Consider the following 113,492-nt stretch of genomic DNA (forward strand, 5'->3'; position numbering starts at 1 on the left):
TGCTCGTAGTCCCCGCCGAGCTCGCCCACCGGCTCGACCGGCAGCCCGCAGATCGCCAGCAGGTAGGCGCGGCGCAGGAAGTGCAGGGCCTCGTAGTCGAAGCCCGCGACCGGCGCGACGTCGCCGGAGAGCCCCGGCATGTACGCGTACACGGGCACGGTCGGCAGGCCCGAGGCGCTGAGCACGGCGTCGTAGGCGGCGAGGTCTTCGGCGAAGGGGTTGTCGGGGCTGTGGCACAGCACGTCGACGAGGGGGACCAGCCACAGGTCACAGGCCAAGGGAGGCTCGCTCTCCGTCAGTTCCGGGGAGGGCCAGGGTAGTCGGCGGGGCCGACGACGCCCACCCGTGGGAGGGTTGCCCCGGGAATCGGGGCCTCAACCCGGCGGCGGGTCACCGGGTGTTCCGGGCCTCCAGGCGGTCGGCCCATTCCAGGGAGTGCGCGTTGTAGGCCCGTACGACCTCGATCGCGGCCTCGGCGTCGCCGCGGGTGACGGCGTCGATCAGCTCCACGTGTCCGGACCAGAGCCAGCCGTGGAGTTCGCGCTCGGCCCGCAGGTAGGGCACGGAGAAGACCCACGCCTGGACGCGGAGCCGGTACAGGAACTCGGCGATGTGCTCGTTGCGGGCGACGAGCCGGCCCAGCTCGCGCCAGTAGCGCAGGTCGTAGCCGATGAGGACGTCCAGGTCGCCGGCGCGGGCGGCGCGGACGGCGGCCTCGCCCCGGCGGCGTATCGACACCAGGACGACCCCGATGCCGGGGTCCGGCTCGGGGAGCGGGGCCCGCCGGCGCGGGGTCTGGCGGCGGAAGATGCCGTCGACGACGAGCATCCGGGCCTCGACCATGTCCCGGTAGTCGGCCACCGAGAACTGGTGGACCCGGAAGCCGCGGTGCTGGTCGGAGTCGAGCAGCCCCTGGGCGCAGAGGTCGACGAGGGCCTCGCGGACGGGGGTGGCGGAGACGCCGTACTGCTCGGCGATCTGCTTGACGGTGAACTCCTGGCCGGCCTGGAGACGCCCCGCGAGGACTTCGTCACGGAGCGCGTCCGCGATCTGCCGACTGAGAGTGCTACGGGTGACGGCGCTGTTCGCGGACGTGCCGGGCATGGGGGTGGGCCCCTCCGTGAGGTTCCGGAAGACTCTATGACCTGGTCCTCGATTCGCCAAAGGGGAAGCCGCGGACCGCACGCGGCGCGGTGACCGGACTCGCCGGCGTGGTCACGCCGGGTGGGTTTCGGGCTTGGTGTCGCCGATCGAGTGAAGTGCGGGCAGGTGCGGCGCGGCACCACTCCGTGACTCTGTGTAATGGACAGCATGGGCGCGCCGAGGACGCACAGCACGTGCGTCCGACGAACGAAAGGACATGCCCATGCGTGCGCTCACGCGTGCCGCCGCCGTGGCCCTCTGCGCGGCCGGTCTCGCCGTCACCCTCGCGCCCACCGCGCAGGCCGCCGGATGCCGCTACTACTACACGAGCTACTTCACCGGGCCGAACGGCGAGAAGACGGGCAGCGGCAACTACGCCGAGGGCGACCGCGACCCCGAGGGCCGCGTCTGCGAGAACGGCTGGTGGGTGAGCCCGTACGACCAGGATCCGCGGGGCTGACCTGACGCGCGAGACCCCCGGCCGTGTCCGGCCGGGGGTCTCGTCATGCCGCGCGCCCCTGGGGGCGCCGCGTCAGACGGTGTGCTCGTCGGCGACGGTGAGGGCCGCGTCGAGGGCCGCCAGGCCCTGCTTGACCTCGTCGTCGGTGACGTTGCAGGCGGGGACCGCGTGGGTGCGGTTCATGTTGACGAAGGGCCAGAGGCCGTTCTTCTTCGCCGCGGCGCCGAAGGCGGCCATCGGGGCGTTGGCCTCGCCGGCCGCGTTGTACGGGACGAGCGGCTCGCGGGTCTCCTTGTTCTTGACCAGGTCGAGTGCCCAGAAGACGCCCATGCCGCGGACCTCGCCGACGGACGGGTGGCGCTCGGCGAGCTCGCGCAGGCCGGGGCCGAGGACGGTCTCGCCGATGCGGGCGGCGTTCTCGACGACCTTCTCGTCCTCCATCACGTGGATGGTGGCGACGGCCGCGGCGCAGGCCAGCGGGTGGCCGGAGTAGGTGAGGCCGCCCGGGTAGGGGCGGGTCTCGAAGGTGGCGGCGATCTTCTCGCTGATCGCCACGCCGCCCAGGGGCACGTAGCCGGAGTTGACGCCCTTGGCGAAGGTCATCAGGTCGGGCACGACGTCGAAGTGCTCGGCGGCGAACCACTTGCCGGTGCGGCCGAAGCCGGCCATGACCTCGTCGAGGACGAAGACGATGCCGTACTTGTCGCAGATCTCGCGGACACCCGTGAGGTAGCCGGGCGGCGGGGTCATGATGCCGGCGGTGCCGGGGACGGTCTCCAGGATGAGCGCGGCGATGGTGCCCGGGCCCTCGAAGGCGATGGTGTCCTCCAGGTGCGCGAGGGCGCGCTCGCACTCCTGCTGCTCGGTCTCCGCGTAGAACGCCGAGCGGTAGAGGAAGGGCGCCCAGAAGCGCACGACGCCGGCCGAGCCGGTGTCGGAGGCCCAGCGGCGCGGGTCGCCGGTGAGGTTGATCGCGGTGGAGGTGGCGCCGTGGTACGAGCGGAAGGCGGAGAGCACCTTGTGGCGGCCGGTGTGCAGCCGGGCCATCCGGACGGCGTTCTCGACGGCCTCGGCGCCGCCGTTGGTGAAGAAGATCTTGTTCAGGTCGCCGGGGGTGCGCTCGGCGATGAGGCGTGCGGCCTCCGAGCGGACGTCGACGGCGAAGGCGGGCGCGAAGGTCGCGAGCTTCCCGGCCTGCTCCTGGATGGCGGCGACCACCTTGGGGTGCTGGTAGCCGATGTTCGTGTAGACGAGGCCGCTGGTGAAGTCGAGGTAGCGGTTGCCCTCGTAGTCCCAGAAGTACGACCCCTCGGCGCCGGCCACGGCGAGCGGGTCGATCAGGCCCTGGGCGGACCAGGAGTGGAAGACGTGCGCGCGGTCCGCGGCCTTGACGGCGGCGCCGGCCTGGGGGTCGGGTACGACATGAGGGGTCATGCACCGAAGGGTAAGGAACCCCAGGTGGGGCGGCCATCACCATCTTGTCCACCGAGAACGCGCCGGACGCGACATTGTGCTCTGCCGGGGGTGGTTCCGGGGTCTGGCGGGGGTGGTTCCGGGGCCTTTCCGGGGGGCTTTCCGGGTGGGGGGCTGCGGATTTCGTCGTGGTGGCTCACCCGGCTTTCATTGACAGCATGCTGTCGTCATGGCAGTCTGCTGTCATGACCTCCAAGACCGTTCACCTCGCCGTGTACGACACCCTCGCCGACTGGGAGACGGGGCACACCACCGCCTGGCTCGCCCGGGACGGGTTCACCGTGCGGACCGTGGGCGCCGTCGCCGGGAAGCCCGTCACCACGATCGCGGGGATCCGGATCGTGCCCGACCTCGGGCTCGACGAACTGCGGCCCGAGGACAGCGCGCTGCTGATCCTGCCCGGGGCCGAGGCGTACGACGCGGGCGACGAGCTCGCCCCCTTCACCGCCGCCGCCCGCGCCTTCCTGGACGCCGGGGTGCCGGTCGCCGCCATCTGCGGGGCCGTCGCCGGGCTCGCCCGGGAGGGGCTGCTCGACACCCGGGCGCACACCGGCGCGGCCTCCTTCTACCTCGCCGCGACCGGATACGCGGGCGCGGAGCGGTACGTGGAGGCGGACGCCGTCACCGACGGGGACCTCGTCACCGCCGGGCCGACCGAGCCGGTCGCCTTCGCCCGCGAGGTCTTCGCCCGGCTCGGCGCCTACGAGGGCAAGCGGGACGCCTGGTTCCGGCTCTTCCACGACTCCGACCCGGCCGCCTTCGCCGAGCTGAACGGATGAGCCGCGCCCCGCAGGACGCCCTGAGCCGGACCGCCCTCGGCGTCTTCCGGCTCAACGGGCAGTTCCTCGCCGTCTCGGAGAAGCTGGCCGAGCCCGCCGGGCTGACCGCCGCCTGGTGGCAGGTGCTCGGGGCGGTGCTCCCGGAGCCCCTGCCGGTGGCCGGAATCGCTCGGGTCATGGGCATCACCCGGCAGAGCGTCCAGCGGATCGCCGACCTGCTCGTCCGCGACGGCCTCGCCGTCTACGCCCCCAACCCGGCGCACCGCCGCGCCAAGCTGCTCGCCCCCACGGAGGCCGGCCGCGCGGCGATCGCCCGGATCGACCCGGGCCACGCGGAGCTGGCCGCCCGGCTGACCGCCGCACTCGGCGGCCCCGCCGCCTTCGAGGAGACCGTACGGGTGCTGGAGCGGCTGTCGGCGGCGCTGGAGGCGGTCGAGGAGGCGGCCGGGCGGGAGCCGGAGGACGGGTAGCCAGGCAGTTGGGCAGCCGGGCGGCCGGTGGCTTTTCGGACATCCGCGGCGCTTATGCTGCGCGCCATGTACACGTCGGGGGGAAGCGCCGCCACCAGGGTCTGCGGGTGGGGGATGGTCGTCAGCGCGGGCGCCGCGGTGGGGTGTGCGCTGGCCGGGGTCTCGCCGTACCCGCCGCTGCTGGCGGAGCTGGTGCTCGCGGGGGTCGCGGCCGTCTTCGCGGTCGCGTGGGTGGTGGCCTCGTACCGGATCGGGGACCGGGACCTCTTCGAGGAGCCGGCGCGCAAGCCGCGGCGGCCCAACGGCGCGCTGCCGTACGTCTTCGCCGCCGGGATCCCGCTGGCCTCGATGGCCGCCTTCCTCACGGTCTTCACGCCGAGCACCGAGCGCGGGCAGTGGGAGGAGCGGATGGAGCGGGCCGGGTACGGCGCGTACACGGTGTCGGTGGTCCGGCCGGTCGGGAAGCCGACGCTCGTGCCGGAGAGCCCGGACAACGACGCGTACTACCTCACGGACGTCGTCGTGCGCGTGCCCTTCACCGCCGGGCCCCGCGAGGTCGTGGTGGAGCAGATGTTCAGCAGGCCCGAGCCGCTCGCTCCGGGGGCCGAGGTGGAGGTGTACTACGCGCCGGGCTCGCCGGGCGAGCCGGTCACCGAGGACGACCGGATCGACGGAATGGGGATGTTCTACTCGTTCGCCCTGGCGATCTGGGTCTGGCCGTGGCTGATCATCGCCGGGGCGATCATGAAGGGGTACATGGAAACCTCCGACCTGCACCGGCTGCGCCGCTTCTCGCCCGGGATCCATCTGCCCGCGCTCGGCGTCCTGTTCACCGGACTCGTGCTGCTGCTGCCGATGGCGCTGGGCTTCCAGGTGGCGAGCTTCGACCAACTGCCCGCGCTGCTGGCCTCGTTCACGCCGGTGCTCGCCCTGACCTGGGTGGTCAGGGCGAGCTGAACTGCCGGCAGTCAGTAGTCAGCAGGAGAGGTTGGCGCCGGTCGGGACGCCGAGGATCTGGGTGAACTGCTGGTACTTGCTGATGCGGCTCTGGACCTGGGCGGGGTTGCCGCCGTTGCACTCCAGGGCGCCGTTGATGGAGCGGATGGTCTCGCCGAAGCCGGCGCCGTTGACCATGGCGTTGTGGGCGGTCATCGTGCCGGGGCCGTTCTGGGTGTTCCAGTACCAGAGGCCGGTCATCATGGCGATGTCCGGCTCGCGCTCGACCCGCCAGGGGTTGTTCAGGAGGTCGATGCCGAGGGCGTCACCAGCAGCCTTGTAGTTGAAGTTCCAGGAGAGCTGGATGGGGCCGCGGCCGTAGTAGGCGGCCTGGCCGGCGGGGCAGCCGTAGGGCTGGTTCCGGTCGCAGTAGTGGGGGTAGTTGGCGGTGTTCTGCTCGACGATGTAGTAGAGCCCGGCGGTCTCGTGGGAGACGTTCGCGAGGAAGGCCGCGGCCTCCTGCTTCTTCACGGTGTCGCTGCCGGTGCCCGCGAAGGCGGGGTACTTCTTGCTGGCGGCGACCAGACCGGCGTACGTGTAGAAGGGGTTCCGGTTCGGGAACATCTGGTTGAACTGGGCCTCGGTGACCACGAATCCGGACGGGTCGGGGTTGCCGCCGCCGCCCGTGCCGCACGCGCCCTCGTCGCGCCAGACGTCGGCGGCGCCGGGACGCTCGTTCTGCGTCCACCACTTCGCGTACCAGTTGCGGCCGTTGTGCGAGGCGGTCATGCCGCCGGTGTAGACCTGGCCCGAGTTCCAGGCGGTGACGCAGGCGGGGGCCGCGCCGGCGGTGGCGGGGAGCAGGACCGCGAGCCCGAGTGCCGTACACAGGGCGGCGATCAGGGCGAGAAGACGTCGCATGCGCTGTCGTCCTTCCGGTGGGGGGAAGGCCAGCGAAGCGGCAGTGGTCTGTACCTGTCAAGGTCTAGACCAGGACTCGTGACAGAAGAACCCCTCCGGGGTCGACGCGGAGGGGCGGCTCGGAGCGGCCCCGACTCCGGAGATCCGGGGACGGGGCCAGGGCGATCCGAAGTCCGTTGCGGCTAGAGGAGGTTGAAGTCCTTCATGCCGGTGCCCTTGATCTGGACCGGCGCCTTGAACGGGCGCGCCGCGTCACCGGTGCCCGAGTAGCGGAGCAGCTCGCCCGTCGTCTTCCGGGCCAGCAGGTCGACCTTGCCGTCCGCGTCGATGTCGCCGACGGAGAGCAGCCGGTCGTACGCGTTCCACCCGCCGCCGATCCGCTCACGGCCCGCGAACGGCGTCTTGTAGTCGCCCGTGCCCTTGTACAGCCACAGGACGCCGGTCTTGTCGCGGGCGACGATGTCCGCCCTGCCGTCGCCGGTCAGGTCGCCCTGGCCGGCGATCTGGGTGTACGGGCCCCAGCCGCCGCCGACCCGCGTGCGCGGGGCGAGGCGGCCGTCCGCGTAACCCAGGTGGATCCACAGCACGCCGGCGGTGTCGACGCCGATCAGGTCCGCCTCCTTGGCCCCGCCGAGGGTGCCGGTCGAGAGGACCGTGGTGTACGTGTTCCAGCCCCGGCCGACGTTCTTCGCCGGGCGCCACTGGCCGCCGACCCAGCCGGAGAAGTCCAGCCGGCCGTTCTTGTAGAGGGTCCACGTGCCGTCGCCGGAGCCGTTGTTGGTGTTGTCGACGGTGATGCGGTCGGCGAGGTCCGCGTGGTCGAGCCCGTCGGGCCCGTCGGTGAGGAGGTAGGGCCCGTCGCGGTACCACTCCCACAGTTCCTGGGTCTGCTGGTGGACGCCGTACAGGTTGAACGCGGGCGCCACCACCCGCTCGGGAACGGGAGCCGGCGCGGCGGCGGCCGAGCCCGCCCCGGTCGCGGCCGCCACCGCGACGGCGGTGGCGGTGGCGACGAGCGCCCCCCTGAATCCGGCCCTGCGTCGTGCGAACTTCATCGGGTTCCCCCCTGCAACACTTCGGTTTCACCCTTCTGACCAGCGAAGGCCCCCCAGGGTTGCCCGAACCCACCCGCTTTCCCGCCGTCAGATCATCAGCACGATCCGCCCCGGCCGGTGCCCCGCCTCCACGCGCCGGTGCGCCTCCCCCGCCTGCTCCAGCGGCAGCACGTCCGCCACCCGGGTCGCGAGGCCGCCCGTGCCGACCAGCTCCAGGAGTTCCTTCAGGCGGGCCGCGTCCGGGCGGCCGACCACCGCGTCCACGCGGATGCCCCGCTCGCCCTCCGGCACCCGCTCGCTGGAGGCGGAGACGAAGACCCCGCCGTCCTTGAGGAGCGGCAGCAGCGGATCGGCGATCAGGGCCGCGTCGAAGACGCCGTCCACCCCGTCAGGCGCCAGGCCGAGCAGCCCGGTGCTCACCTCCTCCGGCGCCCCGCGCTCCACCACCCCTTCGGCCCCGAGGAGCCGCAGCTCGTGCGCGTCGCCCGCGGCCCCGAGGGCGATGACCCGGTGGCCCGCCCGCGCCGCCAGCTGCACCGCGAACCGGCCCACCACCCCGCTCGCGCCGGTGACCAGCACCGTCGAGCCGTCCGGCAGCACCATCAGGTCCAGCGCCTGCGCGGCGGTCAGCGCGGAGAGCGGCAGCGAGGCAGCCGCCGTGAAGTCCACCTCCTCCGGGACCGGGGCCAGCCACGCGGGCTCCACCAGGACCATCTCCGCGTACGTCCCCGCGCCGGTCTCCTCCGCCACCCAGGGCACGAAACCGGCCACGCGGGTGCCCGCCGGGAGGCCGGGCGCCGGGTCCACCAGGGTCCCGGCGAAGTCGTAGCCGAGCACGAAGGGCGGGGCGAGGGCGCCGAGCGCGGCGGCGAACCGGCCGGAGCGGATCTTGAGGTCCGCCTGGTTGACCCCGGCGGCCTTGAGCCGTACCCGCACCCGGCCCGGGGCGTCCGCGGGGTCCGGCTCCGGGCGGCGCGCGGATCTGAGGACCTCGGGTCCGCCGTAGGCGGTCACTTCGACGACACGCATGGGGTTCCTCCTCCGGAAGGGCCCCCTCACGGCCATTACATCCACGCTCGTCCGACCCGGGCAACCCCGGCCGGGCCACCCGGACGACCCCCGCCCGGGGCCTCTCGGACGCCCCTCGGGCCGGGCTGAACGAGCGGCGAATTCCAGGTGTCGGGCCGCTAGGCCGCCCCCGGCTTCGCACACCCGTCCGTACCGTCCCGGCCATGGAGTCCCGATGGAGTGGATAACCGCCGAGAACGTGGTCGCCGTCGCCACCGCCCTCCTCGGCGTCCTCGTCTCGCTCGGCGCCGTCTGGATCGACCGCTTCAAGCCACAGCGCAAGCGCCTCGGCTACCGCGTGCAGCTGAACACGCCGCTGCACAAGGAGGGCGACGACCGGGACGGCGTGATGACCGTCCGCGACGGCGAGGTGCTGGGCAGCGCCGCCGCGGGCGCGTCCCTCGTCCTGCTCCGCATCGAGAACGACCGCGACCTCGACATCAGCATCGACGACTACGGCGTCGGCCCCGCCGAGCACGCCCTCCGGATCACCTTCGGAACCCCGGCGGTGACCGTCCGGGGCGTCGTCGCCACCGTCCCGCCCGGCTGGAACCCCGTCCGCGACGACCTCGACAGCGCCCCCAAGCTCGGCCGGTCCGGCAACGCCGTCCTCGTCCCCCGGGTGGCCCTCGATCCCGGCCAGTACTTCAAGCTGCTCGTCCAGCTCTCCGGCCCCGTCGCCGACCGCGACATCAAGGTGCACGGCACCGTCGCCGGCGGCTCCATCCGCCGCAACCGCTCCACCACCCCCGACGACCAGACGGGCCGCTTCAGCCCCGCCGCCCGCACCGTCACCGTCGTCCTCACCGCCTGCGTGGTCGCGCTGGCCGCGATCATCGTCCGCGAGCAGACCCCGCCCCCGATCGGCTGCGCCCGCGGCAGCCTCACCGTCACCGGCTCCACCGCCTTCGCGCCGGTCGTCCGGGAGGTGGCGAAGGCGTACGAGAAGGACTGCGCGGGAGCCACCGTCACCGTCGACGCCGACGGCTCCACCTCCGGCGTCCGCGACCTCGCCGAGCTGGGCGCGAAGAGCGAGGGCTCCCCCGCCGTCATCGCCCTCTCCGACGGGCACGGGCCCGGCGGAGACCCGCGGCTGCGCGAGCACATGGTGGCCGTCTCCCTCTTCACCGTCGTCGTCCACGACGCCGTCCCCGTCCGGAACCTCACCCTGGAGCAGATCCGCGCCCTCTACCGGGGCGACGTCGCCCGCTGGAACCGGCTGGAGGGCCCCGGGCTGCCGGCCGCCCTCCCCGACCTGCCCGTCCTCCTCGTCAGCCGGGACGCGGGCTCCGGCACCCGGGAGGTCTTCCAGCGGCGGGTCCTCGGCCGCAACGAGCCCGCCAACTCCTCCCGCGACTGCGCCACCGTCGACGACCCGGAGGCGAGCGTCGTCCGCTGCGAACTCGACTCCACCGACCAGGTCCTGGCCACCGTCGCCCGCCTCCCCGGGGCGATCGGCTACGCGGAACTCGGTGCGGGCTCCACGGCGAAGGGCCTGCACGGCGTCGCCCTCGACGGCCGCGGCCCGGTCCTGGAGGAGCTGGGCGCGTCCCCGTACCCGTACCGGGAGATCGAGTACGCCTACACCTGGGGCGATCCGGCGAGCGACTCCCTCACCGCGAGCTTCCTCGCCTACCTCGCGCGCGGGCGCGGCCAGGACGTCGTGCGCGCCCGGGGGCACCTGCCGTGCGCCACCCCGAAGGGGCTGCGGATCTGCGGGGAGGGCTGACACCGGACCGTGACCCGGAGCGCCCCGGCCGCCGCGCCCGGTCTGGCATCCTCTTGCCACGTGGAGCCATTGAACGCGGAAGACCCGGTCAGCATCGGCCCGTTCCGTATCGTCGGCCGGCTCGGGGTCGGCGGCATGGGCCGGGTGTTCCTCGCGCGTTCGGCCGGCGGGCGGACCGTCGCCGTGAAGGTGGTGCACGCCGAGCTGGCCGCCCAGGAGGAGTTCCGGCGCCGCTTCGCCCGGGAGGTCGAGGCGCTGGAGCGGGTCGGCGGCAGCGGCACCGCGCCCGTCCTCGGGTCCGACACCGACGCCGCCTCGCCGTGGGTGGCCATCGGGTACGTGCCGGGGCCGTCGCTGCGGACGGTCGTCGGCGACGAGTACGGGCCGCTGCCGTCCTCGACGGTACGGTCCCTGGCCGCCGGCCTGGGCCAGGCACTCGACCACATCCACCGGGCCGGGCTCGTCCACCGCGACCTCAAGCCGTCCAACGTGCTGCTGACCGTCGACGGGCCCCGGATCATCGACTTCGGCATCGCCCGCGCCGTCGACACCGTCACCGACGGCGGCCTCACCAGCACCGGCGCGGTCGTCGGCTCGCCCGGCTTCATGTCGCCCGAGCAGGTGCGCGGCGAGAAGCTGGGCCCGGCCTCCGACGTCTTCTGCCTGGGCTCGGTCCTCGCCTACGCGGCGACCGGCCGCTCCCCGTTCGGCACCTCGGACAGCGGCGTCCACGCGCTGATGTTCCGGATCGCCCACGACGAGCCGGACCTGACGGACGTGGCGCCCGCGCTGACCGGGCTGATCCGGGCCTGCCTCGCCAAGGACCCGGCGGCCCGGCCGACGGCGGCCGAGATCGCCGAGACGCTGCCGGTCGCCGACCCGTGGCTGCCCGCCGACGTCCTGGCCCGCCTCGGGCGGCACGCGGCGCGGCTCCTGGAGGCGGAGAGCACCGGCGACGCGACGGCCGCGCCCGGCGCCGGAGGCACGTACGCCCCGGACCGTACGGCGGGCGGCTCGGCGCCCGGCGACCCGACGCCCGGCCCCTCCGCACCCCCCACGGACCCTGCGCCCGAGCCGCCGCGCTCCCGGTCCCGGCGGCGGGTGCTGACGGCCGCGCTGACGACGGCGGCCGTCGCGGCGGCGGCGGGCGTCGGCTACGCCCTCTGGCCGTTCGGCGGGCCGGGCGGCGGCACCCCGGCGGACGGCCGGGGCGGCGGCTCCGGCTCGTCGTCGGTCACGCGGCCCGCCGGGGCCGTGCCGGCCGTCTTCCTCGGCGCGTGGGAGGGCGTCCTGCGGGGCACCGAGGAGCACCCCCGCGAGACCGTCCGCATCGAGCTCGTCCAGGGCGCGGTCGGCACCAAGACCGCCGTCTACACGCACGTCGGCGACGGGCGCCTGTGCATGGGCCGCTCGCGGCTGGTCTCCGCCGACGAGGACAAGGTGGTCCTCGGCGAGTCCGACGTGACGACCAGCGTGCCCGCCCAGCGGTGCATGGCGGCCGCCCACCAGACCCTCACCCTGCGCTCCCCCGAGGTCGTCGAATGGACCTCGGGCGCCGCGGAGGCCACCTTCCGCAAGGCCCGCACCGGCTCGCAGATCCTGCCCGCGAAGTACCTCGGCCGCTGGAAGGCGCGCCCGCTGGTCGAGGGCCCGGCCGCGGACCGCTTCACCGACGAGGTGACGCTCACCCAGGGCCCGGTCGGCGCGGCCGTCTTCCGCTCGCTGAGCGTCTACCCGCGCACCGACGAGGAGGGCAACACCCTCTCCGACTCGGTCAACTGCACCTGGACCGCGATCCTCGCCGGCACCGGCCACCCGCTCGTCCTCGGCCCGCAGACCGCCGCCCCCGGCTCGGACGCGGAGTGCCAGCTGGAGGACGTCGGCAGCTACCTGCTCCTGACCACGTACAAGGGCGAGGAGATCCTCCAGGTCTACCCGATGACGGACACGGAGCCGGGCGAGTACTACCGCCAGGACTGATGGCCCGGTGGGAAGCGCGAAGGGCCCGCACCCGGTCGAACCGGGTGCGGGCCCTTCGTACGGGATCCCGCGGACCGCCTACAGGAAGGAGTTGATCTCGATGGTCTCGGTGCGGCCGGGGCCGACGCCGATGGCGGAGATCGGGGCGCCGGACATCTCCTCCAGCGCCTTCACGTAGTTCTGCGCGTTCTTCGGGAGGTCCGCGAAGGTCTTGGCCTTCGTGATGTCCTCCGACCAGCCGGGCAGGGTCTCGTAGATCGGCTTCGCGTGGTGGAAGTCGGTCTGGGAGTACGGGAGCTCCTCGACGCGCTTGCCGTCGATCTCGTACGCGACGCAGACGGGGATCTCCTCCCAGCCGGTCAGGACGTCCAGCTTGGTGAGGAAGAAGTCCGTCAGGCCGTTCACGCGGGTGGCGTAGCGGGCGATGACCGCGTCGAACCAGCCGCAGCGGCGGTCACGGCCGGTGGTGACGCCCCGCTCGCCGCCGATGCGGCGCAGCGCCTCGCCGTCCGCGTCGAAGAGCTCGGTCGGGAACGGGCCGGCGCCGACGCGGGTCGTGTACGCCTTCAGGATGCCGATGACGCGGCTGATCTTCGTCGGGCCGACGCCCGCGCCGGTGCAGGCACCGCCGGCGGTCGGGTTCGACGAGGTGACGAAGGGGTACGTGCCGTGGTCGACGTCCAGGAGGGTGCCCTGGCCGCCCTCGAAGAGGACGACCTTGCCCTCGTCGATGGCGTTGTTGAGGATCAGCGTCGTGTCGGCGACGTACGGCTTGATCTGCTCCGCGTACTGGAGCATCTCCTCGACGATGCGGCCGGACTCGATGGCGCGGCGGTTGAAGACCTTGGCGAGGAGCTGGTTCTTCTGCTCCAGGGCCGCCTCGACCTTCTGCTCCAGGATGGACTCGTCGTAGAGGTCCTGGACCCGGATGCCGGTGCGGTTGATCTTGTCGGCGTAGGTGGGGCCGATGCCGCGACCGGTGGTACCGATCTTGCGCTTGCCGAGGAACCGTTCCGTCACCTTGTCGAGGGTGACGTTGTACGGGGTGATCAGATGGGCGTTGCCGCTGATCAGGAGCTTCGACGTGTCGACGCCGCGGTCGTTGAGTCCGCTCAGCTCGGAGAGCAGGACCGCAGGGTCGACGACGACACCGTTCCCGATCACCGGGGTGCACCCCGGGGAGAGGATTCCGGAAGGGAGGAGGTGGAGCGCGTACTTCTGGTCGCCTACGACGACCGTGTGGCCGGCATTGTTGCCGCCCTGGTAACGCACCACGTAGTCCACGGATCCACCGAGGAGGTCGGTGGCCTTTCCCTTGCCCTCGTCACCCCACTGAGCACCGAGCAGCACAAGTGCGGGCACAGGCGTACACCCCTTCCGGGTGGGGCATGTCCAAGGTCAGGGGGCATACGCCGCCTCACCGGTGTGCCCCGGAATAGACGAAGCCCCTGGCGCAATAGCGCAAGGGGCTCTTGCACAAAGATGCTACCCGAGGAAGGACCGAGGTGTCGGATCACGACCAGCTGCTGGTCATCGTCGACCCGGTCGCCCGCCGAAGTGACGGCGAGTCCGTGCGGATCGCGAAGGATGTGCTGTCCGCGGGCGCGGAGGCGAAGATCTGCCTGCCGGACTCCCCCGAGGAATTCTCCCGGGCCCTGTCCCGGCGCGGCTCCCGGCGCCCCGTCGTCCTCGGCGACGACCGGGCGCTGCTGCGCGCGGTGGCCCTGCTGCACCGGGACCGGACACCGCTCGCGCTCGTCCCGATCGGCCCGCCGGACGCCCTGGAGGTCGCTTTCGGCTTCGGCGTGCCGCGCGGCGCGGTGGCCGCCGCGCGGACGGTCCTGGACGGGGCGGTGCGGAGCCTGGACCTGCTGGTGGACGACAGCGACGGGGTGGTCCTCGGCGATCTGCGGGTGCCCGCCGTGCCCGTGCCCGCCGCAGGCACCGCCCCCTCCGTCTGGGGCACCTGCCGCTCCCTGGTGCGCACGCTGGTGCGCCCCGCGCCGCCGGTCCCCTCGGTGCTGGTGCACCGGCTGCGGGTGGAGGCGGACGGGGTGCTGCTGGCCGACATGGACGCGCCGGTGACGGCGGTGACGGCCCGCCCGGCGGACAGCGGCGACGGCACGGCGGACGTGACCGTCCACCCGGCCGCCGCCCCACCCCGCCACGCCGCGGCCGCCACCCTCACCGTCTCCGGCCCCGACTTCCGCTACCGGGCCGACGGCCGCGTGGCGGGCCCGGTCCGCCGCCGCACCTGGACGGTCCGCACGGCCGGCTGGGGCCTGACCCTGCCCCGGGAGCCGGCTCCGCGGGCCGGGGGCTGACGCCTCAGCGCGCGGACGGTTCCTGAGGGGCGGCGTTCGCCCTTCGCTCGCGCCAGCGGTCCATGAGGGTGGTCATCTCTTCCTGGAGGAAGGCGAAGAAGTCGGCGGTCTCGGCGGTGCGGGCGCCGGCCGCCGTGTCGGGGCCGAGGGTGCCGGAGCCGTCGCGGAGGACCTTCTCCCAGCGGAGGAGGACCTGGTCGCGGCGGGTGAAGGTCTCGTACCAGATCTCGTTGTGGAGCACGTAGCGCTCGCGCCGGGTGCCCGGTTCGCGTTCGCGGGCGACCATGCCGACCTGGGTGAGGTAGCGGATCGCGCCGGAGACGGCGGCCGGGCTGATCCGGAGCTGCTCGGCGAGCTCCGCCGAGGTGAGCGAGGCGGTCTCGGAGGCGAGCAGGGCGGCGAAGACCCGGGAGGCCATCCGCTGCATGCCGGCCTCGGTCATCTCCGCGGCGAAGCGCTCCACGAAGCGGGAGACGGCGTCCTCCCGGGCGGGGGTGCCCTCGGGTGTGGTCATGGGCCCACTTTATACGGTTCCTTTTTACGGTTCCTTAACTTCACAAGTTTGTGAAATGAGCGTACGTTCCGAAGCATGACGAACGGCATGACGAACGCCCTCAGCGTCGCCGGACTCCACAAGTCCTTCGGCCGCACCCACGCCCTCGACGGACTCGACCTCACCGTCGCCACCGGCGAGGTCCACGGCTTCCTCGGCCCGAACGGAGCCGGGAAGTCCACCGCCATCCGCGTCCTCCTCGGCCTGCTGCGCGCCGACTCCGGCACCGTCCGGCTGCTCGGCGGCGACCCCTGGGCCGACGCCGTCGCCCTCCACCGGCGCCTCGCGTACGTCCCCGGCGACGTCACCCTCTGGCGGAACCTCTCCGGCGGCGAGGTCATCGACCTGTACGGGCGGCTGCGCGGCACTGCCCTCGACCCGGCCCGCCGCGCCGAGCTGATCGAGCGCTTCGAACTCGACCCCACCAAGAAGGGCCGCACCTACTCCAAGGGCAACCGGCAGAAGGTCGCGCTCGTCGCCGCCTTCGCCTCCGACGCCGAACTCCTCGTCCTCGACGAGCCCACCAGCGGCCTCGACCCGCTGATGGAGGAGGTCTTCCAGGACTGCGTCCGCCAGGCCCGCGACCGGGGCCGTACCGTCCTGCTCTCCAGCCACATCCTCAGCGAGGTCGAGACCCTCTGCGACCGGGTCAGCATCGTCCGCAAGGGCCGCACGGTGGAGTCCGGTTCGCTCGCGCAGCTGCGCCACCTCACCCGTACGAGCGTCACCGCCGACCTCGCCGCCGCACCCGAGGGACTCGACCGCCTCGCCGGCGTCCACGACCTGCACGTCGAGGGCCGCAGGGTCCGCCTCCAGGTCGACACCGACAAGCTCGACCCCGTCCTCGCCGCCCTCCTCTCCGCCGGCGTCCGCTCCCTCACCAGCACCCCGCCCACCCTGGAGGAGCTCTTCCTCCGCCACTACGCGGACACCGAGGTGGCCTCATGACCGCGCTCGCCGGCACCGGCACCCTCACCCGGCTCGCGCTCCGCCGCGACCGGCTGACCCTCCCCCTCTGGGCCCTGGTCACCGGCGGCCTCGTCGCCTCCGGCCCCGGCTCCCTGGAAGGGCTGTACGGCACGGCCGCGGCGCGCGCCGAACTGGCGGCCTCCATGACCGCCAACGGCTCCCTGCGCTCCCTCTACGGGCCGGTCTTCTCCGACTCCCTCGGCGGGCTCGTCGCCTGGCGCTTCGGCACCTTCGCCGCCGTCCTCGCGGCCGTCGCGAGCCTGATCGTCGTCGTCCGACACACCCGCGAGGAGGAGGAGACGGGGCGTCAGGAACTGCTCTCCGCCGGGGCCGTGGGCCGCCGCGCGCCGCTCACCTCCGCACTCCTCGCCGCACTCGCCCTCAACGCCGCCTCCGCCCTCCTGATCGTCGCCGGACTCGCCGGACAGGGCCTCGCCGGGGCGCTCGCGCTCGGCCTCGCCGTCGGCGGCACCGGCATGGTCTTCGCGACCGTCGCCGCGCTCGCCGCGCAGCTCACCGAGAGCGCCCGGCTCGCCAAGGGCATCGCCGGCGGCGTCCTCGGCCTCGCGTTCGTGCTGCGCGCGGCGGGCGACTCCGGGGACGCGTCCGGGGGCTCCGTCCTCACCTGGCTCTCGCCCGTCGGCTGGGCCGAGAACGTCCGCGCGTACGGCGGCGAGCGGTGGTGGGTGCTGCTGCTGATCGCCGCCGCGGTGCTCGTCCAGACCGTCCTCGCGTACGCCCTCGCCGCGCGGCGCGACGTCGGCGGGTCCTTCCTCGCCACCCGGCCAGGACCGGCCGCCGGCCGGCTCTCCGGCGCCGGAGCACTCGCGCTGCGGCTCCAGCGCGGCGCGCTCGTCGGCTGGGGGGTCGGCTTCCTCCTCGGCGGGCTCGTCTTCGGCGGCATGGTCGAGGGGGCGTCGGACCTGGTCGGCGACAACGAGAAGGCCCGCGAGATCTTCGAGCGGATGGGCGGGCAGACCGCCCTGACGGACGCCTTCCTCGCCACGATGGTCTCCCTCTTCGGGATGCTCGCCTCGCTGTACGCGGTCGGCGCGGTGCTGCGGGCGCACACCGAGGAGACCTCGGGCCGCGCCGAACCCCTCCTCGCCGCCTCCCTCGGACGGCTGCGCTGGGCCGCCGGGCACCTCCTCCCCGCGTACGCCGGCTCCGCGCTGATCCTCGCGCTGAGCGGGCTCGGTCTCGGCCTGTCGTACGGCCACGACCTCGGCCCGATCCTGGGCGCCTCGCTCGCCCAGCTCCCGGCGGTCTGGACCCTCGCGGGCGTGGCGGTACTGCTCTGGGGCGCCGCCCCGAGGCTCGCGGGCGCGGGATGGGGAGCCGCCGGCCTCTGCCTGGCCCTCGGCTGGATCGGCCCGGCGCTGAACCTCCCCCGGGCGGTCCTGAACGTCTCCCCCTTCGCCCACCTGCCCAAGCTGCCGGGCTCCGAGACGGCCTGGCCCCCGTTCCTCGCCCTCACGGCCCTGGCGGCGGCCCTCACCGCGGCCGGACTGGCGGCGCTGCGCCGCCGCGACCTCCAGGTCTGACCTCCGGGCCGCTCAGACCTCCACGAGGAACGATTCGAAGCCCCGGATGACGTAGCCCGGCGTGCGCACCGGTTCCGCGGCGAGCCGCAGACCGGGCGCCTGCCGGAGCAACTCGCTGAAGACCGCGGTGAGTTCGAGGCGGGCCAGAGGGGCGCCCAGGCAGTAGTGGATACCGGCGCCGAAGGTGACGTGGGGGTTGTCCGCGCGGGTGAGGTCGAGGGTGTCGGCGGTGGGGCCGAAGCGGTTGGGGTCCCGGTTGGCGGAGCCGAAGAGGAGCGCGACCTCCGAGCCGCGCGGGATCACCGTCCCGCCGAGCTCGATGTCGTCGAGGACCCAGCGCTCGAACATCTGGAGCGGTGTGTCGTAGCGGAGAAGTTCATCCACAGCTGTGGACAACTTTTCGGGCTCCGGGGACACGTCGCCCCACCGCCCGTGCCGCAGCAGCGTCCACACCCCGCCCACCGTCGTGTTGACGGTCGCCTCGTGCCCCGCGTTCAGCAGCAGCACGCAGGTGGAGATCATCTCCTGCTCCGTCAGCTCCTCGACCCCGATCAGCGCCGAGATCAGGTCGTCGCCGGGCTCGGACCGCCGCCGCGCGATCAGCTCCCGCAGGTAGGCGGAGAACTCGATCGAGGCGCGGACCGCCCGCCGGGCCGTCTCCTCCGACGGCCTCAGCTCGAACATCCCGCAGATCGCCGCCGACCAGGGCCGCAGCATGGCCCGCTCCTCGTCCTCCTCCGGGACGCCCAGCATCGCGGCGATCACCGCGACCGGCAGAGGTTCGGCGACCGCCGCCTGGAGGTCGCCGCCGCCCGCCGCGACCAGCTCGCCCACCAGACCGGCGGCCAGCTCCCGTACCGTCGGCGCCAGCCGCTCCACCGTCCTCGGGGTGAACGCCTTCGACACCAGCCGCCGGATGCGGGTGTGGTCGGCGCCCTCCAGGTCGAGCAGCCCGTGGTCGTTGAGGGTGTGGAAGGGCTCGTGCAGTGGGTCGGGGGCCGCGCGGCCGAACTCCTCGTGGGTGAAGCGGTGGGTGTACGTGCGCCCCAGGCGCCGGTCCCGCAGCAGCGCCGACACGTCCTCGTGGTGCGGGATCAGCCACTGCCTGGTCGGCCCGTACCAGTGGGCGCGCCCGGCGGCGCGCAGCTCCGCGTACGCCGGGTACGGGTCGGCGACGAACTCAGGGGACCAGGGGTCGAACACTGCGGCGGCGTCCATGCCGTGGACGCTACCGCCCGACCTGCACCAGGCGTGCCTCGTACGCGAAGACCGCCGCCTGCGTCCGGTCGCGCAGGCCCAGTTTCACCAGGATCCGGCTGACGTGCGTCTTGATCGTCGACTCGGCGACGACGAGGTGACCGGCGATCTCCTGGTTGGACAGACCCTGCGCGATGAGGACCAGCACCTCCGTCTCGCGCTCGGTCAGCTCGCCGATCTGCGCGACGGCGGGCGCCCTCGGGACGGTCTCGGCGGACTTCGCGAACTCGGTGATCAGCCGCTTCGTCACGGTCGGCGCGAGCAGCGCCTCCCCCGCCGCGACCACCCGCACGCCCTCCGCGAGCTGCCGGGCGGAGGCGTCCTTGAGGAGGAACCCGGAGGCACCGGCGCGCAGCGCCTGGTAGACGTACTCGTCGAGGTCGAAGGTGGTGAGCACGAGCACCTTCGCGTCCGCGTCGGCGGCGACGATCTCCCGGGTGGCCTCGATGCCGTTCAGCTCGGGCATCCGGATGTCCATGAGGACGACGTCCGGCCGCAGCGCGGCGACCTGCGCGACCGCCTCCCGCCCGTTGACGGCCTCACCGACGACCTCGATGTCCGGCATGGCGCCGAGCAGCACGGAGAAGCCCTCCCGCACCATGATCTGGTCGTCGACGATCAGCACCTTGATCACTGGTCGGTTCCTTCCCGCTGGACGGGGACGAAGACGGCGACCTCGTAGCCGTGGTCGTCGGTCGGCCCGTCGGTCATCTCCCCGCCGAGCATGGTGACACGTTCCCGCATGCCGGTGATGCCGTGGCCGGCGCCGGGGGAAGGCTTCACGAGGCCGCGGGCCGGGCCGTTGGCGATCCTCAGCCCGAGGCCGCCGAGGACGTGGCTGACCTCCACCTTCGCGGCGGCGCCCGGCGCGTGCCGGAGGACATTGGACAGGGCCTCCTGGACGATCCGGTACGCGGACAGCTCCACGCCCTGCGGCAGCTCGCGCACCGCGCCGGTGACCGTCATGGTCACGTCGAGCCCGGCCTCCCGGACGTTGGCGACGAGGCCGTCCAGGTCGGCGAGGGTCGGCTGCGGGGCGTCGGGGGCCTCGTAGTCCTCGGCGCGGACGACACCGAGGATGCGGCGCAGTTCGGTGAGGGCGGCGACGGCGTTCTCCCGGATGGTGAGGAACGCCTGCTCCAGCTCCGGCGGCGGGTTCTCCACCCGGTAGGGCGCGGCCTCCGCCTGGATGGCGACCACCGACATGTGGTGCGCGACGACGTCGTGCAGCTCCCGCGCGATGGTCGTCCGCTCCTCCAGGAGCGTCCGCTTGGACCGCTCGACGGCGGTGACGGTCTGCTGGGCGGTGACCTCGCGGGCCGCCTGCCGGCGGGTCTGGACGAGGGTGACGACGAGCAGGGCGAGGGCCGTGACGAAGAGCAGCGGGAGGGTGTCGGAGCTGCGGCCGCGACCGAGGAACATCTCGGCGAACAGCGCGTATCCGGCGGTCACCATCCACATGCAGGCGGCGGCGCGCGGTCCGGTGCGGGCGGCGGCCACGACGACGACCACGGCGTGCGCCGCGAAGCCGTTCGCGGGCCAGGGCCAGCCGCCGGCGAAGCCGGAGAGGGCCCCCAGGAAGGGAGTGGAGGCGAGGGACGCCCAGAAGGCGGTGACGGGCCGGATCAGGGTGAGGAGGACGATCACCGGCGGCACGACGGTGTAGAGGAAGGCCACCGGCCCGGTGGCGTACGCCATCCGCTCGTAGCCGAGGAAGAAGACGATCCCCGCGAGCACGCAGACGACGGCGTGCGGCAGCAGGCCGGCGTACCGCCGTATCCGGCGCGGCAGGAACCGGGTCGGGCCGCTCTCCACGTCCATGGGCGGCAGCGGGCGGTAGTCGAGCGCGTCGTCGAAGAGTTCCTTCCGCAGCCCGCCGACCAAGGACTGGGCCAGGCGGAACTCGGGGCTGCGGCTCGCCTCGGTGGGCTGTGTCTGGTTCACGCCGACCACGGTACGGAACCGCCCCGGAGGTCCGCGTCCGGCTGGATACGGATCCGGGGGCGTCCCCCTTGAGTACTACGGAGGTCCTAGAAGGCGAGCTGGGCGATCTCCTCCGCGACCACCGCGCACGCGTCGGCCGCCGGGTCGATCAGCGGGAAGTGCCCGATGTCCTCCAGGAGCGTGAGGCCGACCGTCTCGCCCGCCTTCGCCGCCGCGTCCACGAACGCGTCCGCCACCTCCACCGGGACGGTGAGGTCCTCGCGGCCCTGGACGAGGGCCGTGGCGATGCCGGTGGGCAGCAGGCGCGCCGGGTCCGTGGCGTCGGCCCGCTCGTCGTACGCCCCCGGGCCGCCGAGCAGCTGCGTCACCGCGCCGCCGCACACGTCGAGTTCGCGGGCCCGGTCGAAGTGCCCGATCGGGGCGAGGGCGACGACACCGCGCAGGGCGGGCGGGGCGGGCAGCCGCCAGGGGGATCCCGCGGGCAGCACGTGCCGGGCGGCGGCCCACAGGGCGAGCTGGCCGCCGGCCGAGTGCCCGGTGAGGACGGTGCGATGGGGGTCGGCCTGCGGCAGGTGGACGGCGACGAGGTCCGGTACGGCGTCGAGGGCGGCGGCCACGTCGTCGAAGGTCTCCGGCCAGCGGCCCGCGACGGGGTCCGTACCGCCCTGGTGGGGCAGGCCGGGGCCCCGCCGGTACTCGACGCTGGCGACGGCGAAGCCGCGGCGGGCGAGGAAGTCCGCGAAGGGGCTGATGTGGAGCCGGTCGTACGGGGCCCGCCAGGCGCCGCCGTGCAGGACGACGACGAGCGGGGCGCGCCCGGCGCCGCCGGTCCGGGGGGCGTAGAGGTCGATGATCTGGTCGGGGTGCTCGCCGTACGCGGCGGTGGCGTCGGGCGGGACGGCCGGGTGCGAGAAGGCCGACGCCTCTTCGGCGGCGTCGCGCGCGGCGGGGTCCGGCATGGGGGTTCCAACCTCTCGGTGACGGGGCCGAATTGGCCTGACCTGCGGGGACCGTATCAGGGTCCCGACCCCCGCAGATCAGCCGATGATCCGACCTGACGCCCGGTCATCACCCGCCCGAGGGCTACCGCCCGCCGTCCGCCTCGGAGGGAATCCCGGCGAGGACGTCGGCGAGGACGCGGGCCGCGCGTTCGGTGTCCGCGTAGCCGACGTACAGGGGCGTGAAGCCGAAGCGGAGGAGGCCGGGGCGGAGGTCGCCCACGACGCCGCGCTTGATCAGCTCCGGCATGACGGCGGGCGCGTCCGCGCAGGCCAGCGCGACCTGGCTGCCGCGCTCGCCGTGCGGCTCCGGGGTGATCGGGGTGACCCGGCCCTCGGGGACGTACGCCCGGACGCACTCCAGGAAGAAGTCCGTGAGGGCGAGGGACTTGGCGCGGACGGACTCGATCGCGACCCCGTCCCACACGTCGAGCGCCGCCTCCAGGGCCAGTGTGGACAGGATGTCCGGCGTGCCGACGCGGCCCCGGACGGCGCCGTCGGCGGGCCGGTAGCCGGGGGTCATGCCGAAGGGGTCGGCGTGCGAGGTCCAGCCCGGCAGCGGCGAGTCGAAGCGGCCCTGGTGGCGCTCGGCGACGTACAGGTAGGCGGGCGAACCGGGGCCGCCGTTCAGGTACTTGTAGGTGCAGCCGACCGCCAGGTCGACGCCGTGCGCGTCGAGGCCGACGGGCAGGGCGCCGGCGCTGTGGCACAGGTCCCAGACGGCCAGCGCGCCCGCCGCGTGGAGGGCGGCGGTGGTGCCGGGCAGGTCGTGCAGCCGGCCGGTGCGGTAGTCGACGTGGTTGACCAGCGCGAGCGCCGTCCGCCCGTCCGCCGCGGCGGGGATGTCGGCCGGGTCGAGGGGCACGATCCGGTGACCCGTCATCCGGGCGGCGGACTCGGCGATGTACCCGTCCGTGGGAAAGGTCGACGCGTCCACCAGGATCTCGTCGCGTCCCTCTCCCGCGATCCGGGCCGCCGCGACGACCGCCTTGAAGACGTTCACGCTGGTCGAGTCGCCGACGACGATCTGCCCGGGGGCGGCGCCGACGAGCGGGGCGATCCGGTCGCCGATCCGCTCGGGGGCGGTCCACCAGCCCGACTCGTCCCAGGACCGGATCCGCAGCTCGCCCCACTCGCGGCCGATGACGTCGGCCATCCGGGCGGGGACGTGCGCGGGCAGCGCGCCCAGCGAGTTGCCGTCGAGGTAGACGGTCGCGTCGTCGAGCGCGAACTTCGCGCGGTGGCCGGCGAGCGGGTCGGCGGCGTCGAGGCGCTGGGCCTCCCGCGCCAGGTCGGCCGTGTCGAGGCGCATGGCCTCCTGCTCCAGGTCAGACATGGCTGCGGGCCGTCCAGAGCTCGGGGAACACGTTCTTCTGGGCGCGCTTCTCCAGCCAGGCGACGCCCGCGGAGCCGCCGGTGCCGGTCTTGGAGCCCATCGCGCGGCGGGTCGCCACCAGGTGGTCGTTGCGCCAGCGCCACACCAGCTCGGCGACGTCGCTGAGCGCCTCGCCGAGGCGGACCAGCTCGGCGTTGCCCTCGGCCTCGGGCTCCGCGTACAGCGACGCCCAGACGGCCTCGACCTGCGCCGAGGGCTCGTACCGCCGGTCGAGGTCACGGGCGAGGACGGAGGCGGGCACGGGCAGGCCGCGGCGGGCGAGGAAGCCGAGGGTCTCGTCGTACAGGCTCGGCTCGTGCAGCGCCTTCTCCAGCTCGGCGTGCACGCGGGGCGCGCCCCGGTGCGGGACGAGCATGGACGCCGACTTCTCGCCGAGCAGGAACTCCATGCGGCGGTACATCGCCGACTGGAAGCCGGAGCCCTCGCCGAGCGCGCCGCGGTAGGCGTTGAACTGGGCGGGGGTGAGCTGGGCGAGCGGGCGCCAGGAGTGGTTGAGCGCCTCCAGCTCGCGCACCGAGCGCTTCAGCGCGTCGATGGCGACGGGCAGCCGGTCCTCGCGCAGCGCGCGGCTCGCGGTCTCCCACTCGTGGACGATCACCGTGAACCACAGCTCCATGACCTGGGTAGTGACCAGGAAGACCATCTCGCCGGGGTCGTCCGAGCGGAGGTGCTGGAGGTGGGTGAGGACGTCCGCCTGGACGTAGTCCTCGTACGGCGTCGTGCCCGCGAAGTCGAGGTTCGGCGCGTCGGTGACCGCGCCGGCTCCGGAGGCATCGGGAGAACCCTGGTAGGTCGACATTTCTGTCTCCTCGATACGAACTACCGGGTAGCGGTCCGCTCCACCGTGCGCACTCGGCGGTGCGCCACGGGAGCTCCGGTCCCCTCGGGAGGCGTGCTTCGTCGCGCGCGTCCCATGCGCATCATGACACGATCGGACCGGTGATGTAGATCCCGTCTTCGCTATACGGAAAAGCGTTCGAACGACATCCGTTGAGGCCCTTGATCTGCTGCATCATCGCCGGCGCGAGCTGCCCGGGGCCCCCGCAGTCCATGTGCTGCCGGACGCCGATCTCGTGCCCGACCTCGTGGTTGATGATCAGGTGCCGGTACTCCTCCGGCGGCCCCGCGAAGGTCGGCGAGCCCAGCATCCACCGTTTGAGGTTCACCACGACGCCGTCGGCGGTCTCGCAGTTCAGCTCGCCGTGCGTGTCGAAGCCCTGCCGGGCGCAGAGCGCGTCGGCGGTGTCGGGGGTGGCGATCCGGATCACGAAGTCGGCGTTCGACGCGACGAGCTGGAAGCGGCCCCTGCCGTGCGCGGCCCAGCTGCGCGGATGGGCCAGGATCGCCTCGATCTCCTCGGCCGTCTCGCGGCCCGGCAGCCCGGCCCCGTCCTCGATCTGCACCCGGTAGCGGCGCAGCGTGCCGCTCTCGCCGGAGATCTTGCCGGAGGCGGAGACGGAGGTGAAGGTGCCCGGTCCGGACTGCGGCACGGTCGCGGGCTTCTTCGTGGTGGCGGTCGGTTTCGGCTTCCGCGTCTGCGTCGGCCTGGGCTTCGGCTTCTTGCTCGCGGTCGGCTTCGGGGTGGCCTCGCGGGCCCGCTCCGGCGGCGCCGTCGTCGACTCGGGGGCCTCGGGCGCCGCGGACGGCGGGGCGCCGGCGGCGGCGGGGGGCGGGGTGTCCTCCGACCCCCGGAAGTGGGCGAGCGCCACGCCCGCGCCGAGCGAGACGCCCGCCAGGACCAGGGTCGAGAGGACGAGCCGCCCCCGGCGCGTGACACGCGTCCCGCCGCGGCGGCGGCTCCGCCCACTATGTCGGTTCTGTCGGCGCCGGTCGGGCGCCCCCCGCTTGCCCATGACAGTTCCCCCCTGTTCAGGCCGGTCCGGGGATCGTACCGGCCGGGGGTGACGGCCGGGTCAGCCCAGCGTCTCCGCGGCGGTCTCCGAGGAGTCCCGCAGGAAGGTCGTGCAGCGCTCGTACTCGGCCTGCTCGCCGATCTCCCCGGCCGCCCGCGCCAGCGCGTGCAGGGCCCTCAGGAAGCCGCGGTTCGGCTCGTGCTCCCACGGCACCGGGCCGTGCCCCTTCCACCCGTTGCGGCGCAGCGCGTCCAGCGCCCGGTGGTAGCCGGTACGGGCGTAGGCGTACGACTCCACCACGCGGCCGCCCTCGAAGGCGTCGTCCGCGAGCTGCGCCCAGGCGAGCGACGAGGTGGGGTACTTCGCGGCGACGTCGGCGGGCGCGACGCCCTGCGCGAGCAGCTCCCGGGGGCCCGGGTCGTCGGGCAGAAGGGTGGGCGCGGGCCCTCCCAGCAAGTTCTCATGCGTAACCATCCCCCCAGTCTGCCCCACCCGCCGCTCCCTCACCCGGGACCTCCGCGGTCACGCCGGACGGCCGGCGTCACGCCGGACGGGTCACGGGGTGCCCGGGTCCAGCGGCGGGGAGGTCACCGCGCAGTGCGTGCGGCAGCCGGGGTGGCAGCCCGGCGCGCGCGGGGTGCGCATGGTGGTCCAGGCGAGGGCCGCGCCGAGCAGCAGGACCCCCGCGCACATCGGCATCGCCTTCCCGAAGGTCGCGTCGAACTCCTCCGGCGACCGGTACGCCTCAGGCCCCATCCCCGTCAGCAGCGGCAGCGCCGCCACCGCGACCAGTCCGGCCGCCCGCGCCGCCGCGTTGTTGATGCCGCTGGCGAGCCCGGCGCGGGAGACGTCGACGGAGGCGAGGACGGTCGCGGTCAGCGGCGCGACCAGGACCGTCATGCCCAGGCCCAGCACGACCATGGCCGGCAGCACGTCGCGTACGTACGCCGCGTCCGGCCCGACCCGCAGCATCAGCAGCATCCCGGCGGCGCACAGCAGCGGCCCCACGGTCAGCGGAATGCGCGGCCCGATCTTCTCCCCCAGCTCGCCGGACTTCGCGGAGAGCAGCAGCATCAGGACGGTGGTCGGCAGCAGGGCCGTACCGGCGGCGAGCGCGGAGTAGCCGGAGACGACCTGGAGCTGGAGCGCGGCGAGGAAGAAGAAGCCCCCGAAGGCCGCGTACACGCACAGCGTCACCACGTTGACGGCCGTGAAGAGGCGCGACCGGAAGATCGACGGCGGCACCATCGCCCGCTCGCCGCGCCGCCGCTCCACCATCACGAAACCGGCCCCGACCAGCACGCCCACCGCCCCGGTCCACCACACCGCGCCGATCAGCGCGTACGTGACGAGGGCGAGCCCCAGCGCGCCGAGCACCGCCCCGAGCACGTCGAAGCGGCCGTGCGCGGCCTCGTCGCGGGACTCGGGGACGTGCCGCAGCGCGACCGGCACGCAGAGCGCGGCGAGCGGCACGTTCAGGAGGAAGACCCACCGCCAGCCGGGCCCGTCGACCAGCCAGCCGCCGACGAACGGCCCGATCGCCGCCCCGACGCCGCCGAAGCCGGACCACAGCCCGACCGCCCGGGCCCGGTCGTCCGGATGGAAGCTCGCCTGGATCAGCGCGAGCGACCCCGGCGTGAGCAGCGCACCGCCGACGCCCTGGAGGGCGCGGGCGGCGATCAGCACGCCGGCGTTCGGGGCGAGCCCACAGAGGAGGGAGGCGAGCGCGAACCACACCACGCCGACGACGAAGACCCGCCGCCGGCCGTAGCGGTCGCCGAGGGAGCCGCCGAGGAGGATCAGCCCGGCGAGCGTCAGCATGTACGCGTTGACGGTCCACTGGAGCACGGCGAGGTCGGCGCCGAGGTCCTCGCCGATGTGGGGGAGGGCGACGTTGACGACGGTGGAGTCGAGCAGCGCCATCCCGGAGCCGAGCACGGTGGTGAAGAGGATCCACCGCCCGGTGCGGGAGGCCATCCGTACCTCGGGCCCAGCCACACTCATGCCTGCATGGTCCCGCGGACGCCCGCTCCCCGCCTCCCCAGCGCTCAGCGTGTACGCAGCCGGGCCGCCGCCCTGACCAGCGCGTCCACGCCCCGTTCGGCCTTCGCGCGGGGGCAGCCGACGTTGAGCCGGACGAAGCCGGGGGTGCCGTACGTGCCGCCGGGCATGATCGCGACCTTCTCCGTCCGGATCAGCTCCTCCTGGAGCCGCGACTCCTCGATCCCCAGCGGCCGCAGGTCGATCCAGGCGAGGTACCCGGCCTGCGGCGGGCTCCACTCGACCTCCGGCAGCCCCTCCCGCAGCCGCTCCGCGATCATCGCCATCGTCCCGGCGACATAGCCGCGGAGCTCGTCGAGCCAGGGCGCGCCGTGCCGGTAGGCCGCGATGTGCGCGGTGAGCGAGAGGACGGCCGGGGAGGCGAGCCCCTCGCCGGTCTCCATCCGCCGCAGGAACTCCGCGCGCTCGCCGGGGTCGCCGATGATGCCGTACGAGCCGGAGAGCGCCGGGAAGTTGAACGCCTTGGTGCCCGAGGTGATCACGGCCCAGCCGCAGCCGGGGCCGGGCTCCGCGATCCGGCTGAACGGCACGTGCCGGTGCCCGTCGGCGGTCAGGTCGGCGTGGATCTCGTCGCTGACCACGCTCACGCCGTGCCACTCGGCCAGCTCGTGGAAGTCGGTGAGCTCCTTCTCCGTCCACACCCGCCCGGTGGGGTTGTGCGGCGAGCAGAGCAGCAGCATCGTGCTGTCCGGCCGGGCCAGCTCCCGCTCCAGGGCCTCCAGGTCCCCGACCGGCACCCCGCGCAGCTCGCGGCCGAGCCCGGTGACCGCCTTGCGGAAGCCGTCGTAGGTGGGGGTGTGCGTGACGACGCCGTCGCCGGGCCGCGTCCACATCCGCAGCAACTGGGAGACCTGGCTGAGCACGGAGGGCGCGTAGACCAGCGCCTCGGTGTCCACGGCGGTGTCGTAACGGCTCGCGTACCAGTGGCGTATCGCCTCGCGGAAGCCGTCGGGGCCGCCCAGCCGCCAGTCGGTGTAGCCGAAGACGCCGTGGTCGACGCGGGCGTGGAGGGCTTCCAGGACCTCCGGCGGGGAGGCGAAGTCCATGTCGGAGATGGTGAAGGGGAGGAGTTCGGAGACACCGAAGCGGTCCGCGATCCCGTCCCACTGGACCGACCAGGTGCCGGTCCGGTCCCTCGCCTCGTCGAAGTCGTACATCGGTCGGTCCCTCCTCCAGGTACGCGAAGGGCCCGGCACCCTCAGCGGGTGCCGGGCCCCTCGGTCACGGCCTTACTTCAGCTTCTTGCCGGACGAACGCAGCGCCTCGCACGCCTCGGTGACGCGCTTGGCCATGCCCGCCTCGGCGAGCTTGCCCCAGGTGCGCGGGTCGTAGGTCGACTTGGTGCCGACCTCGCCGTCGACCTTCAGGACACCGTCGTAGTTGCGGAACATGTGGTCCACGACCGGACGGGTGAAGGCGTACTGGGTGTCGGTGTCGAGGTTCATCTTCACCACGCCGTTCTCGATGGCGGTGGCGATCTCCTCGGCGGTCGAGCCGGAGCCGCCGTGGAAGACGAAGTCGAACGGGGACGCCTGGCCGAACTTCTCGGCGACACCGGCCTGGAGGTCCTTGAGGAGCTCCGGGCGCAGGACGACGTTGCCCGGCTTGTAGACGCCGTGCACGTTGCCGAAGGAGGCGGCGAGCAGGTAGCGGCCCTTCTCGCCCAGGCCCAGGGCCTCGGCGGTGCGGATCGCGTCGTCGACGGTGGTGTACAGCTCGTCGTTGATCTCGTGGCTGACGCCGTCCTCCTCGCCACCGGTCGGGGTGATCTCGACCTCAAGGATGATCTTGGCGGCGGCGGCCTTCGCGAGCAGCTCCTGGGCGATGGCCAGGTTGTCCGCGAGGGTCTCGGCGGAGCCGTCCCACATGTGGGACTGGAAGAGCGGGTTCTCGCCCTTGGCGACGCGCTCGGCGGAGACCTCGATCAGCGGACGCACGTACGCGTCCAGCTTGTCCTTCGGGCAGTGGTCCGTGTGCAGCGCGACCGTGATGTCGTACTTCGCGGCGACGATGTGGGCGAACTCGGCCAGGGCGACGGCGCCCGTGACCATGTCCTTGCTGTACTGGCCGCCCAGGAACTCGGCGCCACCGGTCGAGATCTGGATGATGCCGTCGCTCTGGGCCTCGGCGAACCCGCGCAGCGCCGCGTGGAGGGTCTGGGAGGAGGTCACGTTGATCGCCGGGTAGGCGAACTTGCCAGCCTTCGCCCGGTCGAGCATCTCGGCGTAGACCTCGGGGGTTGCGATGGGCATTCGTCCGCTCCTTGTGATGTGCGGGTGTGGGCGTTGCTTTATCCCTGACCTAGGGCGACGTCATCGTCGGTGCCATCTTTCCAGACTCTTCTACGGGCTCCCACGAACGCTGCACGCCGAAGGGCGGGGTGTTTCACGTGAAACACCCCGCCCTTGGGGAAAAGCGCAGGTCAGGACCGTATGCGCCGGGGTCCGGGACCTAAGTCACGACTTCGCGGCGGTTACGCCGGGCCTCAGCCCAGACCGAGGTCCGAGAGCTGGTACCCGGTGAGGTACGACAGGCCCGCGCCGGAGATCGCGTCGGCCGCGCCCCGGTCCACGATCGTGGCGACGGCGACGACCTCGCCGCCGGCCTCGCGGACGGCCTCGACGGCCGTCAGCGGGGAGCCGCCGGTGGTCGAGGTGTCCTCGACCACCAGGCAGCGGCGGCCCTTCACGTCGGTGCCCTCGATCCGGCGCTGCATGCCGTGCGCCTTCTGCGCCTTGCGCACGACGAAGGCGTCGAGGCGCTGCCCGCGCGCGGCGGAGGCGTGCAGCATCGAGGTGGCGACGGGGTCGGCGCCCAGGGTGAGGCCGCCGACGCAGTCGAAGTCCAGGTCCCGGGTCAGGTCGAGCATGACCTGGCCCACGAGCGGCGCGGCCTCGCCGTCCAGCGTGATCCGGCGAAGGTCGATGTAGTAGTCGGCTTCCAGACCCGAGGAGAGGGTCACCTTGCCGTGCACCACGGCCTTGTCCTTGATCTGCTGGAGCAGTTCACCACGTACGTCAGTCATGCCCCGAGCTTAAAGCCGCCGCGCTCAGAGCCGCCGCCAGGCCCACACGCTCTCGACCTCCAGGGGGTCGATGGGGGTGACCAGGCGGGGGTGGGTGTTGAGGCCGTTCGGGGGGCCGGACTGGGGCTCGACGCAGACCGCGTCCGCGGGCTCGTCGTAGATCACGACCCACTCGGCGCGGCTGGTCACCCTGAGCTCCAGCTCCTCCGGCCAGGTGAGGGTGACGTCGACGCCGTCGGGCATGCCGAAGCAGTCGTCCCAGGGGCCGGGGAGGGGGGCGATGCGGTGGCCGGTGGGCAGGTGGTTCTCGCCGCGCTCCTCCTGCCACGCAGGCGTGAAGCCGATCCGTACGTCCTCGCCGTCCTGCCCGAGGTTCCGCAGGAACCAGGGGTGCCAGCCGGCCTGCGCCGGGAAGGAGTCGTCGTACGCCTCCACCCCGAACCGCAGCGTCAGCCGGTCGTCGGCCAGTTCGAGGACCTGGGTGACCCTGCCCTTGTACGGCCACGGGTCGTCGAGCTCGCAGGTGAGGACGGCCTCGGTGGCGGAGACCCGGGCCACCGTCCAGGCCCGGTCGCGGACGGTGCCGTGGATGGCGTGCGGGTCCGCGTTGACGGGCAGCGTGTGGGTGGTGGCCCCGTCGCGGAACCGGCCGTTCTCGGTCCGGCCGCACCAGGGCACCATCGGGAAGCTGCCGTAGCGCTCGCCCTGCTTCAGGACCTCGGTGCCGGCGATGCGCAGGCTCTCGATCCGGCCGCCGTGCTCGGGGTTGATGGTCAGCTCGGCGTCGCCCGCCGTCAGTCGCGTCAGGTTGCTCACGCCCCGACCCTAAGTCCTGGGGCCCGCTTGATTGGACCGTTTCAACGCGGACCGGCGTCAGCGCCCGCGGCGGTGCTCGCCTCAGCGCCTGCGGCGCAGGGCGCGGCCGACGATGACCGCAGAGGCGAGGGCGAGGGCGGCGGCGGGGGCGACCCAGCGGAGGGTGGCGCGGGCGCCGCCCTGCTCGGGGGCGGGCACGGGGGCGTACCGCCCGCGCGGCGGCGCGTGGTCGACCTCCTCGGCGCTGCGGCCGATCATCGTCCGGCGGGCGTGGGCGGCCTCGGCGGCGGGCTTCGCGGCGGGGAACTCCGGGGGCGCGGCCGGCTCGGGGAAGACGTCCTGCCCGAAGCCGGAGTCCTCGGCGTCCTCGGCGTTCTCGGTGTCCTTGGCGTCTCGGGCGTCGTGGGCGTCTTCGGCGGCGGGCGCCCCGTCGAAGGCCCCGGTGGCGAAGGAGGTCCGGCCCTCGGGCCCGGCCTCCTCGACGACCTCGCCACGCTCACCGGACCCACCGGCCTCACCGGACTCGGCCGTCTCCGCCGCCAGCGCCGCCGCCGCTTCCACGAAGGCGTCCAGGAGGCGGTCGCGGGCGGCGTCCCTGGCCTCCTCGGGCTCCTCGGCGAGCCGGCCGTCGGCGGTGAGGGCGCCGGTGAAGCTGAGTCCGGTGCCTTCGGCCGCCGGGGTGAGGACGACGGTCAGGGAGACCTCGACGACCCCCTTGCCGCGCGCCTCGGTGCCCTCGCCCTCGTACGTGATGGCACCGTCCCGTTCGACGATCCGCAGACCGCCCCGGTAGGTGATGGTGTGGCCGCCGACCCGGAGCCGGAGCCGCCCGACGAGGTCCTCGCCCGCCTCGGAGGCGTCGCGCTGGAGGCCGGGCACGCAGCGCGCCACCCGCGCCGGGTCGGTGAGGGTGGCCCGCAGGGCCTCGGCCGGGACCGGGACGAACACCTCATGCTCCATGGGAGCCGAGCCTACTCAGCGGGGCGCCCCGCGTCGCCCGTTCGTCCCCGGAGCCACCCCCGGGTTCCCCGCTCAGTGGCCGTACCGGGGGTGGACGAGGGTCGAGGGCGGGAGCCCGGTGAGCCGGGTCCGCTCGGCACGGCGGGCGGCGGCGGCCAGGTCGTGGCGGGCGAGGGAGCGGAGCGGGGGCGCGTCGGCGGCGAGCCCGAGGGCGGGCGGCCGGTCGCCGCGCACGGCGAGCAGGAAGCCCCAGTCGTCGGGCTCGTGCCGCCCGGCGCCCGCCCGCCCGGCGCGGTCGGGTCCGGCGGCGAAGCCGGGGGTGCGGCCCTCGGCGCTGTACGGCCGGGTGGCGTAGCCGGCGGCGCGCAGGGTGGCGTCGGCAGTCCAGTAGGTGCGGGGCCGGTCGGTGGTGGTCCCGGCGTGCACGACGAGCCGCCCGCCGTCGGCGAGGACCCCGGAGGCGAGGCCGTAGAACTCCTGGGCGTACAGCTTGGCGCTGGAGGTGATCCCGGGGTCGGGCAGATCGGAGATCACCACGTCGTACCGTTCCTGCACACGCCCGGCGGCGCCCCTCAGCCAGGTGAACGCGTCGGCGTGGACGACGCCCACGCGCGGGTCGCCGAAGGAGTGCCCGTTGAGCGCGGCGAGGGCGGGGTCGGTGCGGGCCAGCCGGACGACGCCCGGGTCGAGCTCGACGACGGTGAGAGAGCGGACGCCGGGGTAGCGCAGCACCTCGCGGGCGGCGAGGCCGTCGCCGCCGCCGACGATGAGGACGCGCGCGTGCGGCCCGTTCATCGCGGGGTGCACGAGCGCCTCGTGGTAGCGGTACTCGTCCGCGCCGGAGACCCGCAGCCGGCCGTCGAGATAGAGGTCGGGCGGGTCCTCGGGGCCGCCGGTGACCACCACCTCCTGGAGGTCGGTGTGGACGGCGACCCGCACCCGCTCCCCGTACACGGCCCGGCGGGCGGCCTCCTCGAAGTCGTCGACGAGGACGGTCGCGGTGGCGAGCACGCCGAGGACGGCGAGGTTGACGCCGACGACCAGCGCGCGGGTCCGGGCCGTGAGGTCGCGGCGGAAGAACCAGAGCACCAGGACGGCGCCCGCGACCGCGTTGACCGCGCCGGTGACCAGCGCGCCGGTGAGCTGGCCCAGCCAGGGCAGCAGCAGGAACGGAAAGGCGAGGCCGCCGACGAGCGCGCCCACGTAGTCGGCGGCGAAGAGGTCGGCGACCGTGCCCGCCGCGTCGTCGGGGTCGCCGGGCGGGGCGGGCCGCCCCGCCCGGCGCGGCCTGCCGGTGACGGCGGACCGCTCCGGCGCCCGCTGTATGAGCGACATCAGCAGCGGGATCTCCGCGCCGATGAGCACCCCGATGCCGAGCGAGAAGGCCACCAGGACCCAGCGCGACTCGCCGAGCCAGGCGAAGCACGCGTACAGCACCAGCGCCGAGGTCCCGCCGAAGAACGCGAGCGCGCCCTCGACCAGGCCGAAGCCGACGGCGGCACGGCAGCGCAGCCGCTTGGCGAGGAGCGAGCCCAGGCCCATCGCGAAGACCATGACGGACAGCACGACGGACGCCTGGGTGACCGAGTCGCCGACCAGGTACGAGGCGAGGGCGACGAGTTCGAGCTCGTAGACGAGACCGCAGGCGGCGCAGACGAAGACGACGGCGAGGACCGGCCACCGCACCGTGTCGCGCGGCCGCGGGGGCGGTCGGCGCACCCTCGTGGGTGGCAGGGTCACGGTCGGCTCGATCATGCTCGTAACGCTACGTCACGACTCACCCACCCTTTGTCACCCACACGAGTGCACCTGGGGCGGCGGGGAGGCGCATCAGAGCGTGGCGGGCATACGCGCGCCGATCCTGGTACGGGTGACCACCAGCTGCCCCTCCTGCGGATAGGCGTGCCAGGTCCGCCAGCGCACCTGTCCCTCGTGACGCTGCGCCAGCATCGCGGTGAAGGCGTGCGGCGAGCCGGGGAAGGTGCCGGCCAGGCCGTGCGGATGGTCGGCGACCAGCGCGAGCAGCTCCTGCGCCCGGCCCGCGAAGGAGCCCTGCGTGAGCGTCTCGACGCGAGCCGCGAATTCGTACTCCCATTCGCCGACGCGCTTGGAGACGCCGAGCGGCAGCGGAGTGCTGCTGCCCGGCATGCAGGCGACGGTCTCGGAGCAGCTGCGGCCGTCCTCCTCCAGAAGGACCTGGTGGGAGGCGCCCAGCAGTCTCAGCTGGAGTTTCGCGCCGGAGAGGTCGAGGTCGAGCACGGCGAGCGCGGGCAGCGGCTCGCGGCCCAGCGCCCAGGCCAGGTCGGCGGCGCGCGTGTCGGTGTAGGAGGTCTTCAGGGTGGTGAGCATGGATCGGCTCCGCAAACACGGTTTGACGGGTGGGCCGGGGGCGCCCCGGAGAGGGTTTCAACGGGAAGTGGGGGGATCGCCGGCTCGGGTCCACACACGGTCCGAGGGCTGTCTCTGACAGGAGCGAGAGAACCATGGACGCCGGACGACTCGCAGCGTTTTTACCCAACTTGCCGTGGTTTCCATCCCCTTCGGGGACCCCACAGTTCAATTGTTCAAACAGAATCGATCGCCGCGCGACCGACGGCAGCGCGCGGGACGCCCCTTCCGCCCCGCGCGCGGACCCCTGTCCCACGGGCCCCGTCAGTCACCCCCGCCACCACCGCCACAGCCGCCACCACCGCCGCAGCTCGAACCGCACGAGCTCCCGCCGCCGCTCCCGCCGTCGGACCATCCGCGGCGCCGCCTCGACCGGCCGCCGCCGCCCCCTCGGCCGCCCGACGCGACCGCCCCGAGCAGCAGCACGACCACCACCGCGATGACCAGGATCTCCATCACTGTCTCCCCCGTGTCCGGCGGCCTCCCGCCGCCTCTGCACCGGGGATTCCCGCCCCGCGCACCCCCCAAAGCGCACTTGAGCAAGTCCAGAGCTTCGGCCCAGGATGAGCCGCATGACAAGGTCACTGACCGGCGTACACCCGGGTGAGGACGGTGGAGACATGAGCGGCAGGCCGCTGCTGAACCGCAGGCTGGACGGGCTCGGGACGACGATCTTCGCGGAGATGTCGGCCCTGGCGACGGCGACGGGCGCGATCAACCTGGGCCAGGGCTTCCCAGACACGGACGGCCCCGAGGAGATCCGCGAGGCCGCCGTCCGCGCTCTGCGGGAAGGGAAGGGGAACCAGTACCCGCCCGGCCCCGGCGTCCCGGAGCTGCGTGCCGCGATCTCCGACCACCAGCAGCGCTTCTACGGGCTCTCCTTCGACCCCGACACCGAGGTCCTGGTCACCGCAGGTGCCACCGAGGCCATCGCCGCCACCCTGCTCGCGCTGCTGGAGCCCGGTGACGAGGTGATCGCCTTCGAACCCTTCTACGACTCCTACGCCGCCTGCATCGCCATGGCCGGCGCGAAGCGCGTACCGCTCACCCTGCGCGCCCCGTCCTTCCGCCCGGACCTGGACGAACTCCGGTCCAAGATCACCCCCCGGACCCGCCTCCTGCTCCTCAACACCCCGCACAACCCGACCGGGACGGTCCTCACCGCCGACGAGCTGCGCGCCATCGCCGCGCTCGCCGTCGAACACGACCTGCTCGTCGTCACCGACGAGGTGTACGAGCACCTGGCGTTCGACGGAGCCGCGCACCTCCCGATCGCCGCCTTCCCCGGCATGCGCGAGCGCACCGTCTCCATCTCGTCCGCCGGCAAGACCTTCTCCTTCACCGGATGGAAGGTCGGCTGGGTCACGGCGGCCAGCCCGCTCGTCTCCGCCGTGCGGACCGCCAAGCAGTACCTGACGTACGTCAGCGCGGGCCCCTTCCAGTACGCGATCGCCGAAGCCCTGCGCCTGCCGGACGCGTACTTCGACGACTTCCGCGCCGACATGCGACGCAAGCGCGACCTGCTCGGCGACGGCCTGCGGGCGGCCGGATTCGAGGTCTACCAGCCCCAGGGAACGTACTTCATCACCACCGACATCACCCCTCTGGGCGAGAAGGACGCCTACGCGTTCTGCCGCGCCCTCCCCGAGCGCCACGGCGTCGTCGCCATCCCCAACTCCGTCTTCTACGACGACCCCGACGCGGGCCGCAGCCAGGTCCGCTTCGCCTTCTGCAAGAAGGACGACGTCCTCCGGGAGGCCGCCGCCCGCCTCCAGCGGTAGCGCGCCTCCCTTCCCCGCCCGCGCCCCCCTGCCGACACCGCGGTCCACCTGGCGTTTCGTCCGCCCGAGCGGTCACCCGATACGCCCGCAATAGGTGGTTGGTGCACCGCGGAGACGCCACCGATATGTCCCTCCCACAAGCTCGTACCAGCACACAGGGAGGAACGTCCGGCGAGGCGACGAGGCAGGGGGGAAGCAGCACGTGAGCACGTCAGGCAGCGGTCCCGACAGCAATGTGGTGGTCCAGAAGTACGGCGGAAGTTCGCTGGCCACCGCCCAGCAGGTACGCCATGTGGCGGAACGGGTCGGCACGCTCGTCCGGGCCGGCCGGCAGGTGGTCGTCGTGGTCTCCGCCCAGGGAGACACGACCGACCGGCTGATCGCCCGCGCCGACGAGATCAACCCGCGTCCGGGGGGGCGCGAACTCGACCAGTTGCTCGCCACCGGCGAGACCTCCTCCGCCGCGCTCATGGCCATGGCCATCCAGCACACCGGGCTGCGCGCGACCGCTCTGTCCGGTGCCCGGAGCGGGATCCTCGCCACCGGCCCCCACGGCGCGGGCATCATCGTCGCGGTGGACACGGAGGAGGTACGCGCCCTCCTGGAGGCCGGACAGGCCGTGGTGATCGCCGGGTTCCAGGGGGTGACCGCCGAAGGCGACATCATCACGCTGGGCCGCGGCGGTTCGGACACCACCGCGGTGGCGGTGGCCGCCGAACTCGGCTCCCGCGCCTGTGAGATCTACAGCGACGTGCCCGGCGTGCTGACCGCCGACCCCAGGGTCGTACCCACCGCCCGGCTCCTGCCCGAGATCGACGTCGACGTCATGACCGAGATGGCGTTCGCCGGTGCGCGCGTCATGCACTCGCGCGCCGTGGAACTCGCCGCGCTCTACGACGTCGACATCCTCGTGGGCAGCTCCACCGCGACGAGTGCCGGCACCCGGATCCACACACGAGACGGAGACGAGATGCTCGAGAGCAAAGCCGCGGTGATGGCCGTGGTCCACGACACCGACGTGGCGCGCGTCACGCTGCACGCCCCGTCCGCCCCGGAGAACCCTTCCTCCGCCGTCTTCCAGTACCTCGCGCGGAACTCCATCCCGGCCGACATGACCACGGTCGCCCCCACGTCCGGCGGGGGGTTCTCCGTCGGCCTCACCGTGCACCGGTCCCACGCGGTCGGCGTCCGTGAGTCGCTGGCCGGACTCACCGCCCGGGAGCAGGGACACGTCGAGGTCGAGGAGGGTCTCGACAAGGTCTCCATCATCGGCCGGGGCCTGCTCAGCCGCCCCGCGTACGCGTCGCGGATGCTCTCCGCCCTGACCGCGGCGGGCATCTCCGCCGAGTCGCTGTCCGCGTCCCAGTCCCGGGTGTCCGTCATGGTGCCCGCCTCCGACACGCGCCGGGCCGTCGGCCTGCTGCACCACGAGTTCGGCCTCGACGCCGGGGCGGAGGCCGGACGGCGGCGCCTCGCCACCCGTCCCTGACGCGGCCGGCCCACCGCCCCCGCCCCCGTCCCCCGTCCTTTGGCCCCCTCATGAGTGATATCCGTCCCTACCGACAGGACCACTGATGATCAACACGCCGTTCGCCAGGAGCCTGCGCCTGCAGCGGCTCCACCACCACGACCCGGAGCGGCTCTTCCTCGTTCCGCTCGACCACTCCATCACCGACGGCCCCCTGCTCCCGGACGGCCGTCTCGACTCCCTGGTCGGGACCCTCGCCTCGCACCACGTCGACGGTGTGGTGCTCCACAAGGGCTCCCTGCGCCACGTCGACCCCGAGTGGTTCACCCGTACGTCCCTGATCGTGCACCTGAGCGCGAGCACGGTGCACGCGCCCGACCCGAACGCCAAGTACCTGGTGTCCAGCGTCGAGGAGAGCCTGCGGGCGGGGGCGGACGCGGTGAGCGTCCACGTCAACCTCGGCTCCGACGAGGAGCGCCGGCAGATCGCGGACATGGCGGCGGTCGCGGAAGCCTGCGACCGCTGGAACGTGCCGCTGCTCGCCATGATGTACCCGCGCGGACCCAAGATCGAGAACCCGCGCGACCCGGCCCTCGTGGCACACGCCGTCCAGGTCGCCGTCGACCTCGGCGCCGACCTCGTCAAGACGCTGTACGTCGGATCGGTCGACGAGATGTCCGCGATCACGGCGGCGTCCCCCGTCCCGGTCGTCGTGGTCGGCGGACCCCGCAACAGCGACGAGGCGCAGACGCTGGCCTACGTCCAGGAGGCGCTGCGCGGCGGCGCCGCCGGCGTCGCGATGGGACGCAACGTCTTCCAGTCGGTCGACCCCGGGGCGATGGCGGACAAGCTCTCCGACCTGATCCACCAGAGCGGCGGACACGGATCCACCGCGGCGGCCGCGCCGTCGCGCGCCGCCTGAGACCCCGGCCGCACCACGGGCCGGCACCACGAGCCCGCACCACGAGCCCGCGCCGTGCGCACCCGCCTGCGCCGTACGCACGCGCTTCCGCAGTACGCCCTACAGGAATCATCCAGAGGAGTTCTTCCATGTCTTCGAAGCTGACCTGGCTCGACGTCCGTTCCCTCGGCGAGGCGCGGGCCGCGATCCTCCAGGAGGCGCTGCACTACCGGGTCGACGCGGTCGTCACGGACGACGCCGCCGATCTCGCGGACCTGCCGCCGACGGTCACGAAGGTCCTCTTCCCCCAGGGCAAGCCGCTTCCCGACGACTTCGGCACCGCCACCGTCGTCATCGTCGACCCGGCCCGGCACGGGGTGACCCCGGCCGAACTGGCCCTGATCCACCCCGAGATCGAGTTCGGCCGCTTCGTCGAGATCGTCGACGCGCCGACCCTGGAGGACGCCTGCGAGTCCTCGCGCACGGAGAAGTGGTCCCTGCTGCTCTTCCGCGACCCCACCAAGATCCCGCTGGAGATCGTGATCGCGGCGGCGGCGAAGGCCACCGGCTCGATGATCACCATCGCCCAGGACCTGGAGGAGGCCGAGATCCTCTTCGGCGTCCTGGAGCACGGTTCGGACGGCGTGATGATGGCGCCGAAGGGCGTGGGGGACACCGCGGAGCTCAAGCGCATCGCCGAGGCGGGGGTGCCCAACCTCGAACTGACCGAGCTGCGGATCGTCGAGACCAGCCACATCGGCATGGGCGAGCGCGCCTGCGTGGACACCACCACCCACTTCGCGGAGGACGAGGGCATCCTGGTCGGCTCGCACTCCAAGGGCATGATCCTGTGCGTCAGCGAGACCCACCCGCTGCCGTACATGCCCACGCGCCCGTTCCGGGTCAACGCCGGCGCCATCCACTCGTACACGCTGGGCAACGGCGAGCGCACCAACTACCTGAGCGAGCTGAAGACGGGCAGCAAGCTCACCGCCGTGGACGTCAAGGGCAACACCCGCCTGGTGTCCGTCGGCCGGGTGAAGATCGAGACCCGGCCGCTGATCTCCATCGACGCCGAGGCCCCGAACGGCCAGCGCGTCAACCTGATCCTCCAGGACGACTGGCACGTCCGGGTCCTCGGCCCCGGCGGCACCGTGCTCAACAGCACCGAGCTGCGGCCGGGCGACACGGTCCTCGGCTACCTGCCCAGCGAGGACCGCCACGTCGGCTACCCGATCAGCGAGTTCTGCCTGGAGAAGTAGCACCGCCCGAAGAGGTGGCGCCGCCCGGGAGAGCCTCCCCCCTCTCCCGGGTCGCACCGGCCACGTCGCCCGTATCCGATACGGCGGCGTGGCCGGTTTTCCGTGTACGGGAGCCGGCGCGGGCGACGAGCGGGACCGCGGCCACCGCGACGGCGCCGAGCACACCGCCCACCGCGAAGACCGAGAACCCCTGGCGCTCCAGGCCCTGGCTGATCAGGACCCCGCCCAGCCACGGGCTGAACACCGCGCCCAGGCGGCCGACCCCGGTGACCCAGCCGAGGCCCGCCGCGCGGTCCGCGGCCGGATAGAAACGGCCGGTGACGGCGTACACCATGGTGCTCGCGCTGAAGAGCCAGACGCCGGTGAAGGCGACCACCACGTAGGTGGCGGTCAGCGGCAGGCGCGCCGACAGGAGCAGCAGACCGGCCGCGGTGAGGACGAACCAGACCGCCGCGACCGGGACCGCGCCGAAGCGGTCGGCGATCCGCCCCGCGACCAGCATGCCGACGATCCCGCCCAGGTTGACGACCATGAGCAGGCTCACCGAGGTGGACAGGCCGTAGCCCGCGGAACGCATCAGCTGCGGAAGCCAGGTGGAGATGCCGTACACCAGGAGCAGGCCGCAGAAGGACGCCGTCCACAGCAGCAGGGTCGCCCGCCGCCGACCCGGTTCGAACAGGGCGCGCACCGAGGCGAGCCTGCCCGCGACGCCCGCGGGAGAGGCGCTCCTGGCCGTCGGAGGCTCCAGTCCGAACCGTTCGGCCGTCTTCCGTGCCAGTTCGACCCGGCCGCGCGCGTACAGCACCGCGGGTGACTCGGGCAGATACCGCCACAGCAGCGGCACGGCGACCAGCGCCGGCAGCACGCCGACCGCGAAGGGCCAGCGCCAGCCGTGGTCCGGGGCGAGCCAGAGTCCGAGCCCCGTCGAGGCCATGCCGCCCGCGTGGTAGCCGGTCATCAGCACACCGGTGGCCAGCGCGACCCGGCCGGGCCGGGAGAACTCGGTCACCATCGTCAGGCAGATGGGCATCAGCCCGCCGAGGCCGAGACCGGCCAGGAAGCGGCCGGCCCCGAACTGGCCCGGGGTCGCCGCCAGCGCGCAGGCCCCGGACCCGGCGGAGAACAGCAGCACGCACCAGACCAGCACGCTCCGTCTGCCCAGCCAGTCCGTGATGTTCCCCGCGACGAGCGCGCCGAGGAGCATCCCGAACGTCGTCCAGCTGCCGATGGCGCCCGCCGCGGCGGGGTCGAGGCCGAGGTGCGGGTCGTCGAGCAGATACGGCATGACGGCGCCGTAGACCGTGGCGTCGAGGCCGTCGAAGAAGACGACGAGCCAGCACAGGGCGAGAACCGCGTACACGAAGTACCCCCTCCGAGAAGAGAAGAAAGACGTGCGAACACAGCGGTGCCGGGCAGCGGAGAGCTCCGCTGCCCGGCACCGCGGGTGGGCCTAGTTGTCGTACGTGTAGAACCTGGTGTGGTCGATCAGGTCGGCCGGGGTCATGGTGTGCCACGGCCCGAGCGGGGTGTGGAGGTTCGGCACGTCCTGGGTCGGAACCACCGGCAGGTAGTGCGGGACGTCGGGGTGACGCTCCTGCCACAGGGCCCAGCACCGGTCGATCATGCAGTGGTTGAGGAAGAAGACCGGGTCGTTCGGCGAGCCGATGTACATCATGTGGCCGCCGGTCCACACATGGGCGGCGCCGTGCAGCTTGCCGACCGAGGGCTCCCAGGCGAACTTGGTGTAGCCCTCCAGGTGGTTGCGGAAGCTCTCGTACGGAGGCACGCCGCCCGAGGTGTGGTTCCACGGCGGGCAGTCGTACACCGGGAGGTCGAGGGTCTCCTCCAGCTCCTTGGGCGTCGGCAGGTTCGGGGTGAGCGTGCCGAAGTCCCTGACCAGGTAGTCCCGGTCGTCGTGCGTGTAGTGGCCGTTGAGGGCGGGGTGCTCCGGTCCCTCCGGGATCACGCTGATGTTCAGCTTCCAGCCGTTGTCCCGCGCGAAGGGGCCGGTCATCACGCGGCGGTCGCCCTCCCGCCCGTTCCCGCCCATGAAGTTCTCGGCCCACAGCGGCGAGTCCGCGCCGTGGTCGGTGGACCAGTCCCAGTACGGGAGCGTGACCCGCCGGTCGACCTTCTGGAGCTCCTGTTCGAACCGCAGCAGGTACTGGCGGTGCCAGGGGAGGAAGCCCGGGTTGACGTGCCCGAGGCGCGTGCCGGTCTCCTTGTCCAGGTAGTCCGTGGAGTTGACCTTGATGTGGAGCGCGACGAAGCGGTCGTAGATGCCGCGCCTCTTGATCTCCAGGACCGCGTGGACGAAACGTCTCTTCTCCTCGGCCGTCATGTCGAGGTGGTTCTTGCGTACGTGCACCATGGCGAGCTGCCCTCGTTCCGTTCTTCCGTGGCCGAGTCGGTCAGACGTGTGTGACGTGGGTGCCGTGGGAGCTCGGCAGCAGGGCCGCGCCGCGCAGCTCCTCGACGGCACGGCGGGCGGCCTCCAGCGGGCTGGGGGCCATCGCGTAGTGGCACATGGAGCTGAGATAGGCGTCGTCCGCGAACTTCATGAGGTGCAGCGGCTGATCGTCTATGTACACGCCTCCGCCGGCCGCGGCCGTGGCCACGCGTATGGTGCGGCCCTGGTAGCGCTCGGTGTGCTCCTGGTCGGCCGCGCCGGCCGCGTCCGCGGCCCGGTCCGGCTCCTCGCCGGAGGCGCCGGCGGCGCCGGTCACGAACGGCACGCTCGCCGCGGCGGCGACGAACGCCGCGCCCGCGGTGACCATGACCATCTCTCGTCTGTTCAAGGACATGGGGGTCTCCCTCTCTGGCACGGGCGGTCCGGGACGACGGCTGTCACCGCCGTACGACCAGCCCCTTGGGTTCGAGCAGGAACTGGGTGTAGTTGTCGTCGTGCGGGATGCCGGGGACGGCCGTCCAGGGCAGGACGTGACCCCGGGTCACCTTGCGCACGCTCGGCTCCCGCACGGCGGCGTCCACCAGCTCCTCGCGCTCGGTGAGCAGGTTGAGGACGAGCGAGTCGCGCAGCGGCGCGATGCCGTCGGCCTCCGTCCAGGGGGCCACCACCACGAAGGGGAAGGGCAGTTCGGTGCCCACGGCCGGGTGGTCGGCGCGGTCGGCGGAGAGCACCACCGGCCTCGGCAGGAACGATCCGTCCGGCAGTTCCACCACGGTGTCGGCCCGGTCCGCCCGGGCGCTGTGGTCGGTGAGCCCGGCGCGCAGGCGCGCGACCTGGTCCCGCAGGTGCGCGGCCCGGTCGCGGTTCACCACGAGCAGGGTGGCCTCGCTGTCCGTGGCGGGGATCGAGGGCAGCCGGGCGAGCCTCGCCGCGAGCCGGTCGGCGAGGTCCGCCACCGGTCCCGTGGTCAGGACGGCCGACAGGTTGGTGCAGCGCGTGCCGCCGTCGAAGGAGGCGGAGAGCGCCAGGTGGTCGATCAGGGCGTCGTCCACGTCCTGGTCGACGAACGCCTTGGTACGGCCGGGGCCGCGCACCGCCACGGACTCCCTCTGGTGCCAGGTGGCGACCGCCTGGTCACCGCCGTAGATGATGCCGCGGTCCGCCTCCCGGAGCAGGAACTCGCCGACCTCGCGGGAGCAGGGCAGGAAGGCCGTCCTGTCGGCCGGCAGCCCGGCGACCAGCAGGGCCGCGAGCAGCCGGGCCGGGGTGAAGGGGTCCCGGCTGCCCGGCTTGACCAGGACGCTGTACCCGTGGAACAGGGCCTGCACCCAGGAGACGTTCGGTACGGGGTGGTTGCTGGCCATCACCGCGGCGAAGACCCTCCCCCGCGGTACCCACCGGGTGTCGAAGCCGGTGCCGAAGGCCGTGCCCGGGAGCTCGGCGGCGGTGGTGCGGGGCAGCTCCTCGATCTCCTCGACCAGATCGCGTACGGCCTGGTCGACCGCCGCCGCCGTGAGACCGGTGGCGTGGCAGACCCGGCGTACGTACTCCTCCGGGGACTCGCCGTCGAGGGTCGCGGTGGCGAACAGGCGGGCCGCTTCGGCGAAGAGCGCGGCGTCCGGGGCCCTGCCGTCCGCGTGGGACCGGATCTCGTTCAGCGCCGCGAGGGCCAGCAGCCGGGGGGCCAGGCCGATGTCGGCGAGCTCGCCGCCCAGGACGCTGGGCAGGGCGACCCGGTCCGCGCTGGCCGTCCGCCGGCCGCGGACGGAGGGGTCGAGGGTGAGCGACGCGGCGGTGGCGGTGCCCATCAGTAGACCCCCTCGATCACGGTCACGTCGTCGAGGGTGCGGTAGGTCTGGACGTCGGCGAGGCCGTCGACGGGCGAGCCCTTCCTGGGCTCGACGCGTATCGCGGTGTCGCGCTCCAGGATGTTGGGCAGGAACATCTCCTCGGTGACGAGGTGCAGCCGGACGCGTCCCCGCTCGCCGTACGGCACGAGCTCACCGCTCTCGTCCACCAGTTCGAGCCGGGTGGTGTCGGGGAAGGGCTCGAAGACGCAGGGGTGGAGGTCACCGGGCTCCGCCCTGCGCTGCGGGGCGACGCCCATCAGGCTGTTGCCGTAGACGCCGACCACGGCGGCGCGGGGGAAGAACACCTCGGCGAGCTGGCGCCGGCTCTCCGCGCTGATGGAGGTACCGGCCCAGATGATCGCCTGCACCTTCGTGCGCACCAGCTCGTACAGGCGCGGGCGGGCGCAGATCGCCTCCAGGAGGGGCGGGGTGGTGTTGAGCACGGCGACGCTCTGGGACTCCAGGATCGTCTCGGCCTGGTCCAGCAGGTGCTGGACGTACGCGTCGGACTCCTCCGGCCGGCCGGCCGCCAGCAGGCGCTTCACCCAGCGCGGGTCGAGGTCGACGGTGTAGAAGATGCCGCCGCCGAGCGCGGCGTAGCGGGCCGTGTCGAAGCCGATCACGTGCGGGCCGCCGGGGCCGAGGTGGAGCCAGTTGCCGTTCGCGGGGACGCCGCTCTCGATGAGGCGCTCACGCCCCCACGCGATCACGCGGGAGCGGTTGTCCCAGTCGATGATCCGCTTGGGGGACCCGGTCGTGCCTCCGGAGTCGTAGACCCGGAAGGGCTTGTCGGCCAGCCCCTTGGGGATCAGGTCCTGGGCCGGGACGGTCCGCAGTTCGGCGCTGACGTCCGGGAAACGGGTCAGGTCCGCCAGGCTCCGCACCTCGGTGAGCGGGTCGAACCCGAGGGCCGCCCGCTTGTCCAGCCAGAACGGGGAACCCGTGCTCTCGTGGAAGTGCCACGCCATCGACCTGCGTATGTGGGCGTTGAATTCGGAATCGCTGATATCCGTCATGACTGCCTTCTGCTCTCCTGACGACGAGGCGACGGCGGGTACGCGGTCCATCGTGTGGGAGGGCGTCTATCGCCCCCGTATCGCCGGAGTCTCCTCGGCGTACTCCGCGACCCGCCGTGCCCGCCGGCACCTGGTTCCGCCGCCGGACGGGCCCTACGCCCGGCGCTTGAGGGTGAACGCGATCAGCGCGGCGACGAGCGGGAAGACCGCGATGACGCCGAGGGCGGTGCTGAGCGACATGGACTTGGCCAGGGCTCCGGCGAGCGCGCTGCCGACGCCTCCGCCGACGAAGAAGGTGAGGTTGAGCAGACCCATCGCGCCACCGCGCCGGGCCGGCTCGATGTGCGCCGACATCAGGGCGGTGGTGAAGACCTGGGTCACGGAGAAGGCCGCGAAGCCGACGGAGGCGCCGAGGATCAGGAGGAGGACGCCGGGCCCGGCCAGGGCGCAGGCGAGCGCCACGGCGAAGGTGAGGGAGACCACGGCCAGGAGCGAGTGGCCGTTGTCGCCGGCGGTGAGCTTGCCCGCCAGGCGGGAGAGGACCGCGCCGACGACCGCGCCGGGGAGCAGCCAGACGCCGACCGACAGCACGCTCCAGTCGTGCTCGCGGACGAGGAGCTGGGGGACGGCGTACATGGCGGCGAACAGTCCGCCGTACACCCCGATCCCGACGATCGCCGCCCGGACGAAGACACCGTCCTTGACCAGCGCCTTGGGGACGAAGGAGGTCTCCGCCGTACGGATCCGCCAGACGAGGCCGGCCACCGAGAGCACGAGGACGGCGGCGGTCGCGGTGACGACCGTGCCGCTGAGGGCGAGCGCGGAGGACTGGATCAGGATGAGGAACGACATCGCGGTCACGGTGAGCAGTCCGGCGCCCGGCAGGTCCATGGACCTGCCGGAGCCCTTCCGCGCCGGGGCGGCGGCCAGGCAGAGCGGGACGACGAGCAGCGAGAGCGCGGGCAGGACCAGCGCGATCCGCCAGGTCACCCACTCGGTGAAGACGCCGCCGGCGAGGGTCGCGCTGGCGGAGAAGATCGCCATCGTCGCGCCGAATCCGGCGAAGACCTGGGGCCGTTGCTCCGGCGGGGCCGAGGCGGTGAGCGCCATGGCGCAGGCCGCCATGGCGCCCGATCCGGCGGCCTGGACGAAGCGGCCGACGACCAGCACGCCGAGGTTGGGGGCGACGAGGCAGACGGCGGCCCCGACGACCAGGGCGAGCGAGCCGAGCAGCAGCGCGGCGCGCAGTCCCCGGGTGTCGGCGAGGCGTCCGAAGAACGCGGTGCCGACGCCGAGAGCGAGGGCGTGGGCGGTGAGGACCCACGCGGTCGCCGCCGGGGAGGAGTGCAGGGAGGAGGCGACGTCGGGCAGGGCGACGCCCGCGGCGGTGACGCCGAAGACGACGGGGCCGAAGAGGGCTCCGTAGCGCAGTCCCGCCGAGCGGGCGCTGAGGGCGGGCCGGGCGGGGCCGGCGGGCGCGGCGGGCGGGGTGCCGCCGGCCGCGGCGGGTGGGGTCTGCTGGGTGGTCACGAGAACTCCGTTTCCTGACACGAGGAGACAGGGAAGATTTGACGCGTCCCTGTCAATCTCGATTCCATGTCCTGGGCTGCGGCGGCCGCCCCGGTCGGGAGCCCTCGGCTCCACGGCTCCGGGGCGGCGGCCTTCGTCACGCGAGCGGGGCGATGTTGTGGTTGAGGCGGAAGAGGTTCCGCGGGTCGTACAGGGCCTTCACCCGGGTCAGCCGGGCCAGGATCTCCGGCTCGAAGCACTCGGCCGCCGCGTCGGCGGTGTCGGCGCCCGCGAGGAAGTTGAGGTACCGGCGGCCGTTCCCCCACGCCTCCATCGGCCCCAGCACCCGGTCGGGCGAGCCGGGCGGGGAGAGGGTGGACAGCGTGTACGCGCCGTCCCTGACGCCGACCGCGTTGGGCACCTCGGCCGGACGGGACAGGGCGCCGCCCAGGTGGCGGACCTCGACCATCAGGTCGCCGCACTCCGAGCCGGGCCCCGCCACACGGAGCAGCTCCTCCATCGCCTCGGAGCTCAACTCCCGCAGGACGATGTTGCGTTCGTGGTACGGGAGGGGGTGCACCGGGTCCTGGTGGATCTCCGCCACCTCGGTGTACGGCATCTCCCCCACCCCGTCGACGATCGGCGTCCCGGCCGCGCGCAGCGTCCCGACGAGGCGCTCGCCCGCCTCGGCCGTACCGGTGAAGGCGATCCGCACGTGCGCGGCGAGCCGCCCGCGCAGGAACTCCGGGACGTCGGGCACGTCCGGGAGCCGGAGCAGCGCCACGGAGGAGGTCATCTCCTCCGGCACGTGGGCCGTCCACTGACGCCAGGCGTGGAACACCTGGCCCGCCTGCTCCCCCGGGAAGTAGAGCCCGCCGCCGTACAGCCGCCGTACCGGCATCAGCTGGAACCACAGGCCCGTGACGACACCGAAGTTCCCCTTGCCGCCGCGCAGCGCCCAGAACAGGTCGGCGTGCTGGTCACGGGTGACCCTCCGGACCTTCCCGTCCGCCGTGACGACCTCGACGCAGGTGACGTGATCGGCCGCGAAGCCGTACTGCCGTCCGAGCGGGCCGAGCCCGCCGCCGAGCGTGTAGCCGACGACTCCGACCAGCGGGGACGAGCCGTTGAGCGGCGCCAGGCCGTAGCGCGCGGCGCTCGCGATCACCTGGTGCCACTGGGCGCCGGCCTCGACATAGGCGGTACGGGTGACCGGGTCGACCGACACCGCGGTCATCCGGCGCGTGCTGACCAGCACCCCGCCCCGCGCGGGGGCCGCGATGCCGTGGCCCGTGGCCTGGACCGCCACCGGCAGTCCGCTCTCCGCGGCGAAGGACACCGCGGCGGCCACGTCTCCCGAGTCCAGCGCCGCGACGATCACGTCGGGCCGGTGCTCCGCGATCCGGTTGAACCCCGGGAGCTCCTGCTCGTATCCGGGGTAGTCGGGGGTGTACACCTCCCCCTTCAGCCGCGAGAGAAGCCGGTCCATGGCCGCCTCCGTGGTCGCGGGGCGCCCCAACTGCTCGGTCACGATCCGGTCCTTCCTCTGCTGCCCGATGCGCGTTCCACCAGCGCGATGGCGATGAGCAGAAGTGTTCTCGGCCGGGACCGCCCGTCCCATCCCCTACTTAGGGGGGACGCGCCCGCCGCCTCCCCTTCGGTTCGGGATACGGAACGGGGCGGACCGCGGGAATCATGGGTGGCGGAGGTCGGATCCCGCCCCCGCCCTCTCCCGCCGCAGCTCGGCGAGTTCCCGCTCCAGCAGCGCGATGCGGTCCTGGGCCGACGGGGTGGTCACCATCGCGCCGGGGAACGCCTCGGGTGCCGACGCCGGCGCCGGCAGCCCGCTGTACGGGCCGCTCCTGCCCGCGTTCAGGATCATGCGTTCCGTCCGCCGCACCTCCAGACCGGGTTCGAGCCCCAGTTCCCTGGACAGCCTCCGGCGCGTCTCCTGGTACAGCGCCAGCGCCTCCGCGCTGCGCCCCGAGCGGTGCAGGGCCACCATCAACTGGGCGCACAGACGCTCCTGGTACGGGTTCTCCCGGACGTGGAGGGTGAGTTCACCGACGACCTGACGGTGCCGGCCCAGGGCCAGCTCCAGCCGGAAACGGTCCTCGATCGCGGCGAGCCGGTCCTCGTGGATCTTGAGGGTGGCGGTGTCGAGGAGTTCGCTGCCGAGACCGGCCCCCATCTGCCCGTGCCACAGGTCCAGGGCCTCCTCCAGCCGCGCCACCGCGCGCTCCGGCTCCCCCGCCCGTTCCTCCGCGCGCGCCTCCCCGAGGAAATCCTCGAAGGAGGCGAGGTCCAGGGCCGTCCTCGGCATCCGTATCAGATATCCCGAAGGGTGCGTCTCGATGGACACACCGACATGGGCCGCGGAAAGGATTCTCCGCAGCCCCGATATGCAGATCCGTAACTGGCCACGGACCGTGGCCGGTGGTGAGTCGCTCCATATCGCCTCGATGAGCCTCTCGGCGCCGACCACCCGGTTCGCTTCGAGCAGCAGCATGGTCAGCAGGATGCGCTGCCGGTTGCCGCCGAGCCGGACCGGCCCGTTCGTTCCGTGGACGCGAAGGGGGCCGAGAACTGAGAAATGGTGGTGCACAGTCATGAAGAACGCCTTCTTGAGAGTGGACGTCGTGCGCTACCGAAGGTCACCAGCTGGGCAGGAACTTGAAGCCCCAGCTCTCATTGAGCTGGAGCCGTTCGCTCACCTCCCGACCCAGGCGCCCCATTCCCTCGAGGACAGCGGCGTTCTCCAGCCCTCCGGCGTCGAAGGCGCGCATCCCCGAGCGGTCCGCCAGTTCCACGACGGCGACCTTGGCGTACTCGTCGTCGGACGCCACGAACACGTCCACCGCGACGCCGCTCCCGCAGCCGCTCCGCAGCACCCCCGCGTCCGAGGTCGTGAACGCCTTGACCCACCGCACGTCCGGCGCGGCCCGCGCGAGCTGGAGCATCCCGCCGCCCGGCGGGTCCGACCGGTCGGGAACGGTCATGTCGACGACCGCCTTGCCGTCGAACGCGCGGGACCGGCTCAGGACCAGCTCCAGAGCCTCGGGAAAGCGGACGGCGAGGATGATGACCTCCGAGCGCAGCGCCGCGGCCAGCGTGCTCGCGAAGACCACTCCCGGAGCGTCCCTCCCCGCCGCGGTCGCCACTCTCCTGGCCCGTACGGTGCTCCGGTCGGCGAGGAGCACCACCGCGCCGGCCAGCGCGGAGCGACGGGCGATCGCGTGCCCCATCGATCCCGCTCCGATGATCCCTATCCGCATGCTCCGCATGTTCGCGGGCATCGGCGGCCTTTCCCATCCCGCATTCAAGGGGGACCCGGTGGACCCGGCATCCCCCCCGGATGAGGGGTTGGAAGGGGCGGAGGCGTCTGGGAGAGTCGACAAGTGACCAGTACGACGCACTCCCGCATCGCCATCGGCCGGGCAGAGCTGCTCTCCCGGTCCGCCAGAGCCACGGACGCCCTCGGCATGTTCGCCGAGGCATCCGCCCACCTGCGGCGTCTCATGCCGTACGACGCGGCCGTCTGGCGCGTCACCGATCCGGTGACCGGCATGATGACCGCACCGATCCGCGCGGAGAACCTCGACGAGGGCGGCTGCGCGGTCTACTGGGAATCCGAACTCTTCACGGAGAACGTGAACCTGTTCCGCGACCTGGCCCGCGCCTCCGTCCCCGTCGCGGGGCTCCACGAGACCACGGGCGCCCTGCCCGCCCGCAGCACCCTCTACCAGTCCTTCATGAAGCCGCGCGGCCTCCATGACGAGCTGCGCGCCGTGCTGCGGATCGGCGACCGCCCGCAGGGGCACATCAGCCTCTTCCGGGCCAAGGGGCGCCCGGCCTTCGGCGCCGCCGAGACCAAGCTGATCTCCTCGCTGCTCGCCCCGCTCGCCAAGCAGCTCCGCTCGTTCGCGGAACCCGCGCCGCAGGAGCTGGCGGACTCCCCGCACGGCCCCGGGCTGCTGCTGTTCAGCGCGGAGGGGCACCTGATGTCGGCGAACGACGACGCCCTCGGGTATCTCGACAGCCTGCCCCACGGGCCGGCGATCCCCACGCCCCAGGGCATCCGCGTCCCCGCCTGGGTGCTGGCGACCGCGATGAAGGCGCGCGCGGTGGCGCAGGAGCGGGACCGCGGCCAGGCCCGCGCGAGGGTCAGGACCCGGACCGGTCACTGGCTGGTGTGCCACGCCTCGTGCCTGCGCGAGGCGGACGGCCGGCTGGGCGCCTCCGCCGTGGTGCTCGAACCGGCGAAGTCCTCGGAGATCGTCCCGCTCATCGTGGACGCGTACGAGCTCACCGACCGCGAGACCGAGGTGACCCAGTGCATCGCGCGCGGACTGCCCACCGGGGAGATCGCCGCGCAATTGCACCTGTCCCCGCACACGGTCCGCGACCACATCAAGGCGGTCTTCGAGAAAGTCGGCGTCTCCAGCCGGGGCGAGCTGGTCGGCAAATTGTTCACCGAGTACTACTCGCCCCTCGCCGAGAAAGGCATGGTCCGGGTGCACACGGGATGAACCCGTGATGGCCGCCAGCGACATCGATTCCACCCCCTGATCAGACGCGGCTGATCCGATTGAAGGCGATGCCGACCTGGGTGGGATTACCCCTCGCGATCGAACGACTTCATTTCGGCTTACACGCGGAGTGCCCCGCTTCACCCGAATGGATCACCCCGGGAAACGACACCCAGGTCAGTGGCGTGGCTCTCCCCGGCCGGGCGCCGCCGGGGCCGCCCTTTTCCACTCCTCGGAACCGGAAGAATGGCGGAGGATCGATCAGCGGGAATTCGCCAGTAGCGGAGAGTCGGCCACGACCGCCCGCCCGATACGCCGGGAGCCGGGCCCCCGTGTGGGGGACCCGGCTCCTGTGCGCGCGGTCGTGCGCTCTCTCGTGCGCTCGCTCGTGCGCTCGGTCGGCGGTGGGCCTCAGCCCTCTTCGCCGCCCTCGGCCTTCTCCTCCGGGGAGGCCAGGCCGAACTGCTCGACGATCCACTTGTCGAACTCGATCGAGGCGCGGACCCAGCTCACCGTGGAGGACACGAAGTGCTCCAGGGCGACGCCGGTGCCGATCAGCATCTGCGCCTCACCGATGAGGCGGAGGGTGGCGGAGCCGTCCTCCTCCTCGTGCAGGTGGGTGTAGACCTTGGGCCACAGGGTGCGGCGGTTCCAGTCGTCGATCGCGTCGAGGACCTTGGCACGGTCGTCGGCCGAGTGCGGACGGTCGTAGAACGTACGCACCGAGAACACCTGCTGCTCGTTCTCGCCGCGGAACATGAAGTACGTGCGGAATTCCTCCCACGGCGCCGCGAGGTCACCCTCGTCGTCGACGACGTACTTCAGCTCCATCTGCTCCAGGAGCTGCTTCACGAGGTCCTGGTCGGGGACGACGGGGCCCGCCGGTCCTCCCTGGGGCTGGGGCTGTCCCCCGAAATTCGGAATCGAGGACGGGTCGATGCTCACCGTGTATTTCCCTTCGTACGGATGTTGCCATCCTCCCCCATCCCGGCCGGTCCATGGCAAGCCCCGCCGGGGCAGATCCGCTGCGGGCTGACACGAACCGCGCCCACGGGGGACGCGCTCACCGCGCCGCGCCCACGATCAGGCCGTCCTCGAACCGGTCCACGCGGACGGTGTCGCCGTCGCGGACCTCGCCCGCCAGGATCTCCCGGGCGAGCCGGTCGCCGATGGCCGTCTGGATGAGGCGGCGCAGCGGCCGGGCGCCGTACGCCGGGTCGTTGCCCTCCTCGGCCAGCCACTCCAGGGCCGCCGGGGTGACCTCCAGGGTGAGGCGGCGGTCGGCGAGCCGCTTGGCGAGCCGGTCGATCTGGAGGCGCGCGATGCGGCCCAGCTCGGCGCGGTCGAGCGCGGAGAAGACGACGAGGTCGTCGAGGCGGTTCAGGAACTCGGGCTTGAAGCTGGCCCGGACGACCTCCAGGACCCGCTGGTTCTTCTCCTCGTCGCCGGTCAGCGGGTCGACGAGGTACTGGCTGCCGAGGTTCGAGGTGAGGATCAGGATGGTGTTGCGGAAGTCCACCGTCCGGCCCTGCCCGTCGGTGAGCCGGCCGTCGTCGAGGACCTGGAGCAGGATGTCGAAGACCTCCGGGTGCGCCTTCTCCACCTCGTCGAGCAGCACGACGCTGTACGGACGCCGGCGCACCGCCTCGGTGAGCTGGCCGCCTTCCTCGTAGCCGACGTAGCCGGGGGGCGCGCCGACGAGCCGGGCGACGGAGTGCTTCTCGCCGTACTCCGACATGTCGATGCGGACCATGGCCCGCTCGTCGTCGAAGAGGAAGTCGGCGAGGGCCTTCGCCAGCTCGGTCTTGCCGACGCCGGTGGGGCCGAGGAAGAGGAAGGAGCCGGTGGGGCGGTCGGGGTCGGCGATCCCGGCGCGGGTGCGGCGCACGGCGTCGGAGACGGCCCGGACGGCCTCGGACTGGCCGATGAGCCGGCGGCCCAGCTCGTCCTCCATGCGGAGCAGCTTCTGCGTCTCGCCCTCCAGGAGGCGGCCGGCGGGGATGCCGGTCCAGGCGCCGACGACGTCGGCGATGTCGTCGGGGCCGACCTCCTCCTTGACCATGGTGTCCTTCTGGACCTCGCGCTCGGCCTCGGTGGCCTCGGCCAGCTCGCGCTCCAGGGTCGGGATCTCGCCGTAGAGCAGCTTGGAGGCGGTGTCGAAGTCGCCGTCGCGCTGGGCGCGCTCGGCGCGGCCGCGGGTCTCGTCGAGCCGTTCCTTCAGCTCGCCGACCCGGTTGAGGGACTGCTTCTCCTTCTCCCAGCGGGCGGTGAGGCCGCGCAGCTCCTCCTCGCGGTCGGCGAGGTCGCGGCGGAGCTTCTCCAGGCGCTGCACGCTGGCCGGGTCGGTCTCCTTGGCGAGGGCCAGCTCCTCCATGCGGAGCCGGTCGACGGAGCGCTGGAGCTCGTCGATCTCGACCGGGGAGGAGTCGATCTCCATGCGGAGCCGGGAGGCGGCCTCGTCGACGAGGTCGATGGCCTTGTCGGGGAGGAAGCGGGAGGTGATGTACCGGTCGGAGAGGGTCGCGGCGGCCACCAGGGCGGAGTCGTTGATCTGCACCTTGTGGTGGGCCTCGTACCGGCCCTTGAGGCCGCGGAGGATGGCGACGGTGTCCTCGACGGACGGCTCGGCGACGAGGACCTGCTGGAAGCGGCGTTCCAGGGCGGGGTCCTTCTCGATGCGCTCGCGGTACTCGTCGAGGGTGGTGGCGCCGACCATGCGGAGCTCGCCGCGGGCCAGCATGGGCTTGAGCATGTTGCCGGCGTCCATGGCGGAGTCGCCGCCCGCGCCCGCGCCGACGACGGTGTGCAGCTCGTCGATGAAGGTGATGATCTGGCCGTCGCTCTCCTTGATCTCGGAGAGGACGGTCTTCAGCCGCTCCTCGAACTCGCCGCGGTACTTGGCGCCGGCGACCATCGCTCCGAGGTCCAGGGAGACCAGCCGCTTGTTCCGCAGCGACTCGGGGACGTCGCCCTTCACGATCCGCTGGGCGAGGCCCTCGACGACGGCGGTCTTGCCGACGCCGGGCTCGCCGATGAGGACGGGGTTGTTCTTGGTGCGGCGGGACAGCACCTGCACGACGCGCCGGATCTCGTGGTCGCGGCCGATGACCGGGTCGAGCTTGCCCTCGCGGGCGGCGGCGGTGAAGTCCGTACCGAACTTCTCCAGGGCCTTGTACGAGCCCTCCGGGTCGGCGGTGGTCACGCGGCGGCCTCCTCTGGCCTTCTCGAAGGCGTCCTGGAGCCGGCGGGCGGTCGCGCCCTGCTGGTCGAGGAGCCGGCCGGCCTGCCCGCCCTGGGCGGCGAGGCCGATGAGCAGGTGCTCCGTGGACAGGAACTCGTCGCCGAGCCTCTTCGCGCGCTCGGCGGCGTCGGCGATGACGGCGAGCAGCTCGCGGTTGGGCTGCGGCGGCGCGACGGTCGAGCCGGTCACGCTGGGCAGGGCGGCGAGCAGCCGCTCCGCGCCGGCGCGGACGACGGCCTGGTCGGCCTCGACGGCGGCGAGCAGGTCGACGATGTTCTCGTTGTCCTGACCCGCCAGCAGCGCGAGAAGAAGATGGGCCGGGGTCAGATCGGCGTGCCCCTGGGACACGGCGCGGCTGCTCGCCGCGTTCAGCGCGTCCCGGCTCCTGTTGGTCAGTTCGGCGTCCACGTGCGGGGTCTCCTCCTGGGTGTGGTCCTCTGGGTCCTCGTCTGTTCTGACTCAGACAGCGTACATAAAGTTGAGTCTATTCCGCTCAAGGTATCGGAGGGGGGCGCGGCGGAGGTAGTTTCCGGGCATGGCGACTGACCCGCGGAACCCCACGGACTCGTATCTCGGCTTCTGGCGCGAGTACCACATGTGCACCCTGACCACCCCGCGCCCGGACGGCACCCCGCACGTGGTGGCCGTCGGCGTCACGTACGACCCCGGGAACGGGCTGGCGCGGGTCATCACCAACAAGCACAGCCGGAAGGTCGCGAACGTGCTCGCGGCCGGCGTGGAGGGCGCGCGGGTCGCGGTCTGCCAGGTCGACAAGGGGCGCTGGGCCACCCTGGAGGGCGTCGCCCGCGTCCGCACCGAGGCGGACACCGTCGCCGACGCGGTGGCCCGCTACGCGGACCGCTACGGCCGCACCCCGACGCCCAACCCCGACCGCGTCGTCATCGAGATCACCCTCACCCGGGCGATGGGCCGCGCGTAACCACCCCGGAAAAGCACAACGGCGCCATCGCGTTTCAGGTCCGCGATGGCGCCGTTGTGTGGGGGAAGCACCTGAGCGATCTACAACGACGGGGGAATCGCTCAGGCACTGCGGGGGGTGGCGGAGAGGGTCTCGGGCTCGAAGCGCGCCTCGACCGGCTGGTGGTCGCGCTGATCCAAGTTGACGAAGATCATGCCGTACCGGATGGCACAGCGAACGGGCTGTGGGGCGCCGCGCGGGCGGCGGAGGCAGCGATAGGCTCGAATGTCCTCATCGTCTCCACGGACGACCACGATCGGCTCGCCGAAGAGGGTGACCTTCAACGACTCGCCACGGCGCGGCACCGCGGTGACGAGGTCGATGAAGTGCCACCCGGACCGGTAAGCACTCGCCATCTCACGGCGGAAACGAGGGTCTTCGGGAACCGTCATGCCCTCACGGACCCCCATCCAGGGTCGGCCGCCGGCGCCGCGCCCCATCCGGGATCGGCGACCGCCGCCTGCCGCAGACCCCAACCCGGGTCCGCCAGGACGACCTTCGGCTGCGAACCCCACCCCGGGTCCTGGGTCACCGAGACCGCGCCCACAGCTGCAGCAGCCACCAGCGCGACACCGACTACGGTGCGTATGAGCTTCTTGGACATGACCGAGCAACCTCACTCGAAGGTGTGTAACTACCTGCTCCCCCGCAAGTCACGACGATCGCTCACTCCTCCCGTTTCCACCACTCGCCCAATGCATCATGTTCCTGTAATGCAAGAGCCTGGGGGTGTACGTATGCGAATAGAACCTACTAAAAAGGTGCATTCTCACACGCACGCAGACCTGTGCGAACCGGGCACTCGGCTCTACTCGGAAGCCCTCCGAGAAGGCCGGGTCGCCCGTTCCGAGATCTCGTCCGCTCCCTGCCTCATGGAGCTGGACCTGCTGCGCCCGGATCCCGACGACGCCGAATGGCTCCGCCCCGTCGCCCCGGCGGCCGCCCTCGCCCGGCTCCTCGACCCGCTGGAGAAGGAGATCCAGGAGCGCCGGCGGCTGACCCTCACCCTCGCCGACACCTTCGAACCCTTCATGGCCCTCGGCACCCGCGACCCCTCGATGACCCACGCCATCACCGTCCTCGAGGGGATGGAGCGGATCAACGACAGCCTGGACCGCGCCGTGGCCGAATGCTCCTCGGAGCTGCTCACCGTACAGCCCGGCAAGGGCCGCAGCGCCCACACCTTCGGTGAAGCCCTGCGCCGGGTACGGCCGTTGCTCGGCCGCGGCATCAAGATGCGCACGCTCTACCAGCACACCGCGCGCCACCAGCCCATCACCCTGGCGTACTTGGAGCGCATCGGCCCCGAGGTCGAGGTCCGGACCCTTGAGGAGATCATCGACCGGCTCATCATCGTCGACCGCAAGGTCGCCTTCGTCCCGGCCAGCCGCGACCGCACCATCGCCCTCGAACTCCGCCACCAGGGGCTCGTGGAGTACCTCGGCGGGGTCTTCGACCAGTTCTGGCTCCAGGCCACACCGCTGGACGCGCCCGTCACCTACCAGCCGCACCTCAGCGGCATCAGCGGCGTCCAGCGCTCCATAGCCCGCCTCCTCGTCGAAGGCCACGTCGACGAGGCCATCGCGCGCCGGCTCGGGATGAACGTGCGGACCTGTCGGGCGCACATCGCGAAGTTGGCGGCCACGCTGGGGAGTGGGAGCCGGGCGCAGCTCGGGTACCTGATCGCCCGGTCCGGCATTCTCGAACGGGGCGAATGACCATCGTGCACACACCATCTGACACGCCCTCCGACGCGCCTACGGTGCTCATCGCGCTCGACGGACCCGCCGGCACCCTCCGGGTCTCCGGGGACGGGCTGCCCGTCGTGGAGCTCGTACGGGCCCCGGGGACGCCCGCCGACGCCCACACGCCCATCGGCACGCGCAAGGGCGCTCTGCTGACCCTCACCGTCGACGGCGCGCCCGCCGTGATCCGGCCGTCCCGGGGGCGGCTGCTGCGGCGCTCGTACCGGGTGGACGTCCGCACCGGCGGCCTCCGCTACCGGCTCGTGCCCTGCTCGTACGGGGAGAGCCGGCTCAGCCGCGACGGGAAGGCGCTCGGCCTGCTGAGCTCCAGCGGCGACGGGCGGGTGATCGACGAGTGGGAGGCGGACACCGACCCCACCCCGCTCGACCTCGCCCTCGGCACCGCCCTCGCCGCCGCGTTCGGCACCGGCGCCGCGCCCTGGTGGGAGACCCTCGGCGACATCGTCGGCGAACTCATCGCGCCCTGAGCACGGGGGACACGCGAGAGGGCCCCTTCCCGGTCGGGAAGGGGCCCTCTCGGGTGTTCTCGCGCGGGGCTACTCGCCGCCGCGCTTCGGCGCCGGACGCCAGACCACCAGCGCGCTCGCCTGCTGCACGTCGGTGTACGGCACCAGATCGCGCCGGTACGAGGCATGCACCTGCGCCTCCCGCTGCCGCATCGCCGCCGCCGCGCCCTCGACCGCCGACGAGAGCTCGGCGACCCGCGCCTGGAGCGCCGCGACCTGGTTCTCCAGCTCGATGATGCGCTTGATGCCGGCCAGGTTGATGCCCTCGTCCTGCGACAACTGCTGCACCTGACGGAGCAGTTCGATGTCGCGGGCCGAGTAGCGGCGGCCCCGCCCGGCCGTGCGGTCCGGGGAGACCAGGCCCAGGCGGTCGTACTGGCGCAGGGTCTGCGGATGCAGTCCCGACAGCTGTGCCGCCACCGAGATGACGTACACCGGGGTCTCGTCGGTCAGTTCGTACGGATTGCGTCGGCGCCCGTCCACCGCGTCACGCTCCCTTCGCCGCCTCGAACAGCTCCGCCCTGGGGTCCGTCGAGACGGTCGCCTCGCGGTAGGTCTCCAGGGCCTCGCGGGCCTTGTCGTCCAGCTCCTTCGGCACCGCGACCTCCACCGTCACCAGCAGGTCGCCGCGGGTGCCGTCCTTGCGGACCGCGCCCTTGCCGCGGGCGCGCATGGTCCGGCCGTTCGGCGTGCCCGCGGGCAGCTTGAGCGTGACCGCGGGGCCGCCGAGGGTCGGGACCTTGATCTCGCCGCCGAGCGCCGCCTCCGTGAAGGAGACCGGCACGGTCACGGTGAGGTTGTCGTCCTTGCGCCCGAAGACCGGGTGGGAGTCGACGTGCACGACGACGAACAGGTCGCCGTGCGGCCCGCCGCGCTCGCCCGGGGCGCCCTTGCCGCGCAGCCGGATCTTCTGCCCGTCGGAGACGCCCGCCGGGATCCGGACCTGCATGGTCCGCGAGGACTTGGCCCGGCCGGAGCCCTTGCAGACCTCGCAGGGGTGCTCGGCGATCAGGCCGCGGCCCTTGCAGTCCACGCACGGGTCGGTCAGCGAGAAGGACCCGCTGCCGCCGCGCGAGACCTGGCCGGTGCCGACGCAGGTCGGGCACACCCGGGGGGTGCCGTTCTTGTCGCCGGTGCCCGAACAGGCCGTGCAGGGCTGCTGGCTGGACATCCGCAGGGGCACGGTCGCGCCCTCGATGGCCTCGGTGAAGCTGAGCGTCACCTCGGACTCGATGTCCTGGCCGCGCCGGGGCTGGGTGCGGGCACCCGCGCCGCCGCCGCGGTTGAACAGGCCGCCGAAGACGTCCCCGATGCCTCCGCCGCCGCCGAAGCCGCCCGCGCCGCCCTGGGCGCCGCCTCCGAAGAGGTCGCCCAGGTCGAAGTTGAACGAGCCGCCGCCCCCGGGCCCGCCGGCTCTGAAGCCGCCGTTCCCGAAGAGCGCGCGCGCCTCGTCGTACTCCTTGCGCTTCTTGGGGTCACCGAGGACGTCGTTCGCCTCGGAGATCTCCTTGAAGCGCTCCTCGGCCTTGGTGTCGCCCTTGTTGGCGTCCGGATGGTTCTCGCGGGCGAGCTTCCGGTACGCCTTCTTGATCTCGGCCTCGGTGGCGTCCTTGGGGACGCCGAGGACCTTGTAGTAGTCCTTCTCGACGAAGTCCTTCGTGCTCATCGACGTCCCTCCTCCCGCGTACGGGTACGGCTTCTTACTCGCTGTCCTTGTCGGACGGGGCCGACTTGTCAGACTTGCCAGACTTGTCGGACGTGTTGGAGTCCTCCGACTCCTCGGCCTTCGCCGCTCCGCCGGGCTGGGCGCCCGGCTGGGGCTCGGCGACGGCCACGCGGGCGGGCCGGATGGTCCGCTCGCCGATCCGGTACCCCGGCTGGAGGATCGCGACGCAGGTCGTCTCGGTGACGTCCGGCGCGTACGAGTGCATCAGGGCCTCGTGGATCGTCGGGTCGAAGGGCTCGCCCTCCTTGCCGAACTGCTGGAGCCCCATCTTGGCGACGACGGTCTCCAGCGACTCGGCGACCGACTTGAAGCCGCCCACGAGCTCGCCGTGGTCCCGGGCCCGGCCGACGTCGTCGAGGACGGGGAGCAGGTCGGACAGGAGGCTCGCGACGGCGATCTCCTTGACCGTGACCCGGTCCCGCTCGACCCGGCGCCGGTAGTTCTGGTACTCGGCCTGGAGCCGCTGGAGGTCCGCGGTGCGCTCGGTGAGCGCGGCGCGGGCCTGGTCCAGGGCGGCGGTGAGGCCGGCGTCGGCCTCCTGCGTGCTGTTCGCGTCCCCGGCCGGGGCCGCCGTGTCCTCGGTGGACTCGGCGGCCTCGGCGGCGTCGCCGGAGGGGACGTCGGGCTTCTCCTCGAAGCCCGGGGTCTCCTCGCTCACGCCTGGCCGTCCTTCTTGGGCTCGTCGTCGACGATCTCGGCGTCGACCACGTCGTCGTCGGCCTTGGCCTCACCGGCGGGCGCGCCGGCCTGGGCGGCCTGGGCGTCGGCGTAGAGGGCCTGGCCGAGCTTCTGGGAGACGGCCGCGACCTTCTCGGTGGCCGTGCGGATCTCGGCGGTGTCCTCGCCCTTGAGCTTCTCCTTCAGCTCGGCGAGAGCGGCCTCGACCTCGGACTTCACATCGCCCGGGACCTTGTCCTCGTTGTCCTTGAGGAACTTCTCGGTCTGGTAGACGAGCTGCTCGCCCTGGTTGCGGGACTCGGCGGCCTCGCGGCGGCGGTGGTCCTCGTCCGCGTACTGCTCGGCCTCCTGGCGCATCCGGTCGACCTCGTCCTTCGGCAGCGAGGAGCCGCCGGTGACGGTCATCTTCTGCTCCTTGCCCGTGCCCAGGTCCTTCGCGGTCACGTGCATGATGCCGTTGGCGTCGATGTCGAAGGCGACCTCGATCTGCGGGACGCCGCGCGGGGCCGGCGGGAGGCCGGTCAGCTCGAACATGCCGAGCTTCTTGTTGTACGCCGCGATCTCGCGCTCGCCCTGGTAGACCTGGATCTGCACGGACGGCTGGTTGTCCTCGGCCGTCGTGAAGATCTCGGACCGCTTGGTCGGGATCGTGGTGTTGCGCTCGATGAGCTTGGTCATGATGCCGCCCTTGGTCTCGATGCCGAGGGACAGCGGGGTCACGTCGAGGAGCAGGACGTCCTTGACCTCACCCTTGAGGACACCGGCCTGGAGGACGGCGCCGATGGCGACGACCTCGTCCGGGTTGACGCCCTTGTTGGCGTCCTGACCGCCGGTCAGCTCCTTGACGAGCTCGGCGACGGCCGGCATGCGGGTCGAACCACCGACGAGGACGACGTGGTCGATCTCGGAGAGGTTGATGCCCGCGTCCTTGATGACGTTGTGGAACGGCACCTTGCAGCGGTCGAGCAGGTCGGACGTGAGCTGCTGGAACTGGGCGCGCGTGAGCTTCTCGTCCAGGTGCAGCGGGCCCTCGGCGGAGGCCGTGATGTACGGCAGGTTGATCGACGTCTCGGTCGAGGACGACAGCTCGATCTTCGCCTTCTCCGCGGCCTCGCGGAGACGCTGGAGAGCCATCTTGTCCAGGGACAGGTCGACGCCGTGCCCGTTCTTGAACTGGGTCACCAGGTAGTCGACGACGCGCTGGTCCCAGTCGTCGCCACCGAGGTGGTTGTCACCGTTGGTGGCCTTCACCTCGACGACGCCGTCGCCGATCTCCAGGAGGGACACGTCGAAGGTGCCGCCACCGAGGTCGAAGACGAGGATCGTCTGGTCGTCCTTGTCGAGGCCGTACGCCAGGGCGGCGGCGGTCGGCTCGTTGACGATGCGCAGGACGTTGAGGCCCGCGATCTCGCCGGCCTCCTTGGTCGCCTGGCGCTCGGAGTCGTTGAAGTACGCCGGGACGGTGATGACCGCGTCGACGACCTTCTCGCCCAGGTACGCCTCGGCGTCGCGCTTCAGCTTCTGGAGGATGAAGGCGCTCATCTGCTGCGGGTTGAAGGACTTGCCGTCGATGTCGATCTTCCAGTCGGTGCCCATGTGGCGCTTGACCGACCGGATGGTCCTGTCGACGTTGGTGACGGCCTGGCGCTTGGCCACCTCGCCGACGAGCACCTCGCCGTTCTTCGCGAAGGCGACGACGGACGGCGTGGTCCTGGCGCCCTCCGCGTTCGTGATGACGGTGGGCTCGCCGCCTTCCAGAACGCTGACGACGGAGTTAGTCGTGCCCAGGTCGATGCCGACCGCACGTGCCATTTCGATTCCTCCAGCTGACTGACTTGAGTGGAACTGACTCAAGGATGCATGACGGAACGCGGGGCGTCAACAGACTTGAGTCGAGTGGACTCAACTCTTCGCTGGTCCGTTCGCTCAAAGAGACGCAGAGCGCGCGTCGATGCCTGACGCGCGGCGCGAAAGATGGCAGAGTCCTGATGCCCTTTGCCGGGCAAAGCAGGCATATCCCACGAACATCCCATGATCTCAGCCGAAGGGGTCCGGGGCATGACGGCGAACCAACCGAGCGTCGACCTCACGCGCGGCACCGACCTCCAGCGCGGCACCGACCTCCAGCGCGTCACCGGCCCCACACGCGGCTTCGACCCCCACCGCGGCGCCGACCCCACGCGCGGCACCGGCCCCGCGCGCGGCTTCGACCTCAAGCGCGGCTTCGACCTGCTGGCGGGCGCGGCGCTGCTGCTGCTCCTCTCCCCCCTCTTCGGCGCGTCCGCCCTCCTGCTCTCCCTCGCCCAGGAGGGCCCCGCCCTGCGCCGCCGCACGGTGGCGGGGCTGCGCGGCCGCACCTTCACGATGCTGACCTTCCGCACGCGGAGCCCGCTCGCCGCGCTGCCGCTGCTGCTGCACGTCGTCCGGGGCCAGATGTCGCTCGTCGGACCGTGCCCTCTCTCCCCCACCCACCGGGAGTGCACGGGCGAGGCGCGGCGCCGGCTGACCGTCCGCCCGGGGCTGACCGGGCCGTGGCAGATCAGCGACCGCTCCGACCTGCCCTGGGAGGAGCGCGAGCTGCTGGACCTCCACTATGTGGACCACCACTGGCTCGGCATGGATCTGGCCGTTCTGGCGCGTACGCTTCCAGCAGTCCGCCGACGTCGTCTCCGTCGCGCCTCCGCCCGCGCGGCAAGGCTTGCCTGAGCGACACAGATCACCGCGAGGGCCGCTACAAGTGGGGCGCTCCGACCGGTAATCTCAGCACGGACTAATTAAGTTACCGCTTAGTAGGCTCAGGGCGAGGGTGAGGCGAGCACAGGCCGCGCCAGCCGCGCCCCAGGCCCGCCCGAGGAGCCCGTCATGCAACTCGCCGCGATCATCGTGTCGCTGACGCTGACCGTGGTCGGCGTTGCCCTGCTCGCTCGCGCCATCGGCCAGTTCGTCTCGTACTTCAAGCTCGGCCAGCCGGTCCCGGCCGGGACCCGTACCGACAACCCCTACCAGCGCAGCGTCACGCTGGTCCGGGAGTTCCTGGGCCACACCCGGATGAACCGCTGGGGCATCGTCGGCTTCGCGCACTGGTTCGTCGCGATCGGCTTCCTGACCCTGCCGCCGACCATCGTCACGGCGTACGGCCAGCTCTTCCAGGCCGACTGGACGCTGCCGGTCATCGGCGGCTTCGTGCCGTACGAGATGTACATCGAGTTCATCGGCTCGATGACCATCCTCGGCATCGCCACCCTGATGGTCATCCGGCTGCTGAACCTGCCGTCGCGCCCCGGCCGCAAGTCCCGCTTCGCCGGCTCCAAGGCCGGCCAGGCGTACTTCGTCGAGTGGGTCATCCTCACCATCGGCCTGGCGATCTACGTGCTCCGCGGCCTGGAGGGCGCACTGCACCACGTCGAGCACTACGAGGCCGCGTACTTCGCCTCGTACCCGCTCGTCCTGCTCTTCAAGGGCATGTCGGTCGCGACGCTTCAGACGCTCGTCTACTTCTTCGCCATGATCAAGCTGAGCACCACCATGATCTGGATGATCACGGTGTCGCTCAACACCAACATGGGCGTCGCCTGGCACCGCTTCCTCGGCTTCCCGAACATCTGGTTCAAGCGCAACGCCACCGGCGAGACCGCCCTCGGCGCGCTCCAGCCGATGACTACCGGCGGCAAGCCGATCGACTTCGAGGACCCGGGCGAGGACGACGTCTACGGCGTCTCCCAGGTCGAGCAGTTCTCCTGGAAGGGCCTCCTCGACTTCTCCACCTGCACCGAGTGCGGCCGCTGCCAGTCGCAGTGCCCCGCCTGGAACACCGGCAAGCCCCTCTCCCCCAAGCTCCTCATCATGTCGCTGCGCGACCACGCGCACGCCAAGGCGCCGTACCTGCTCGCGGGCGGCGGCAAGGACATGGAGGGCAACGAGAAGGCGTCCGAGGAGCAGCTCAAGGACGTCCCCGCGTCCGCTCTGGCGGAGGCCGAGCGCCCGCTGATCGGCACCGCCGAGGAGAACGGCGTCATCGACCCGGACGTCCTGTGGTCCTGCACCACCTGCGGCGCCTGCGTCGAGCAGTGCCCGGTCGACATCGAGCACATCGACCACATCGTCGACATGCGCCGCTACCAGGTGATGATCGAGTCCGCCTTCCCGTCGGAGGCCGGCACGATGCTGAAGAACCTGGAGAAGAAGGGCAACCCCTGGGGTCTGGCCAAGAAGCAGCGCGTCGAGTGGACCAAGGAGGTCGACTTCGAGGTCCCGATCGTCGGCAAGGACATCGAGGACCTCTCCGAGGTCGACTACCTCTACTGGGTCGGCTGCGCCGGCGCCCTGGAGGACCGCGCCAAGAAGACCACCAAGGCGTTCGCGGAGCTGCTGCACATCGCGGGCGTCAAGTTCGCGATCATGGGCGGCGACGAGAAGTGCACGGGTGACTCCCCGCGCCGCCTGGGCAACGAGCCGCTGTTCCAGCAGCTCGGCCAGGAGAACGTCGCGATGCTGAACATGGCGTTCGGCGAGGACGACGAGGACGAGTCGACGAAGAAGCCGAAGTCGGCGAAGAAGATCGTCTCGACCTGCCCGCACTGCTTCAACACCATCGCCAACGAGTACCCGCAGCTCGGCGGCGAGTACGAGGTCATCCACCACACGCAGCTGCTCCAGCACCTCATCGACGAGGGCAAGCTGATCCCGGTGACCCCGGTCGACGGCCTCATCACCTACCACGACCCGTGCTACCTGGGCCGCCACAACAAGGTCTACACGCCCCCGCGCGAGATCATGTCGGCCGTCCCCGGCCTGCGCCAGCAGGAGATGCACCGCCACAAGGAGCGCGGCTTCTGCTGCGGCGCCGGCGGCGCGCGGATGTGGATGGAGGAGCGGATCGGCAAGCGCATCAACACCGAGCGCGTCGACGAGGCCCTGTCCCTCAACCCGGACATCGTCTCGACCGCCTGCCCGTTCTGCCTCGTCATGCTCACGGACTCCGTGAACGGCAAGAAGAACGAGGGCAAGGCGAAGGAGAGCCTCCAGGTCGTCGACGTGGCCCAGCTGCTGCTGGACTCCGTGAAGACCCCGGTGGACCCGGAGCCGGAGGAGACGGCGGACCAGCCGGAGCCGGTCGCGTAACCGCCTGTCGTACGTGAGGAAGGGCCGCCCCGCGGAGAGCGGGACGGCCCTTCGTCATACCCGAGGGGCTTCGCTGAGACGATATGTCTGCTTTGTAGCGGCGACCGCGCGGCCGTCCGGCGCCCCTGTGACCCCCTAGGGGATGTCACAGCTCGGCACCGAAGGAGCGGGGGTGCGGCGGAAACGGGTACGTTCAATGACGTGGCTGGATTCAGGAACGGACGCGGCCGGGACAACCGCCCCCCGCAGCAACAGCATCGACCGCAGCAGGCGCCGTACGGGTACGACGCGCCCCCGCAGGCGTACCCGCAGCAGCAGTGGCGGCAACAGCCGCCGCAGCAGCAGTACGGCGAGCCGGAGTACTTCGGCGACCCGCACGCGCAGCACCAGCACGCGACGACGGCGAACAACCCGGGCCACACCCAGATGTTCAGCGTCGACGACCCCTACGCCCAGCAGGGCGGCTACCAGGCGCCCCCGGCCCCCGTCGGCCCCCGCCTCGGCTGGAAGGCCCTGCTGAGCGGCATCGTGCTGCGCCCGGCGGACACCTTCCTCCGGATGCGCGACCACGCGGTCTGGGGCCCGGCGCTGGTCGTCACCTTCCTCTACGGCCTGCTGGCGATCTTCGGCTTCGACCAGGCCCGCGAGGAGGTGCTGAACGCGACGCTGTCCAGCACGATCCCGTACGTCCTGATGACGGGCGTCGGCTTCGTCCTCGGCGGCCTGATCCTGGGCGCGGTCACCCACACCCTGGCCCGCCAGCTGGGCGGCGACGGCGCCTGGCAGCCCACGGTCGGCCTCTCCATGCTGATCATGTCCCTCACGGACGCCCCCCGCCTCCTCTTCGCCCTCTTCCTGGGCGGCGAGAACGGCCTGGTCCAGGTCATCGGCTGGCTCACCTGGCTCGCCGCCGGCGCCCTCTTCACCCTCATGATCAGCCGCTCCCACGACCTCCCCTGGCCCAAGGCCCTCGGCGCCTCCGCCATCCAGCTGGCAGCCCTCCTGAGCCTGATCAAGCTGGGCACGCTGTAGGACGGAGCACGACAGACGCCAAAAAGGAGCCCCGGAAGGGGGCTCCTTTCGCGTCTGCGAGGGGGCGGCTCAGGCGTCGAGGACCTGGCCCTCGCGCTTGACGACGGGGGGCTCGACCGACCAGGGGAAGTTGATCCACTCGTCGGTCTTCTTCCACACGTACTCGCACTTCACGAGGGAGTGGGACTTCTCGTAGATGACGGCGGAGCGGACCTCGGCGACGTGGTCGACGCAGAAGTCGTGGACGAGCTTGAGGGTCTTGCCGGTGTCGGCGACGTCGTCGGTGATCAGGACCTTCTTGTCGGAGAAGTCGATCGCGTCCGGGACGGGCGCCAGCATGACCGGCATCTCCAGCGTGGTCCCCACGCCGGTGTAGAACTCCACGTTCACGAGGTGGATGTTCTTGCAGTCCAGGGCGTAGGCCAGACCGCCGGCGACGAAGACGCCGCCGCGGGCGATGGAGAGGACGATGTCGGGCTCGTAACCGTCGTCGGCGATGGTCTGCGCCAGCTCGCGGACGGCGCGGCCGAAGCCCTCGTACGTCAGGTTCTCGCGTACTTCACTCATGTCCGGCTACCGCCTCACACCTGGGTCCGATGGAAGTTCATGAAGGAGCGGGAGGCCGTCGGGCCCCGCTGGCCCTGGTACCGGGAGCCGTACCGCTCGCTGCCGTACGGGAACTCGGCGGGCGAGCTCAGCCGGAACATGCACAGCTGCCCGATCTTCATCCCCGGCCACAGCTTGATGGGGAGCGTCGCGAGGTTCGACAGCTCCAGCGTCACGTGCCCCGAGAACCCGGGGTCGATGAAGCCGGCGGTGGAGTGCGTGACGAGCCCGAGCCGCCCGAGGGAGCTCTTGCCCTCCAGGCGGGACGCGATGTCGTCCGGCAGGCTGATGACCTCGTAGGTCGAGGCGAGCACGAACTCGCCCGGGTGCAGGATGAACGCCTCGTCGCCCTCCGGCTCCACCTCGCGCGTCAGATCGAGCTGCTCGATCGCGGGGTCGATGTGGGGGTACCGGTGGTTCTCGAACACCCGGAAGAAGCGGTCGAGCCGCACGTCGATGCTCGAGGGCTGCACCATGGATTCGTCGTACGGGTCGATGCGCACCCGCCCGGCATCGATCTCGGCCCGGATGTCCTTGTCTGAGAGAAGCACGCCCCCACGATACGCAGAGGGCGCGGACCTCCCCAATCGGGACCGGTCCACGCCCCACCCACCTGCCCAGGTCAGCGCTGCTGAGCCTCCACCGGCACCGCGTGCCTCAACCGCGCACACCGCGGACACCGGATGAGCCGCCCGGGCCCGATCCGCCCGGCACCGAGCTGCTGAAGCGGAAACGAGGCGGTACTGAACACGTGCCCTTCGGCACAGCGGACGACGGTGCGCTCCACGGAACCCATCAAGTCCCTTCCCCTACACACATGCTGGACGAGACAGCCACATTAGGGGATCAACGGGACACCCTCCACGCGGCACTCCGACTCACACAGGAGAGGCGAACTACGCCACCAGTGGCGCATGGGGTACAGTGTGCAACGATGCGACCGGCTCATCCGGCCGCAACGCGGATGTAGTTTAATGGTAGAACATGAGCTTCCCAAGCTTATAGCGCGGGTTCGATTCCCGTCATCCGCTCTTGAGCGAAGCCCCAGGTCAGGGACCTGGGGCTTCGTCGTTGTCTAGACCTCTCGGGGCCCGCGTGCCATTCGCGTGCCATGCGAGTCCGCCGGCCTCGGCGCCGAGCCGAGCGGTCCAGTGTGTCCGGGAGGTCATCGTGACGGCCCTGCGGCGCGTGCCGTCAGTCACCCATCGTCAACGAGACACGCCACGTCCTCACTTCGGGTCGAGATCGGCATCTCTCTCTCGTCGGTTCAGGCCCTTACGCGGCATGGGCCCCACCCGCACCAGGCCGTCTTCTCCAGCCTTACGCCCTCCCGCTGCTTCCGGGCCCACCGCACCCGGCGCTCGCTAGGTTGCGGGCAGGGGTGGCGGGCAGGCCGGCACCCCTGCCGCTGCGATCAGGATGGAGACGGCGAATGCCGGAAGTGAAGGTCGCGTTCTACAAGAGCGCCCACCTGCGGGCCTCCTTCGAAGGGCACGTGGACCCGGACGGCGCGGAGGGGTACAAGTTCTCGGGTGTCATCAAGGGCGCATGCATGCTCGACAGGTCCAGTACGGACTTCGAGAACACCTTCGCCCTCGGACACGGCGGCACCTCCGCCGAGTACACCTACAAGGAGGTCCATCCCGTGGGGAGCGAGGAGAACACCTTCCGGGTGGACGGTTCCGGGGTACGGCTGAAGAACGAGACGGTGGACTTCCGGATCGGGATCAATGACGGCCTGTCCGGTCAGTTCAGCTACGGCGACAAGGCGACCTTGGCGCCGGGCGGGCCGGGCCAGGACATCAGCATCAGCCACAGCTTCAGCGACGACGGCACCGTCGCCTTCACCGGGGTGGCCCACGCAGACGGGCCGGAAGGCTACGTCCTCAAGGGGAAACTGTCCGGCCGGATGGAAAGCCCGGCGGACTGGGCGCGGAGTATCCACCTCGGATTCAAGGCGGGCAACGGCAGCTGGCAGTACGAGAAGGCCGCCACGGACGCCGACGGCCGAACAGGAGGCGTTTCCATGACAACGAACCTGGAGTGCGTGATCCGTGGACGCCGGGGCAAGGACGACGGGCTGACGCTGATCGTCGGGGTCACCAGCGGCGTATTCAGCGTCTCCCGCTACAGCGACGAAACCTCCGTATCGCTGCCGCTGAAGTTCTGACACCGCCGGGACCGCATGCGGGGACATCGGCAGGCCGCGGAAACGCTTCCTGAGCCCGGAAGGGCTACGCCGAAGGCATAGCCCTTCCGACGCCCCGGTGAACCGAGCGGTCACCGGGCGCCCGTACCGAACCGGTACGGGCGCCGCCGTGATCCCTGCCGCAGGAGTACGCGGCAGGGCGATCGGTCAGGCGAAGAACTTCTTGAACTCGGTGAGGGTGATCCGCCGGTCGCCGTCCTTGTCGGCCCCGCGGACGAAGTCCGCGAGCTTCACTCCGTCCAGGGAACCGCCGTTGGCCTGCCCGTAGTCCCGCAGTTCACGCAGCCGGATCTCTCCGCTGCCGTCCGCGTCGATCTCCGCGAACACGGCCTCGGCCTCGGCCTCGGTCATCTTGCCCATTGCTCCTCCTGGATACGCGTACGGAACACCCTTGCGCCTCGGAGCGAGCGGCAGGCGGCGTGACACGGGACGCCGCGCCGATTCACCACATCGGGGAGCACCGCCCCGCCGCGCGGCAGTCCCGGGGGAGGCGGAGATCCGTTCAGGACCCCCGCCTCGGCCTGTCACCTCACCCGCGCAGCTCTGCCGGGACCTTGGGCCGCGCCTGCCCGCTGACGGCGGACGTCGGCGTCGATGTCGTCGGCCAGCTTGCGCTGGTGGGCCTTGGTGGAGTGCTGGTAGATCAGCTGGGCCCGTTCGGAGGACTGGCCGGCGCGGACCATGAGGTCCTTCAGCTTGGCGCCGGTGTCGGCGGCGAGGGTGTTGCCCGTGTGCCGGAGGTCGTAGAAGCGGAACTCCTTCGGCATGCCGACCGCTTCGCGGGCCTTGCGCCACTTCCGGCCGAAGGTGGTGCCGCGCAGGGCGGCGCCACGCTCCCCGACGAAGACCAGGCCGTCCGGCCCGTCCTGGGCGAACCACTCCAGATGCCGGCGCACGTCGAGGAGGATGAAGCCGGGCAGCATGATCTCGCGCTTGCCCGCACGGGACTTGGGGCCTCCGATCACCCTGCGGCCGGTGTTCAACTCGGGTGCGGCGCGCCGGACTCGTACCGAGCCCGCGTCGAGGTCGATGTCGGAGCGGCGCAGTTCGGCTAGTTCCTCCGGGCGCATGGAGGCGAAGGCGCCGAGGAGGACCATCAGCCGCCAGCGGATGCCGATGGCCTCGGCGAGCGCGAAGACCTGCTCGACTGTGGCCACGGGGCGCTCGTCCGCGTCCTCGCGGCCCGCTCCACGGATGAAGCAGGGGTTCCTGCGGATCAGGTCATCCTCGACGGCTGTCTGCATCACGGCCTTCAGGAGGCGGTACGACTTGGCGGTCGTGGTGGCGCCGGTCGCCTTTCGCCGTTCCGCGCGCCAGGTCCTGACCTTGGCGGGGCTGACGGCGTTGACGTACTGGCTGCCGAACGTCGGCTCCAGGTGGAGGCGGAGCAGTCGCCGGTACAGCTCCTCGGTCGTGGCCGCGACGCCGCGCTCGTCGATCCAACGCTTGGCGTACTCGGAGAAGAGCACCTCGCCTGCGGTCGGGTCGAGCCAGTCGCCGCGCGACTGGTCGGCCTGGACCTGGGCGAGGAAGACCTCGGCTTCCCGCTTGGTCTCGTACGTCTCGGGGGCCGCGCGCAGGATGCCGTCGGCTCCGGGATAGCGGGCCTGCCAGCGGCCTGAGGGGAGCCGGCGGATCGCGCCGAAGCTGCGGCGCGGGGCCCTCGGGCGTGAGCGTGCCATCAGGCCACCAGCCCGAAGCCGGGGCGGCGGCTGCGTACAGGTTCGACGGTCCGCTCGTCGACGTAGGCGGCCAGCACGCTCTCCGGGATACGGACGTGTTTACCGAGCTTCACGTAGCGGATCCGGCGTTCCTGGATGAGCCGGCGGATGAAGCGGACGCCGGTGCCAAGGCGCTCGGCGGCTTCGTCGACCGTGAGCAGGCGGTCGTGGGTGTTCACCTCCTTCGCCGGGCGGGGCTGGGCGGAGGCGTGGGGTATCGCCGTCTGGCGCAAGCAGGGTCCTCTCGTGGCCTCGGCTGGTGGGGCGGCAACCCCGGCCGGGCCGGTGTCGTTCAGGGATGGGATGGGTGTGGTGCGGCCGTTGCCTGGGGTCTGCGGTCCAGGGCGGCCGGAGGGGCGGGCTACGGCTGGGGCGGGAGCCCGAACTCCTCCTGGTTGATCTTCAGGGTGTTCTCGGCGATGGCGTTGCTGACCATCACGTCGGCCTCCTCGCGGATGCCCGGGTGCCCGTCGAGGTAGGCGGCAAGGTCGTTGGTCGCCCGGCGCCACGCGTGCTGGGCTCTCTGGGCGGCCAGGTTGGCGGCCACGACGGTGTCGATCAGCTCCATGGCACGGCCGGCGGCGGCCAGGGCCGGCGGGCCGACGAGGTTGGACAGCGAGACCCCGAAAACCTCGGCGAAGCCGATGGCCTCGTCGAGGTTGATGCGGCGCTTGCCGTTCTCGATCCGCCAAACCGCCGACGGGTTCATCTCGTAGCCGGCCTCGTTGAGGCGGTCGGAGAGCGTGGTCGTGCTCCAGCCGCGCTGCTCGCGCTCGGCCTTGATCCGCTTGGCGGCGTTGTCCTCGCCTTTGAGCAGTACACCTTCCGGCGCCTCATCCTGCTCGTCATCCGACATCGGCTCCCTCCTTCCTGTTGCAGCGTGCCACTGCAGTCCGCAGGGCCAGTAAGGACAGTACATCATCTCCTGCCACTTGCAAAGCATCTCTGCGTGATGCATAGTGATAGACGTGACGCACCGCTGCGATCCGCTGGAGACCGCCATCACCTAGCCCGAGCAACAGAAAGCCCCCCGGTGCTGAAGACACCGAGGGGCTCAAAGCGCAAACCTCACGCCGCCCATCCCTGAACGACTAGCTGCAGAGCCGGGATTGCCGTCCCGTATGGCCCGCAGATTGAGGAGCTCGATGTCCAGTATGGACGAAGCCACCCCGAAGACGCCATCGCTTCCCGCTGCGTGGCCGCCGGTCGCCAGCCCCGGCCGACCCACACCGCCTGAGCCGGAGCCCGTTCCGCCGTCCGAGGGCGAGCAGGTGCTGTCCGACCTGCGGACGCAGTTCCGGCGGTACGTGGTGCTGCCGAGCGAGGACGCCCTCACAGCGGTGACGCTGTGGGTGGCGGCCACCCACCTCCAGACGGCGTGGCAGCACGCGCCGCGCCTCGCCGTCGTCGGCCCGGCGAAGCGCTGCGGCAAGTCGCGGCTCCTGGACGTGGTCACCGAGACCGTCCACGACCCGCTCATCACCGTCAACGCCTCGGCCGCCGCAGTCTTCCGGTCGATCACCGCGACGCCTCCGACGCTGCTGGTCGACGAGGCCGACACGCTCTTCGGGTCGGCGAAGGTCGCGGAGAAGAACGAGGAGATGCGCGGGCTGCTCAACGCCGGCCACCAGCGCAACCGCCCCACTCTCCGGGTCTCCGGACCGAACCACGAGGTGTCGAAGTTCCCCACCTTCGCGATGGCCGCCCTCGCCGGGATCGGGGACCTGCCGGACACGATCATGGACCGGTCGGTCGTGATCCGGATGCGGCGCCGGGGACCGGGCGAGAAGGTCGCCGAGTTCCGCACCGTTCGGGACACCCCCGCCCTGCACGCCGTACGGGACCGGCTCGTGGCCTGGCTCGGACCGCTCCACGACCCGGCGATGAGCCTCACCCCGCCCATGCCGGTCGAGGACCGGGCCGCCGACACCTGGCAACCTCTCGTCGCCGTCGCCGACCTCGCCGGCGGCACCTGGCCCGAGGCCGCCCGTGCTGCCTGCCTCGCGATGACGAAGCACGAGGCCGAGCAGGACCAGGACAACAGCGCCCTGAACCTCCGGCTCCTCGCCGACGTCCGCCGCGCCTTCGCCGCCGAGGGGAACCCGGCCCTCCTCCGTACCGGCCGCCTGCTCGGCATCCTCAACGAGGACACCGAGTCGCCCTGGCCGGAGTACAAGGACAAGGGCCTGACCGCACGCGGCCTGCAACTCCTGCTGAAGGACTACGGCATCAGCGCGTCCAGCCACCGCTTCCCCGACGGCTTCCAGGCCAGGGGCTTCGCCCGCGAGCAGTTCGCCGACGCCTGGGCCCGCTACTGCCCCGAGCCCGCCGCACCGGCCGCTTCCCTGGCCGCCGAGCCGCTACTCCTGCCGGTACCCGCACCCGGCGCCTGACCCGACACGACCCGTCCCGACCCGTCCCCTCGCAGGTCAGGGCCGGGACGGGTCACCCGCCCGTGACGGGTCGACCCGATGTCACGGCCCTCACCCGTACCAGCGCTGACCAGGCATGCGACGAGTCGGGACAGTTCCCACCCGCCCCCGGCCGCGCGGCCACCCCAGCCTCCCCAAGCTTCCGGAGCACCCTCCCTTGACCTCCCCCAGCACCACCGCACCGCCCTCTACCCTCCCCGTCCTGATCCGTACGGGCGTCGCCCTCCTCGCCATGGCCGCCTTCGCGCTCTCGTACGACGCCCTGCGCCAGATGGCCGCCGCCAGCCACATCCACCCGGCCCTGACGTACGCCTTCCCCCTGGTGATCGACGGCTTCATAGCCATCGGCATCGGCACCCTCCTCGTCCTGCGCACAGCACCGCTCAGGCCCCGCCTCTACGTCTCGGCCCTGGTCGGCATCGCCACAGCCACCAGCATCTGGGCCAACGTCCTGCACGCCGTCCGCCTCAACCAACAGACCCGCCCCGGCGGCCTCGCGCTCGACGACATCACCGTCGGCGTCATCTCCGCCATCGCCCCACTCGCCCTCGCCGGCGCCGTCCACCTGTACCTCCTCGTCCAGCGCCGCCCCGCCCACGCGGAGCCTGCGGCCGAGGCCACACCTCCGGAGCCCGGCACACCGCCAGCCACAAAGAGGCCGGTCTCCGCCGAGGACGAGGCTGACGACTCCGGCGACTCCGGCGACTCCGGCGACTCCGACGAGCAAATGGCTGATCCGGAACCGCCGCCCGCTCCCGAGGACGGCCAGCCCCCGATCGCCACGTACGAGCAGGTGCTCGCCATCGGCCGCACCGCTCCCCTGGGACGTAACGGGCGCGTCTCCCGCCGCCACATGGAGACCGCCATCCGCGACAAGCGGCTCAGGCCCGGCGGACGCGAACGCCTGGAAGAGGCCAGGGCGGAGCTCCAGGTCGAGCGTGACCAGCAGCTCGCCAAGACCGCCGCGTAGCCCGCCCCCGCCCTCAGGCCGCTCGCCTCGGAACACCTCCGGGGCGAGTACCGCTTCCCACCTCCCCCACCCGATCAGAGAGCCCGCCCATGCACGAACAGCCCGCCCCCGACTCCCCGCACACCACCCACCAGCCGACCACCCACCCTGCCCCGGGCGGAGCAAGGTATGGCGTTGGACCGTCCAAGGGCCGGTCCAACGCTGAAGCCTCCGCCCCAGGGGTGGCGGAGGCGGCGGGTCCCCGGCGCGAGGGCGCACCGGGGACAGGGGGTGTGCACGCGGCGGACGAGGCCGCTCTGCACCGCGTCGCCCGCCGTCGCGCCCGCCAGGACGTGCAGCGCAAGGAGCGCGTCGACGTCCGCTACAGCACGGCCGAGAAGCAGGCGATCCTCGCCGAAGCCCGTCGCCTCGGTCTGGCCGGCGCGCACTTCGTCGGCGCCGTCGTCATGGCGCACCTCAACGGCGACCTCGCCCTGCCCGCCGAGCGGACCGCCGTCGACGACCTGATCGACGAGTACGCGGCCCTGCGCGAGCAGGTCGCCCGGATCGGCACCAACGCGAATCAGATCGCCCACCGCCTCAACTCCGGCGGCGACGCACACCCTGTGGACGCCGCCGTGCTCGCCGAAGCCGCACGGCTCGTGGCCCTGGTCCAGGAGACGGTCAAGGCTGTCGACACCGCAGCCGACGTGGCCGCCACGAACCGTTGGGCAGCCTGAATGATCGCGAAGATCGGCAAACCCGGCCACAAGACCAGGGGCGTCCTGAACTACCTGTTCGGGCCCGGCCGGGCCAACGAGCACACCGACCCCCACCTCGTCGCCTCCTGGGACGGCTTCGCACCCGACCCCGGCCGCGACCCCGACGCCACCCTCGCCCAGCTCGCCACCGCCCTCGACCTGCGGGTCAAACAGGCCGGCCACAAGGCTCCGAAGAGCCACGTCTGGCACTGCTCGATCCGCGTCGCCCCCGAAGACCGCCACCTGACCGACGACGAGTGGGCCACCATCGCCCGCCGCGTCCTCAACGCCACCGGCATCGCCCCGGCCGGCGACCCCGACGCCTGCCGCTGGATCGCCGTCCGCCACGCCGAGGACCACATCCACATCGTCGTCACCAAGGTCCGAGGCGACCTCCGCCCACCACGGAACTGGAACGACTTCGTACGCGCCGACACGGAACTCGTCGCCATCGAGAAGGAGTACGGGCTCCGCCAGGTGCCGCGCGGCGACCGCACCGCCGCCAAGCGCTCCACCCGAGCCGAGCAGGAGAAGGCCCGCCGCACCGGCAAGGCCCGGACGACCCGGGAACGCCTGCGCACCATCGTCCGCACCGCCGTCTCGGCAGCCACGACCACCGAGGAACTCTTCCGGATCATCGAAGGGACCGGAGCCCGCGTCGAAGTCCAGTACTTCCCCTCCGGCGACATCCGCGGCTACAAGGTCGCCCTCGCCGGCGACACCAACGCCCAGGGCGATCCGGTGTGGTTCTCCGGCTCCACCCTCGCCCCCGACCTCTCCTACCCCAAGATCGCTGAACGCCTCACAGCCACGGGCGTCACACCGTCACGCCAGACGGAGGCCCCGGCCTGGCGACGGTTCACCGTGGCCGTCGATGGGACACCTGACCACATCGCCCGCAGCGAGGACGAGGCCGGTCAGGCCCACATCGCCGTCCTGGCCGAAGCCCTCGAAGTACTTCCTCTCGTCGCCCCCGCCGACCTCCGAGCTCAGCTCCTCCAGGCCGCCACCGTCTTCGAGCGCGCCGGTCGATCACGCCTCCGCGCCGAGCACCAGCAGGCCCAGGCCACGCGCCGGGCAGTGAAGGCGATCCTGCGCGAGCCCGCCCCCAAGGACGGGACTCTCCTCACGGTCGTGCTCGACGCCCTGTTCCTCGCGGTCGTCGCCGCGCAGCACTGGCACCAGGCCCGGAACCACCACCAGCAGGCCGAAGCCGCACGCGAGACAGCCGCTCACCTCCGCGCCGCCTACCAGGCCACGTCCGCTCAGCCGCTGGCGGCGCTCACGCACCGGGGAACACGGATGGCCGAGTCACTGCGCCGCCGACAGGAGTTCACGTTGCGCCGAGCTCTACCCGAGCTGGCCGAGCGGATCCTCGCGGAGCCCGGATGGCCGGCGCTCGCCGCCACCCTTGACCGAGCCGAATCCGCCGGTCACAGCACCGTCGCCCTCCTCACCGAAGCCACCGCCCGCCGGGAAACCGAAACCGCCACCAACGTCAGCGAAGTCCTCACCTGGCGCCTTCGCCGCCTCGCCGACCTGACCGCCGTCACCACCGACAGCGCCTCGGCGCCCCCGTCGGCCGCCTACCGCCTGACCAACTCCGCCACCAGCCAGCAGCGCCGCACGCGCTGAACCCCAATCTCAAGGAGCACCCTCTGAAGATCCACCCGCACGCCGCCATCTTCCCGATGCTCGACCGCGCCGAGCTGCTCGACCTCGCCGAGTCGATCAGGACCGAGGGCCTGCACAAGGAGCTCGTCCTCGATAGGGACGGCGCCCTCCTCGACGGCCGCAACCGCCTCGCCGCCTGCGAGATCGCCGGCGTCGAACCCCGCTTCACCACCTATACCGGCGACAACCCCCGAGCGCTGATCTTCTCCAACAACGTCTTCCGCCGGCATCTCAGCAAGGGCCAGCAGGCAATGATCACTGCCATGGCCTGTTCCTTTTCGGGACAGTCCCTACGCGACCTGGCCAAGTCCCACAGTCTCAGCCGCACCCGCCTCTCCGCCGCCAACGTCGTCCTCAAGTACACCCCTGACCTCGCCGAAAAGGTCCGCATCGGCGCCTTCCCACTCGACGCCGCCTACGAGACCGCGCTTGAGACCAAGGCCAAGGCGACAGCCAGACAGGAGAAGCACGACCGCCTCACCCAGCACGCCCCCGACCTCGACAAGCAGGTCAGCGACGGCCACCTCACCCTCGACGAAGCCATCGAGACTCTGGAAGAACGCCAGGAACAGACCCGCATCCGCAAGGAGATCACGGACGCCGACACACTCCGCATCGCCGACGGCCACACGACCCCGCCCCTGGCCCAACTCGCCGAGCGCGGCGACCTCACCTGGAATCAGGCCCACCAGCAGGCCGAGGAGTACGTCGCCCAGCGCCGGACCGCCATCCACGAGACCCAGCAGGCCATCGAACAGGCCGCCCAGCACTGGACGACGATCCGGGCCCAGATACCGCGTCCCGGCACAGCCCTCGCCCGCGAATGCCACGCCGGCCTCTCCCGCGAAGCCCAAGAACTGATCACCCATCTCACCGCTCTCATCTGACACAAGCCCCCCTCGGGCTCAGGGCCAGAAGCCCTGAGCCCGAGGCATGAACTGACCAAGCAGGCCGAGACAGGTTCCGTCGCACGCCGTGTCCCGAAAAGGAACAGCGAAAGCGTCCATTCTCAGGACACCCCCGCCTGTCCCCACAGAACACAGCGCCTCCCGCGGGAACCCACGACCCGGCAACTCCCCCCACACAGAGGGCGTCCTCGGTACCGTGCTGGTGACGAACTCCGCACGGACAGACCGGCGCACCCGCACGGCCGTCCGGCGGTTGGGGAGGTGTCCTGATGCTGGAGGAAGCCGAGGAGATCGGCCGGCGCGTCCGCAGGGCGAGGCTGCGTCTCGGGATGCCGCAGGCCGATCTCGCCACGGCCCTGGGGAAGTCGCAGGGCTGGGTGTCGAAGATGGAGCGCGGCCTGATCGAGCTGGACCGGGTCGGGCTGCTCAACCAGGTGGCCGCCGAGCTGCACGTTCACCCGAACGATCTGATCGGACGCCCGTACGGCAGCTCCCCCGACGACAACCAGTGGCAGATCGCCGCCTCGTCGATCCTGCGCGAGCTGCGCCGCTACGACCTCGCCCCCGTTTTCGACGGGACACCAAGGCCGGCGCCGCAACTGTGGCGGGAGGTGACGCGGCTCCACCGGCTCCGGGACACCGCCGCCAACGTCGCGATCCTCCGTGTCCTGCCCGACCTGTTCCGCGAGGCCCGCGCCCTGGCAGAAGCCTCGGAGGAGGGGCACGCGCGGGAGGAGGCGTACGCGATCTACGCGGTCTGCTGCAAGTTCGCCCACACCGCCGCCCACTCCCTCGGCCACCCCGAGCTCGTCGCGATGGCCTGCGAGCGGGCCGCCTGGTCGGCGCGCCTCTCCGGGGACCCGGTGCTGCCCGCGGTCGCGGACTGGATGCGGGTCTGGGACATGTGGGCGACGGCCGACTGGGAAGACGCGCTGACGCTCTCGGACAAGGCGATCGGGTCGGTGCAGCAGGCGTACGAGCACGGTGAACCGCTGGCCGTACGGGCCTGGGGCACGCTCCAACTCCGCGCGGCGATCTCGGCCGCCCGCGCCGGGCGCCCGTCCGAGGCAGAAGACCGGATCGGGTACGCGAAGGACGCCGCCGAGCGGATGGACGCGTACGTCGGAGCACCCGTGTACGACCGGCACTCGCTGACGTTCTCCGCCGGGAACGTGCAGATCCACGCGGTCAGCGTGGCCCTGGAGATGGGGGAGCAGGGCAAGGCCCTGGAGATCAACCGCCGCACCAGCCCCGAGCTCGTGGGCGCGCTTCCCAACTCCCGTCAGGGACACCACCACATGGACATCGCACGGGCCTGGCTGTGGGACGGCAACCGCGACAAGGCCCTCGTCGAGCTGGAGACCGCCGAGCGGATCGCGCCCCAGCTCGTACGGAACCACCCCATCGCCCGCTCCACCCTCCGGAGCATCGTCTACGCCGAACGGGCAGCCACGCGTGAGAAGTTGCGGCGCATGTCCGACCGCTTTCACCTGGACGGATAGGGGTCGTATTCCTCCGGCTCATATTCGAGGTCGCCGTCGTCCCTAACTTCGGGGCATGACCGGACGACGTACACCTCATCTCCCTTCCGAGGAGCCGGAGTTACTCCCGGCGGTTCCCTTCACGCCCCGGCTCGGCGACCTCGCCGCCGACACCGCCCACGGTGGTCGTGTCGGCGTCGTGGTCGCCCTCCCCGGCGAGGACTCCGCCACCACCTACCACCTGCGCCCGCCCGGCGGCGAACCCACCTGGTCCGCGCCGGGCGACGGCTCCACCCTGCTCCCCGTGCCCGCACAGATCACGCACGCCGCCCTCCTGACCAGCGGGGCCGCGGTCTACGACCCGCGCACCGGCCAGGGCTCGGTACCCGTCGTGTTCCACTTCGCGGACGGCTCGGCCAGCGAGGGCGCACTCGTCCTCACCTCGGCAGATCTGGAACGGCTTCACGCCCAGACCGGCCGCCTCCTCGCCAGCCACGAGAAGGCCACCGGTGACCTCGCATGAGCAGGTCCCGCCACCGCCGGCCCACCGCCCCCGTACACGTAAGGGCTGATCGCAGCAGCCGGTACGCCCTGACGTTCCTCGCCCTCGCCGGCCTGGCCGGGCCCGCCTGGGCCCTGCGCTCCCAGACCGACCACCTCCTCGGCTCCCCAGGCCACAGGGCTGCCGTGGCCGTGCCGGACGCGCTTCCGCTCCCCCACGCCACCACCGACCGCTGAACGGCCCTCCGCCGAGAAGACCCGGAGCCGGCCTCCCCGTACCGCTCCCGCACCACTCGGCGGAGGGCGACCCGCCACGTACTCACCGACTCGCGAAAGGTGAATCCGATGGACACCGTGACCGCCCTTGCCGGGCAGATCGCCCAGCTCGACACCGTCGACCCCGCCCAGTTGGAGCGGATGCGCCACGAGGCCCTGACGGCGCAGGCGCCCTGGAAGGCCGAGTACAGCGCCTACCAGTCGGGGGGCTGGTGGACGACGTCGCTGATGAACGCGTCCGGCGACCCCGCCGACGTGACGATCGGCGACTGCACGGCCCAGCCGACCGACCTGCTGAAGCGGATGCCCGCCACCGCCGCCCTGCTGAACGAACTCGGCCTGAACTACATGTGGGTGCGACTCGCCCGCCTCGAACCTAACGCCTTCCTGTGGGAACACCGCGACTACGACGAGCTCGACCAGGTCGAGCGCCACCGGCTGCACATCCCCCTGCACACCAACACGTCGGCGTTCCTCGTCACCGGCGGCACCAAGGTGCACATGACCGGCGGGCGGATCTGGCGGCTGACGCCGACGTACGCGCACGGCGTGTGCAACCTGCTCGGACCGGACCGGATCCACCTGATCGCCGACGTGTACGCCGACGACACCTACCGGCGCCTCGCCCGTCGGCCCACGCTCCACCCCGATTCCGCCGAGCCGCTGCCCGTGGCCGGCCCTGGGGTGATCGCCGAGCGGCTCCAGGCCGCCCGCGGAATGGCCGACCTCGGCTACGCGGACGCGGCCGAGCGGATGCTGCTGCGGCTCTTCTACACGTACGCGCTGCCCGAGGGCGCGGTCTACGACCTAATCGCCGAGCTGCACACCTCGCTCGGCGACGAGGAGGCCGTCACGCGCTGGACGACCGCCAAGCGCCGCCTGCTCGCCCTCACGGCCTGACCACCACGCTCGAACCTGCCTGCCGGAATCCGATCGGAGGACGCACGTGCCCACTCTGCACCTGGCGGAACTCACCTTCGCCAACCGCCCCGCCCAGCTCCCGCTGCTGTCCCGGCTCGCCGACATCCTCGCCGCCTCGCCGGCCGTCACGCACCTGCTGGTGCGCGGCTCGCTGGCACACGGCACGGCCGACCGTCTCTCGGACGTCGACTTCGTCGTCGGCGTCCAGGACGCCGACCTGCCCGCGTTCGTCGCGAGCCTGGACGACCTGATGTCCGTCGAGGCCGGCGCCCTGCTGCCGGGCTGGCGCGACACGATCGTCGCTGACCTCGGCGGCGTCGGCATGGTCTTCCTCGTCCCGGACGAGGGGCACCTGCACCAGATCGACCTGTACGTGGCGCCCGCGTCGCGCGTTCCGGGCCTGCGGGCCACGGTCGCCACGGCCGTACTCCTCGACCGCGAGCCGGCGCTCGCCCCGGCCGAGGGGACGGCGGCCGCCGAGCGGTTCGCGACCGAGTTCCTTGCCCGGCCCCGTACGTGCTCCGAGCTGCTCATCGAACACCTGGTCCTGGCGGTCCTGCTGCACAAGCGCATCAAGCGCGGCCAGCGGTTCGTCGCGTACTCGGAGTGGCACCGCCTGCACACGGCCACGAAGGACCTGATCAAAACCGCGCTGGTCCCCGCCTCGCGGTTCTGGGGCTGGTACCAGCTGCGCGAGGAGATCGCCCTCACCCCGATCGGCCGGGCATGCCTCGGCGACCTGGAGGCGGCGATCGGCGGACCGGCCGTCCCGCTGGCCGCCGATGTCGACGCGGCCGTCGAGCGGACACTCGCCCTGGTCGAGCGGGCCTGCCCCGAGGCCCTGAAGGGGCTGGAGAACGCGATCGCCGCGTACCGCACGTACCTGGAGCAGATGTGAACGGGCTCCACCTCGTGGGTTCGGCCACCGGCCGGGCCCGCGAGGGCCGAACCGCCGTCTTCTTCGGCGGGGTCCGCCCCGCCTCCACCGAGGAGGAGAAGCTGGCCGAGGAGATCGGCCAGGCCCTGGCCCAGGCGGGGTACGAGCTCCTGCACGGCGGCTACAACGGCCTGATGGAAGCCGCCGCGCGCGGGGCTTCCTCCGGAGGAGCCCCGGTCACCGCCGTGACCTTGGTCGACAAGCACGACGAGTGGGGCGCCTTCAACCCGTACGCCACCGCCTCCGTCCACGTATCCGACCTCGGTGCCCGGCTCAACCACTACCTGGACCACGCCGACCTCGTCGTCGCCATGGGCGGAGGCACCGGCACCCTTCACGAGCTGACCGCCGCCGCCTACTACGCGACCTGCATCCGGCCCGTGCCGGTCTTCCTCGCCGGGGCCGCCGCCCTGCGCCTGTTCGCCTTCCTGCGCAAGGAGAAGTGGCTGTACGAGACCCCGACCAGGCCCCTCGGCTTCCTCCGCACCGCCGAGACCGCCGACGCCTTCCGCACCCACATCGCCGCGCTCCACGCCACATCGATCGGAGGAGCATGACCACCAGCACGCGACTGTCCGGCCTCACCACCCGGCTCGCCGAAACCGCCCTCGTCGCCGCCCCCTTCCACCTCGCCAACGGCAGCAGGCTCGACAGCTACTTCGACGAGTACCGCCTGGCCGCCGACCCGGAGCTCCTGCGCGACACCGCCACCGCCCTGGCCGAACTCGTCCCCGACGACACCCAGCTCCTCGCCGGCATCGAACTCGGCGGCATCCCCCTCGTCGTCGCCCTGTCCGCCGCCACCGGCCTGCCCGCCGTCTTCCTGCGCCGCCGCCCGAAGGGGTACGGCTCCCGCCGACAGATCGAAGGCGCGCCGTTCGTCGGCCGCCGGACCGTCCTCGTCGACGACGTGGTCCGCTCCGGCGCGCAGCTGCTCGCCATGGCCCGGACCCTGCGGATGGCCGGCGCACCGGTCAGCGACGCGCTGTGCGTCCTGAAGCGCCCGCTCGGCGGCCGGGCTCTGCTGGCCGAACACCGCGTGACGCTCCACTCCCTGCTCACGGAGGCCGACCTCCCCGGGCCTCAGCGGGGTGATCCCGCGTGAAGCGGGCCGTGCTGTTCGACCTCGACGGCGTCCTCGTCGACAGCCGTCACGCCCAACTCGCCACCCTGGCGGGCTTCGCAACCTCCGTCCTCGGCCGCCGCGTCACCATCGCCGACCTGCCGCCCGAGGCCGCGACCACCCCGCGCGAGCAGGTACTCGCCGAACTCGGCTACGCGGGAACGATCAACCTGGACGGCTGGGACGCGGCGACGGCCACCGCCACCCTCACCGCCGACGTCTTCCCGTTCGTGGCCGAGGCACTCGCCGCGCTCCGCGCCGCCGACATCGGAACCGGACTGGTGACCCTGCGCAGCCGCCAGCGGATCGGCTGGCTCCTGCCGCCCGTCATCCTCGACCTGATCGACATCGTCGTCTGCTACGAGGACGCGGCACCGAAGCCCGCGCCCGACGGCCTCCTGCTCGCCCTCGACAAGCTCGGCGTGGCGCCCGGCGGCACCGTGTTCGTCGGGGACATGGAGTCCGACATGCACGCGGCACGGGCAGCCGGCGTGGCCCCGGTCGGCGCCGGATGGGGCTTCTCCAGCCCGTCGGCGCTCACCCGCGCCGGCGCCACCGTCGTCCTGCCCCGAGCCGACGACCTCGTCGACACGCTCCTGTCCCTGATCTCGTTGGAGTGACAGAGCGGAAAACCTCAGCGATCTTGACTGTCAGACCGCTAGCTTGGGTGGCGCAGTCGCAGCGGACCGTTGCGTCCGGTGACGGCTGCGCCACCTCAGACAACGGATCTGGAGTCATGGTCTACACCGTGGGGGCGCGAGCTATCTGCGTCGAGCTGGAGAACTGAGAACCCCTCAGTCCCTGTTCTCGGCCCGGCTCGGCGTGTGATCGACCCCCATCTCTCCACGACTCTCCCGTGAGGGCCACACCACCATGCGCTCGACGCAAATCCGCTCCACCTTCCTGGACTTCTTCACCTCGCGCGGTCACCGCCAGGTCCCGTCCAGCCCGCTGATCCCGTCCGACCCGACGCTGCTGCTCGCCAACGCCGGCATGAACCAGTTCAAGCCGTACTTCCTCGGCGAGGTCACCCCGGACTTCCCGCGCGCCACCACCATCCAGAAGTGCGCCCGCACCTCCGACATCGACAACGTCGGCCGGACCAACCGGCACGCCACGTTCTTCGAGATGATGGGCAACTTCTCCTTCGGCGACTACTTCAAGGCCGACGCCATCGCCTTCGCCTGGGAGCTCGTCACCCAGGGCTACCACCTGGAGAAGGACCGCCTCTGGATCACCGTCTACCAGGACGACGACGAGTCCGAACAGCTCTGGCGCAAGATCGGCGTCCCCGCCGATCGCATCCAGCGCCTGGGCATGCAGGACAACTTCTGGTCCATGGGCGTCCCCGGACCCTGCGGCCCCTGCTCGGAGGTCAGCTACGACCGGGGGCCCGCCTTCGGCCGCGAAGGCGGTCCGGCCATCGACGGCGAGCGGTACGTGGAGATCTGGAACCTCGTCTTCATGCAGTACCAGCGCGGTGAGGGCGACGGGAAGGGCGACTTCCCGATCCTCGGCGACCTCGCCCAGCAGAGCATCGACACCGGTCTCGGCCTCGACCGTCTGGCCGCGATCCTCCAGGACGTCGAGAACGTCTGCGGCACCGACCTCCTGCGCCCCACCCTCACGACCGTCCAGGAACTCGCCGGCCGCGACTACCCCGGCAGCGGCGAGGAGAAGGTCTCCTTTCAGGTCGCCGCCGAGCACGCCCGCTCGATCGCGTACCTGATCGCCGACGGCGTCCTGCCCGCCAAGGACGGCCGCGGGTACGTCCTGCGCCGCCTGATGCGGCGAGCGATCCGCCACGCCCGCCTCCTCGGCATCGACGAGGCCGTCCTCGCCCCGACCACGGCCAGCGTCATCGCCAACCTCGGCGACGTCTGGCCCGAGCTGCCCGCCCAGGCCGCCCTCATCGAGCAGGTCGTCACCGCCGAAGAGGAGTCGTTCACCCGCACCCTCACCCAGGGCACCCGGCTCCTCAGCGCCGCCATCACCCGCAGCCGCGAGAACCGGTCCACGGCCCTGACCGGAGAGACCGCGTTCGAGCTGCACGACACCTTCGGCTTCCCCGTCGAGCTGACCGTCGAAGCCGCCCGCGACGCCGGCCTGACCGTCGACGAGAACCGCTTCGCCGACCTGCTCGCCGAGCAGCAGCGCCGCGCCAAGGCCGGCGGCAAGGCCAAGACCGCCGAGGCGCTGCGCCGCCAGGACGCCTACCGCGAGCTGTCCGCCCGCCACGGCCGTACGGACTTCGTCGGCTACGACCGCCTCAACGCCGAGGCCACCGTCCTCGGCCTCGTTTCCAATGGAAACGTCGTGCTCGGCGCCAAACAGGGAAGCACCATCGAGCTGGTCCTGGACCGAAGCCCGTTCTACGCCGAGTCCGGCGGCCAGGTCGGCGACACCGGCACCATTCGCACAGCCGACGGCACCCTCCTGGACGTCCTGGACACCAAGCCCGGCCTGGAGGGCTTCCACGTCCACACGGTCCGCGTCACCGAGGGCGATCTCCGGTCCGGGCAGCAGGTCGAGGCCCTCGTGAACGGCGCCCGCCGCGAGGCCGTCGCCCGCTCCCACTCGACCACCCACGTCCTGCACGCCATGCTCCGCCGCACGCTCGGCGACCACGCCCGCCAGCACGGCTCCCTCGTCGACGCCGGCCGCCTCCGCTTCGACTTCGCCCACTTCTCCGCCGTCGACCGCTCCCAGCTCGCCGCCATCGAGACCCTCGTCAACGACAGCCTCCTCGCCGACCCCGAGGTCCGCGTCTGGCACGCCTCGCGCGCCGAAGCCGAGGCCGCCGGAGCGACCGCCCTGTTCGGCGAGAAGTACGGCGACCACGTCCGCATCGTCGACATCGGCGACTTCTCCCGCGAACTCTGCGGCGGCACCCACATCGGCCACGGCTCCAACGCCAGCCCAGTCCGCATCGTCGGCGAAGCCTCCATCGGCTCCAACCTCCGCCGCATCGAGGCCCTCACCGGCCGAGACGCCCTCGACTACTACGACACCGAGCGCCGCCTCCTCGAAGAACTCTCCACCCTCCTCGGCACCCGCCCCCAGGACGCCCCCGATGCCCTCCGCAAGCGCCTCGACGCCCTCGCCACCGCCGAGCGGGAGCTCGACCGCCTCCGCGAGACCGAGCTGCGCGACCAAGCCCAGCAGCTCGCCGCCTCCGCCCGCACCGTCACCGGCGGCCGGATCGTCACCGAGAAGCTGACCGGCCTCACCCCCGACGAGCTCCGCACGCTCGCCCAGCACACCGCCGGCCTCCTCGACACCGGCCACGCCGTCGTCGTCCTGGGCACCGAACACCAGGGCAAGGCACTCCTGGCCGCCGCCATCACCCCCAGCCTCCACGCCACCGGCACCGAAGCCAGCCACATCCTCATCCCGGCCGCCCGCACGGTCGGCGGCGGAACCGGCGGCAAGGGCCCACTCGCCAGCGCCGGCGGACGCCGCGTGGAGGTCCTCGACGAGGCCCTCACGATCGCCGCCCAGGAGGCTGGCCGCGCGCTCGGCCAATAGTCAATCGGATTGCCGGTGCCGCCACACACGGCACCGGCAATCCGGTCACCGCCCCTGCCCACCAGGCGCCAAACCCTTCACCAGAACGACGCTCTCGTAATTCGTCACGCCCCACCGCCAGGACCCAACCGGCACGTACCCACGCCTGCGGTACCACCCGACCAGATCGACCGCCTCGGCCGACGTATCGATGACCACCTGTGCCGACCTGAGCGAGGCGATACGGTCCTCCGCCAAGCCCAGCAACGCCTGCCCGAGCCCCGTCCCCCGGAGCGTCGGGTCCACCGCCAGCTGCCAGAACGACCCGGCACCCGCCGGGGCCGGATACCCCTCGGGGACCGCGTGCGGTGCCGCCACCGTCACCGTGCCCACAAGCTCACCTGCTTGCAGGGCTACCCAGCATTCCCCCTTGCCCACCCTGCAGGCCGTGTCCTCCACCGACTGATACGAGGCGAAGAAGACTCGCCCTTCGGCTGCATGGCCGGCATAGGCGCGGTGAAGGAGCCTCGTCAATCGCGCAACGGAGTCCCCCTCGACGAACGATCGGAACACGATCGGTTCGCCTGGCACGAGCCGCATCGACCTGACCGCTGGTGATCCGTCCACACAATCGAGTATCGGACGGAGAGGGATGTGCTGCCTGCTGAGCAACCAATACGCCGCAGGTCCGCGCGGCAGCAATCAGCGAGACGAAGCGGTCGTGGACGTCTGTCGCCGCCGATCGGGGCGCTCGGTGTCGTCGGTACGGGCCGGAGGTACGGCGGACCGGCGCAGCGATCGGCCCCGGCCGGACAGTGCTGGTCGGGGCGCCAGAGCCAACACCCTTTGATCAGACTGCGAATCGGTAGGTGTCGCACGGGAGCGGGGCTGTGGCCGGAGGGCGGCCGGCGCTGGATCGTTTTCGGACCGGCCGGTTTCGGCTTCCGAGGTCGCGCCGGGCGCGTCAGGCCGGGGGGCGGACTTGCCGGATCCGCTTCGCCTGTGACTTTCTGAAGTCATCCGACAACTGCTGGTCATGGCGGTTGGTGCACGGCAAGGGACGACGATGAGTACTGCGCGCACGGCGGGCACCGACGGTGAGGACTCGGCCCCGCCCATCGGCACGGTCGCCGGAACCAAGGAGGCGGGGCCCAAGGGCGACAACGAGGCGGCCGTCAAAGCCCAGTTGAACCGGCCGTTCGGGATCGCGGTGGATGCCACCGGCACCGTCTACTTCTCGGATCTCGGCAACCACCGGATCCGGAAGATCACGACGGACGGCCGGATCAGTGCGGTGGCGGGAACCGGTGTCGCGGGCAACCGGGCCGGGGGTGCCGGAACGGCCCTCGAAACCCAGTTGTACGGTCCACGTGGCGTGGCGGTGGACGCAGCGGGCGCCGTGTATGTCGCCGACACCGAGAACCACCGGATCCGGAAGATCACCCCTGATGGCCGGATCAGCATCGTCGCCGGCGACGGCGCCGCGGCGTTCTTCGGCGACGGCCGGCCCGCCGGCACCGCCCGGTTGCAGCGGCCCCATGATGTGGCTGTGGACGCGGCGGGGGTCCTCTACATCGCTGATTTCCTCAACAACCGGATCCGGAAGGTCGGCGCAGACGGGGTGATCAGCACCTTCGCGGGCGGTGCGGCCGCGGCGTCCCAGAAGGAGGGCGTGCCCGCGACCTCGGTGCAGTTGAACCGGCCGTCGGCGGTGGCGCTGGACCGTGACGGGTCGCTCTACATCGCCGATTCCGAGAATCACCGGGTCCGCAAGGTGACGGCGGATGGCGTGATCACCACGGTCGCCGGCAACGGCAAGGCGGGCTCCGGCGGCGACGGGAAGCCGGCTGTCGAGGCCCAGCTGAACCAACCCATGGGGTTGGTGGTGGACGGTACGGGCGCCCTGTACATCGCCGATCACAAGGGCCACCGGGTCCGCAGGGTCACGGCGGACGGCCTGATCGAGACCGTCGCGGGCACTGGCAGCGGAGGTTTCGAGGGGGACGGCGGGACGGCGGCCGAGGCCCTGCTGAACAACCCGGTGGGGCTGGCCGTGGACTGTGTCGATGCCCTCTACATCGCCGACCACACCAACAACCGGATCCGGAAGGTGGCCTCCCCGAGGATGGCGGGGCTGCCCAATTCGGGCGAGGTGGTCTCCTGGGCCAATGCCCGCAGCGGCCTGCGGATGGGCGTACTGCGGGAGTCCACGAAGGACGGGGCCGAGATCCACCAGTCGCTGCCCGTTCCCCGGGCCCACCAGCGGTGGCGGCTGCTCGTGGTGGGTCACCAGGACGGCGCGGTGCTGTACACGATCGAGAACGTGCACAGCGGCAAGGTGCTGGAGGTTTTCGACGGCCACGCCTGCGACGGGGCCCCGCTCGTCCAGCGCGCCCTCGACGCGGGCGAGGCGGCGCACCAGCGGTGGCGGCTGATCCCGGTGGGCGAGGGCCCGGCTGGCAGCGGTCCTGGGGGCTACGAGATCGCGAACCATGCCAGCGGGCTGCTGCTGCGCGTGGACGGCGACGCGCGCGCCGTGGTCAGGCAGCGTGGTGCGGAGGGCGACCACCGGCGGCGGCAGTGGCGGCTGCTGCGGGCGTGAGGTGACGCGGGGACCCGCAGACGGGGGCGGGGGCTGGAGCGATTTGCTCGCGCCCCAGCCCCCGCCCCCGTCGCACGGGTCTGTGGTCCGCCGTTCGGCGTCGTACCGCGCGGGGTTACTTCTTGGGTTTGGTCGTGGGCGGGGTGTCGGCGGTCGGTGTGGGCGGGGTGTCGGCCGTCGGCGTGGCTGGCTTGGCGGGCTTGGGCGGCTCGGGCGCCTGGGCCTGCGGGGTCTGCGGGGTCTTCGGGGCCTGGGCCTCGGGGGGCTTGGTGAAATCGGCCTTGCGCGGTCGGTCCGCGAGGTCCTCGTCCCGCTGGAGCCCGTCGTGTTGGGTGACCGTCGGGCCCGACTCCCGCATGCCGGCGGCCGCTGCCGAGGACACCGAGCCGGGGTCGGCCGCGTAACGGGCCTGGGCCTCGCCCGAGGCCTGGGCGGCCCGGACGAAGGAGCCGAGGAAGCCCAGGATGACCCGGGACTCCGGCGAGTCCTCCCGTACGGTCTTCGCCCGGGAGTCGGCCCCGTGGATCGCACTGGTGAACAGGCTCGTGGTCGTGTCGTCGTAGGTGGTCTCGTCGCAGTCCTCGAAGTCGATGTCCCGTCCGGGGCGTGGTTTCGTGCCCTCGGTGGTAACCGAGAAGAGCCCTGCGCCCTTGCCTGCGGCGCCGAAGATGTTGTCGAACACCATGGTCGTTCCTCCTGGTCGTCCCGGGGCGGTGGGCCGCCCGGTCACGGCTTCTTGTGCAGCGCGCGCCGGCTGCCGGTGAGGCTCTCGCCGTCGAACATCGTGTGGTCGACTTCCAGGGCGGAGACGACCTCGGCCCAGCCCCGCATCCGGAAACCGTTGCCGCCCGCCAGGTCGATGTCCCCGATCGGGCGGGCGACCAGCCGGGAGAGCCCGGGGTGGGTGGTGGCCTGTGGGGGCGACAGCACCGCGACGGGCACGGCGTACTGGACCGCGAACAGCCCGGAGAACGTCACCGGGATCTCGTAGGAGAACTGCTTGCGGGTGCGCCGCTGGGTGGCCATGGTCGCCACCCGGGATTCCGGCGGGACCTTCCCGGAGATCTGCGACTCCGAGGTCCAGCCGGTGGTCAGGGTGCCGCCGACGGAGGCCGTGACGCCCTGCACGAGCTGGGCGTTGAGCTCGGCGTTCCCTGTGGCGGTGCCCTGGACGGTGAAGGCCGTGGAGCCGGTGACCGTGGTCGCGATCGACGTGCCGGCCGAGGCGCCGGCCGTGCCCGAGGCGTTGCCCGAGGCCGAGTTGGCCATCGAGTTCTTCACGCCCGTCTCGGTGGCGTTGGCAACGTCGACCCCGACGTCATCCTTACTGTTCTCATTGGTCACGGTGACCGTGTTCTTGTTCTCCAAGTCGTTTTGGACCTGGATGCCCAACTGCCCGCCGACCTGGGCTCCGACCTGGGCGCCCAGTTGGGCGCCCAACTCCGTGCCCAGCGCCAGTTGGAGCTCGTTCTGCAGCTGGAGCTGCAGCTCCGCGCCGACGTTCCCCCCGAAGGAGAGCTGGGCCTCGCCCTGGAGCGACCAGGTGATCGCGTTCGACACCGTGAACTGGACCGAGTCGGTGAACTCCATCGTCTCCGACGAACTGCGGTTGACGTAGCTGCGCGAGGAGAACATGTCGGGCGGAGGCTGGATCACGTCACCCCGCTCCTCGATCAGTGGCTCCCCGAGGTTCATGTACGCGAGCCAGCCCAGCTTGTGGGCCGGCTCGGCGTCGAAGGTGCCGAAGCTCGACTTGTTCACGGAGAACCCGACAGGCCGGTGCGCGACTCCGCGCTCGTCGACCCAGACCAGGTTGGGATGGTCCAGGACCGACTTCCAGCTCTGCTCGATGTCGAGCTCCCGCAGGTTCTTCTTCGTCAGTGGCCGCCGCTTGGCCCGTTCCAGGTTGTACGCGTGGGAAGACATTCCTCGTCCTCGACCCATCCGGTCGGACGTGCGCCACGGAAGGACAGAGAAGGGGTGGGCACGCTCCGACAATCGAAGTTGGCAGCCTTCACACTGCCCGAGAATACGTCCGGGGCGCAGCGTCACCGATTCCAATGGTCAAGAATGGGCCATTGTCCTTTAAATCACGGGAATCGAAATCGTGATCCAGCGAAACTCTTCCATTCGAGCAGATCGCGCCATCCTTCCCGCCGGGAATGGGATCCGGACATTCGCCGAATGTCGCGATATCAACCTCCGGCGATTTTTCTCTTTTCGATCCCATTTCGAGCAGCCTCAGATTCGCCGGTCACAATTCCCCGTGGTAGACCAATAGGCGATCAATCCCCACATGTCTTTCCCGCTCGGAACAGGTGAGGTTTCCGCGATGTACACCCAGGAACGCACGTCGATGTCCAACCTGGTCGTCGGCGGACCAGTGGCGGTGAACAGTTACGACAACGCCATTGTCGCCGCCCTGCTCGAAAACCGTCCGGTCATGCTCGTGCACGCCTTCAACGGCGGCTATCTGCGACCGGTCGAGTTGAAGGAAGAAAGCCACGACAAGGGCGTCCAGCTGGCCACCGCCCTCGACGAGACCGTCAAGGAACAGCAGGGCCACCTCTGGTACATCACCCCCGGGGGCTTCTTCGGCCAGCGGGCGCTGTACTTCCTGGAAAGCGCCGCCGGCCAGGTGACCCCCAAGCTCCCCGCACAGGCCGGCACCGGGGCGAACGGTGCGGGCGGCAACGGACCGGTCGACGGCGGCCGGGGCGACGACGGCCTGCCCAAGCCGCGCCGCCGGCGTATCAGCGTCCACCAGGACGCCCCGAAGAGCTCGATGGACACCGTCCAGGTCGGACTCCCCGACCAGGTCGGCGAGAAGTGGCAGGGTCGCAACGGCGCTCCCGAGGACACCCAGCTCTGGGTGGTCACGGTGACTCCCTGGGGCGGGATCACCTTCGTGCCGATCACCCACCCCGAGACCATCCTCGGGTTCAAGGACCACGCCGTGACGGCCAACGCCGAGGTGCGCGTGACCCACAACTGGGGCGGGGACTTCACCGGCACCGTCATCAACACCTTCTACCCGCGGCTGCCCAGCGAATGGAACGTCCCCTACCACCACGTCTTCACGTGACCGCCGATCGGACCCGCCCCATCCCCCTCCCTAGCCCACGACCACACCGTCCGGAAGAGGCGCCACAATGCCCGTGCCCACGGAAGAACTGAAGCTGGAGATCATCGACGCCACGACGGGGAGGACCCTCGGGGCCAGGGCCGCACCGCCCGAGGCGCCCGCCGCCAAGACCCCGGCCAAGGGCGCGCCGGCCAAGGCGGCACCGGCCAAGGACGACCCGCTCGTGGTCCGGGACTACCCCGTCGGCGGTCCGCCTGCACAGCGCTGGCGGCTGGTGCCCGTACCGACCGCTCCGGGGGGCCACGAAGAGGAGGATCACACCTACGTGATCCACGACGCGGCCGAGCGCAAGGTCCTCGACAACCCGGCCGCCGCGGACCGCGGGGTGTGCCGGGCGGACCCCGCCGACGGCAAGAAGAGCCAGCAGTGGCACGTGGTCCCTGTCGACGGGGAACCGGGCCGGTACTTCATCGAGAGCGTGGTCGACGGCACCGTCCTCGACCTCGGCGACCGGGGCCCAGACGCCACCCCGGTCGTACTGCGCGAGCACGACCCCAACGTGCCCGGCCAGCGATGGCGACTCGTACCGGCCGCACCCGAACGCGACAGCGACGTCGTCCTGCGCTGGACGCCGCTGAGGCACTGGAACGGCCGCACGTCCTGGCGGCTGACCCCTTCGACCGCGCTGCGCCCCTCGCCCGCCGCGACCCCCTCTTTCAGCAACGTGCTGATGGTCCTCGGACGGTTCGGCGCCGACAGCTCCGCCGGCGGATGGAAGGACGAGGGGGCAGCCCCCGTCTTCGGGCCTGTGCCTGGTTCCGTGAACCGATGGGCCGGCCCGGGGGCGCGCATCCTCGCCGACGCCGGCGGGACGAAACGGCACGACATCGTGGCGCTGAAACCCGCGAAGGGGGTCGTGACCTCGGCCTGCAGGGGCGACGGAACCTTCGAGGACGAGGAACGCCTCCTGCACCCGTCCGCGCCCACCGCAGCCCCCGCCGACCTGTGGACCCTCGCGGACCTCACCGGCGACGGCAGGCCCGACTTGGTCGTGCTGGCCGCGGACGGAGTGCGGGTCTCCCGTCAGAACGAGGACGAGACCTTCGCCCCGGCGGCCGCGCCGGCCCTCAAGTCGTTCGGCCACGGCGCACAGGCGGGCACCTGGCTCGCCGACCGGCACCCCCGGTTCCTTGTCGACACCACCGGCGACGGCCGCCTCGACATCGTCGGCTGCCACGACGACGGCGTCCACATCTCGCTCCAGGCCGAGGACGGCACCTTCACCCCGCTTCCCGAGGAACCTGCGCTGCGGGCCTTCGGCAGCGGGGAGAAAGCGGGCGGCTGGCTCGCCGACCGGCACCCCCGGTTCCTTGTCGACACCACCGGCGACGGCCGCCTCGACCTCGTCGGCTGCCACGACGACGGGGTCTGGATCTCCCGGCAGGCCGAGGACGGCACCTTCGACGACCCGCTGTACGTCCTCGACGAGTTCGGCGTCGACCATGGCTGGGCCTCGGTCACGGAGCACCCGCGGTTCGCGGTCGCCGGCGAGTCCGGCGCGGCGGTGGACATCGTCGGGTTCGGGCCGCAGGGCGTTGTCGTTTCCCACCGGCGCGGGGACGGCACCTTCGAACCCGCGAAGCTCGTCCTGAACGACTTCGGGTCCGCGCAGGGGTGGACGGGTACCAAGCACCTCCGATTCCTGACCGACGTCACCGGTGACGGCCGGCTCGACATCGTCGGGTTCGGCGACGAGGGGGTCTGGGTCTCGCACCGGCTCGACGGCAGCCGGTTCGAGCGGGCCCAACTCGTCTGCCGGGGGTTCGGATACGACGAGGAGGCCGGCGCCTGGCGGGTGGACCGGCACCCCCGCTTCCTCGCGGACGTCACCGGCGACGGCCGCCTCGACATCGTCGGCTTCGGCGGCCCCGGGGTGTACGTGGCCCGCAACCTCTTCCGCCGCTTCAGGACCCGCTGACCCCGCAGACCCGCCCGGGGCACCTCGTGCGCGCGGTGGTCGGCCCTTCGACCCGACCACCGCGCCGGCGGGGGCGGGGATCCTGGCGTCCCCCGGTACGGCACGACGGGCATGGGTGAGCTCCAGCTGCGACAGCATCACCAGGCGCTCCCGGTCCGACGCCCGCCGGGCCGGGCTAATCAACCGGTTCGCCATCAGCACCGCGAACACGTCCAGCGCGTCGTCGACGGCCTGCGCCTCCAGCTGCCTCACCACCGCCGCCAGCAGCGCAGTCCGCCGCGGCTCCGGCGCCCGCAGAATCGTCGGCGCGCTCAGCCGTACATCCGGCACCCCATCCAGGCCGCGTGCCACAACGTGCCAGTAGGGCCGGTCAACAGCGGGCACCAGGGGGTTCACCCAGACCTCTCCAACTGAAGCCTGGGGCCAGGTTTTCGCAGGTCAGAGGGTATGCGTGGGTGTAAGTGCCGGGTGATTCCCAAGCTTATAGCGCGGGTTCGATTCCCGTCATCCGCTCTTCTGCTAAGGCCCAGGTCAGTGACCTGGGCCTTCGTTGTTTTCTAGGACGGTTCGGTGTGGAAGACGATCGTGTTGGCCAGGGTTTCGCAGTAGTGGGCTGCTTGCTCGCGGGTGGGGGCGGTGGCGAAGACGTAGCCTCGGTCTGAGGTGAGGAGGGAGTCCATGGCGGAGATCTCGTCGCCTGGGTGCTTGCTCAGGACGGCGCCGGCGGGGGCGTTCTTGAAGTCCTTGAGGTAGGGGATCATGTGGGGGGCTCGTTCGCCTGGGGGGACTTGGCGGATGGGGACGGGGAGAGTGTCGGTGCCGGTGATCGCTGTGATGCGGCCGGGGGGGCCGTCCAGGAAGCGGATCGCCGCGCCTTGCTTCGGCTCGGGCGGCGCCTCGGGCAGGTGGTCGATGCCCAGCGGGATCGTCATGAAGAGGCGGGCCGGGTCCCAGCCGGTGGCGCGGTGGACCATCTCGGGGATGCCGGCGCCCGACAGGCGGTTGTGGGTCTCCAGGAGGCGGGGGCCGGCCGGGGTGAGGACGAACTCGCTGTGCGAGGGGCCGTCGGTGAGGCCGACGGCGTCCAGCACGCCGGCGGTGAGCTCGTGGAGCTCCGCCAGGTACGGCCGCGCCGCGTCGCTGGGGACGCTGCACTCCCACTCGACGAAGTGCTCGTTCACCCGGTACTCGCTGACGCCCAGCACCACGTGGCGGCCCTCGTGGGAGAACGCCTCGACGCTGACGACCGGGCCCTGGAGGTACTCCTCGGCCAGCACGCCGCCGTAGCCGAAGTCCTCGATCTCCCGGAACGCGCGGGCCGCGTGCTCCGCGTCGTCGACCATGTGGATGTGCAGGCTGCCCGCGCCCTGGCCGGGCTTCAGCACGACCCGGTCGCCGACCTCCTCCAGGAACGCGACGGCCTCGGCCGCGGTGTGGACCCGGCGGTGGCGCACCGGGCTCAGCCCGTGCCGGTCCAGCGCCTGCCGGGTGAGGGCCTTGTCCTGGATGATCCGGGACACCTCCGGCGGGGTGCCGGGCAGGCCGAGCTTCTCGTTGACCTCGCCGACCGGCACCGCCGACAGCTCCGTGGTGGTGAGGATCCGGTCGAACGGCTCCGCCTCGTGCAGCGGCCGCAGCAGCTCCAGGAGCGCGCCCGTGTCCGTGATGTCGCAGGTCAGGATGCGTACGACGTGCGGTTCCGCCTCGGCCCGGTCGAACTGGCCCTCGGTGTGGACCAGCGTGACGTCGATGCCGAGTTCCCTGGCTCCGTGGACGGGGGCGGGACGGCCTCCGACGACGGCGATACGGGGCCGTGTGTTCATCGCGGTGCTCTTTCCGTGGTGGGGGTTGCGGTGGTGGCGGAGGGGGTGTTGCGCAGGGGGGTGTTGCGCAGGGGGGTGCTCGGGTGGACCTCGCGCTCTACGCGCGGGAGGATCTCGGGGACGTAGATCTCCTGGATGGCCGCTCCCTCGCCGTGCGCCTCCCAGTGGGCGCGGCTCGCCCAGCGTTCGACGAGGACGAAGCGGAGCGGGTCCGCGTCCGAGCGGTACGCCTCCCAGGCGACGCAGCCGTCCTCGGCGAGGCAGAGCGGGCGCATCCGGCGGAGCGCGTCGGCCACGGGCCCTGCGTCGGCCGGGTCGGGTACGCGGACGATGACGATCAGGTCGAACATCAGGCCGCCTCCTCCTCCGCCGCCGCGATGCGGGCGATCTCCGGGAGCCAGTGGGTGACCGGGGGCAGGGCGATGTCGTGCGCGAGGGCCCGGGTCGCGTCCATGCCGAAGTCGGACGGGCAGGAGTACGGGGAGAGCGCCGGGTCGCCGGCCGGGTCCTCCTTCTCCACGACCGTGGTCGCCTTTCCGGTCGCCGACTCGACGGCGGCGCACACGGCGTAGACGTCCGCCGGGTCGGGGGAGGCGACGTTGAAAACGCCGGGGAGGTCGGTGGTCGCGGCGCGGGCGAGGAACGCGGCGACGTCCGGGGCGTGCACCAGGGACGTACGGCCCGGGCGGGCGTGGGCCGTGACCGGCTCCCCCGCGCGGGCGCGGTCGAGGTGGAAGCGCAGCCGCCCGGTGAAGTCGTCGGTGGCGGCCAGGACATGGGCGACCCGGGCGACCGTGACGGGCACCCGCGCGTTCCGCACCAGGGCCGCCTCGGCCTGCCGCTTGCCCTCGCCGTAGTTGCGGCCCACGAAGTCCAGGTCGTGCCACGGGAGTTCGGTGTCGTACGCGTACTCCTCCGGCCGGAGCTCGTCCTCGCGGGCGAAGGCGCTCATGGGCGGCGCCGGGATCCGGTGGCGGAAGGTGTCGGCGTTGTACACCTCCATGCTGCTGGTGAGCACGAAGCGGCCCGCGCGCTCGCCGAAGGCCGTACAGGCGTCCAGCGCGGCGGACGGGGTGTAGCACGCCTGGTGGACCACGGCGTCGAACCGCTCGCCGGCCACGGCGGCGGCCAGCTCGCCCGGCCGGCCGACGTCGGCGGTCAGCCGCCGTACGGCCGGGCCGAACGGGTCGGCCGTACGGCCTCGGGTGACCAGCGTGACCCGGTGGCCCTCGTCCAGCAGCCGCCGCACCAGGAGCTTCCCGAAGAAGCGGGTGCCTCCGATGACGCAGATCTCAGCCATCGCTCTGTCCTTCTCTCTCGTCCTTCTCGTCCGTCCGGAGGGGTTACGCCGAGACCGACTCGGCCGGCGAGGACTCGGCGTTCTTGCCTTCCTTGGGGTCCTCGTCGCGGCTGGCGAAGCAGATCACCGCGCAGAGCGCGGCCACCGCCGCGGCGACGTACCAGTTCGCGCCCGGCAGGTCCGCCGAGACCGAGACGTCGAACATGACGCCCGCGAGCAGCGCGCCGGCCATGTTCCCGGCGCTGCGGAAGAAGTGCATGGCGCCCATGGCGCGGGCGAGTTGCTGCTCGGGCACCTTGCGGGCGGCCCACATGTCGAAGGACGGGACGAAGAGGATCTCGCCGAAGACGACGACGAAGCAGCCGGCGACGATGGCCCACAGGGCGGCGGGGCCGGAGCCGAAGAGGGTGAAGGCGACGGCCATGGCGGTTAGGCCGATGCCCATGACCACGCCCGGGCGCAGGTGCTTGATCGCCAGCTTGAAGACCGGGTACTGGAGGACGAGCAGGCTGAGGCCGGTGATCCAGAACGGGGCGGAGGGCGCCCACTGGGGCACGTACTTGCCCATGTGCAGCGGGATGCCGACGACGAAGCACAGCGAGAGGAACCAGAACACCGCCGACAGCAGGAAGTAGCGGGTGGCGCCGCCGACCTCGACGGACTTGAGCCCGGCCAGGCTGAACAGCGGCGCGCGCTCGGCACCGGCCTCCTTGCGCGGGGCGGCGGTGCCGTCGGCCTGGAAGCCGTCGCGGGGGATGAAGAGGGAGGCCGACAGGCAGAAGCCGAGGAAGAGCACGAAGACCGCGGTGAACACGACGCGCAGGTCCATGCCGAGGAGCAGACCGCCGGCGAGCGCGCCGCCGAACAGGCCGACCTGCGCCGACATCTGGAAGGTGGAGAAGGCCTTGGCGCGCTCGTCCTCCGGGTAGGACACGAGGATGTTCTTCAGGCCGGGGAAGGCCGTGCCGGAGCCGAAGCCGATGAACAGCGCCAGCAGGCTGTAGACGGCGACGCCGCTGGTGAAGCCCATCAGGCCCAGCGAGACCGCCTCCAGGCCGGTGCCGACGAACACCGCGCCGCGGATGCCGAGCCGGTCCGAGAAGCCCTCGTAGGAGAAGGTCGCGGCCAGGCGTCCGACGTACGTCATACACATGACCACGCCGGCCCAGAAGCCGCTGTCGCTGTCGCCGAGCGAGGCCACCAGGATGGGGAACCAGATGAAGTTCCCGATGTGGGCGAGGAAGATCCCCGCGTTGAGCCCGAAGAGGGCGCTTCTGCGCTCGCTGGTCACAGGCTTACCTTTCCTTTCGAAGAGGTCGAGCGGAGCTCGGAGATGGCGCGGGCGACGGCCGCCCGGTCGATGGGCACGCCGTGCACGACGGTGGCCAGGGGCAGCGCCGACAGCGGGCCGCCGGGGGTGTGGAGGTTGAACGTGGCGGCGGCGCCGGTCCGCAGCGGCGGGCGCGGAGCGCGTACGCCGCTCAGCTCGTCGAAGTGGCGGCGGCCGGTGAGGGTCGCCTGCCGGCGCAGCTCCTCAGTGAGGCCGGCGCCATTCCCGGTGAGCCCCTCGCCGTTCCCGGCGAGACCGGCGTCGTCCCCCGCCAGCAGGGCGAGTTCGCTCAGGAACGAGTAGCCGTGGTACGCGCCGAGGTTGCCGGAGTCGGTGCCGATGAGGAGCTCGCCGCGCCGCAGCGCCGCCAGGGCGTTGCGCCGCATGTCGGCGAGGGCGGCGGTACGGGTCTCCTGGCAGCCGTACTCGATGCCGAAGGGCTGCTCGACGGTGTGGACGAACTCCAGGTTGTGGGGGTCCTGGGTGTCGAGGAAGCCCTCCCGGCCGTACTCGGCGAGGAACTCCTCCCGCGTCATGATCATCGACCGGAGTCCGGCGAGCGTGGAGACGAACCGGGCGCCTTCCAGGCCCTTCCAGTCGGCGTCGCCGAGGGTGCGGTCGCGCACGGTGTGGGCGAAGAGCCGGAAGCCGCACTCGTACGCGAAGCGCGTCTCCTCCAGGGTGTTGCAGTCGACGACCGCGGTCACCCCGCGCTCGGCGGCGATCCGGGCGGTGAACCGCAGCACCCGCTCGGAGAACCGGGAGAAGCGGACCGGGCTGCCCGGCTGCTCGGTGCCGTCGGTGAACATGACCTTCAGGAAGGTGCCGCCGCGCTCGGCGTTGGACCGGAGCGCGTGCTCCAGGTCGGCCTCCACGGCCAGCATGTGGACCGGCGCGGGGAACTCCACGCCGTGTCCGTTGCGCCCGGCCGCGTCGGTCATCGCCGTCACCGCGTACCCGCAGTGGACGACCTCGGGGTACGGCCACGGGGACGCCTCCGCGCCGGCCCGCCAGGCGTCGTCCACCAGCGGGAAGCCGAACATGTCCACGACGTGCGTGACCCCGTGGTAGAGGTACTGGAGGGCGACGATCCGCGGGTCGTCCACCGAGTCGTCCCAGTTGGCGGGGAGCGAGACATGGGCGTGGGTCTCGGTGTAGCCGGGCCACAGCTCGGGCTCCGAGCCGGTGCGGCGGCCGGCCGGGGTGAAGGCGGTGAAGACGCCGTCCTCGGCCGTCACGTCGTACAGCGCCTCGTCGTCGAGGAGGGGGATCGCGACCCCCTGGACGGTGAGGGTCCCCGCCTCCTGCCGGATCGGAGCCGGGCTCACCGGGCGACCTCGACGTCCATGCGCAGCTCGATCCGGCCCAGGGCCTCCTCGCAGCGCTCGTTGACCTGCTCGCGGCCCTCGCCGGTGAAGATCAGGTGGCCGATCCAGTCGAAGTTGCTCTTGGCGAGCCGGTCGACGGCGGTGCCGGGCTTCTTGTACGCCTGGGCGCTGTGGAAGCCGGGCAGGCCGGCCAGGCCGTCGAAGCCGATGGACTCGACGGTGCCGGCGACGGGGGCGCCGAACCAGTGGCCGCCGGCCGTGGTGCCGCCGGGGAAGGGGAGCTCGGGGCGCTCGCCGAGGGCCTGCCGGATGACCTCCAGGTAGGCGTCCACGCCGGAGGAGATCTTCATCAGGGTCGGGACGATGCCGCCGATCAGCCGCCCGTTGACCTCGCAGAGCACCGGGCCGTCCGCGCCGAGGAGGAACTCGGTGTGGATGAAGCCGAAGTCCACGCCCAGCTCGTTCAGGACCTTGGTCGTCATGGCGAACAGCTCGTCCTGGAGCGGGTGGCCCTCGAAGTAGGTGGCGCCCATCTCGATGAAGTGCGGAAAGCCGCTCAGCGGGCGGTCGGTGAGGCCGAGGTTGACGACCTCGCCGCCGGCCAGCACGCAGGACTCCACGGAGATCAGCTCGCCCTCGACGAACTCCTCGATGAGGATGTCGGGGATGCGGACGACGCCGCGCCCGTAGTCGGTGACCCGCTCCAGCTCGGCGAGGTAGTCGCGCAGGTCCCGCTCGTCCTTGAGGTGGAGGACGTGGAGGCTGGCGGTGCCGTCGGACGGCTTGACCACGCACGGGAAGCCGACCTCGCGGACGGCCGCCTCGACGTTCGCCGGGTCGTCGACGTGCGCGAAGCGCGGCTGGCGGACGCCGGTGCCGTCGAGGGTGAGGCGGGTGCGGTGCTTGTGGCGGGCGTTGAGGGCGCCGTCGACGCTCATGCCGGGAAGGCCGAGGGAGCGGGCGACGGTCGCCGTGTGCACCGTGTGGTACTCGCTGTAGGTGGTGACGCCGTGCACCGGGTTGGCCGCGTGGATCTCCTTGGCGAGCCGCTCCAGCTCGTCGATGGAGAACGCCTGGGCGCTCTTCACGACCTGGCAGCGGGGGTGGGCGAAGGCGTCCTTCGCGAGCGGCGAGGCGGCCAGGTAGAAGTCGGGGTCGGCGGAGACGAGCGTGACGTCGTGGCCCAGCTCCAGGGCGTTGGCGATGCCCTGGATGCCGTTCGGGTTGCACTCGATCATCAGGACGTGCATGGCGGAACTCCTTGCGGACGTGGGGTGGTGGGCGGCGGGGCGGGGCTAGACGGAGACTGCGGGTGCGGCTGCGGCTGCGGCCGCTGCGAGGACGGCGTCGACGTCGAGGCCGAGCCGGGCCAGGACCTCGTGGTGGTCGCCGCCCTCGTAGGGCCAGGCGTGGCCCGCGTTGACGCCGGTGACCTCGCTGCCGGGCAGCAGCAGGGCCAGGGCCTCGGCGGCGCCGCCCTCGGCGCGGTGCTCCTCTACGACCACGAACCGGCGGTGCCGGCCCGCCAGTTCGGCGGCGGAGCGGGCGAGTCGCGCGTGGTCGAGGTGGACCAGGTGGGCGTGGGCGAGCTCGGGACGCCGCTCGCGCGCCTCCAGCGCGAGGCGGGTGCCCTCCTCCCCGACGGAGACGAGGCAGGGCGTGTCGGCGTCGCCCCGGGCGTCCCACACGACGGGCGGGATGCCGCCGCCCGCCTCGCCTCCCTGGAGGGAGGTGTAGGCGGCGTTGCGGCCCGTCCGGATGTAGGTGGGCGTGCCGGTGAGGGCCGCCTCGCGGACCACCGCGCGGGTCTCGGCCTCGCCGTACGGGGCGGCGATAGCGACACCCGGGATGGAGCGCAGGACCGCGAGGTCCTCCAGGCAGTGGTGGGTGGTGCCGAACCAGGCGCCGGACACCCCGGCGTACGGCGCGACGACGGTGACGCCCGCCTTCAGGTAGCCCAGCGTCAGCTTGAGGCTCTCGGCGGCGCGCAGCGCGGCGAAGGGCGCGAAGGTGGAGACGAAGGGGCGGTAGCCGGCGGCGGCGAGCCCGGTCGCCATGTCGATCATGGCGCCCTCGGCGATGCCGAGGTTGAAGAAGCGGTCCGGGTGGTCCAGTTGGAAGGGGTGCTTCTTGCCGCCGAGGTCCGCTTCGAGGCAGACGATACGGGGGTCGAGCGCGGCGAGCTCGGTGAGTTCGGCGCGGTACGCGTCCCGTCCGCTGAGCACGGGGGCGGCGGCCGGGGGCGCGAGCGTCGGGGTCATCGGATGGCTCGCTTCCACTGCGCGGCGCGGGCCGCGTCGATCGTCACGTAGTGCGAGGCCGCCTTGCCCTCGACGGCGCGGACGCCCTTGCCCTTGACGGTGTCGGCGAGCACGGCGAGCGGCCGGTCGGCGCCGGTCCGGTCGGCGGCGAACACCTCGGTCAGGGCGGCGAGGTCGTGCCCGTCGACGGTGACCGTGTCGAAGCCGAAGGCGTCGAAGCGCTCGGTCAGCCGGGGCAGCGGGGAGATGTCCGCGACGAGCCCGTCGTTCTGGCCGCCGTTGCGGTCCACGACGAGGACGAAGTTGCCGAGCCGCTGGGCGGCGGCGACCTGGACGGTCTCCCAGACCAGGCCCTCCTGGAGCTCGCCGTCGCCGGCGACCGCGATCCCGAGACCGCCCTGGCCGCCGAGCCTGCGGGCCAGGGCCCAGCCGGCCGCGTACGGCACGCCGTGGCCGAGGCTGCCGGTGGGGAAGCGGACGCCGGGGACCTTCGGTCCGGGGTGCCCGGTGTACGGGTGCCCCGCGAGGCCGTAGAGCGGCGCCGGGTTCTCCGGCAGGATCCCGCTGACGTGCAGCGCGGCGTACAGTCCGGCGGCGGCGTGCCCCTTGCTGAGCACCACTTCGGTGCCGTCGCCGCGCCCGGCGCGGTGCAGGGCGGCGATCAGGATGTCCAGGACGGACAGGCTGCCGCCGAGGTGGCAGCCGCGCGGGCCCGCGGCCATGTCGACGACGAGCCGCCGTGCCTCCCTGGCCCGCTCGGCGAGCAGGGCGACCGTGACGTCGTCGGCGTACGCGCCACCGGAGACCGAAGCTGCGTCGGCGTACGCGCCACCGGAGACCGAAGCTGCGTCGGCGTACGCGCCACCGGGGGCCGAGGCGTCGTCGGCGTACACGCCACCGGGGGCCGAGGCGGCGTCGGCGGACGCGCCCGCGACGACCGGGGCCCCCTCGGCGTACGCGCTACCAAGCGCAGGCGCCTCGTGCACGGCGGTCATCGGGCGCTCCCCTCGCCGAGGGCGAACCAGCGGTTCACGGCGTCCGCGAGGACCGAGCGGGCGGTCCGGTAGGCCATGCTGCCGATGCGCTCCTCGTCGGTGTGGTCGAGGGCCGCGTCGCCGGGGCCGTACGCCACCATGGGGACGTCCTTCCAGGTCGTGGCCAGGGTGTTCATGTCGGAGGTGCCCTTCTTGACCACGAACCGGGGCCGGATGCCGGCCTGCGCGAAGGCGCGGGTGAACGCCTTGACGAGGGCGCCGGACCGGCCGCCCGCGTGGCCGGGGGTGGCCCGCAGGATCTCGACCTCCACACCGTCCCGGCCGGCGGCGGCGCCGAGCGCGGCGGCGCGCAGGAGCTCCAGGTCGGCCGAGGGCGGGATCCGGAAGTTGAGGATGCCGACGGCCCGGTGCCGGGCGCGGCCGGTCTCGCACCGGATGTCGATGACGGCGCTGAGCGCGTCGGACGCCTCCTTGAGGACCGCCGTACGCAGCGTGTCGAGGACGTCCGTCAGCAGGTCGGGCGCGGAGACGGCGTCCATGCCGGCCGAGTGGCCGCTGGCCACCGACGCGGTGACGCGCAGCTTGAACAGGCCGAAGTAGCCGAGCGTCAGGGTCTCCGCGCCGCTGGGCTCGCCGATGACGACGGCGTCGGCGGGGTAGTGGTCGCGGGCGTGGAAGGCGCCCTTGGAGGAGGACACCTCCTCCTCGACCGCGCCGACGACGCGCAGCTGGCCGTCCTCGGGGATGTCCGCGTGGGCGAGCACCTCCAGGAAGTTGGCGAGGCTGCCCTTGGCGTCCACACTGCCCCGGCCCCACAGCTCCTCGCCGCGCCATTCGGCGGGCCAGCGGTGCGGCACGGTGTCGAGGTGGCCGAGGAGCAGCATCCTGCGGGGGCCGTGGCCGCGGGTCGCCACGAGGTTGCCGGCGGCGTCGATCTCCGCGTCGATGCCCCGCTCGCGGCACCAGTCGGCCAGGTAGACGGCGAGTTCGGCCTCGTCGCCGGAGACCGAGGGCACGGAGACGACCTTGGTGAGCAGCCCGAGGTCGGCGCCGGGCTCGCGGGTGCGCCAGAAGCGGGTCCACTTCTCCGGTTCGGCCATGGTGTGCGGGCCGGTGATGGCGACGTCGGCGCTGCCGGCGAGGGCCATCTCGGCGGCCCGTACCTTCTGCCGCATCCGGCCGCCCGCGTACCGCGCGCCGTCGCCCGGGTAGGCGTTGGGCAGGGTGGAGGCGGGGTCCTCGGGGTCGGTGAGGAGTCCGGCGCTGCCGGTGACGAGCCGCAGGTGGTCGGCGTCGAGCGCGTTGCTGAGCGCGGCGGCGAGCACGTCGGCGTCGACGTTCAGCGGGGCGCCGCCGGCCTCGTCGTGCACCGGCGGGGAGACGCAGACGACGTCGTACGCGTCGAGCAGCGCGGTCAGCCGGGCGGTGTCGACGTCCGAGGGGACGCCGGCCCGGTGGTCGCGGACGACGACCGCGCGGCCGTCGTCGTTGACCGCCTTCAGCGGCCGGTTGGCGCGGCCGGAGACGAGCCGGTTGCGCGCCGCGACCGAGGTGAAGACCCGCAGGCCGTGGGCGGCCAGGCCCTCCTCGACGGCGGGCAGGGTGACCTGCTCGTACGCGTCGACCAGGTGCCGCATCTCCTCCGGCGGGCAGTAGCGGACGGCGTCCCCGTTGGCGAGGCGGAGCCGGGGCATCGGGCGGCCGGCGGACCGGTAGTGCCGCTCGATGCCGGTCGCTCCGCCGGCCACCAGGAGCACCCGGGCGCCGCGGGCCACCAGGAGCGCGAGCTCCTGGTACACGGTGCCGAGGTCGAGGGTGGCGCTGCCCGCCTTGATCACGTACAGCGGCCTGGTCACGGCGACACCGCCGTGGTGGGCAGGCCCGCGGTCTCGTCGAAGCCGCAGATCAGGTTCATGGCCTGGATGGCCTGCCCGGCGGCGCCCTTGACGAGGTTGTCGAGCGCGGCGACGGCGACGCACTGCCCGTCGCGGACGGCGATGGCGACCTCGGCGACGTTGGAGCCGACGACGGCCTTCAGCATCGGGAAGTCCTGCGGCGCCTTCGGCGCGGTCCTGACCCGCACGAACGGCTTGCCGACGTACGCCTTGGCGTAGGCCCGCTTGACGTCGAGCGGCGAGACTCCGGGCAGCAGGTCGGTGTAGGCGGTGACCATGATGCCGCGCGCCACGTCGAGGCTGTGGGTGGAGAACCGCAGGTCCATGGCGGCGCCGGTGAACTCGGCGATGGCCTGGCTGATCTCCGGCGCGTGCCGGTGGCCGTACAGCTTGTGCACCCGGAAGTTGCCGCTGCGCTCGGCCGGCGGCTCGCCGCTGGCGCGTCCGCCGCCGGTGGAGCCGGTCTTGGCGTCGACGACGACCCGGTGGTCGATCAGGGAGGCGGCGAAGAGCGGATAGAGCGCGTAGATGGTGGTGACGGCCATGCAGCCGGGCAGGCTGATGAACCGGCTCTCCGGGACGGAGGTGCTCAACTCCGGTACGTAGTAGGCGAAGTCCTCGAACGGCGGGTTCTTCGCCGTCTTCGGGTAGTACGACTCCACCTCGGCCTGGTCGCGCAGCCGGAAGTCGCCGCCGAGGTTGAGGACCCGCTTGGCGCGGTCGGCGATGAGCGGCAGCCGCTCGGGCAGCGCTCCGGTGGGGAGGCAGCCGAACGCGATGTCCACCTCCTCCAGTTCGGCCAGCGGCCGGAACTTGAGGCCGGCCGCGGCCGGGTGGTTGCGCAGCCAGGGGTGGACGGAGCCGACGGTGGCGCCCGCGTTGCGCTCGGCGGAGAGGAAGGCGAGTTCGACGCCGGGGTGCTCCAGGAGCAGCCGGATGACCTCGCCGCCGGTGTAGCCGCTGGCGCCGATGACGGCGACGCGTACCTTGTGGTCGTTGTCAGCCAAGGCGGGCCGCCTTCTCGTACGGACGGCGGTAGTCGCCGGCCTCGACGAGCTTGCGGACGGCGTCGGGGCGCCGGGCCACCTTGCGGAAGGCGTCGGCGTACCGCAGGGCGCGCTCGTACTCGACGGGGGAGCGCAGCTCGCGGCAGAGCACCAGGGTGCTGTCGAGCATGCCGAGGGTCACCGGGAAGTCCTCCGGGCGGTGGTCGCGCACGGCGCCCGGGTTGAGCGTGAACGGGTAGCCGTTGCCGAAGCCGTCGCGGTGCCGGAACGGCAGGTGGCAGGGGATGGGGGTGTTCTGCCACTCGCGGGCGGGCACGCCCTCGGCGACGAGCAGCTCGTGGACGGCCTCCTTGACGGCGTGCACGGGCAGGTCGTCGAGGCCGACGGCCTCGGGGTGCAGCGTGACCCGGTACATGTTGTACGCGTGGGTGTGGCCGTCCGGGACGTGCGGCGGGGTGAACAGGCCGGTGCCGTCGAGGGCTTCGCCGAGGAGGGCGGCGTTGCGGGCGCGGATCTCGTCGTAGTACGGGAGCCGCTTGAGCTGGCTGCTGCCGAACGCGGCGGCGACCCACGACATGCCGTAGTCGATGCCGTGCCGCTCCAGGTAGGCGGCGGCGCGGTCGTACGCCTCCTCGGTGGCGAAGAAGGCGATGCCGCCCTCGCCGCCGAGCGGGAAGTTCTTGTCGGCCATCAGGCTCTGGCCCGCGGCGTCGCCGAAGGAGCCGGCGACCTGGTCGCCGATCTTCGCCGAGTGGGCGTGCGAGGCGTCCTCGACGAGGGCGATGCCGTGCCGGTCCGCGAGCGCCCGCAGGGCGGGCACGTCGGCCGGGAGGCCGTGGACGTGGACCGGCATGAGGGCGCGGGTGCGGTCGGTGATCGCCGCGGCGGCTGCCTCCGGGTCCATGCAGTACGTGACCGGGTCGATGTCCACGAAGACGGGGACGGCGTGCGCGGCGACGACCGCCTGGGCGGTGGCGATGAAGGTGAACGCCGGGACGATGACCTCGTCGCCGGGGCGCACGCCGGCGCCGACGAGCGCCATGTGCAGGCTGGAGGTGCCGCTCGCGGTCGGCAGCGCGTACCGGGCGCCGACGTAGTCGCGGTACGCCTCGGCGAAGTCGGCGACGACCTTCCGCGGGTCCTGACGCTGGGCCAGCATCAGGTTGAACACGTCTTCCTTGGTGATGACCGGGAAGAGGGTGCGGCGCAGGGCCTTGGGGATGAGGGCGTCGCCGCCCAGCGCGGCGAGCTCGGTGTCGAGCTCGGCCTCGGACGGGAGGGGCAGCGGCGCTGCCGGGAAGTCAGTGATCACGAGTGTGCTCCGAGAGGGGCGGCCGGCCGGACCGCGTGGGTGAGGGCCATCCGGGCGCAGGCGGCCACGAGCGGGCTGAGCCGGTAGTTGAACTGGACGCCGGGCACGAGGTCCGCGTCGGCCTCCTCCTGGGTCCACATGGTCCGCAGGTCGTAGGCGCCGAAGATCTTCAGGCGCTCGGCGCGCGCCCAGACGTCGGCGGAGTCGGTGAGGACGGCGGCGGCCGGGCCGAAGCCGAGGCCGGTGAGGTCCACCACCAGGACGGGGGCGGTGGCCTCGGCGGCGAGCTCGGGCAGCCGGTCGGCGTTCTCCGGGGTGAGCTCCAGGTAGTCGTACGCGGCGGGGCCGCCCGGCTCGGTGGGTGCGGTGGGCTCGGTGGGCTCGGCCGGCTCGGTGGTGAGGCCGAGCCAGGCGAGGAACGCGAGGGACTCGCGGTCGGTGTGGGGCACGGTCACGGTGTCGCCGTGGCCGAGGCCCTGGCCGGCGAGGGCGCCGTGCAGGGCACCGGTCCGGCTGTTGAAGAGGGCCGCCCTGGCGCGGCCGGTGCGCTTGGTGAGGAGCCGCTCCAGGCCGGGCAGCTCCCGGTCGCTCTTCTCGATGCTCATGACGACGCCCGAGGTGAGGACGCGGGTGAGCACGGTCGCGGTGTCGAACAGTTCCATGGTCTTCTCCGGTGTCTCCGTCTCGCGTGACGGGGCGCCGCGGGCATGACGGGGCGTCACACGCGCGGCGGTGCGGCGGTGTGTCACATACGCGGCGGTACGGGGCTTACGCGGCGGTCGGCGTGACGGCGGTGTGCCCGAGCAGCTCCGTGACGTACGTGGCGAGGTGACCGGCCACGTCGACGCCGTGCTGGGCGGAGGAGCGGGCGAACTCGGGGTTGGCGTTGACTTCGAGCACCAGCAGTTCGCCGGTGGCGCGGTCCTCGACGAGGTCGACCCCGTAGAACCCGTCGCCGAGGGCGTCGACGACCTGGGCGCAGAGCTTCTCGATCTCCGGGGTGATCTCGGTGCGGCGGACCTCCGCGCCGAGGTGGGTGTTGGTACGGAAATCGGGCGAGACCCGCTGGATCGCGACGATCGGGGTGCGGCCGACGACGACCACGCGCAGATCGTGGCCCGGCTTGTCGATGTACTGCTGCACGACGACCGGGAAGAGCTTGCCGGCCGCGTCCGTGGACTCACGGCCGCCGACCCAGGCGTCGACGCACTCGGGGTTGACCATCCGCGTCACGCCCCGGCCCCACGAGCCGCTGACGGGCTTGACGACCGTAGGCAGCCCCATCCGCGCGACGGTCTCGCGGACCTGGTCGTAGCTGAAGGCGTGCAGGGTGAACGGGTGCGGGATGCCGTGCCGGGCGAAGGTGAGGGCCTGGAGGCCCTTGTCGTTGCAGGTCTCGATGGTGGCGGCGCGGTTGAGCGTGGCGACGCCGCGGTGTTCGAGCCGGCGGGAGACGCTGATGGCGTCCTGGTGGGAGAGGTTCCTGATGAGGGCGAGGCCGGGCGGGCGCGTACCGCCCGCCACCACCCCCGCGAGGTCTTCCCGGAGCAGCGGAGCCGCCTTCAGTCCCTTGGCCCGCAGTGCCTGGAGAAGGAGCTTCTCGTCCGGCCTCAGCATGGTCGCCGAGACGAGGACCTCTGCGTCCTGGCTCACTCGCCCCAGTCCTCCTCGACCTCCGGCGCGAGGTCCAGGCGGACGAGGTCACCGGTCTTCTCCAGGACCTCGTGCTCCTGCCCGCAGGCGGTGCATTCGGTGATCTCGCCCTTTTCCCAGTCGGCCTGCACCTCGAATTCTGTGTCACATACGAGGCACTTGGGCGCCGCAATAGCGGTGGTCATAATGGAATCTCCTTGTGAAAATCGGCATGGCGGTTCCGCCGGTGAATTGCCGATCGGTGAGAGCGCGCCCGCCGGGATCCCGGCGGGGCGGCGTGCGGCAGGACCGGTGCCGCGGAGGGCCGGGGGCGGTCAGCCCCAGCCCTGGTCCTCCTGGACGTCGGCGCCGGTGAGCACCTTGACCTTGACCTGGTCGCCGGCCGCGGCGGAAAGGTCCGCGCCCCCCTCGGCGACGGAGATCCCGGCCATCGCGACCGCGGTGAGGGCGACGACGGCGAGAGCCCTCACGGCGTTCGGAATAACATTGGTCTTCACTTCTGATCCCCCCGGTGTTCCGAATCCCCAGCGGCTTGCTGGTTTCGATAGGAAGAGCATGCCCCGGGGTGGAGGTTGCGTGAAGGGATCACAGGCATCAGGATCAGGCATTGCAGAAACATGAAGGGGGGAGAAGCAATGTGCTCCATACCCGATAACTCGGACAAACCTGGCCAGGGGGAGGCGTCGACCGCGCCGCTCCGCACCGGTGTCTGCCCGGAGGGTCTGGCGTTCTACGAAGCGGCGCTCGCGGCCGGCTCGGCCCAGGGGGAGGCGCCCGCGTGTCTGACGGCGCTGGGGCTGATGATGCCCGCGTCGGACGCCGCCGACACGCTCGTACCGGTCCCTCCCGAGGTCGCGACGGCGGCCCTGGCCCACCCGGTGGAGCGGGCCATCACGGAGCAGCAGCAGGCGCTGAACTCCATGCGGACCGTGATGGCGCAGGTGGAGAGCGTCTACCGCAGCACCCGCCGGGACACCTCCGTCGCCATCCAGCGGCTGAACGGCCCCACCGTCATCAGCGCCGCGCTGGAGGAGGCCGCGCAGTCGTGCCGCCGGGAGGTGCTGACCGCCCAGCCCGGCGGCGGGCGCCCCGCGGAGATCCTGGAGGAGGCGCTGCCGCGCGCCCTGGAGGCCCGCGACCGCGGGGTGGACCAGCGCACGCTGTACCAGCACACGGTGCGGGCCCACGGCCCGACGCTCGACTACATCAAGCGCGTCACCAAGGCGGGGGTCGAGGTGCGCACGATCGACGAGGTCTTCGAGCGGCTGATCATCTACGACCGCTCGCTGGCCTTCATCCCCGACAGCCACGGCGCCCGCCACACGTCCGCCGTCATGATCCGCGACGCCGCGGTCGTGCGCTACCTGGCGTCCGTTTTAGACCACGCGTGGGAGCGCGCCGAGCCCGTCACGTACCGCTCGGACTACCAGCGCCCGGAACTCCTCACCGAGGCCACGCGCCTCAACATCCTGCGCCTGATGGTCGACGGCTACACGGACGCGGCCATCGCCAGCCGCCTCGGCATGAGCTCCCGCACGGTAGCCGCACACATCAAAAAAGCGTCGGACCTCCTGGGCAGCAACAGCCGAGCCCAACTCGCCTACCTCACCGCCCGAGCGGGCCTCCTGGACCCGGACGCGGCCCGGACGAGGACGGCGGAGGGGGCGTGACGGACGCGGACGGGGCGTGACGGCACCCACCCGCCCGGTGCCCCGGTCGAGCCGGACCGACCGGGGCACCGGTCGGTCCGGCTGGGCTGTCCTCGTCGGAGACGAGGGGATCGCATGATCGCGTGACAGGTTCTTCAAAGGTTCTTCATGGTCTCCGGCCTACCGTCGCCCTGCCTGCCGCGCCCGCGGCCAGGTGCGACAGGAGGAGCGGGAGAACCGATGAGGACGAACCGGGTACTACTGGCCGCTACGGCGTCGGTCCTGGCCTTCGCGCTGACCGGCTGCGGCGGTGACGACGGCGGGGCGAAGGTTCCCTCGGCCGGCGGTGCCGAGACGTCCGCCTCGGCGGGGGCGACCGGGGGCGGCAGCGGCGGTGGCGGTGGCGGTGGCGGTGAGGACGAACTGGCCCTGTACGTGAAGGGCCAGCGCGAGTGGGTGACGTGCATGCGCGACAACGGCATCGACGTTCCCGACCCGGACGAGACCGGACAGGTCGACCTCTCCGGCCAGGGGCTCGCCCTCAAGAAGAACCCGAAGTTCATCGACGCGTCGAAGAAGTGCTCCGCCAAGAAGCCCGCCGTCCCCGAGAGCGTCGAGGCGGCCAACCGGCCCAAGCTCACCCCCGAGCAGATCAAGACCAAGCGCGAATACGCCGCGTGCATGCAGAAGAACGGCGCCGAGGACTTCCCCGACCCGGGCCCCGACGGCTACGGCGACGAAGTCAACTCCGGTGCGCCGGAGTGGAACCAGAGCTCGGCCGGTGCGCAGCGGGCGGCGCGCACCTGCGCCCCCATCATCGGCGCTCCGACCGACCCGCCGGCGGGCAAGGGCTGACGATGACCGACACGGTGACGCACATCGATGACGAGCCCCGAAGGGCGTCCAGACCGCCGCGCGGCAGACGGGGCCGGCGTACGGCACTGATCGCCTCCGCCGTGGTCGTGGTGGCGGCGGTCGCCGTGGTCGGCGCGCTCGGACTCGGCGGCGGGGACGACGGAGATCCGAGCGCCCCGCCCCGGTCCGGCTCCGTCGTCCCGGTGACCCGGGCGACACTGACCGAACGCACCACGGTGGAAGGTCAGTTGGGGTACGGCGCGGAGCTTCCGCTGCCTGTCAAAGCACAGGGGACAGTCACCTGGCTGCCCGAGACGGGCACCACGGTCGAGCGCGGGGACGAACTGCTCCGGGTCGACGACCGGCCGGTGATCCTGATGTACGGAAGCCTGCCGATGTACCGGTCCCTGGGACTGACGGCCCAGGAGAACGAGCAGGGCTCCGACGACCGGAACTCGGACGAGCAGCAGCAGAGCGACGGAGCAGGGGCCGGGCCCGGCAAGTCCCCGAACCCCTCTGCATCAACGGCACCGAAGGACGTCGGAACAGGAGGGGGCGCCGGACCCGGCGGGGGCGCGGGCTCCTCACAGGCACCGCGCGAGCTCAAGGGCATGGACGTCATGCAGTTCGAGACGAATCTCGCCGCCCTGGGCTACACCGGCTTCACCGTGGACGAGAAGTTCACGAACCTCACGGCCGACGCCGTCAAGCGCTGGCAGAAGTCGCTCGGTGTGGCCGCGACCGGCACAGTCGGCGTAGGGGACGTCATCTACTCCGCGAGCAGGGTACGGATCGGCCAGCCCGGCACTCGGCTGGGCTCCGCCGTCGGGGAGAGCACCCTCACGTACACCGGAACGGTCCGCAAGGTGACCGTCAACGCCTCCGCCTCGGATACCGCTTGGGCCGTCCGCGGTGCGCGCGTCACGGTGGGGCTGCCCAACGGCACCCCTGTGCGGGGTGAGGTGACGGCGATCGGCAGGCAGGCGACCGCGCCCGAGGGAGGCGGAGGCGAGGGCGGCGGGTCGGACCGGACCGCCACGATCCCGGTGACCGTCGCCATCGAGGACCAGAAGGCCGTCGGGCAGTTGGAGAGCGGACCCGTCACGGTCGAGTACGTGGGCAAGGAGGTCAAGGACGTACTGACCGTCCCCGTCTCCGCGCTCGTCGCCCTCGCCGAAGGCGGACACGGTCTGGAGACCGAGGACGGCCGATTCGTCGCCGTGAGGACCGGGCTGTTCGCCGACGGCGACGTCGAGGTCAGCGGCACCGCGGTCCGCGAGGGCATGAAGGTGAGGATTCCCGAGTGAGCGGCGGTGCCACGACGGTCGTGGAGTTCGACGCGGTCTCCAAGACCTATCCGGGCGGCGTGGCCGCCGTACGGGACGTGAGTCTTCGCATCGAGCGGAGTGAACTGGTCGCGATCGTCGGCCCGTCGGGCTCGGGCAAGTCGACCATGCTCAACCTCATGGGCAGCCTCGACCGCCCGTCCGCGGGCCGTGTCCTCGTCGACGGCCACGACATCGCGCGCCTGTCGGACCGGGAGGTCTCCGCGCTGCGGGCCACCCGGATCGGCTTCGTCTTCCAGCAGTTCCACCTGGCCGTCGGCGTCCCCGTACTGGACTCGGTCGCGGACGGGCTGCTCTACGCGGGCGTCCCCATGCGCCGGCGCCGGGCCAAAGCGTCGGCCGCCCTGGAACGGGTCGGACTCAGCCACCGCGTCCACCACCTCCCGCATCAGCTCTCCGGCGGCGAGCGCCAGCGCGTCGCCGTGGCCCGCGCCGTGGTCGGCGGGCCGTCGGTGCTGCTGGCGGACGAGCCGACCGGCAACCTCGACTCGACGTCGGGCGCGGCGGTGCTGACCCTCCTGCGCGAGCTGAACGCCGCGGGCACGACCGTCGTCGTCATCACCCACGACCGCGAGATCGCCGCCGGGCTGCCACGCCGCATCGAGATGCGCGACGGCCGTCTGGTCGCCGACATCACACAGAGCACGCCGATCGGAGCGCGCCGGTGACGGACCACTCCCCCGACTCCTCCCCGCAGGACGGCCCGAAGGCGGATCCCTCCACCGCCCGGATCCATGCGCTGACGCCCGAACCCCCGGCCGTCGGGGTTCGGGAACCGTCACGGTCGCGGACTGGGCTGCGTACCGCCCGGCTCGGCCCCGCGGACATCGTCCGGCTCGGCGGCACCGGTCTGCGGACCCGCCCGCTGCGGGTCTTCCTGTCCGCCCTCGGCATCGCCATCGGCGTCGCCGCCATGATCGCGGTGGTCGGCATCTCGGGCTCCGGACAGGCGGAGGTGGACCGCCGGCTGGACGCGCTCGGCACCAATCTGCTGCGGGTCGCCCCGGGAGAGACGCTCGACGGCGCCGAGGCCAAGCTCCCCGTGGAGTCCGTGGCGATGATCGGGCGGGTCCCGCCCGTGGAGCAGGTCGCCGCCACCGGGGCGACGGGGGCGCACCTCTATCGCAACGACCGCATCGCCGTCGGCCGTACCGGCTCCCTCGACGTCCTGGCGGCCGGCTCCGACCTGC

Annotated in this window: 107 protein-coding genes and 1 tRNA gene (2 of these 108 cut by a window edge); 44 read left to right on the plus strand and 64 right to left on the minus strand. The window is 72.1% G+C overall.

The features are described from left to right. Both ACFXMG_RS22545 and ACFXMG_RS22550 read right to left on the minus strand, forming a co-directional pair. Window positions 1-278, minus strand: the 5' portion of a protein-coding gene (locus ACFXMG_RS22545; RefSeq protein WP_383816063.1) for a hypothetical protein. The gene continues 373 nt to the left of window position 1, outside the view; only the first 278 of its 651 coding nucleotides appear in the window; the start codon lies at window positions 276-278; its stop codon lies beyond the left edge, outside the window. 112 nt (window positions 279-390) lie between these two features. After that, window positions 391-1,104, minus strand: a complete 714-nt coding sequence (locus ACFXMG_RS22550) for a GntR family transcriptional regulator (RefSeq protein ID WP_383816060.1) — start codon at window positions 1,102-1,104, stop codon at window positions 391-393. A gap of 262 nt (window positions 1,105-1,366) precedes the next feature. Here ACFXMG_RS22550 and ACFXMG_RS22555 point away from each other — a divergent pair, with 262 nt between their 5' ends. Next, window positions 1,367-1,603, plus strand: coding sequence for a hypothetical protein (locus ACFXMG_RS22555; RefSeq protein ID WP_383816057.1), 237 nt, complete (start codon window positions 1,367-1,369; stop codon window positions 1,601-1,603). A gap of 72 nt (window positions 1,604-1,675) precedes the next feature. On the opposite strand, the gene ACFXMG_RS22560 is transcribed toward ACFXMG_RS22555, so the two are convergent. Continuing rightward, entirely contained in the window at window positions 1,676-3,037 is a 1,362-nt protein-coding gene (locus ACFXMG_RS22560) for an aspartate aminotransferase family protein (RefSeq protein WP_383816054.1), read from the minus strand. Between the two features lie 224 nt (window positions 3,038-3,261). Between ACFXMG_RS22560 and ACFXMG_RS22565 the strand changes: the two genes are divergently transcribed. From ACFXMG_RS22565 to ACFXMG_RS22575, 3 genes are all read left to right on the plus strand, one after another. Then, on the plus strand, window positions 3,262-3,855 hold the full coding sequence (locus ACFXMG_RS22565; protein ID WP_383816051.1) for a DJ-1/PfpI family protein: 594 nt from the start codon (window positions 3,262-3,264) through the stop codon (window positions 3,853-3,855). Beyond that, a complete protein-coding gene (locus ACFXMG_RS22570) occupies window positions 3,852-4,325 on the plus strand; it encodes a MarR family winged helix-turn-helix transcriptional regulator (protein WP_383816048.1) in 474 nt (157 codons plus the stop codon). Before ACFXMG_RS22565 ends, ACFXMG_RS22570 begins: the two co-directional genes overlap by 4 nt. 66 nt (window positions 4,326-4,391) lie before the next feature. After that, entirely contained in the window at window positions 4,392-5,282 is an 891-nt protein-coding gene (locus ACFXMG_RS22575) for a hypothetical protein (protein ID WP_383816045.1), read from the plus strand. Window positions 5,283-5,300: 18 nt separating this feature from the next. Here the strand turns inward: ACFXMG_RS22575 and ACFXMG_RS22580 are convergent, their stop codons facing one another. The 3 genes from ACFXMG_RS22580 to ACFXMG_RS22590 form a co-directional block, all read right to left on the minus strand. After that, window positions 5,301-6,182, minus strand: a complete 882-nt coding sequence (locus tag ACFXMG_RS22580) for a glycoside hydrolase family 19 protein (protein WP_383816042.1) — start codon at window positions 6,180-6,182, stop codon at window positions 5,301-5,303. Between the two features lie 182 nt (window positions 6,183-6,364). Beyond that, the gene (locus tag ACFXMG_RS22585) at window positions 6,365-7,237 is read right to left on the minus strand and encodes an FG-GAP repeat domain-containing protein (protein WP_383816039.1); all 873 of its coding nucleotides are present in this window, start codon (window positions 7,235-7,237) and stop codon (window positions 6,365-6,367) included. A gap of 87 nt (window positions 7,238-7,324) precedes the next feature. Then, window positions 7,325-8,266 carry an NADP-dependent oxidoreductase gene (locus ACFXMG_RS22590; RefSeq protein ID WP_383816037.1) on the minus strand — a complete coding sequence of 314 codons (942 nt, stop codon included), beginning with the start codon at window positions 8,264-8,266 and terminating at the stop codon, window positions 7,325-7,327. Between the two features lie 214 nt (window positions 8,267-8,480). On the opposite strand from ACFXMG_RS22590, the gene ACFXMG_RS22595 reads away from it, so the two are divergent. Then, window positions 8,481-10,034: a PstS family phosphate ABC transporter substrate-binding protein gene (locus tag ACFXMG_RS22595; RefSeq protein WP_383816034.1), complete on the plus strand. Its 1,554-nt coding sequence runs from the start codon at window positions 8,481-8,483 to the stop codon at window positions 10,032-10,034. A 60-nt stretch (window positions 10,035-10,094) separates the two neighbouring features. Further along, a complete protein-coding gene (locus tag ACFXMG_RS22600; RefSeq protein WP_383816032.1) occupies window positions 10,095-12,014 on the plus strand; it encodes a serine/threonine-protein kinase in 1,920 nt (639 codons plus the stop codon). Window positions 12,015-12,092: 78 nt separating this feature from the next. Here ACFXMG_RS22600 and ACFXMG_RS22605 read toward each other — a convergent pair whose 3' ends face one another. Next, entirely contained in the window at window positions 12,093-13,376 is a 1,284-nt protein-coding gene (locus ACFXMG_RS22605; RefSeq protein ID WP_383816029.1) for an adenylosuccinate synthase, read from the minus strand. A gap of 143 nt (window positions 13,377-13,519) precedes the next feature. Between ACFXMG_RS22605 and ACFXMG_RS22610 the strand changes: the two genes are divergently transcribed. Next, window positions 13,520-14,338, plus strand: coding sequence for a diacylglycerol kinase (locus ACFXMG_RS22610; RefSeq protein WP_383816026.1), 819 nt, complete (start codon window positions 13,520-13,522; stop codon window positions 14,336-14,338). Between the two features lie 4 nt (window positions 14,339-14,342). Here the strand turns inward: ACFXMG_RS22610 and ACFXMG_RS22615 are convergent, their stop codons facing one another. Next, window positions 14,343-14,852 carry a GbsR/MarR family transcriptional regulator gene (locus ACFXMG_RS22615; protein ID WP_383816023.1) on the minus strand — a complete coding sequence of 170 codons (510 nt, stop codon included), beginning with the start codon at window positions 14,850-14,852 and terminating at the stop codon, window positions 14,343-14,345. A gap of 87 nt (window positions 14,853-14,939) precedes the next feature. Between ACFXMG_RS22615 and ACFXMG_RS22620 the strand changes: the two genes are divergently transcribed. Beyond that, window positions 14,940-15,839, plus strand: coding sequence for an ATP-binding cassette domain-containing protein (locus tag ACFXMG_RS22620; protein ID WP_383816097.1), 900 nt, complete (start codon window positions 14,940-14,942; stop codon window positions 15,837-15,839). Beyond that, window positions 15,836-17,404, plus strand: a complete 1,569-nt coding sequence (locus tag ACFXMG_RS22625) for an ABC transporter permease (protein ID WP_383816020.1) — start codon at window positions 15,836-15,838, stop codon at window positions 17,402-17,404. Before ACFXMG_RS22620 ends, ACFXMG_RS22625 begins: the two co-directional genes overlap by 4 nt. A gap of 12 nt (window positions 17,405-17,416) precedes the next feature. Here ACFXMG_RS22625 and ACFXMG_RS22630 read toward each other — a convergent pair whose 3' ends face one another. From ACFXMG_RS22630 to ACFXMG_RS22705, 16 genes are all read right to left on the minus strand, one after another. Continuing rightward, window positions 17,417-18,622, minus strand: a complete 1,206-nt coding sequence (locus ACFXMG_RS22630; protein WP_383816017.1) for a cytochrome P450 — start codon at window positions 18,620-18,622, stop codon at window positions 17,417-17,419. Window positions 18,623-18,632: 10 nt separating this feature from the next. Continuing rightward, window positions 18,633-19,295 (minus strand): response regulator, encoded by a 663-nt coding sequence (locus tag ACFXMG_RS22635; RefSeq protein ID WP_383816015.1) that lies wholly within the window; start codon window positions 19,293-19,295, stop codon window positions 18,633-18,635. Next, entirely contained in the window at window positions 19,292-20,614 is a 1,323-nt protein-coding gene (locus ACFXMG_RS22640; protein ID WP_383816012.1) for a sensor histidine kinase, read from the minus strand. The genes ACFXMG_RS22635 and ACFXMG_RS22640 overlap by 4 nt, the downstream gene beginning before the upstream one ends. Window positions 20,615-20,691: 77 nt before the next feature. Continuing rightward, window positions 20,692-21,564, minus strand: coding sequence for an alpha/beta hydrolase family protein (locus ACFXMG_RS22645; RefSeq protein ID WP_383816009.1), 873 nt, complete (start codon window positions 21,562-21,564; stop codon window positions 20,692-20,694). A 124-nt stretch (window positions 21,565-21,688) separates the two neighbouring features. Continuing rightward, window positions 21,689-22,939, minus strand: a complete 1,251-nt coding sequence (gene kynU, locus ACFXMG_RS22650) for a kynureninase (RefSeq protein ID WP_383816006.1) — start codon at window positions 22,937-22,939, stop codon at window positions 21,689-21,691. Next, complete coding sequence (locus ACFXMG_RS22655; RefSeq protein ID WP_383816003.1) at window positions 22,932-23,798, minus strand: tryptophan 2,3-dioxygenase family protein; 867 nt, start codon at window positions 23,796-23,798, stop codon at window positions 22,932-22,934. The genes kynU and ACFXMG_RS22655 overlap by 8 nt, the downstream gene beginning before the upstream one ends. A gap of 121 nt (window positions 23,799-23,919) precedes the next feature. Next, complete coding sequence (locus ACFXMG_RS22660; protein WP_383816000.1) at window positions 23,920-24,852, minus strand: DUF3152 domain-containing protein; 933 nt, start codon at window positions 24,850-24,852, stop codon at window positions 23,920-23,922. A 60-nt stretch (window positions 24,853-24,912) separates the two neighbouring features. Next, entirely contained in the window at window positions 24,913-25,326 is a 414-nt protein-coding gene (locus ACFXMG_RS22665) for a DUF3151 domain-containing protein (RefSeq protein ID WP_383815997.1), read from the minus strand. 81 nt (window positions 25,327-25,407) lie between these two features. After that, window positions 25,408-26,856: a DHA2 family efflux MFS transporter permease subunit gene (locus tag ACFXMG_RS22670; RefSeq protein ID WP_383815994.1), complete on the minus strand. Its 1,449-nt coding sequence runs from the start codon at window positions 26,854-26,856 to the stop codon at window positions 25,408-25,410. Between the two features lie 44 nt (window positions 26,857-26,900). After that, window positions 26,901-28,070, minus strand: coding sequence for a MalY/PatB family protein (locus tag ACFXMG_RS22675; RefSeq protein WP_383815991.1), 1,170 nt, complete (start codon window positions 28,068-28,070; stop codon window positions 26,901-26,903). Window positions 28,071-28,142: 72 nt separating this feature from the next. Further along, window positions 28,143-29,165: a class II fructose-bisphosphate aldolase gene (fbaA, locus tag ACFXMG_RS22680; protein ID WP_383815988.1), complete on the minus strand. Its 1,023-nt coding sequence runs from the start codon at window positions 29,163-29,165 to the stop codon at window positions 28,143-28,145. A gap of 233 nt (window positions 29,166-29,398) precedes the next feature. Further along, window positions 29,399-29,938, minus strand: a complete 540-nt coding sequence (pyrE, locus tag ACFXMG_RS22685; protein WP_383815985.1) for an orotate phosphoribosyltransferase — start codon at window positions 29,936-29,938, stop codon at window positions 29,399-29,401. 24 nt (window positions 29,939-29,962) lie between these two features. Next, complete coding sequence (locus ACFXMG_RS22690; protein WP_383815982.1) at window positions 29,963-30,754, minus strand: aldose 1-epimerase; 792 nt, start codon at window positions 30,752-30,754, stop codon at window positions 29,963-29,965. 81 nt (window positions 30,755-30,835) lie between these two features. Then, window positions 30,836-31,714 (minus strand): SRPBCC family protein, encoded by an 879-nt coding sequence (locus ACFXMG_RS22695; protein WP_383815979.1) that lies wholly within the window; start codon window positions 31,712-31,714, stop codon window positions 30,836-30,838. Between the two features lie 72 nt (window positions 31,715-31,786). Then, window positions 31,787-33,469: a polyamine aminopropyltransferase gene (locus tag ACFXMG_RS22700; RefSeq protein ID WP_383815976.1), complete on the minus strand. Its 1,683-nt coding sequence runs from the start codon at window positions 33,467-33,469 to the stop codon at window positions 31,787-31,789. A 75-nt stretch (window positions 33,470-33,544) separates the two neighbouring features. Beyond that, window positions 33,545-34,063 (minus strand): DUF2617 family protein, encoded by a 519-nt coding sequence (locus tag ACFXMG_RS22705; protein ID WP_383815974.1) that lies wholly within the window; start codon window positions 34,061-34,063, stop codon window positions 33,545-33,547. Between the two features lie 659 nt (window positions 34,064-34,722). Between ACFXMG_RS22705 and ACFXMG_RS22710 the strand changes: the two genes are divergently transcribed. From ACFXMG_RS22710 to griH, 4 genes are all read left to right on the plus strand, one after another. Then, on the plus strand, window positions 34,723-35,883 hold the full coding sequence (locus ACFXMG_RS22710) for a pyridoxal phosphate-dependent aminotransferase (protein WP_383815971.1): 1,161 nt from the start codon (window positions 34,723-34,725) through the stop codon (window positions 35,881-35,883). A 202-nt stretch (window positions 35,884-36,085) separates the two neighbouring features. After that, complete coding sequence (locus ACFXMG_RS22715) at window positions 36,086-37,372, plus strand: aspartate kinase (RefSeq protein ID WP_383815968.1); 1,287 nt, start codon at window positions 36,086-36,088, stop codon at window positions 37,370-37,372. A gap of 82 nt (window positions 37,373-37,454) precedes the next feature. Beyond that, complete coding sequence (griI, locus tag ACFXMG_RS22720; protein WP_383816095.1) at window positions 37,455-38,273, plus strand: 2-amino-4,5-dihydroxy-6-oxo-7-(phosphonooxy)heptanoate synthase; 819 nt, start codon at window positions 37,455-37,457, stop codon at window positions 38,271-38,273. 128 nt (window positions 38,274-38,401) lie between these two features. After that, entirely contained in the window at window positions 38,402-39,514 is a 1,113-nt protein-coding gene (griH, locus tag ACFXMG_RS22725) for a 3-amino-4-hydroxybenzoic acid synthase (protein WP_383815965.1), read from the plus strand. On the opposite strand, the gene ACFXMG_RS22730 is transcribed toward griH, so the two are convergent. From ACFXMG_RS22730 to ACFXMG_RS22770, 9 genes are all read right to left on the minus strand, one after another. Continuing rightward, the gene (locus tag ACFXMG_RS22730) at window positions 39,489-40,874 is read right to left on the minus strand and encodes an MFS transporter (RefSeq protein ID WP_383815962.1); all 1,386 of its coding nucleotides are present in this window, start codon (window positions 40,872-40,874) and stop codon (window positions 39,489-39,491) included. The genes griH and ACFXMG_RS22730 overlap by 26 nt on opposite strands. Window positions 40,875-40,964: 90 nt before the next feature. Further along, entirely contained in the window at window positions 40,965-41,885 is a 921-nt protein-coding gene (gene griF, locus ACFXMG_RS22735) for a grixazone synthase (RefSeq protein WP_383815959.1), read from the minus strand. 40 nt (window positions 41,886-41,925) lie between these two features. Next, entirely contained in the window at window positions 41,926-42,318 is a 393-nt protein-coding gene (locus ACFXMG_RS22740) for a tyrosinase family oxidase copper chaperone (RefSeq protein WP_383815956.1), read from the minus strand. Between the two features lie 43 nt (window positions 42,319-42,361). Next, on the minus strand, window positions 42,362-43,732 hold the full coding sequence (locus ACFXMG_RS22745) for an aldehyde dehydrogenase family protein (RefSeq protein ID WP_383815953.1): 1,371 nt from the start codon (window positions 43,730-43,732) through the stop codon (window positions 42,362-42,364). Next, complete coding sequence (locus ACFXMG_RS22750) at window positions 43,732-44,790, minus strand: phenazine biosynthesis protein (RefSeq protein WP_383815950.1); 1,059 nt, start codon at window positions 44,788-44,790, stop codon at window positions 43,732-43,734. Before ACFXMG_RS22750 ends, ACFXMG_RS22745 begins: the two co-directional genes overlap by 1 nt. Before the next feature lie 153 nt (window positions 44,791-44,943). Continuing rightward, entirely contained in the window at window positions 44,944-46,320 is a 1,377-nt protein-coding gene (locus ACFXMG_RS22755; protein ID WP_383815947.1) for an MFS transporter, read from the minus strand. A 136-nt stretch (window positions 46,321-46,456) separates the two neighbouring features. Beyond that, window positions 46,457-47,830, minus strand: a complete 1,374-nt coding sequence (locus ACFXMG_RS22760) for an FAD-binding oxidoreductase (RefSeq protein WP_383815944.1) — start codon at window positions 47,828-47,830, stop codon at window positions 46,457-46,459. Between the two features lie 162 nt (window positions 47,831-47,992). Beyond that, a complete protein-coding gene (locus tag ACFXMG_RS22765) occupies window positions 47,993-48,910 on the minus strand; it encodes a BTAD domain-containing putative transcriptional regulator (protein WP_383815941.1) in 918 nt (305 codons plus the stop codon). A 43-nt stretch (window positions 48,911-48,953) separates the two neighbouring features. Continuing rightward, window positions 48,954-49,595, minus strand: coding sequence for an NADPH-dependent F420 reductase (locus ACFXMG_RS22770; RefSeq protein WP_384119778.1), 642 nt, complete (start codon window positions 49,593-49,595; stop codon window positions 48,954-48,956). 102 nt (window positions 49,596-49,697) lie between these two features. Between ACFXMG_RS22770 and ACFXMG_RS22775 the strand changes: the two genes are divergently transcribed. Continuing rightward, window positions 49,698-50,828, plus strand: a complete 1,131-nt coding sequence (locus ACFXMG_RS22775) for a LuxR C-terminal-related transcriptional regulator (RefSeq protein ID WP_383815935.1) — start codon at window positions 49,698-49,700, stop codon at window positions 50,826-50,828. Window positions 50,829-51,239: 411 nt separating this feature from the next. On the opposite strand, the gene ACFXMG_RS22780 is transcribed toward ACFXMG_RS22775, so the two are convergent. Together ACFXMG_RS22780 and clpB are read right to left on the minus strand one after the other, a co-directional pair. After that, complete coding sequence (locus ACFXMG_RS22780) at window positions 51,240-51,773, minus strand: YbjN domain-containing protein (protein ID WP_383815932.1); 534 nt, start codon at window positions 51,771-51,773, stop codon at window positions 51,240-51,242. A 118-nt stretch (window positions 51,774-51,891) separates the two neighbouring features. Further along, window positions 51,892-54,477 (minus strand): ATP-dependent chaperone ClpB, encoded by a 2,586-nt coding sequence (gene clpB / locus ACFXMG_RS22785; protein WP_383815930.1) that lies wholly within the window; start codon window positions 54,475-54,477, stop codon window positions 51,892-51,894. Window positions 54,478-54,604: 127 nt separating this feature from the next. Between clpB and ACFXMG_RS22790 the strand changes: the two genes are divergently transcribed. Continuing rightward, a complete protein-coding gene (locus tag ACFXMG_RS22790) occupies window positions 54,605-55,009 on the plus strand; it encodes a pyridoxamine 5'-phosphate oxidase family protein (RefSeq protein ID WP_383815928.1) in 405 nt (134 codons plus the stop codon). 101 nt (window positions 55,010-55,110) lie between these two features. Here ACFXMG_RS22790 and ACFXMG_RS22795 read toward each other — a convergent pair whose 3' ends face one another. Further along, the gene (locus ACFXMG_RS22795) at window positions 55,111-55,440 is read right to left on the minus strand and encodes a (2Fe-2S)-binding protein (protein ID WP_383815926.1); all 330 of its coding nucleotides are present in this window, start codon (window positions 55,438-55,440) and stop codon (window positions 55,111-55,113) included. A gap of 345 nt (window positions 55,441-55,785) precedes the next feature. Between ACFXMG_RS22795 and ACFXMG_RS22800 the strand changes: the two genes are divergently transcribed. Continuing rightward, complete coding sequence (locus ACFXMG_RS22800; RefSeq protein WP_383815923.1) at window positions 55,786-56,766, plus strand: helix-turn-helix transcriptional regulator; 981 nt, start codon at window positions 55,786-55,788, stop codon at window positions 56,764-56,766. Then, on the plus strand, window positions 56,763-57,281 hold the full coding sequence (locus ACFXMG_RS22805; RefSeq protein ID WP_383815920.1) for a hypothetical protein: 519 nt from the start codon (window positions 56,763-56,765) through the stop codon (window positions 57,279-57,281). The genes ACFXMG_RS22800 and ACFXMG_RS22805 overlap by 4 nt, the downstream gene beginning before the upstream one ends. A 69-nt stretch (window positions 57,282-57,350) precedes the next feature. Here the strand turns inward: ACFXMG_RS22805 and ACFXMG_RS22810 are convergent, their stop codons facing one another. Genes ACFXMG_RS22810 through dnaK form a run of 4 tightly spaced genes read right to left on the minus strand, consistent with a single transcriptional unit; the run spans window position 57,351 to window position 61,536 of the window. After that, window positions 57,351-57,803, minus strand: a complete 453-nt coding sequence (locus ACFXMG_RS22810; RefSeq protein ID WP_383815918.1) for a heat shock protein transcriptional repressor HspR — start codon at window positions 57,801-57,803, stop codon at window positions 57,351-57,353. 4 nt (window positions 57,804-57,807) lie between these two features. Continuing rightward, complete coding sequence (gene dnaJ / locus ACFXMG_RS22815; protein ID WP_383815916.1) at window positions 57,808-58,986, minus strand: molecular chaperone DnaJ; 1,179 nt, start codon at window positions 58,984-58,986, stop codon at window positions 57,808-57,810. Window positions 58,987-59,020: 34 nt separating this feature from the next. Beyond that, window positions 59,021-59,704, minus strand: coding sequence for a nucleotide exchange factor GrpE (grpE, locus tag ACFXMG_RS22820; RefSeq protein ID WP_383815913.1), 684 nt, complete (start codon window positions 59,702-59,704; stop codon window positions 59,021-59,023). After that, on the minus strand, window positions 59,701-61,536 hold the full coding sequence (gene dnaK / locus ACFXMG_RS22825; RefSeq protein WP_383815910.1) for a molecular chaperone DnaK: 1,836 nt from the start codon (window positions 61,534-61,536) through the stop codon (window positions 59,701-59,703). The genes grpE and dnaK overlap by 4 nt, the downstream gene beginning before the upstream one ends. Before the next feature lie 246 nt (window positions 61,537-61,782). On the opposite strand from dnaK, the gene ACFXMG_RS22830 reads away from it, so the two are divergent. From ACFXMG_RS22830 to ACFXMG_RS22840, 3 genes are all read left to right on the plus strand, one after another. Continuing rightward, window positions 61,783-62,430 carry a sugar transferase gene (locus ACFXMG_RS22830; RefSeq protein ID WP_383815908.1) on the plus strand — a complete coding sequence of 216 codons (648 nt, stop codon included), beginning with the start codon at window positions 61,783-61,785 and terminating at the stop codon, window positions 62,428-62,430. A gap of 156 nt (window positions 62,431-62,586) precedes the next feature. After that, a complete protein-coding gene (locus ACFXMG_RS22835; RefSeq protein WP_383815905.1) occupies window positions 62,587-64,845 on the plus strand; it encodes a (Fe-S)-binding protein in 2,259 nt (752 codons plus the stop codon). Window positions 64,846-65,046: 201 nt separating this feature from the next. Beyond that, window positions 65,047-65,877, plus strand: coding sequence for a Yip1 family protein (locus ACFXMG_RS22840; protein ID WP_383815902.1), 831 nt, complete (start codon window positions 65,047-65,049; stop codon window positions 65,875-65,877). A 69-nt stretch (window positions 65,878-65,946) separates the two neighbouring features. Here ACFXMG_RS22840 and ACFXMG_RS22845 read toward each other — a convergent pair whose 3' ends face one another. After that, on the minus strand, window positions 65,947-66,444 hold the full coding sequence (locus ACFXMG_RS22845; RefSeq protein WP_030323619.1) for a phosphoribosyltransferase: 498 nt from the start codon (window positions 66,442-66,444) through the stop codon (window positions 65,947-65,949). A 14-nt stretch (window positions 66,445-66,458) separates the two neighbouring features. Beyond that, window positions 66,459-67,034, minus strand: a complete 576-nt coding sequence (gene dcd, locus ACFXMG_RS22850; protein WP_383815899.1) for a dCTP deaminase — start codon at window positions 67,032-67,034, stop codon at window positions 66,459-66,461. A 409-nt stretch (window positions 67,035-67,443) separates the two neighbouring features. Between dcd and ACFXMG_RS22855 the strand changes: the two genes are divergently transcribed. Together ACFXMG_RS22855 and ACFXMG_RS22860 are read left to right on the plus strand one after the other, a co-directional pair. Continuing rightward, a tRNA-Gly gene (locus ACFXMG_RS22855) sits at window positions 67,444-67,514 on the plus strand. A gap of 401 nt (window positions 67,515-67,915) precedes the next feature. Then, a complete protein-coding gene (locus ACFXMG_RS22860; RefSeq protein ID WP_383815896.1) occupies window positions 67,916-68,653 on the plus strand; it encodes a hypothetical protein in 738 nt (245 codons plus the stop codon). Between the two features lie 186 nt (window positions 68,654-68,839). On the opposite strand, the gene ACFXMG_RS22865 is transcribed toward ACFXMG_RS22860, so the two are convergent. The 4 genes from ACFXMG_RS22865 to ACFXMG_RS22880 form a co-directional block, all read right to left on the minus strand. After that, window positions 68,840-69,052 carry an EF-hand domain-containing protein gene (locus ACFXMG_RS22865; RefSeq protein WP_383815893.1) on the minus strand — a complete coding sequence of 71 codons (213 nt, stop codon included), beginning with the start codon at window positions 69,050-69,052 and terminating at the stop codon, window positions 68,840-68,842. Window positions 69,053-69,216: 164 nt separating this feature from the next. Beyond that, a complete protein-coding gene (locus ACFXMG_RS22870) occupies window positions 69,217-70,374 on the minus strand; it encodes a tyrosine-type recombinase/integrase (RefSeq protein ID WP_383815890.1) in 1,158 nt (385 codons plus the stop codon). Then, window positions 70,374-70,592, minus strand: coding sequence for an excisionase family DNA-binding protein (locus ACFXMG_RS22875; protein WP_383816092.1), 219 nt, complete (start codon window positions 70,590-70,592; stop codon window positions 70,374-70,376). Before ACFXMG_RS22875 ends, ACFXMG_RS22870 begins: the two co-directional genes overlap by 1 nt. A 182-nt stretch (window positions 70,593-70,774) precedes the next feature. Beyond that, window positions 70,775-71,269: a helix-turn-helix domain-containing protein gene (locus tag ACFXMG_RS22880; RefSeq protein ID WP_383815887.1), complete on the minus strand. Its 495-nt coding sequence runs from the start codon at window positions 71,267-71,269 to the stop codon at window positions 70,775-70,777. 298 nt (window positions 71,270-71,567) lie between these two features. Between ACFXMG_RS22880 and ACFXMG_RS22885 the strand changes: the two genes are divergently transcribed. The 14 genes from ACFXMG_RS22885 to alaS all read left to right on the plus strand — a co-directional run bounded on the left by ACFXMG_RS22885 (window position 71,568) and on the right by alaS (window position 85,904). After that, window positions 71,568-72,806 (plus strand): DUF3631 domain-containing protein, encoded by a 1,239-nt coding sequence (locus ACFXMG_RS22885; RefSeq protein ID WP_383816089.1) that lies wholly within the window; start codon window positions 71,568-71,570, stop codon window positions 72,804-72,806. A 196-nt stretch (window positions 72,807-73,002) separates the two neighbouring features. After that, window positions 73,003-73,815 carry a DUF2637 domain-containing protein gene (locus ACFXMG_RS22890; RefSeq protein ID WP_383815884.1) on the plus strand — a complete coding sequence of 271 codons (813 nt, stop codon included), beginning with the start codon at window positions 73,003-73,005 and terminating at the stop codon, window positions 73,813-73,815. Window positions 73,816-74,087: 272 nt separating this feature from the next. After that, entirely contained in the window at window positions 74,088-74,534 is a 447-nt protein-coding gene (gene mobC / locus ACFXMG_RS22895; protein WP_383815882.1) for a plasmid mobilization relaxosome protein MobC, read from the plus strand. Then, on the plus strand, window positions 74,535-76,190 hold the full coding sequence (locus ACFXMG_RS22900; RefSeq protein ID WP_383815879.1) for a relaxase/mobilization nuclease domain-containing protein: 1,656 nt from the start codon (window positions 74,535-74,537) through the stop codon (window positions 76,188-76,190). It abuts the gene before it with no gap. A 56-nt stretch (window positions 76,191-76,246) separates the two neighbouring features. Beyond that, complete coding sequence (locus tag ACFXMG_RS22905; RefSeq protein ID WP_383815876.1) at window positions 76,247-77,116, plus strand: plasmid replication/partition related protein; 870 nt, start codon at window positions 76,247-76,249, stop codon at window positions 77,114-77,116. Window positions 77,117-77,406: 290 nt separating this feature from the next. Then, entirely contained in the window at window positions 77,407-78,639 is a 1,233-nt protein-coding gene (locus ACFXMG_RS22910; protein WP_383815874.1) for a helix-turn-helix domain-containing protein, read from the plus strand. 55 nt (window positions 78,640-78,694) lie between these two features. Next, complete coding sequence (locus ACFXMG_RS22915) at window positions 78,695-79,141, plus strand: hypothetical protein (protein ID WP_383815871.1); 447 nt, start codon at window positions 78,695-78,697, stop codon at window positions 79,139-79,141. Then, window positions 79,138-79,356, plus strand: coding sequence for a hypothetical protein (locus ACFXMG_RS22920; RefSeq protein ID WP_383815869.1), 219 nt, complete (start codon window positions 79,138-79,140; stop codon window positions 79,354-79,356). The genes ACFXMG_RS22915 and ACFXMG_RS22920 overlap by 4 nt, the downstream gene beginning before the upstream one ends. Before the next feature lie 108 nt (window positions 79,357-79,464). Continuing rightward, window positions 79,465-80,295, plus strand: a complete 831-nt coding sequence (locus ACFXMG_RS22925; protein ID WP_383815867.1) for an aspartyl/asparaginyl beta-hydroxylase domain-containing protein — start codon at window positions 79,465-79,467, stop codon at window positions 80,293-80,295. A 46-nt stretch (window positions 80,296-80,341) separates the two neighbouring features. Beyond that, on the plus strand, window positions 80,342-81,214 hold the full coding sequence (locus ACFXMG_RS22930) for a hypothetical protein (protein WP_383815865.1): 873 nt from the start codon (window positions 80,342-80,344) through the stop codon (window positions 81,212-81,214). Beyond that, window positions 81,211-81,810, plus strand: coding sequence for an LOG family protein (locus ACFXMG_RS22935; protein ID WP_383815862.1), 600 nt, complete (start codon window positions 81,211-81,213; stop codon window positions 81,808-81,810). Before ACFXMG_RS22930 ends, ACFXMG_RS22935 begins: the two co-directional genes overlap by 4 nt. Continuing rightward, window positions 81,807-82,358, plus strand: coding sequence for an orotate phosphoribosyltransferase (locus ACFXMG_RS22940; protein ID WP_383815860.1), 552 nt, complete (start codon window positions 81,807-81,809; stop codon window positions 82,356-82,358). Before ACFXMG_RS22935 ends, ACFXMG_RS22940 begins: the two co-directional genes overlap by 4 nt. Continuing rightward, window positions 82,355-82,996 (plus strand): HAD family hydrolase, encoded by a 642-nt coding sequence (locus ACFXMG_RS22945; RefSeq protein ID WP_383815857.1) that lies wholly within the window; start codon window positions 82,355-82,357, stop codon window positions 82,994-82,996. Before ACFXMG_RS22940 ends, ACFXMG_RS22945 begins: the two co-directional genes overlap by 4 nt. A 253-nt stretch (window positions 82,997-83,249) precedes the next feature. Next, a complete protein-coding gene (alaS, locus tag ACFXMG_RS22950) occupies window positions 83,250-85,904 on the plus strand; it encodes an alanine--tRNA ligase (RefSeq protein ID WP_383815855.1) in 2,655 nt (884 codons plus the stop codon). A gap of 45 nt (window positions 85,905-85,949) precedes the next feature. Here alaS and ACFXMG_RS22955 read toward each other — a convergent pair whose 3' ends face one another. Then, entirely contained in the window at window positions 85,950-86,510 is a 561-nt protein-coding gene (locus ACFXMG_RS22955; protein ID WP_383815852.1) for a GNAT family N-acetyltransferase, read from the minus strand. A gap of 439 nt (window positions 86,511-86,949) precedes the next feature. Here ACFXMG_RS22955 and ACFXMG_RS22960 point away from each other — a divergent pair, with 439 nt between their 5' ends. Next, window positions 86,950-88,485, plus strand: coding sequence for an RICIN domain-containing protein (locus ACFXMG_RS22960; protein ID WP_383815850.1), 1,536 nt, complete (start codon window positions 86,950-86,952; stop codon window positions 88,483-88,485). A 115-nt stretch (window positions 88,486-88,600) separates the two neighbouring features. On the opposite strand, the gene ACFXMG_RS22965 is transcribed toward ACFXMG_RS22960, so the two are convergent. Together ACFXMG_RS22965 and ACFXMG_RS22970 are read right to left on the minus strand one after the other, a co-directional pair. Next, window positions 88,601-89,170 (minus strand): hypothetical protein, encoded by a 570-nt coding sequence (locus ACFXMG_RS22965; RefSeq protein WP_383815847.1) that lies wholly within the window; start codon window positions 89,168-89,170, stop codon window positions 88,601-88,603. Between the two features lie 41 nt (window positions 89,171-89,211). After that, window positions 89,212-90,411, minus strand: a complete 1,200-nt coding sequence (locus ACFXMG_RS22970; RefSeq protein WP_383815844.1) for a hypothetical protein — start codon at window positions 90,409-90,411, stop codon at window positions 89,212-89,214. 406 nt (window positions 90,412-90,817) lie between these two features. Here ACFXMG_RS22970 and ACFXMG_RS22975 point away from each other — a divergent pair, with 406 nt between their 5' ends. Continuing rightward, complete coding sequence (locus ACFXMG_RS22975) at window positions 90,818-91,570, plus strand: hypothetical protein (protein WP_383815841.1); 753 nt, start codon at window positions 90,818-90,820, stop codon at window positions 91,568-91,570. A 67-nt stretch (window positions 91,571-91,637) separates the two neighbouring features. Next, complete coding sequence (locus ACFXMG_RS22980; RefSeq protein WP_384119782.1) at window positions 91,638-93,548, plus strand: RICIN domain-containing protein; 1,911 nt, start codon at window positions 91,638-91,640, stop codon at window positions 93,546-93,548. A gap of 557 nt (window positions 93,549-94,105) precedes the next feature. Here ACFXMG_RS22980 and ACFXMG_RS22985 read toward each other — a convergent pair. From ACFXMG_RS22985 to ACFXMG_RS23055, 15 genes are all read right to left on the minus strand, one after another. Beyond that, entirely contained in the window at window positions 94,106-95,371 is a 1,266-nt protein-coding gene (locus ACFXMG_RS22985; RefSeq protein ID WP_383815836.1) for an ATP-grasp domain-containing protein, read from the minus strand. Further along, window positions 95,368-95,721: a putative quinol monooxygenase gene (locus tag ACFXMG_RS22990; RefSeq protein ID WP_383815833.1), complete on the minus strand. Its 354-nt coding sequence runs from the start codon at window positions 95,719-95,721 to the stop codon at window positions 95,368-95,370. Before ACFXMG_RS22990 ends, ACFXMG_RS22985 begins: the two co-directional genes overlap by 4 nt. Further along, complete coding sequence (locus tag ACFXMG_RS22995; protein WP_383815830.1) at window positions 95,721-96,671, minus strand: NAD-dependent epimerase/dehydratase family protein; 951 nt, start codon at window positions 96,669-96,671, stop codon at window positions 95,721-95,723. The genes ACFXMG_RS22990 and ACFXMG_RS22995 overlap by 1 nt, the downstream gene beginning before the upstream one ends. A 43-nt stretch (window positions 96,672-96,714) precedes the next feature. After that, a complete protein-coding gene (locus ACFXMG_RS23000; RefSeq protein WP_383815829.1) occupies window positions 96,715-97,962 on the minus strand; it encodes an MFS transporter in 1,248 nt (415 codons plus the stop codon). Then, complete coding sequence (locus tag ACFXMG_RS23005; RefSeq protein WP_383815826.1) at window positions 97,959-99,329, minus strand: hydrolase; 1,371 nt, start codon at window positions 99,327-99,329, stop codon at window positions 97,959-97,961. Before ACFXMG_RS23005 ends, ACFXMG_RS23000 begins: the two co-directional genes overlap by 4 nt. Continuing rightward, window positions 99,326-100,579, minus strand: coding sequence for an ATP-grasp domain-containing protein (locus ACFXMG_RS23010; protein WP_383815823.1), 1,254 nt, complete (start codon window positions 100,577-100,579; stop codon window positions 99,326-99,328). The genes ACFXMG_RS23005 and ACFXMG_RS23010 overlap by 4 nt, the downstream gene beginning before the upstream one ends. Before the next feature lie 45 nt (window positions 100,580-100,624). After that, window positions 100,625-101,590 (minus strand): transketolase, encoded by a 966-nt coding sequence (locus ACFXMG_RS23015; protein ID WP_383815821.1) that lies wholly within the window; start codon window positions 101,588-101,590, stop codon window positions 100,625-100,627. Beyond that, window positions 101,587-102,585 carry a thiamine pyrophosphate-dependent enzyme gene (locus tag ACFXMG_RS23020; protein WP_383815819.1) on the minus strand — a complete coding sequence of 333 codons (999 nt, stop codon included), beginning with the start codon at window positions 102,583-102,585 and terminating at the stop codon, window positions 101,587-101,589. Before ACFXMG_RS23020 ends, ACFXMG_RS23015 begins: the two co-directional genes overlap by 4 nt. Beyond that, a complete protein-coding gene (locus ACFXMG_RS23025) occupies window positions 102,582-104,441 on the minus strand; it encodes a M20/M25/M40 family metallo-hydrolase (RefSeq protein ID WP_383815816.1) in 1,860 nt (619 codons plus the stop codon). Before ACFXMG_RS23025 ends, ACFXMG_RS23020 begins: the two co-directional genes overlap by 4 nt. Further along, entirely contained in the window at window positions 104,438-105,487 is a 1,050-nt protein-coding gene (gene argC, locus ACFXMG_RS23030) for an N-acetyl-gamma-glutamyl-phosphate reductase (RefSeq protein WP_383815814.1), read from the minus strand. Before argC ends, ACFXMG_RS23025 begins: the two co-directional genes overlap by 4 nt. Next, complete coding sequence (locus ACFXMG_RS23035; RefSeq protein WP_383815812.1) at window positions 105,480-106,799, minus strand: aminotransferase class I/II-fold pyridoxal phosphate-dependent enzyme; 1,320 nt, start codon at window positions 106,797-106,799, stop codon at window positions 105,480-105,482. Before ACFXMG_RS23035 ends, argC begins: the two co-directional genes overlap by 8 nt. Continuing rightward, entirely contained in the window at window positions 106,796-107,461 is a 666-nt protein-coding gene (locus tag ACFXMG_RS23040; RefSeq protein ID WP_383815810.1) for a degT/DnrJ/EryC1/StrS aminotransferase, read from the minus strand. Before ACFXMG_RS23040 ends, ACFXMG_RS23035 begins: the two co-directional genes overlap by 4 nt. A gap of 106 nt (window positions 107,462-107,567) precedes the next feature. Further along, window positions 107,568-108,452: a RimK family alpha-L-glutamate ligase gene (locus ACFXMG_RS23045; RefSeq protein WP_383815808.1), complete on the minus strand. Its 885-nt coding sequence runs from the start codon at window positions 108,450-108,452 to the stop codon at window positions 107,568-107,570. Further along, the gene (locus ACFXMG_RS23050; protein WP_031012706.1) at window positions 108,449-108,637 is read right to left on the minus strand and encodes a lysine biosynthesis protein LysW; all 189 of its coding nucleotides are present in this window, start codon (window positions 108,635-108,637) and stop codon (window positions 108,449-108,451) included. Before ACFXMG_RS23050 ends, ACFXMG_RS23045 begins: the two co-directional genes overlap by 4 nt. Window positions 108,638-108,766: 129 nt before the next feature. Then, entirely contained in the window at window positions 108,767-108,922 is a 156-nt protein-coding gene (locus ACFXMG_RS23055) for a hypothetical protein (protein ID WP_383815805.1), read from the minus strand. A 165-nt stretch (window positions 108,923-109,087) separates the two neighbouring features. Here ACFXMG_RS23055 and ACFXMG_RS23060 point away from each other — a divergent pair, with 165 nt between their 5' ends. The 5 genes from ACFXMG_RS23060 to ACFXMG_RS23080 all read left to right on the plus strand — a co-directional run. Next, window positions 109,088-110,122 (plus strand): LuxR C-terminal-related transcriptional regulator, encoded by a 1,035-nt coding sequence (locus ACFXMG_RS23060; protein ID WP_383815803.1) that lies wholly within the window; start codon window positions 109,088-109,090, stop codon window positions 110,120-110,122. A 219-nt stretch (window positions 110,123-110,341) separates the two neighbouring features. Next, window positions 110,342-110,956, plus strand: coding sequence for a hypothetical protein (locus ACFXMG_RS23065; RefSeq protein ID WP_383815801.1), 615 nt, complete (start codon window positions 110,342-110,344; stop codon window positions 110,954-110,956). Window positions 110,957-110,958: 2 nt separating this feature from the next. Next, window positions 110,959-112,263, plus strand: a complete 1,305-nt coding sequence (locus ACFXMG_RS23070; protein ID WP_383815798.1) for a peptidoglycan-binding protein — start codon at window positions 110,959-110,961, stop codon at window positions 112,261-112,263. Continuing rightward, the gene (locus ACFXMG_RS23075) at window positions 112,260-112,970 is read left to right on the plus strand and encodes an ABC transporter ATP-binding protein (protein WP_383815796.1); all 711 of its coding nucleotides are present in this window, start codon (window positions 112,260-112,262) and stop codon (window positions 112,968-112,970) included. The genes ACFXMG_RS23070 and ACFXMG_RS23075 overlap by 4 nt, the downstream gene beginning before the upstream one ends. Window positions 112,971-113,041: 71 nt before the next feature. Then, window positions 113,042-113,492 carry the start of an ABC transporter permease gene (locus ACFXMG_RS23080; protein WP_383816086.1) on the plus strand. Its footprint extends 788 nt past the window's final position, so the window shows 451 of its 1,239 coding nt (coding positions 1-451); the start codon lies at window positions 113,042-113,044; the stop codon falls past the right edge of the window.

The sequence above is a fragment of the Streptomyces sp. NPDC059201 genome (assembly GCF_042754585.1).
GTDB lineage: Bacteria > Actinomycetota > Actinomycetes > Streptomycetales > Streptomycetaceae > Streptomyces.

Coding starts and splice junctions, on each gene's coding strand:
- ACFXMG_RS22550 (WP_383816060.1), bottom strand. CDS start 1,104: ATGCCCGGCACGTCCGCGAACAGCGCCGTCACCCGTAGCACTCTCAGT.
- ACFXMG_RS22555 (WP_383816057.1), top strand. CDS start 1,367: ATGCGTGCGCTCACGCGTGCCGCCGCCGTGGCCCTCTGCGCGGCCGGT.
- ACFXMG_RS22560 (WP_383816054.1), bottom strand. CDS start 3,037: ATGACCCCTCATGTCGTACCCGACCCCCAGGCCGGCGCCGCCGTCAAG.
- ACFXMG_RS22565 (WP_383816051.1), top strand. CDS start 3,262: ATGACCTCCAAGACCGTTCACCTCGCCGTGTACGACACCCTCGCCGAC.
- ACFXMG_RS22570 (WP_383816048.1), top strand. CDS start 3,852: ATGAGCCGCGCCCCGCAGGACGCCCTGAGCCGGACCGCCCTCGGCGTC.
- ACFXMG_RS22575 (WP_383816045.1), top strand. CDS start 4,392: ATGTACACGTCGGGGGGAAGCGCCGCCACCAGGGTCTGCGGGTGGGGG.
- ACFXMG_RS22580 (WP_383816042.1), bottom strand. CDS start 6,182: ATGCGACGTCTTCTCGCCCTGATCGCCGCCCTGTGTACGGCACTCGGG.
- ACFXMG_RS22585 (WP_383816039.1), bottom strand. CDS start 7,237: ATGAAGTTCGCACGACGCAGGGCCGGATTCAGGGGGGCGCTCGTCGCC.
- ACFXMG_RS22590 (WP_383816037.1), bottom strand. CDS start 8,266: ATGCGTGTCGTCGAAGTGACCGCCTACGGCGGACCCGAGGTCCTCAGA.
- ACFXMG_RS22595 (WP_383816034.1), top strand. CDS start 8,481: ATGGAGTGGATAACCGCCGAGAACGTGGTCGCCGTCGCCACCGCCCTC.
- ACFXMG_RS22615 (WP_383816023.1), bottom strand. CDS start 14,852: ATGACCACACCCGAGGGCACCCCCGCCCGGGAGGACGCCGTCTCCCGC.
- ACFXMG_RS22620 (WP_383816097.1), top strand. CDS start 14,940: ATGACGAACGCCCTCAGCGTCGCCGGACTCCACAAGTCCTTCGGCCGC.
- ACFXMG_RS22625 (WP_383816020.1), top strand. CDS start 15,836: ATGACCGCGCTCGCCGGCACCGGCACCCTCACCCGGCTCGCGCTCCGC.
- ACFXMG_RS22630 (WP_383816017.1), bottom strand. CDS start 18,622: ATGGACGCCGCCGCAGTGTTCGACCCCTGGTCCCCTGAGTTCGTCGCC.
- ACFXMG_RS22645 (WP_383816009.1), bottom strand. CDS start 21,564: ATGCCGGACCCCGCCGCGCGCGACGCCGCCGAAGAGGCGTCGGCCTTC.
- kynU (WP_383816006.1), bottom strand. CDS start 22,939: ATGTCTGACCTGGAGCAGGAGGCCATGCGCCTCGACACGGCCGACCTG.
- ACFXMG_RS22655 (WP_383816003.1), bottom strand. CDS start 23,798: ATGTCGACCTACCAGGGTTCTCCCGATGCCTCCGGAGCCGGCGCGGTC.
- ACFXMG_RS22660 (WP_383816000.1), bottom strand. CDS start 24,852: ATGGGCAAGCGGGGGGCGCCCGACCGGCGCCGACAGAACCGACATAGT.
- ACFXMG_RS22665 (WP_383815997.1), bottom strand. CDS start 25,326: ATGGTTACGCATGAGAACTTGCTGGGAGGGCCCGCGCCCACCCTTCTG.
- ACFXMG_RS22670 (WP_383815994.1), bottom strand. CDS start 26,856: ATGAGTGTGGCTGGGCCCGAGGTACGGATGGCCTCCCGCACCGGGCGG.
- ACFXMG_RS22675 (WP_383815991.1), bottom strand. CDS start 28,070: ATGTACGACTTCGACGAGGCGAGGGACCGGACCGGCACCTGGTCGGTC.
- fbaA (WP_383815988.1), bottom strand. CDS start 29,165: ATGCCCATCGCAACCCCCGAGGTCTACGCCGAGATGCTCGACCGGGCG.
- pyrE (WP_383815985.1), bottom strand. CDS start 29,938: ATGACTGACGTACGTGGTGAACTGCTCCAGCAGATCAAGGACAAGGCC.
- ACFXMG_RS22695 (WP_383815979.1), bottom strand. CDS start 31,714: ATGGAGCATGAGGTGTTCGTCCCGGTCCCGGCCGAGGCCCTGCGGGCC.
- ACFXMG_RS22700 (WP_383815976.1), bottom strand. CDS start 33,469: ATGATCGAGCCGACCGTGACCCTGCCACCCACGAGGGTGCGCCGACCG.
- ACFXMG_RS22705 (WP_383815974.1), bottom strand. CDS start 34,063: ATGCTCACCACCCTGAAGACCTCCTACACCGACACGCGCGCCGCCGAC.
- ACFXMG_RS22710 (WP_383815971.1), top strand. CDS start 34,723: ATGAGCGGCAGGCCGCTGCTGAACCGCAGGCTGGACGGGCTCGGGACG.
- griH (WP_383815965.1), top strand. CDS start 38,402: ATGTCTTCGAAGCTGACCTGGCTCGACGTCCGTTCCCTCGGCGAGGCG.
- griF (WP_383815959.1), bottom strand. CDS start 41,885: ATGGTGCACGTACGCAAGAACCACCTCGACATGACGGCCGAGGAGAAG.
- ACFXMG_RS22740 (WP_383815956.1), bottom strand. CDS start 42,318: ATGTCCTTGAACAGACGAGAGATGGTCATGGTCACCGCGGGCGCGGCG.
- ACFXMG_RS22745 (WP_383815953.1), bottom strand. CDS start 43,732: ATGGGCACCGCCACCGCCGCGTCGCTCACCCTCGACCCCTCCGTCCGC.
- ACFXMG_RS22750 (WP_383815950.1), bottom strand. CDS start 44,790: ATGACGGATATCAGCGATTCCGAATTCAACGCCCACATACGCAGGTCG.
- ACFXMG_RS22765 (WP_383815941.1), bottom strand. CDS start 48,910: ATGACTGTGCACCACCATTTCTCAGTTCTCGGCCCCCTTCGCGTCCAC.
- ACFXMG_RS22770 (WP_384119778.1), bottom strand. CDS start 49,595: ATGCCCGCGAACATGCGGAGCATGCGGATAGGGATCATCGGAGCGGGA.
- ACFXMG_RS22790 (WP_383815928.1), top strand. CDS start 54,605: ATGGCGACTGACCCGCGGAACCCCACGGACTCGTATCTCGGCTTCTGG.
- ACFXMG_RS22795 (WP_383815926.1), bottom strand. CDS start 55,440: ATGACGGTTCCCGAAGACCCTCGTTTCCGCCGTGAGATGGCGAGTGCT.
- ACFXMG_RS22800 (WP_383815923.1), top strand. CDS start 55,786: ATGCGAATAGAACCTACTAAAAAGGTGCATTCTCACACGCACGCAGAC.
- ACFXMG_RS22805 (WP_383815920.1), top strand. CDS start 56,763: ATGACCATCGTGCACACACCATCTGACACGCCCTCCGACGCGCCTACG.
- dnaJ (WP_383815916.1), bottom strand. CDS start 58,986: ATGAGCACGAAGGACTTCGTCGAGAAGGACTACTACAAGGTCCTCGGC.
- dnaK (WP_383815910.1), bottom strand. CDS start 61,536: ATGGCACGTGCGGTCGGCATCGACCTGGGCACGACTAACTCCGTCGTC.
- ACFXMG_RS22830 (WP_383815908.1), top strand. CDS start 61,783: ATGACGGCGAACCAACCGAGCGTCGACCTCACGCGCGGCACCGACCTC.
- ACFXMG_RS22835 (WP_383815905.1), top strand. CDS start 62,587: ATGCAACTCGCCGCGATCATCGTGTCGCTGACGCTGACCGTGGTCGGC.
- ACFXMG_RS22845 (WP_030323619.1), bottom strand. CDS start 66,444: ATGAGTGAAGTACGCGAGAACCTGACGTACGAGGGCTTCGGCCGCGCC.
- ACFXMG_RS22860 (WP_383815896.1), top strand. CDS start 67,916: ATGCCGGAAGTGAAGGTCGCGTTCTACAAGAGCGCCCACCTGCGGGCC.
- ACFXMG_RS22865 (WP_383815893.1), bottom strand. CDS start 69,052: ATGGGCAAGATGACCGAGGCCGAGGCCGAGGCCGTGTTCGCGGAGATC.
- ACFXMG_RS22870 (WP_383815890.1), bottom strand. CDS start 70,374: ATGGCACGCTCACGCCCGAGGGCCCCGCGCCGCAGCTTCGGCGCGATC.
- ACFXMG_RS22880 (WP_383815887.1), bottom strand. CDS start 71,269: ATGTCGGATGACGAGCAGGATGAGGCGCCGGAAGGTGTACTGCTCAAA.
- ACFXMG_RS22885 (WP_383816089.1), top strand. CDS start 71,568: ATGGACGAAGCCACCCCGAAGACGCCATCGCTTCCCGCTGCGTGGCCG.
- ACFXMG_RS22900 (WP_383815879.1), top strand. CDS start 74,535: ATGATCGCGAAGATCGGCAAACCCGGCCACAAGACCAGGGGCGTCCTG.
- ACFXMG_RS22905 (WP_383815876.1), top strand. CDS start 76,247: ATGCTCGACCGCGCCGAGCTGCTCGACCTCGCCGAGTCGATCAGGACC.
- ACFXMG_RS22910 (WP_383815874.1), top strand. CDS start 77,407: ATGCTGGAGGAAGCCGAGGAGATCGGCCGGCGCGTCCGCAGGGCGAGG.
- ACFXMG_RS22915 (WP_383815871.1), top strand. CDS start 78,695: ATGACCGGACGACGTACACCTCATCTCCCTTCCGAGGAGCCGGAGTTA.
- ACFXMG_RS22920 (WP_383815869.1), top strand. CDS start 79,138: ATGAGCAGGTCCCGCCACCGCCGGCCCACCGCCCCCGTACACGTAAGG.
- ACFXMG_RS22925 (WP_383815867.1), top strand. CDS start 79,465: ATGGACACCGTGACCGCCCTTGCCGGGCAGATCGCCCAGCTCGACACC.
- ACFXMG_RS22940 (WP_383815860.1), top strand. CDS start 81,807: ATGACCACCAGCACGCGACTGTCCGGCCTCACCACCCGGCTCGCCGAA.
- alaS (WP_383815855.1), top strand. CDS start 83,250: ATGCGCTCGACGCAAATCCGCTCCACCTTCCTGGACTTCTTCACCTCG.
- ACFXMG_RS22960 (WP_383815850.1), top strand. CDS start 86,950: ATGAGTACTGCGCGCACGGCGGGCACCGACGGTGAGGACTCGGCCCCG.
- ACFXMG_RS22965 (WP_383815847.1), bottom strand. CDS start 89,170: ATGGTGTTCGACAACATCTTCGGCGCCGCAGGCAAGGGCGCAGGGCTC.
- ACFXMG_RS22970 (WP_383815844.1), bottom strand. CDS start 90,411: ATGTCTTCCCACGCGTACAACCTGGAACGGGCCAAGCGGCGGCCACTG.
- ACFXMG_RS22975 (WP_383815841.1), top strand. CDS start 90,818: ATGTACACCCAGGAACGCACGTCGATGTCCAACCTGGTCGTCGGCGGA.
- ACFXMG_RS22980 (WP_384119782.1), top strand. CDS start 91,638: ATGCCCGTGCCCACGGAAGAACTGAAGCTGGAGATCATCGACGCCACG.
- ACFXMG_RS22985 (WP_383815836.1), bottom strand. CDS start 95,371: ATGAACACACGGCCCCGTATCGCCGTCGTCGGAGGCCGTCCCGCCCCC.
- ACFXMG_RS22990 (WP_383815833.1), bottom strand. CDS start 95,721: ATGTTCGACCTGATCGTCATCGTCCGCGTACCCGACCCGGCCGACGCA.
- ACFXMG_RS22995 (WP_383815830.1), bottom strand. CDS start 96,671: ATGGCTGAGATCTGCGTCATCGGAGGCACCCGCTTCTTCGGGAAGCTC.
- ACFXMG_RS23010 (WP_383815823.1), bottom strand. CDS start 100,579: ATGCACGTCCTGATGATCGAGTGCAACCCGAACGGCATCCAGGGCATC.
- ACFXMG_RS23015 (WP_383815821.1), bottom strand. CDS start 101,590: ATGACCCCGACGCTCGCGCCCCCGGCCGCCGCCCCCGTGCTCAGCGGA.
- ACFXMG_RS23020 (WP_383815819.1), bottom strand. CDS start 102,585: ATGACCGCCGTGCACGAGGCGCCTGCGCTTGGTAGCGCGTACGCCGAG.
- ACFXMG_RS23040 (WP_383815810.1), bottom strand. CDS start 107,461: ATGGAACTGTTCGACACCGCGACCGTGCTCACCCGCGTCCTCACCTCG.
- ACFXMG_RS23050 (WP_031012706.1), bottom strand. CDS start 108,637: ATGACCACCGCTATTGCGGCGCCCAAGTGCCTCGTATGTGACACAGAA.
- ACFXMG_RS23060 (WP_383815803.1), top strand. CDS start 109,088: ATGTGCTCCATACCCGATAACTCGGACAAACCTGGCCAGGGGGAGGCG.
- ACFXMG_RS23065 (WP_383815801.1), top strand. CDS start 110,342: ATGAGGACGAACCGGGTACTACTGGCCGCTACGGCGTCGGTCCTGGCC.
- ACFXMG_RS23070 (WP_383815798.1), top strand. CDS start 110,959: ATGACCGACACGGTGACGCACATCGATGACGAGCCCCGAAGGGCGTCC.